General features: G+C 71.1%; 112 protein-coding genes and 2 pseudogenes (2 of these 114 only partly in view). 65 read left to right on the top strand and 49 right to left on the bottom strand.

The window, feature by feature from the left end; all coding sequences use genetic code 11:
• On the bottom strand, window positions 1–435 hold the beginning of the coding sequence (locus BA062_RS03405; protein ID WP_110334544.1) for a dihydrodipicolinate synthase family protein. It extends 462 nt beyond the left edge of the window; the window shows 435 of its 897 coding nt (coding positions 1–435); its start codon is at window positions 433–435; its stop codon lies off the left edge, out of view.
• Window positions 436–439: 4 nt separating this feature from the next.
• Window positions 440–1600, bottom strand: coding sequence for a mandelate racemase/muconate lactonizing enzyme family protein (locus BA062_RS03410; RefSeq protein WP_110334545.1), 1161 nt, complete (start codon window positions 1598–1600; stop codon window positions 440–442).
• A 91-nt stretch (window positions 1601–1691) separates the two neighbouring features.
• Between BA062_RS03410 and BA062_RS03415 the strand changes: the two genes are divergently transcribed.
• From BA062_RS03415 to BA062_RS03440, 6 genes are read left to right on the top strand one after another with little or no spacing between them, the layout of a single operon-like run.
• Window positions 1692–2492, top strand: a complete 801-nt coding sequence (locus BA062_RS03415; RefSeq protein WP_110334546.1) for an IclR family transcriptional regulator — start codon at window positions 1692–1694, stop codon at window positions 2490–2492.
• Entirely contained in the window at window positions 2489–3121 is a 633-nt protein-coding gene (locus tag BA062_RS03420) for a bifunctional 4-hydroxy-2-oxoglutarate aldolase/2-dehydro-3-deoxy-phosphogluconate aldolase (protein WP_110334547.1), read from the top strand. Before BA062_RS03415 ends, BA062_RS03420 begins: the two co-directional genes overlap by 4 nt.
• A gap of 32 nt (window positions 3122–3153) precedes the next feature.
• Window positions 3154–4422, top strand: a complete 1269-nt coding sequence (locus BA062_RS03425; RefSeq protein WP_110334548.1) for an ABC transporter substrate-binding protein — start codon at window positions 3154–3156, stop codon at window positions 4420–4422.
• The gene (locus BA062_RS03430; RefSeq protein WP_110334549.1) at window positions 4415–5359 is read left to right on the top strand and encodes a carbohydrate ABC transporter permease; all 945 of its coding nucleotides are present in this window, start codon (window positions 4415–4417) and stop codon (window positions 5357–5359) included. The genes BA062_RS03425 and BA062_RS03430 overlap by 8 nt, the downstream gene beginning before the upstream one ends.
• Window positions 5359–6210: a carbohydrate ABC transporter permease gene (locus tag BA062_RS03435; RefSeq protein ID WP_110334550.1), complete on the top strand. Its 852-nt coding sequence runs from the start codon at window positions 5359–5361 to the stop codon at window positions 6208–6210. The genes BA062_RS03430 and BA062_RS03435 overlap by 1 nt, the downstream gene beginning before the upstream one ends.
• A 7-nt stretch (window positions 6211–6217) precedes the next feature.
• On the top strand, window positions 6218–7171 hold the full coding sequence (locus BA062_RS03440; RefSeq protein ID WP_110334551.1) for a zinc-dependent alcohol dehydrogenase: 954 nt from the start codon (window positions 6218–6220) through the stop codon (window positions 7169–7171).
• Here the strand turns inward: BA062_RS03440 and BA062_RS03445 are convergent.
• Together BA062_RS03445 and BA062_RS03450 are read right to left on the bottom strand one after the other, a co-directional pair.
• Entirely contained in the window at window positions 7153–8010 is an 858-nt protein-coding gene (locus BA062_RS03445) for an LLM class F420-dependent oxidoreductase (RefSeq protein ID WP_110334552.1), read from the bottom strand. The two genes, BA062_RS03440 and BA062_RS03445, sit on opposite strands and share 19 nt — an antisense overlap.
• A 56-nt stretch (window positions 8011–8066) precedes the next feature.
• Window positions 8067–8879, bottom strand: a complete 813-nt coding sequence (locus BA062_RS03450) for a TIGR02452 family protein (RefSeq protein WP_210406750.1) — start codon at window positions 8877–8879, stop codon at window positions 8067–8069.
• Between the two features lie 92 nt (window positions 8880–8971).
• Here BA062_RS03450 and BA062_RS03455 point away from each other — a divergent pair, with 92 nt between their 5' ends.
• Entirely contained in the window at window positions 8972–9595 is a 624-nt protein-coding gene (locus tag BA062_RS03455) for a DedA family protein (RefSeq protein ID WP_110334553.1), read from the top strand.
• Here BA062_RS03455 and BA062_RS03460 read toward each other — a convergent pair.
• Entirely contained in the window at window positions 9576–10178 is a 603-nt protein-coding gene (locus tag BA062_RS03460) for a TetR/AcrR family transcriptional regulator (protein WP_110334554.1), read from the bottom strand. The genes BA062_RS03455 and BA062_RS03460 overlap by 20 nt on opposite strands.
• A gap of 51 nt (window positions 10179–10229) precedes the next feature.
• Here BA062_RS03460 and BA062_RS03465 point away from each other — a divergent pair, with 51 nt between their 5' ends.
• Together BA062_RS03465 and BA062_RS03470 are read left to right on the top strand one after the other, a co-directional pair.
• Window positions 10230–10628 (top strand): hypothetical protein, encoded by a 399-nt coding sequence (locus tag BA062_RS03465; RefSeq protein ID WP_146239995.1) that lies wholly within the window; start codon window positions 10230–10232, stop codon window positions 10626–10628.
• 21 nt (window positions 10629–10649) lie between these two features.
• Entirely contained in the window at window positions 10650–11885 is a 1236-nt protein-coding gene (locus BA062_RS03470; RefSeq protein ID WP_110334556.1) for a cytochrome P450, read from the top strand.
• A gap of 91 nt (window positions 11886–11976) precedes the next feature.
• On the opposite strand, the gene BA062_RS03475 is transcribed toward BA062_RS03470, so the two are convergent.
• Window positions 11977–12366, bottom strand: a complete 390-nt coding sequence (locus BA062_RS03475) for a hypothetical protein (RefSeq protein WP_110334557.1) — start codon at window positions 12364–12366, stop codon at window positions 11977–11979.
• Between the two features lie 173 nt (window positions 12367–12539).
• On the opposite strand from BA062_RS03475, the gene BA062_RS03480 reads away from it, so the two are divergent.
• Together BA062_RS03480 and BA062_RS03485 are read left to right on the top strand one after the other, a co-directional pair.
• Complete coding sequence (locus BA062_RS03480) at window positions 12540–12923, top strand: MerR family transcriptional regulator (RefSeq protein WP_110335004.1); 384 nt, start codon at window positions 12540–12542, stop codon at window positions 12921–12923.
• An 18-nt stretch (window positions 12924–12941) separates the two neighbouring features.
• Window positions 12942–14519: a peptide chain release factor 3 gene (locus BA062_RS03485; RefSeq protein ID WP_110334558.1), complete on the top strand. Its 1578-nt coding sequence runs from the start codon at window positions 12942–12944 to the stop codon at window positions 14517–14519.
• Between the two features lie 3 nt (window positions 14520–14522).
• Here BA062_RS03485 and BA062_RS03490 read toward each other — a convergent pair whose 3' ends face one another.
• A complete protein-coding gene (locus tag BA062_RS03490; protein ID WP_110334559.1) occupies window positions 14523–15416 on the bottom strand; it encodes a manganese catalase in 894 nt (297 codons plus the stop codon).
• Between the two features lie 93 nt (window positions 15417–15509).
• Window positions 15510–15644 carry a hypothetical protein gene (locus tag BA062_RS40955; RefSeq protein ID WP_281271607.1) on the bottom strand — a complete coding sequence of 45 codons (135 nt, stop codon included), beginning with the start codon at window positions 15642–15644 and terminating at the stop codon, window positions 15510–15512.
• An 80-nt stretch (window positions 15645–15724) separates the two neighbouring features.
• On the opposite strand from BA062_RS40955, the gene BA062_RS03495 reads away from it, so the two are divergent.
• From BA062_RS03495 to BA062_RS03510, 4 genes are all read left to right on the top strand, one after another.
• Entirely contained in the window at window positions 15725–17266 is a 1542-nt protein-coding gene (locus tag BA062_RS03495; protein ID WP_245959657.1) for an acyl--CoA ligase family protein, read from the top strand.
• A gap of 19 nt (window positions 17267–17285) precedes the next feature.
• A complete protein-coding gene (locus tag BA062_RS03500) occupies window positions 17286–17762 on the top strand; it encodes a nuclear transport factor 2 family protein (protein ID WP_110334560.1) in 477 nt (158 codons plus the stop codon).
• Between the two features lie 164 nt (window positions 17763–17926).
• On the top strand, window positions 17927–19024 hold the full coding sequence (locus BA062_RS03505) for a ScyD/ScyE family protein (protein ID WP_245959658.1): 1098 nt from the start codon (window positions 17927–17929) through the stop codon (window positions 19022–19024).
• Window positions 19025–19152: 128 nt separating this feature from the next.
• Entirely contained in the window at window positions 19153–19548 is a 396-nt protein-coding gene (locus BA062_RS03510) for a VOC family protein (RefSeq protein ID WP_110334561.1), read from the top strand.
• A 6-nt stretch (window positions 19549–19554) separates the two neighbouring features.
• On the opposite strand, the gene BA062_RS03515 is transcribed toward BA062_RS03510, so the two are convergent.
• From BA062_RS03515 to BA062_RS03525, 3 genes are all read right to left on the bottom strand, one after another.
• Window positions 19555–21462, bottom strand: a complete 1908-nt coding sequence (locus tag BA062_RS03515) for a M48 family metallopeptidase (protein ID WP_110334562.1) — start codon at window positions 21460–21462, stop codon at window positions 19555–19557.
• Between the two features lie 100 nt (window positions 21463–21562).
• Window positions 21563–22039 (bottom strand): DoxX family protein, encoded by a 477-nt coding sequence (locus BA062_RS03520; protein WP_110334563.1) that lies wholly within the window; start codon window positions 22037–22039, stop codon window positions 21563–21565.
• A 130-nt stretch (window positions 22040–22169) separates the two neighbouring features.
• Window positions 22170–22388 carry a hypothetical protein gene (locus BA062_RS03525; RefSeq protein ID WP_110335007.1) on the bottom strand — a complete coding sequence of 73 codons (219 nt, stop codon included), beginning with the start codon at window positions 22386–22388 and terminating at the stop codon, window positions 22170–22172.
• Window positions 22389–22737: 349 nt separating this feature from the next.
• Here BA062_RS03525 and BA062_RS03530 point away from each other — a divergent pair, with 349 nt between their 5' ends.
• The 4 genes from BA062_RS03530 to BA062_RS03545 are packed head-to-tail and all read left to right on the top strand — an operon-like array spanning window position 22738 to window position 26574.
• Window positions 22738–25212: a sensor histidine kinase gene (locus BA062_RS03530; RefSeq protein ID WP_110334564.1), complete on the top strand. Its 2475-nt coding sequence runs from the start codon at window positions 22738–22740 to the stop codon at window positions 25210–25212.
• Window positions 25213–25218: 6 nt separating this feature from the next.
• On the top strand, window positions 25219–25629 hold the full coding sequence (locus tag BA062_RS03535; protein ID WP_110334565.1) for a roadblock/LC7 domain-containing protein: 411 nt from the start codon (window positions 25219–25221) through the stop codon (window positions 25627–25629).
• Window positions 25626–25997, top strand: coding sequence for a DUF742 domain-containing protein (locus BA062_RS03540; RefSeq protein WP_110334566.1), 372 nt, complete (start codon window positions 25626–25628; stop codon window positions 25995–25997). Before BA062_RS03535 ends, BA062_RS03540 begins: the two co-directional genes overlap by 4 nt.
• Entirely contained in the window at window positions 25978–26574 is a 597-nt protein-coding gene (locus BA062_RS03545) for a GTP-binding protein (protein ID WP_110334567.1), read from the top strand. The genes BA062_RS03540 and BA062_RS03545 overlap by 20 nt, the downstream gene beginning before the upstream one ends.
• Window positions 26575–26613: 39 nt before the next feature.
• Here BA062_RS03545 and BA062_RS03550 read toward each other — a convergent pair whose 3' ends face one another.
• From BA062_RS03550 to BA062_RS03565, 4 genes are all read right to left on the bottom strand, one after another.
• Window positions 26614–27153, bottom strand: coding sequence for a DUF305 domain-containing protein (locus tag BA062_RS03550; protein ID WP_245959659.1), 540 nt, complete (start codon window positions 27151–27153; stop codon window positions 26614–26616).
• Between the two features lie 72 nt (window positions 27154–27225).
• Window positions 27226–27591, bottom strand: a complete 366-nt coding sequence (locus BA062_RS03555) for a hypothetical protein (protein WP_146239996.1) — start codon at window positions 27589–27591, stop codon at window positions 27226–27228.
• A gap of 53 nt (window positions 27592–27644) precedes the next feature.
• Window positions 27645–28322, bottom strand: coding sequence for a 2OG-Fe dioxygenase family protein (locus BA062_RS03560; RefSeq protein ID WP_245959688.1), 678 nt, complete (start codon window positions 28320–28322; stop codon window positions 27645–27647).
• 47 nt (window positions 28323–28369) lie between these two features.
• Window positions 28370–29239 carry a helix-turn-helix domain-containing protein gene (locus BA062_RS03565; RefSeq protein ID WP_110334571.1) on the bottom strand — a complete coding sequence of 290 codons (870 nt, stop codon included), beginning with the start codon at window positions 29237–29239 and terminating at the stop codon, window positions 28370–28372.
• A 382-nt stretch (window positions 29240–29621) separates the two neighbouring features.
• On the opposite strand from BA062_RS03565, the gene BA062_RS03570 reads away from it, so the two are divergent.
• Window positions 29622–30059: a hypothetical protein gene (locus BA062_RS03570; protein ID WP_146239997.1), complete on the top strand. Its 438-nt coding sequence runs from the start codon at window positions 29622–29624 to the stop codon at window positions 30057–30059.
• A 28-nt stretch (window positions 30060–30087) separates the two neighbouring features.
• Here BA062_RS03570 and BA062_RS03575 read toward each other — a convergent pair whose 3' ends face one another.
• The 4 genes from BA062_RS03575 to BA062_RS03590 all read right to left on the bottom strand — a co-directional run bounded on the left by BA062_RS03575 (window position 30088) and on the right by BA062_RS03590 (window position 34551).
• Window positions 30088–31374: a (Fe-S)-binding protein gene (locus tag BA062_RS03575; protein WP_110334573.1), complete on the bottom strand. Its 1287-nt coding sequence runs from the start codon at window positions 31372–31374 to the stop codon at window positions 30088–30090.
• Complete coding sequence (locus BA062_RS03580; RefSeq protein WP_110334574.1) at window positions 31371–32483, bottom strand: FAD-binding oxidoreductase; 1113 nt, start codon at window positions 32481–32483, stop codon at window positions 31371–31373. Before BA062_RS03580 ends, BA062_RS03575 begins: the two co-directional genes overlap by 4 nt.
• The gene (locus BA062_RS03585) at window positions 32480–33931 is read right to left on the bottom strand and encodes an FAD-linked oxidase C-terminal domain-containing protein (protein WP_110334575.1); all 1452 of its coding nucleotides are present in this window, start codon (window positions 33929–33931) and stop codon (window positions 32480–32482) included. Before BA062_RS03585 ends, BA062_RS03580 begins: the two co-directional genes overlap by 4 nt.
• 179 nt (window positions 33932–34110) lie before the next feature.
• Entirely contained in the window at window positions 34111–34551 is a 441-nt protein-coding gene (locus tag BA062_RS03590; RefSeq protein WP_110334576.1) for an Hsp20/alpha crystallin family protein, read from the bottom strand.
• Between the two features lie 116 nt (window positions 34552–34667).
• On the opposite strand from BA062_RS03590, the gene BA062_RS03595 reads away from it, so the two are divergent.
• The 3 genes from BA062_RS03595 to BA062_RS03605 are packed head-to-tail and all read left to right on the top strand — an operon-like array spanning window position 34668 to window position 36411.
• On the top strand, window positions 34668–35261 hold the full coding sequence (locus BA062_RS03595) for an HSP18 transcriptional regulator (RefSeq protein ID WP_210406751.1): 594 nt from the start codon (window positions 34668–34670) through the stop codon (window positions 35259–35261).
• 37 nt (window positions 35262–35298) lie between these two features.
• Window positions 35299–36156 carry a non-homologous end joining protein Ku gene (gene ku, locus BA062_RS03600; protein WP_110334577.1) on the top strand — a complete coding sequence of 286 codons (858 nt, stop codon included), beginning with the start codon at window positions 35299–35301 and terminating at the stop codon, window positions 36154–36156.
• A gap of 48 nt (window positions 36157–36204) precedes the next feature.
• The gene (locus tag BA062_RS03605) at window positions 36205–36411 is read left to right on the top strand and encodes a hypothetical protein (protein ID WP_110334578.1); all 207 of its coding nucleotides are present in this window, start codon (window positions 36205–36207) and stop codon (window positions 36409–36411) included.
• A gap of 32 nt (window positions 36412–36443) precedes the next feature.
• Here the strand turns inward: BA062_RS03605 and BA062_RS03610 are convergent, their stop codons facing one another.
• Both BA062_RS03610 and BA062_RS40440 read right to left on the bottom strand, forming a co-directional pair.
• Entirely contained in the window at window positions 36444–37751 is a 1308-nt protein-coding gene (locus BA062_RS03610; RefSeq protein ID WP_110334579.1) for a cytochrome P450, read from the bottom strand.
• The gene (locus BA062_RS40440; protein ID WP_110334580.1) at window positions 37748–37966 is read right to left on the bottom strand and encodes a hypothetical protein; all 219 of its coding nucleotides are present in this window, start codon (window positions 37964–37966) and stop codon (window positions 37748–37750) included. The genes BA062_RS03610 and BA062_RS40440 overlap by 4 nt, the downstream gene beginning before the upstream one ends.
• Window positions 37967–38119: 153 nt before the next feature.
• Between BA062_RS40440 and BA062_RS03620 the strand changes: the two genes are divergently transcribed.
• Window positions 38120–38605: a hypothetical protein gene (locus BA062_RS03620; RefSeq protein ID WP_110334581.1), complete on the top strand. Its 486-nt coding sequence runs from the start codon at window positions 38120–38122 to the stop codon at window positions 38603–38605.
• Here BA062_RS03620 and BA062_RS03625 read toward each other — a convergent pair.
• Together BA062_RS03625 and BA062_RS03630 are read right to left on the bottom strand one after the other, a co-directional pair.
• Window positions 38551–38973, bottom strand: coding sequence for a DUF6401 family natural product biosynthesis protein (locus BA062_RS03625; protein ID WP_245959660.1), 423 nt, complete (start codon window positions 38971–38973; stop codon window positions 38551–38553). The genes BA062_RS03620 and BA062_RS03625 overlap by 55 nt on opposite strands.
• A gap of 68 nt (window positions 38974–39041) precedes the next feature.
• The gene (locus BA062_RS03630) at window positions 39042–39893 is read right to left on the bottom strand and encodes an alpha/beta fold hydrolase (protein WP_110334583.1); all 852 of its coding nucleotides are present in this window, start codon (window positions 39891–39893) and stop codon (window positions 39042–39044) included.
• Between the two features lie 29 nt (window positions 39894–39922).
• On the opposite strand from BA062_RS03630, the gene BA062_RS03635 reads away from it, so the two are divergent.
• Entirely contained in the window at window positions 39923–40474 is a 552-nt protein-coding gene (locus BA062_RS03635) for a CGNR zinc finger domain-containing protein (RefSeq protein WP_110334584.1), read from the top strand.
• Here BA062_RS03635 and BA062_RS03640 read toward each other — a convergent pair.
• The 4 genes from BA062_RS03640 to BA062_RS03655 form a co-directional block, all read right to left on the bottom strand.
• Window positions 40465–41019, bottom strand: coding sequence for a TetR/AcrR family transcriptional regulator (locus BA062_RS03640; protein WP_110334585.1), 555 nt, complete (start codon window positions 41017–41019; stop codon window positions 40465–40467). The genes BA062_RS03635 and BA062_RS03640 overlap by 10 nt on opposite strands.
• Window positions 41016–42389, bottom strand: coding sequence for an amidase (locus BA062_RS03645; RefSeq protein WP_110334586.1), 1374 nt, complete (start codon window positions 42387–42389; stop codon window positions 41016–41018). Before BA062_RS03645 ends, BA062_RS03640 begins: the two co-directional genes overlap by 4 nt.
• 37 nt (window positions 42390–42426) lie before the next feature.
• Window positions 42427–43074 (bottom strand): DUF998 domain-containing protein, encoded by a 648-nt coding sequence (locus tag BA062_RS03650; RefSeq protein WP_342768881.1) that lies wholly within the window; start codon window positions 43072–43074, stop codon window positions 42427–42429.
• Window positions 43075–43184: 110 nt separating this feature from the next.
• Complete coding sequence (locus tag BA062_RS03655; RefSeq protein ID WP_110334588.1) at window positions 43185–43952, bottom strand: protein phosphatase 2C domain-containing protein; 768 nt, start codon at window positions 43950–43952, stop codon at window positions 43185–43187.
• A gap of 67 nt (window positions 43953–44019) precedes the next feature.
• Here BA062_RS03655 and BA062_RS03660 point away from each other — a divergent pair, with 67 nt between their 5' ends.
• Together BA062_RS03660 and BA062_RS03665 are read left to right on the top strand one after the other, a co-directional pair.
• A complete protein-coding gene (locus tag BA062_RS03660; RefSeq protein ID WP_110334589.1) occupies window positions 44020–44229 on the top strand; it encodes a helix-turn-helix domain-containing protein in 210 nt (69 codons plus the stop codon).
• Entirely contained in the window at window positions 44229–44762 is a 534-nt protein-coding gene (locus BA062_RS03665) for a Clp protease N-terminal domain-containing protein (RefSeq protein ID WP_110334590.1), read from the top strand. Before BA062_RS03660 ends, BA062_RS03665 begins: the two co-directional genes overlap by 1 nt.
• On the opposite strand, the gene yczE is transcribed toward BA062_RS03665, so the two are convergent.
• On the bottom strand, window positions 44757–45398 hold the full coding sequence (gene yczE / locus BA062_RS03670) for a membrane protein YczE (protein ID WP_110335009.1): 642 nt from the start codon (window positions 45396–45398) through the stop codon (window positions 44757–44759). The genes BA062_RS03665 and yczE overlap by 6 nt on opposite strands.
• Window positions 45399–45450: 52 nt before the next feature.
• Between yczE and yczR the strand changes: the two genes are divergently transcribed.
• Window positions 45451–46905, top strand: coding sequence for a MocR-like transcription factor YczR (gene yczR, locus BA062_RS03675; RefSeq protein ID WP_210406752.1), 1455 nt, complete (start codon window positions 45451–45453; stop codon window positions 46903–46905).
• A 560-nt stretch (window positions 46906–47465) separates the two neighbouring features.
• On the opposite strand, the gene BA062_RS03680 is transcribed toward yczR, so the two are convergent.
• Window positions 47466–48575: a hypothetical protein gene (locus tag BA062_RS03680; RefSeq protein WP_110334592.1), complete on the bottom strand. Its 1110-nt coding sequence runs from the start codon at window positions 48573–48575 to the stop codon at window positions 47466–47468.
• A gap of 115 nt (window positions 48576–48690) precedes the next feature.
• Window positions 48691–49893, bottom strand: a complete 1203-nt coding sequence (locus tag BA062_RS03685) for a pyridoxal phosphate-dependent aminotransferase (RefSeq protein ID WP_110334593.1) — start codon at window positions 49891–49893, stop codon at window positions 48691–48693.
• Window positions 49894–49922: 29 nt separating this feature from the next.
• Here BA062_RS03685 and BA062_RS03690 point away from each other — a divergent pair, with 29 nt between their 5' ends.
• Both BA062_RS03690 and BA062_RS03695 read left to right on the top strand, forming a co-directional pair.
• Window positions 49923–51212, top strand: coding sequence for a DUF445 domain-containing protein (locus BA062_RS03690; protein ID WP_110334594.1), 1290 nt, complete (start codon window positions 49923–49925; stop codon window positions 51210–51212).
• Between the two features lie 4 nt (window positions 51213–51216).
• Complete coding sequence (locus BA062_RS03695) at window positions 51217–51933, top strand: 5-formyltetrahydrofolate cyclo-ligase (protein ID WP_110334595.1); 717 nt, start codon at window positions 51217–51219, stop codon at window positions 51931–51933.
• Between the two features lie 55 nt (window positions 51934–51988).
• Here BA062_RS03695 and BA062_RS03700 read toward each other — a convergent pair whose 3' ends face one another.
• The gene (locus BA062_RS03700) at window positions 51989–52474 is read right to left on the bottom strand and encodes a CGNR zinc finger domain-containing protein (RefSeq protein WP_110334596.1); all 486 of its coding nucleotides are present in this window, start codon (window positions 52472–52474) and stop codon (window positions 51989–51991) included.
• A gap of 82 nt (window positions 52475–52556) precedes the next feature.
• Here BA062_RS03700 and BA062_RS03705 point away from each other — a divergent pair, with 82 nt between their 5' ends.
• Window positions 52557–52928, top strand: a complete 372-nt coding sequence (locus BA062_RS03705) for a VOC family protein (RefSeq protein ID WP_110334597.1) — start codon at window positions 52557–52559, stop codon at window positions 52926–52928.
• A 28-nt stretch (window positions 52929–52956) separates the two neighbouring features.
• Here the strand turns inward: BA062_RS03705 and BA062_RS03710 are convergent, their stop codons facing one another.
• Window positions 52957–54141, bottom strand: a complete 1185-nt coding sequence (locus BA062_RS03710; RefSeq protein WP_110334598.1) for a mandelate racemase/muconate lactonizing enzyme family protein — start codon at window positions 54139–54141, stop codon at window positions 52957–52959.
• Window positions 54142–54143: 2 nt separating this feature from the next.
• Window positions 54144–55244 carry a M24 family metallopeptidase gene (locus BA062_RS03715; protein ID WP_146239998.1) on the bottom strand — a complete coding sequence of 367 codons (1101 nt, stop codon included), beginning with the start codon at window positions 55242–55244 and terminating at the stop codon, window positions 54144–54146.
• Between the two features lie 71 nt (window positions 55245–55315).
• Here BA062_RS03715 and BA062_RS03720 point away from each other — a divergent pair, with 71 nt between their 5' ends.
• The 3 genes from BA062_RS03720 to BA062_RS03730 are packed head-to-tail and all read left to right on the top strand — an operon-like array spanning window position 55316 to window position 57309.
• Entirely contained in the window at window positions 55316–56239 is a 924-nt protein-coding gene (locus BA062_RS03720) for a LysR family transcriptional regulator (RefSeq protein ID WP_110334600.1), read from the top strand.
• Complete coding sequence (locus tag BA062_RS03725) at window positions 56232–56633, top strand: TFIIB-type zinc ribbon-containing protein (RefSeq protein WP_110334601.1); 402 nt, start codon at window positions 56232–56234, stop codon at window positions 56631–56633. The genes BA062_RS03720 and BA062_RS03725 overlap by 8 nt, the downstream gene beginning before the upstream one ends.
• 10 nt (window positions 56634–56643) lie before the next feature.
• Window positions 56644–57309 (top strand): AAA family ATPase, encoded by a 666-nt coding sequence (locus BA062_RS03730; protein ID WP_110334602.1) that lies wholly within the window; start codon window positions 56644–56646, stop codon window positions 57307–57309.
• On the opposite strand, the gene tgmC is transcribed toward BA062_RS03730, so the two are convergent.
• Window positions 57248–58387 (bottom strand): ATP-grasp peptide maturase system methyltransferase, encoded by a 1140-nt coding sequence (tgmC, locus tag BA062_RS03735; protein WP_110334603.1) that lies wholly within the window; start codon window positions 58385–58387, stop codon window positions 57248–57250. The two genes, BA062_RS03730 and tgmC, sit on opposite strands and share 62 nt — an antisense overlap.
• Window positions 58388–58494: 107 nt before the next feature.
• Here tgmC and BA062_RS03740 point away from each other — a divergent pair, with 107 nt between their 5' ends.
• The 6 genes from BA062_RS03740 (at window position 58495) to BA062_RS03765 (ending at window position 62029) form a co-directional block, all read left to right on the top strand.
• Entirely contained in the window at window positions 58495–58935 is a 441-nt protein-coding gene (locus tag BA062_RS03740; protein ID WP_110334604.1) for a helix-turn-helix domain-containing protein, read from the top strand.
• A gap of 5 nt (window positions 58936–58940) precedes the next feature.
• Window positions 58941–59624: a hypothetical protein gene (locus tag BA062_RS03745; protein ID WP_110334605.1), complete on the top strand. Its 684-nt coding sequence runs from the start codon at window positions 58941–58943 to the stop codon at window positions 59622–59624.
• 81 nt (window positions 59625–59705) lie between these two features.
• Entirely contained in the window at window positions 59706–60002 is a 297-nt protein-coding gene (locus BA062_RS03750) for a DUF2516 family protein (protein ID WP_110334606.1), read from the top strand.
• Window positions 60003–60030: 28 nt separating this feature from the next.
• Window positions 60031–60570, top strand: a complete 540-nt coding sequence (locus BA062_RS03755) for a YbaK/EbsC family protein (protein ID WP_110334607.1) — start codon at window positions 60031–60033, stop codon at window positions 60568–60570.
• A 17-nt stretch (window positions 60571–60587) separates the two neighbouring features.
• Window positions 60588–61034 carry an SRPBCC family protein gene (locus BA062_RS03760; protein ID WP_110334608.1) on the top strand — a complete coding sequence of 149 codons (447 nt, stop codon included), beginning with the start codon at window positions 60588–60590 and terminating at the stop codon, window positions 61032–61034.
• Window positions 61031–62029, top strand: coding sequence for an NADP-dependent oxidoreductase (locus BA062_RS03765; RefSeq protein ID WP_110334609.1), 999 nt, complete (start codon window positions 61031–61033; stop codon window positions 62027–62029). Before BA062_RS03760 ends, BA062_RS03765 begins: the two co-directional genes overlap by 4 nt.
• Before the next feature lie 107 nt (window positions 62030–62136).
• Here BA062_RS03765 and BA062_RS03770 read toward each other — a convergent pair whose 3' ends face one another.
• The gene (locus BA062_RS03770; protein ID WP_110334610.1) at window positions 62137–62316 is read right to left on the bottom strand and encodes a DUF6223 family protein; all 180 of its coding nucleotides are present in this window, start codon (window positions 62314–62316) and stop codon (window positions 62137–62139) included.
• On the opposite strand from BA062_RS03770, the pseudogene BA062_RS03775 reads away from it, so the two are divergent.
• A pseudogene (locus BA062_RS03775) lies at window positions 62269–62754 on the top strand (LuxR C-terminal-related transcriptional regulator); the annotation flags it as partial. The gene BA062_RS03770 and the pseudogene BA062_RS03775 overlap by 48 nt on opposite strands.
• Window positions 62755–62763: 9 nt before the next feature.
• Window positions 62764–63198: a VOC family protein gene (locus BA062_RS03780; protein WP_110334611.1), complete on the top strand. Its 435-nt coding sequence runs from the start codon at window positions 62764–62766 to the stop codon at window positions 63196–63198.
• A gap of 9 nt (window positions 63199–63207) precedes the next feature.
• On the opposite strand, the gene BA062_RS03785 is transcribed toward BA062_RS03780, so the two are convergent.
• A complete protein-coding gene (locus tag BA062_RS03785) occupies window positions 63208–63753 on the bottom strand; it encodes a nuclear transport factor 2 family protein (RefSeq protein ID WP_110334612.1) in 546 nt (181 codons plus the stop codon).
• Window positions 63754–63820: 67 nt separating this feature from the next.
• On the bottom strand, window positions 63821–64762 hold the full coding sequence (locus tag BA062_RS03790; RefSeq protein WP_110334613.1) for a methionyl-tRNA formyltransferase: 942 nt from the start codon (window positions 64760–64762) through the stop codon (window positions 63821–63823).
• Window positions 64763–64930: 168 nt separating this feature from the next.
• Here BA062_RS03790 and BA062_RS03795 point away from each other — a divergent pair, with 168 nt between their 5' ends.
• Genes BA062_RS03795 through BA062_RS03810 form a run of 4 tightly spaced genes read left to right on the top strand, consistent with a single transcriptional unit; the run spans window position 64931 to window position 81035 of the window.
• A complete protein-coding gene (locus BA062_RS03795) occupies window positions 64931–66268 on the top strand; it encodes a lysine N(6)-hydroxylase/L-ornithine N(5)-oxygenase family protein (protein ID WP_110334614.1) in 1338 nt (445 codons plus the stop codon).
• A 26-nt stretch (window positions 66269–66294) separates the two neighbouring features.
• Window positions 66295–67335 (top strand): iron-siderophore ABC transporter substrate-binding protein, encoded by a 1041-nt coding sequence (locus tag BA062_RS03800; RefSeq protein ID WP_110334615.1) that lies wholly within the window; start codon window positions 66295–66297, stop codon window positions 67333–67335.
• Between the two features lie 18 nt (window positions 67336–67353).
• Window positions 67354–80844, top strand: a complete 13491-nt coding sequence (locus BA062_RS03805) for a non-ribosomal peptide synthetase (RefSeq protein WP_110334616.1) — start codon at window positions 67354–67356, stop codon at window positions 80842–80844.
• Window positions 80841–81035: an MbtH family protein gene (locus tag BA062_RS03810; protein WP_110334617.1), complete on the top strand. Its 195-nt coding sequence runs from the start codon at window positions 80841–80843 to the stop codon at window positions 81033–81035. The genes BA062_RS03805 and BA062_RS03810 overlap by 4 nt, the downstream gene beginning before the upstream one ends.
• Here the strand turns inward: BA062_RS03810 and BA062_RS03815 are convergent.
• A complete protein-coding gene (locus BA062_RS03815; protein WP_110334618.1) occupies window positions 81032–81652 on the bottom strand; it encodes a LysE family transporter in 621 nt (206 codons plus the stop codon). The two genes, BA062_RS03810 and BA062_RS03815, sit on opposite strands and share 4 nt — an antisense overlap.
• A gap of 203 nt (window positions 81653–81855) precedes the next feature.
• Between BA062_RS03815 and BA062_RS03820 the strand changes: the two genes are divergently transcribed.
• Window positions 81856–82872, top strand: a complete 1017-nt coding sequence (locus BA062_RS03820; RefSeq protein ID WP_110334619.1) for a helix-turn-helix domain-containing protein — start codon at window positions 81856–81858, stop codon at window positions 82870–82872.
• A 25-nt stretch (window positions 82873–82897) separates the two neighbouring features.
• Window positions 82898–83617, top strand: coding sequence for a prevent-host-death protein (locus BA062_RS03825; protein WP_110334620.1), 720 nt, complete (start codon window positions 82898–82900; stop codon window positions 83615–83617).
• A 105-nt stretch (window positions 83618–83722) separates the two neighbouring features.
• Here the strand turns inward: BA062_RS03825 and BA062_RS03830 are convergent, their stop codons facing one another.
• Together BA062_RS03830 and BA062_RS03835 are read right to left on the bottom strand one after the other, a co-directional pair.
• Window positions 83723–85471, bottom strand: a complete 1749-nt coding sequence (locus BA062_RS03830) for an ABC transporter ATP-binding protein (RefSeq protein ID WP_110334621.1) — start codon at window positions 85469–85471, stop codon at window positions 83723–83725.
• Complete coding sequence (locus BA062_RS03835; protein ID WP_110334622.1) at window positions 85468–87144, bottom strand: ABC transporter ATP-binding protein; 1677 nt, start codon at window positions 87142–87144, stop codon at window positions 85468–85470. Before BA062_RS03835 ends, BA062_RS03830 begins: the two co-directional genes overlap by 4 nt.
• A 121-nt stretch (window positions 87145–87265) precedes the next feature.
• On the opposite strand from BA062_RS03835, the gene BA062_RS03840 reads away from it, so the two are divergent.
• From BA062_RS03840 to BA062_RS03850, 3 genes are all read left to right on the top strand, one after another.
• On the top strand, window positions 87266–88321 hold the full coding sequence (locus tag BA062_RS03840) for a FecCD family ABC transporter permease (protein ID WP_110334623.1): 1056 nt from the start codon (window positions 87266–87268) through the stop codon (window positions 88319–88321).
• The gene (locus tag BA062_RS03845; RefSeq protein ID WP_245959662.1) at window positions 88318–89373 is read left to right on the top strand and encodes a FecCD family ABC transporter permease; all 1056 of its coding nucleotides are present in this window, start codon (window positions 88318–88320) and stop codon (window positions 89371–89373) included. Before BA062_RS03840 ends, BA062_RS03845 begins: the two co-directional genes overlap by 4 nt.
• A gap of 115 nt (window positions 89374–89488) precedes the next feature.
• The gene (locus BA062_RS03850; protein WP_110335010.1) at window positions 89489–90376 is read left to right on the top strand and encodes an ABC transporter ATP-binding protein; all 888 of its coding nucleotides are present in this window, start codon (window positions 89489–89491) and stop codon (window positions 90374–90376) included.
• Here BA062_RS03850 and purU read toward each other — a convergent pair.
• From purU to BA062_RS03885, 7 genes and pseudogenes are all read right to left on the bottom strand, one after another.
• Window positions 90329–91168, bottom strand: a complete 840-nt coding sequence (purU, locus tag BA062_RS03855) for a formyltetrahydrofolate deformylase (RefSeq protein ID WP_168213883.1) — start codon at window positions 91166–91168, stop codon at window positions 90329–90331. The genes BA062_RS03850 and purU overlap by 48 nt on opposite strands.
• 46 nt (window positions 91169–91214) lie before the next feature.
• Window positions 91215–91850 (bottom strand): annotated as a pseudogene (locus BA062_RS03860) (maleylpyruvate isomerase family mycothiol-dependent enzyme); the annotation flags it as partial.
• Complete coding sequence (locus tag BA062_RS03865; protein WP_245959663.1) at window positions 91747–92532, bottom strand: DedA family protein; 786 nt, start codon at window positions 92530–92532, stop codon at window positions 91747–91749. The gene BA062_RS03865 and the pseudogene BA062_RS03860, both read right to left, overlap by 104 nt.
• Entirely contained in the window at window positions 92525–93208 is a 684-nt protein-coding gene (locus BA062_RS03870; RefSeq protein ID WP_110335012.1) for a lysophospholipid acyltransferase family protein, read from the bottom strand. Before BA062_RS03870 ends, BA062_RS03865 begins: the two co-directional genes overlap by 8 nt.
• 68 nt (window positions 93209–93276) lie before the next feature.
• The gene (locus tag BA062_RS03875) at window positions 93277–94008 is read right to left on the bottom strand and encodes a GNAT family N-acetyltransferase (protein ID WP_110334626.1); all 732 of its coding nucleotides are present in this window, start codon (window positions 94006–94008) and stop codon (window positions 93277–93279) included.
• 207 nt (window positions 94009–94215) lie between these two features.
• Window positions 94216–95022: a class I SAM-dependent methyltransferase gene (locus BA062_RS03880; RefSeq protein WP_110334627.1), complete on the bottom strand. Its 807-nt coding sequence runs from the start codon at window positions 95020–95022 to the stop codon at window positions 94216–94218.
• Window positions 95001–95501: a DUF2505 domain-containing protein gene (locus BA062_RS03885; RefSeq protein WP_110334628.1), complete on the bottom strand. Its 501-nt coding sequence runs from the start codon at window positions 95499–95501 to the stop codon at window positions 95001–95003. The genes BA062_RS03880 and BA062_RS03885 overlap by 22 nt, the downstream gene beginning before the upstream one ends.
• 25 nt (window positions 95502–95526) lie before the next feature.
• Between BA062_RS03885 and BA062_RS03890 the strand changes: the two genes are divergently transcribed.
• A complete protein-coding gene (locus tag BA062_RS03890; protein WP_110334629.1) occupies window positions 95527–96576 on the top strand; it encodes a UDP-N-acetylmuramate dehydrogenase in 1050 nt (349 codons plus the stop codon).
• Between the two features lie 94 nt (window positions 96577–96670).
• Here the strand turns inward: BA062_RS03890 and BA062_RS03895 are convergent, their stop codons facing one another.
• On the bottom strand, window positions 96671–97402 hold the full coding sequence (locus tag BA062_RS03895; protein WP_110334630.1) for an SDR family NAD(P)-dependent oxidoreductase: 732 nt from the start codon (window positions 97400–97402) through the stop codon (window positions 96671–96673).
• A gap of 74 nt (window positions 97403–97476) precedes the next feature.
• On the opposite strand from BA062_RS03895, the gene BA062_RS03900 reads away from it, so the two are divergent.
• The 5 genes from BA062_RS03900 to BA062_RS03920 all read left to right on the top strand — a co-directional run bounded on the left by BA062_RS03900 (window position 97477) and on the right by BA062_RS03920 (window position 102847).
• On the top strand, window positions 97477–98634 hold the full coding sequence (locus BA062_RS03900) for a L,D-transpeptidase (RefSeq protein WP_110334631.1): 1158 nt from the start codon (window positions 97477–97479) through the stop codon (window positions 98632–98634).
• Window positions 98635–98720: 86 nt separating this feature from the next.
• Window positions 98721–99563: an alpha/beta fold hydrolase gene (locus tag BA062_RS03905; protein WP_110334632.1), complete on the top strand. Its 843-nt coding sequence runs from the start codon at window positions 98721–98723 to the stop codon at window positions 99561–99563.
• Window positions 99564–99567: 4 nt separating this feature from the next.
• Window positions 99568–100863, top strand: coding sequence for a D-inositol-3-phosphate glycosyltransferase (gene mshA / locus BA062_RS03910; protein ID WP_110334633.1), 1296 nt, complete (start codon window positions 99568–99570; stop codon window positions 100861–100863).
• Window positions 100860–101372 carry a type III secretion system chaperone family protein gene (locus BA062_RS03915; protein WP_110334634.1) on the top strand — a complete coding sequence of 171 codons (513 nt, stop codon included), beginning with the start codon at window positions 100860–100862 and terminating at the stop codon, window positions 101370–101372. The genes mshA and BA062_RS03915 overlap by 4 nt, the downstream gene beginning before the upstream one ends.
• A gap of 725 nt (window positions 101373–102097) precedes the next feature.
• Window positions 102098–102847 carry a phosphoglyceromutase gene (locus tag BA062_RS03920; protein ID WP_110334635.1) on the top strand — a complete coding sequence of 250 codons (750 nt, stop codon included), beginning with the start codon at window positions 102098–102100 and terminating at the stop codon, window positions 102845–102847.
• 156 nt (window positions 102848–103003) lie between these two features.
• Here BA062_RS03920 and BA062_RS03925 read toward each other — a convergent pair whose 3' ends face one another.
• On the bottom strand, window positions 103004–103639 hold the full coding sequence (locus BA062_RS03925) for a response regulator transcription factor (protein ID WP_210406754.1): 636 nt from the start codon (window positions 103637–103639) through the stop codon (window positions 103004–103006).
• Window positions 103640–103706: 67 nt separating this feature from the next.
• On the opposite strand from BA062_RS03925, the gene BA062_RS03930 reads away from it, so the two are divergent.
• From BA062_RS03930 to BA062_RS03965, 8 genes are all read left to right on the top strand, one after another.
• Window positions 103707–104528 (top strand): aldo/keto reductase, encoded by an 822-nt coding sequence (locus BA062_RS03930; RefSeq protein WP_110334636.1) that lies wholly within the window; start codon window positions 103707–103709, stop codon window positions 104526–104528.
• 150 nt (window positions 104529–104678) lie between these two features.
• Window positions 104679–105890, top strand: a complete 1212-nt coding sequence (locus tag BA062_RS03935) for a sensor histidine kinase (RefSeq protein WP_245959664.1) — start codon at window positions 104679–104681, stop codon at window positions 105888–105890.
• Window positions 105887–106579, top strand: a complete 693-nt coding sequence (locus tag BA062_RS03940; protein WP_110334637.1) for a response regulator transcription factor — start codon at window positions 105887–105889, stop codon at window positions 106577–106579. The genes BA062_RS03935 and BA062_RS03940 overlap by 4 nt, the downstream gene beginning before the upstream one ends.
• Before the next feature lie 46 nt (window positions 106580–106625).
• Window positions 106626–107594, top strand: a complete 969-nt coding sequence (locus BA062_RS03945; protein ID WP_110334638.1) for a Ppx/GppA family phosphatase — start codon at window positions 106626–106628, stop codon at window positions 107592–107594.
• A 55-nt stretch (window positions 107595–107649) separates the two neighbouring features.
• On the top strand, window positions 107650–108951 hold the full coding sequence (locus BA062_RS03950; protein WP_110334639.1) for a hypothetical protein: 1302 nt from the start codon (window positions 107650–107652) through the stop codon (window positions 108949–108951).
• Window positions 108952–108954: 3 nt separating this feature from the next.
• On the top strand, window positions 108955–109749 hold the full coding sequence (locus BA062_RS03955; RefSeq protein ID WP_110334640.1) for a sugar phosphate isomerase/epimerase family protein: 795 nt from the start codon (window positions 108955–108957) through the stop codon (window positions 109747–109749).
• A 66-nt stretch (window positions 109750–109815) separates the two neighbouring features.
• On the top strand, window positions 109816–110751 hold the full coding sequence (locus BA062_RS03960) for a proline dehydrogenase family protein (protein ID WP_110335015.1): 936 nt from the start codon (window positions 109816–109818) through the stop codon (window positions 110749–110751).
• On the top strand, window positions 110748–111317 hold the 5' portion of the coding sequence (locus BA062_RS03965) for a thioesterase family protein (RefSeq protein WP_110334641.1). 255 nt of this gene lie beyond the right edge of the window; 570 of the gene's 825 nt are visible here — the first part of the coding sequence; the start codon lies at window positions 110748–110750; its stop codon lies beyond the right edge, outside the window. Before BA062_RS03960 ends, BA062_RS03965 begins: the two co-directional genes overlap by 4 nt.

Genomic DNA, 111317 nt, shown 5'->3' on the forward strand with positions numbered 1-111317 from the left:
CGCGACACCGGTTGCTCCCGGCGCGTCCTGCACCATGATCTCCACCGACGTGCCCGCCGCGACGTCGCCGTAGAAGTCGGCGAGCTGGGTGGCGCCGGGCTTGACCAGGAACGGCGGGAGCACCATCAGCGCCTGCGCGCCGAGGTCCTCGGCGGCGCGGGCCTGCTCCAGGGCGGTGACCGTGGAGGTTCCGTTCACGCCGGCCACGACGGGTACCGCGCCCGCCACGACGTCCGTGATCGTGGCGAGGATCCGCTCCCGCTCCTCGGCGGTGAGCGCGAAGCCCTCGCTGGCCATGCCGAACGTCGCGACGCCGTCGACCCCGGAGGCGAGCTGGAACTCGGTGAGCCGGGCGAGCCCGGCGAGGTCGAGCGAGCCGTCCTGGTCGAACGGGGTGGCGAGGATGGGCACGAGACCGTGCACGGTGTGCGGCATCGGGTCAGGACTCCTTGGCGAGAGCTGCCACGGCCTCGGCGTCGACCTCGACACCGAGCCCGGGACCGGTGGGCAGGGACATGGCGGACGGTTCCACCGCGAGCTGACGGGCGAGGATGCGCTCGCCGACTCGCACGGACGTGGGCTGGTACTCGAAGGCGGGCAGGTCCTCCACGGCCGCACTGACGTGGAGTCCCGCCGCGACAGCCACGCCGAGCCCCACCGAGTGGTGCGGCGCGACGGGCACGTGGTGGGCGGCGCACACCTCGGCGATGGCCATCGCCTCGGTGATGCCGGTGCGGGCGACGTCGGGCTGCGCGATGCGCAGGGCGCGGGCCGTCACCCACTGGGCGAACTCGAAACGGTTGCGCAGGGCCTCGCCCACGGCGACGGGAATCGACGCACGGGCAACCAGCTCGGCGTGCGCGGTGACGTCCTCCGGCGCGAGCGGTGCCTCCAGGAACCAGCAGTCGCGCTCGGCGAGGCCGTGGGCGAGCCGCAGTGCCTCGTCGATCGAGTACGCCCAGTGCGCGTCGACGGCGATCCGCAGCTCCGGCGCGGCGGCGCGGATGGCGTCGACCGTGGCGAGGTCCGCGGCGACACCGTGGCCGAGGTGCAGCTTCACCGACGTGGCGCCGCGAGCTGCCCATTCGCGCGCCAGCTCGGCCCTGCCCTCGTCGTCGGGCTTGGGCAGGCCGGACACGTAGGTGGGCACCCGGGTGCGGAAGGCGCCGCCGAGCAGCTCCGCGACGGTCCGCCCCGTGAGCTTGCCCGCGAGGTCCCACAGCGCGATGTCGACGGCGGCCAGCGCGTCGGCCTGGTGCCCGACGAGGTGGCCGCGCTCGCGCATGAGGTCGCGCAGCCGAGACCACGCCGGACGCGGTGCGCGTGCGTCCGCGCCCCTCAGTACGGGCGCGAGCAGCAGGTCCACGATCGCGGCAGGCACCTCGGGAGCGACGGGCGCGAGCGCCTCACCCCAGCCGGTGGTGCCGTCCTCCGCGGTGAGCCGCACCAGCAGGGTCTCGTAGCGGTCCGAGTAGAGGCTCCGCCACGGCTCGCGGACCTGGTAGCCGGCCGAGGGCGCGCTGCCGTCGGCGAGGCGGCCGAGGTACGCCTCCTCGGCCGGAAGCTTCAGAACGAACGTCTCTACCGTCGTGATTCTCATGCGAGATGCGCCATCTGGTTGACTCCATGCAGCATGTGCGTAAGACTTCCACATACTGCATGAGCGATGCAAACCAGCGAGAAAGGGCGGCATGGCGACCGATCAGGGGATGAACCAGAGCGTCGAGAAGGCGGCGGCCGTGCTGGCCACGTTCCTCGACGGGCGCGGCGACCTGCGCGTTTCCGACGTCGCGCAGCGCGCGGGCGTCGGGCAGTCCACCGCCTCCCGCCTGCTCGCCACGCTCGAACAACTCGAGTACGTCGAGCGCGACGAGGTCAGCTCGCTCTACCGGCTCGGTCCCGCCGTGATCTCGCTGGCGGGCGCCGCAGTGAACCAGCACCCCGTGCACCGCGAGGCACGCCAGCACGCGCAGGCCCTCGCGTGCTCGCTGGGCCTCGGCGCCAACGTCGCGGTCCGGCGCGGGGCGTCGCTGTTCTACCTGTGCAACTTCGAGGGCGCGCTCGCGCCGAAGTCCTACACGCTGCTCGGCCAGCGCAACCCGCTGCACGCCACCGGTATCGGCAAATGCCTGCTGCTCGCGCTGAGCCCGCAGGAGCGCCGCGAGCTGCTGCCCGAGCTGCCCCGCTACACCCAGCACACGCTCACCACCCACGCCGCACTCGACGCGGACCTGGCGACGGTCGCCGAGCGCGGTTACGCCATCGAGCGCGAGGAGCTGGCGCTCGGGCGGGCGTGTGTCGCCGCTCCGGTGCTCGACGGCTCGGGCACGGTGACCGCCGCGATCTCGATCTCCGGACCGCTGTCCGCGATCGACCTGCCGAACCGCGAGGTCGAGCTCGGGCGCAAGGCGATCGAGGTCGCCGACTCGATCAGCATCGGACTCGGCTACATCGGGCCGAGCCACCCGGTGGGCGTGGGGACGGGCCGATGACCGACGCCGTCGCCGCCGCGCTCGCCGCCACACCGGTGATCGGCATCATCCGGCTGCCCGACGCGAGCGGGGCGGTCGAAGCCGCCGAGGCGCTGTGGCGTGGCGGCGTGCACGCCGTCGAGGTCACGCTCACCACCGAGGGCGCCGCCGACGCCATCCGCGCGCTGCGCGACCGCGAGCAGGGCCCCGGCGTGGTGGGCGCGGGCTCGGTGCGCACCGCCGCCGACGCGCGCCACGCCATCGCGGCCGGGGCACGTTTCCTCGTCACGCCCACGTTCCAGCCCGCTGTGCTCGACACCGCCCGCGCCGAGGGGGTACCCGTGATGTGCGGCGGTCTCACGCCCACCGAACTCGACTCCGCGGCACAGGCGGGCGCCGACTACCTCAAGCTCTTCCCCGCCTCGTCCGTCGGACCTGGCTACGTGCGCGAGCTCCTCGCGCCGATGCCCGACCTGAAGATCATCCCGACCGGCGGCGTCCGTGCCGACCACGTGGCCGCGTGGGCCTCGGCAGGCGCCTGCGCGGTGGCCGCCGGGTCCGCACTCGTTTCCGCTCACCTCGTCGCCGCGGGCGACTGGGCGGAGCTCACCGCGCGAGCCGAACGGTTCGCGCGCGCCTGGCCGCGCTGATCCGGCCCGGCACAGTCCACAACGGAGTGAACATGATCGCGTTGCGCCGCAAGCTCAGGCGCGGGCTGGCAGTGGCGGCCGCCGCCGTCCTGCTCGCCGCCGCAGGCGGGTGTGGACCGTCCACGGAGGACGGCAAGCTCGTGCTGGAGTTCCCGTCCTGGCAGGCAGACGACGAGTCCTTCTCGCCGTTCTGGCACGAGCTGATCGCCGCCTACGAGGACGCGCATCCGGACGTCGACATCGACTTCTACCAGGTGCCCTTCGACAGTTTCGTCGCACAGCAGACCACCCGGTTCGCGGCGGGCGACCCGCCGGACATCGTGCACCTGCCCTCCAGCAACGCGGTCGAGTTCGCCGCACGCGGCTGGCTCGCGCCCCTGGACGAATGGCTCGCGGGCACCGACGTGCTGGGCACGTGGACGCAGTTGCAGGAGCAGATGAAGTGGGACGGCCACTACTACGGCCTGCTCCTGCTGGGCTACGGCTACGCGCTGTTCTACAACGAGCAGCTGCTCCAGCAGGCCGGAGTTCAGGTACCGAAGACGCCGGAACAGCTGCTCACGGCCGCGCGTGCGGTGTCGGCGAAGCAGGGCGACTCGTTCGGCTTCGGAGCCACCACGGTGCAGAACCCGGACAACTACACCGAGTTGACGTCGTTCCTCGTCGGCAACCACGCGTCGTGGTCGGAGCCGGACGGAACGATCACGGCCGACACCGAGCGGGCGCGCACGGCGCTGGAGCAGTACCGCGAGGTGCTCGCCACCGCGCCACCCGGCATCCAGTCGCAGCAGCGCAACGAGCTGTTCCTCAACGGGCAGATCGCGATGCTCATCGACGGCCCGTTCCTGCTGTCCGAAGTGGAGGGTGCCTCGCCGGAGGTGCGTGAGCACCTGAAGGTCACCGCGCCGCCGTTCGACGTCGTGCCCGGCGGGGTCAGCAACAGCCTGCACATCCCCGCCGGTGCCGAGCCCGAGGTGGCCGACGCGGTGTGGGACTTCGTCGAGCTGGCCTCGCAACCGCGCTGGCAGGAGCGGTACACGCAGCTCACCGGTGTGCCGGCGCCGAGGGAGGGCTCGGTCACCGGGCAGGCGCTGGCCGAGACGCCCGAGCTGGAGCTGTTCGCCCGGCTCGCCGACGAGGCGGTGGACATCTTCCCCGAGTCGCCGCAGCTGCGGCGCAACTACGGCCGGGTCGGTGACGCCGTCGCCGCGGCGGCCATCCGCCTCATCGCCACGGACCTCCCGGTCGCTCAGGTGGCGCAGTCGCTGCAGCGTGACCTCGAAGGAGTCGGTGATGACTGACGTGCTCACCCACGCGCCGACCACACAGCCGAGCCCGCCGAAGCGGCGGCGCTCGCGCGCGCAGCGCGACCGGATCTTCGCGTGGAGCATGCTCACGCCCACGATCGCGGCGGTCGGGCTGCTCATGGCCTACCCGATCTACATCGCGATCAACCTGAGCTTCCGCGGCGGCGAGATCGCCGACCTGCAGAACCTCGGCCAGTACCCGCTGACGCTCGGCAACTACGCCGACGTGATCACCGACCCGCAGCTGCTCGGCGACATCTGGCGCTCGATCGTCTACACCGTCGGCGTCGTGGTTCCGGCGTTCGCGATCGGGCTCGGGCTCGCGCTGCTGCTGAACAAGACGTTCCCCGGCAAGCGGATCGTCCGCCCGCTGGCGCTGCTGCCGTGGGCGGTGCCAGGTGTCGCGGTGAGCGCGGCGTTCAGCTGGATGCTCGACGGCTCGTTCGGCGTGGTCAACTACCTGCTGCGCTCGGTGGGCCTCATCGAGCAGAACGTCGCATGGCTCGCCAGCTCCGACACGGCGATGACCGCGGTGATCATTCCGACCGTCTGGAAGTTCTACCCGTTCTTCACGCTCGTGCTGGTCGCGGCGCTGCAGGCGATCCCGGGTGACCTCTACGAGGCCGCACGGCTCGACGGGGCGAGCGCATGGCAGCAGTTCCGCTACGTCACGTGGCCCGCGCTGCGGGCACCGGCCGCGCTCGCGATCGTGATCACCGGCGTCGGCGTGTTCCGTGAGTTCGACTTCATCTTCCCGCTCACGGGCGGTGGTCCGGACGACGCGACCACGACGCTGGCTGTGCGGATCTACAACGAGGCGTTCGAGTACTTCACGTTCGGCGCCTCGGCCGCGATCGGCGTCGTCACGATGGTCATCGCCGGTGCGCTGCTGCTCATGGCGGGCCGCTCGGTGCGAGAGGGGATGAACTGATGAGCAAGGTGCTCTCGCGCGGGCGCACGCCCCAGCAGTGGGGTCTGCTGGCGATCAGCCTCGCCGTGCTGGTGGTGCTGCTCTTCCCGGTCTACTGGATGATCATGACGTCGGTGGTGCCGTCGAAGGAGCTGCTGACGTCCTCGCCGCCGCTCGTGCCGCCCGCCGACTCGGCGAGCCTCGACGCCTACGGCGAGGTGCTGGAGAGCAGGCCGATCGGGCTGTGGCTGTGGAACTCGACGCTGGTCACGCTCGGCACCGCGCTGATCTCGATCGTGATCAGCACGCTCGGCGGCTACAGCCTCTCGCGGTTCCGCACGAAGGCACAGCAGGCGATGGGCTTCACGTTGCTGTTCAGCCGGATGCTGCCGGGGACGCTGCTGATCATCCCGGTGTTCGTCATCTTCGCCTCCGCGGGGATGATCAACAACCTGTGGGCGGTGATCCTCGTGAACGTCGCCGCGACCGTGCCGTTCACGACGTGGCTGATGAAGGGCTTCGTCGACGCGATCCCCGCCGAGATCGAGGAGGCGGCGATGATCGACGGCTGCGGCAGGCTCCGCACGCTGTGGCAGGTGATCGTGCCGCTGCTGCGGCCCGGGCTGGCGACCACGTTCACCTACGCCTGCATCCTCGCGTGGGGCGACTTCCTCTTCGCGCGCACGCTGATGCCCAACCCCAGCGACTGGACGATCACCGTGGGCATCGCCTCGTTCATCGGCGAGTTCAGCGTGGACTGGAGCGGGCTCATGGCGGCCGGGATCATGTCGATGGTGCCGATGCTGATCCTGTTCGTGTTCCTGGAGCCCTTCCTCGTCAAGGGAATGGCCTCGGGCTCGGTCAAGGGCTGACGCCGGCATGCGGGCGGTGCGGCTGACGGGTCCCTCGACGCTGGAGCACGTGGAGGTCGCGGCGCCGCGGGACCTGCGTGAGGGCGAGGTGCTCGTGGCCGTGCGCCACGGCGGCGTCTGCGGCAGCGACCTGCCGTACTTCCGCGCGGGCGGCAGGCCGGGGGCGGGCGTGCCGCCGACGGGGTTTCCGCTGCACGAGATCACCGGCGAGATCAGGGCGTCGCGTGACCCCGGCCTCGCCGAGGGCGACCGCGTGGTGGGCTGGGCCTCGGCGTCCACCGGGCTGGCCGAGCTGGTGGTCAGCGACGGGGCGGGGCTCTGCGTGCTCCCGTCCGAAGTGCCGTTCACGGCGGCCACGGTGGTCGCGCAGCCGGTCGCGTGCGCGCACTACGCAGTCGACCAGCTCGGCGACGTCCGCGGCAGGCGGGTCGCCGTGCTCGGTCTCGGCGCCATCGGACTGCTGTTCACGTGGCTGCTGCGGCAGCGCGGCGCCGCGCACGTCACCGGTGTCGACCCCGTCGACCGCACGCCGCTGGCCCGCGCCTTCGGGCTCGACGAGGTGGTGGTGGCCGACAGCACCACCTGGGCGGCCACGCTCACGCGGCGGCCCGACGTGGTGATCGAGGCGGTCGGGCACCAGACGGCGACGCTCGCCGACGCGATCACCGCCGTCGCCGACGAGGGCACGGTGTACTGCTTCGGGATCCCGTGCGCTGGAACGTATCCGGTGGACCTGACCGCCGTGGTGCGGCGCAATCTTCGGCTGATCGGCGGGTTGACGCTCGACCGGCGGCGGATGCTCGGGCGCGCGCTGGCGGACCTCGTCCATGAGCCGTCGCTCGCCGAACGCCTGGTGACCCACGTTCTCGACGTCGCCGACGTGGCGAAGGCGTTCGCGCTCGCGGGCAGGACCGCACCGGGCAGGCTGAAGGTGGTGCTCGACTACGCGGGCTGGGCCTGACCGAGCTTGCCGCCCAGCCTGGCGATGTAGCCGGCGACCTCGGCCTCGGAGCGGTCGGGCAGCCCGAACACGACCTCGGTGACGCCGAGCTCGCGCCACGCGTCGAGCTGCTCGGGATCCGGTTTTCCCGCCAGCGCCACGATCTGCGGCGCGCCCGCCCGGTCTGCCTCCCGCCACTCGTGGCGCAGCAGAGCGACCTTGTCGGCGAGGTCGTGCTCCAGCGGCGTGGTGATCCAGCCGTCGGCGGTGCGGGCGATCCAGCGGAACGTGCGCTCGGTGCCGCCCGCGCCGATCAGCAGGGGCACCTTCGGCCCCCGCACGGGTTTCGGCCACGCCCAGCTGGGCCCGAACGTGACGAACTCGCCGGAGTAGCTCGCCTCGTCGCGCTCCCACAGCGAACGCATCGCCTCGACGTACTCGCGCAGCATCGTGCGCCGTTTTCCCCTCGGCACGCCGTGATCGGTCAGCTCGTCGACGTTCCACCCGAACCCGGCGCCGAGGACGACGCGGCCTCCGGAGAGGTGGTCGAGCGAGGCAATGGTCTTGGCGAGCGTGATGGGATCGTGTTCCACCGGCAGCGCGACGGCGGTCGCGAGCGTGATGCGGCTGGTCACCGACGCGGCCGTCGCCAGCGCGACCCACGGGTCGAGCGTGCGGAGGTACCGGTCGTCGGGCAGGCTCGCGTCGCCGGTGCCGGGGTGCGCTGCCTCCCGTTTCACCGGGATGTGCGTGTGCTCGGGCACGTAGAACGAGTCGAATCCGGCGGCCTCCGCCGCCTGCGCCGCGGCGGCCGGGGTGATGCCGCGATCGCTGGTGAACAACACGACGCCGTATCGCACGCTGACTCCTCTCGCCGCCCGTATTAGAACACGTTCTAGCTCAGCGGCGCGAGTGATCAGCCCTCGAACGCCTCCTGGAACGCGGTCAGCGTCTGGTGCGGCGGCCGGTCGAGCACCGCGAACACCACGTGTGTGAAACAACCGGCGAACGGCTTGGCCAGCAGGTCGGCGAACGTCCCGGCCACGAGGCGCGGGTCGTTGCCGAAGACACCGCAGCCCCACGCGCCCAGCACCAGGCGGGAGTGCCCGTTGTGATGGGCGACCGTGAGCACCTTCGCCGCGCGCTCGCGCAGCACCGGTGGGATCCGGGCGCGCTGCTCGTCGCTCGCCGCCGACGCGTTCGGTGCCGCCGCGGTCAGGAACGCCACCTGGTACGGGTCGTCGAGCAGGGTGTGCTCGTCGTCGCGGAACACCGGAACGCCGGGCGAGTAGACGATCCGGTCGGTGTAGAGCGGGTCGCGGTGCGCGCGGTGGTGCTCGTAGTAGGCGGGCACCGACTCAAGACACTTCGCCAGGCCGGACGCCCTGGCCAGGCTCTCCTCCTGCGCCCGCGCGCCCGTCCGGTAGCCGCCACCCGGCTTGCGGGCCGACGCGAAGTTCAGGCACGCGGGCTCGTCGCGTGCCTCGCGCGTGAGCCGCCGTGCCGCCGCGAGCGTGGAGCACTCGGCGACCTCGATCCGCATCGCGGCAGCCGGGACCGGATCGGGCGGCGAGGTGGTCTGTTCGGGCAGGTAGAGGCGGGTGCCCCGCACGGATTCGAACACGGCGGGGGCGATGTCCACGGTCGAGCCCGAGGCACTGGTGTAGCGGCCCGAGGCCACGATCCGGTCGGTCTGCTCGGCGATCGCCGCGAGCTCACTCCGGTCCACCGGGCGACCCTAGCCAACTTTGACTTTCGGCAGGGCCGATCGTTGCCGATCAGCAACTGTCCACATCGTCGCGCGACGGCACGCTGGCGGGCATGGCATTGGTGACCGATCTCCTCGACTGGCTGCAGAGCCTGCCCCCGGCAGGCGTGACGGCGGGTGCGGGCCTGCTCGTCTTCGGGGAGACCACCCTCGGGCTCGGGTTCGTCACCCCCGGGGAGACGGGCCTGTTCATCCTCGGCACCACGGCCAACAGCACGGCCAAGTTCCTGATCATGTGGCTCGTGACCACGGTCTGCGCGATCGCCGGGGACACCGTGGGTTACCTGCTGGGCAGGCGGTTCGGGCCGAGGCTGCGGCAGACGAAGGTGGTGGAGAAGCACGGCGCGCAGGCGTGGGACCGGGCGACGGACCTGTTGCGCCGACGGGGTTCGGTCGCCGTGCTCGTGGCGATCTTCCTGCCGGTGCTGCGCACGCTCCTGCCCGCCGCCGCCGGCGCGTCCGGCCTTCCGCTGCGCCGCTTCCTGCCCGCTGTCGCCGTGGGAGCGACGGCGTGGTGCGCGCTCCACATCGGAATCGGCACCGCGGCGGGCGAGGCGGCCAGGCGGCTCGAGAGCATCGTCGGCGCGGGCAGCTGGGTGGTGCTGGGCCTGATCGTGGCGACCGCCGTGGTGGTGCTGGTCGTGAAGCGCAGGCGCGTCAGCGCTGAAGCCCCCTGATCGAACGCAGCATCAGCTCGAACCACTCGTCGCGTACCCGCCTGCGGTCCTCCGGCTCGGCGCGGGAGATCGCCATCCCGGCGCCCCCGAGCATCCAGAAGAAGAACTGCGCCGTGGTCTCCTGCGCCTGGCGGGGCAGGTATCCCGCTGACATCAGGGCTTCCACGAAACCCTCGACCAGGCCGAACGCGTACCTCTTCTCGTACTCGTGCCAGCGCACGAAGCCCAGCGCGGTCGGCGCCTCCTGCCAGCACAGCCGCCCGTAAACGGGCTCACAGCACTGGTCGAGGAACACGCCCAGTGCCTTCGTCGCGGCCTCCATCGGTTCGCTGATCCCCGCTGCGGCAGCGGCGATCTCGCTCATCGCGCGCGTTTCCTGCTCGTCGAGCACCGCCTCGAAGAGCGCAAGCTTGTTCGCGAAGTGGTGGTAGACGGCACCACGGGTGACCTGCGTGGCGGCCGCGACGTCCTCCAGGGACGTCGCGGCGAAGCCGCGCTCGGCGAACAACGCGGTCGCCTGCTCCAGCAGGGCGGCGCGGGTGGCTTCCGAGTACATCTCCCGGCGGCTCTTGACAGGTGGCATACGCTGAGTCTATCGACATACACAGTGTATGTGACCGACAGGGAGAAGGTCATGGGGGGATGGGACCAGTTCCACCGGCGGCACCGCCTCGTCCACGCCGTCGCCTCGGCCGTAGAGCAACGGGGGAATGAGGCCCTGACCAGCTGGGAGTGCGAGATCGTCGCCGAGTACGGGGAGCTCGCGGCGTTCCTGCTCGACGTCCAGCGTCGCTGCCACGAGGCGGTCTACGCCCGGCTCGACCTCGCGCTGGAGGAGGCTTCGGAGAACCCGGAGCGCGACGTCCGGCGCGTACTCGCGGAGGCAGGCCGCGCGCACCGCCCGCTCTGGGCCGTGCTGCGCGCGTGTGCCGGTCATCCCGCTCTCGAGGCGGGCGAGGCCCGCCTCCGCCGTTCGGTGTTCGCGGCGACCGGGGTCGATCCGGCCCCGCCTCGCCGAGCCCAGCCCGTCTGAGCTGTCCGAAAAGGAGTCCGCATGTCAGAGAGCACGCTGCCAGGTCAGGACGTCCCATTGTTCAACCCGTTCGCCGAGGGCTTCGCCGAGAACCCGTATCCGCAGTACGCGCGCCTGCGCGACGAGGCGCCCGTGTACGAGCACCCCCTCGGCTTCTGGACCGTCACGCGCTACGCCGACGTCTCCGCGCTGCTGCGCTCAGGCGCGTCGGTGGAGGAGCGCAACGTCGCTCCCGGCCCGCTCAGCTACCTGCGGGAAGAGGTCTACGGCGACCGCTCACCGCGCGTCGGCGGACTGTCCATGTTGGACCGCGACCCGCCCGACCACACGCGGCTGCGCAAGCTCGTCTCCAAGGCGTTCACCCCGCGCTCGGTACAGGCGCTGCGGCCGAGGATCGCCGAGCTCGTCGACGGGATGCTCGACGACATCGCCGAGCGCGGCCGGGTCGATCTCGTGTCCGTGCTGGCCTTCCCCTTGCCGTTCGCGGTGATCGCGGAGATGCTCGGCACGCCGCCCACCGACCACCTGCGGGTGCGGGAGCTGAGCGGCCTGCTCGTGCGCTCGCTCGAACCGGTCGTCGATCCGGAGCTGCTGCGGGCGATCGAGGACGCCAACACCGAGCTCGGCGAGATCGCGGCCGACATGATCGCGTGGAAGCGGCGCAACCCCGCCGACGACCTGCTCACGGCCCTGATCGGAGCCGAGGAGGACGGCGACGTCCTCGACGACGACGAGCTGATCGCGCAGGTGCTGCTGCTCTACATCGCCGGCCACGAGACCACCGTGAACCTGCTCGGCGGCGGAACCCTCGCCCTGCTGCGCGAGCCGTCGCAGTACGCGGCGCTGGTGCGGGACCCCGCGCTGGTGCCGGGCGCGGTGGAGGAGCTGCTGCGCTACGACAGCCCGGTGCAGGAGAGCAGGCGCATCACGCTGGAGCCGATGACGATCGATGGGGTCGAGATCCCCAAGGGTGCGTTCGTGATGGCGGTGCTGGCCTCGGCGAACCGCGACGAGCGGTACTGGGGTGCTGACGCGGACCGGCTACGGGTGGACCGCGAGGGCGCGCGTCACCACGTGTCGTTCGGCGCGGGTGTGCACCACTGCCTCGGTGCATCGCTGGCGCGGCTGGAGGGCGAGGTCGTCTTCGAGCGGCTGGCGAGCCGGTTCCCCGGCCTGCGCCTCGACGGCGACGTGGAGTGGAACGGCCGCATCAACCTCCGCGGCCCCGCCGTCCTCCCGGTGTCGACGGAGCCCTGACCGCTGGTGCGCGTCCCCCAAGGCGGGTGTTGCCAGCACAGCGACGCGGAGCGTCTCCGTCTGGGCGGTGGTGGGAGACGGGTGGGCGCGTTCAACGCAACAAAGGTGGCCTTGGGGGAACGTCGGCAGGCGTGTCGGCGAGGGCGGCCTGGACCTCCGAGAGGCGGGTCGGCCACCGGTCCGTGATCGCCTTCCACGCCGTTCGCAGCGACACCTGCTCGGCGAGCACCAGCACCGGGCCGTCGCCCCAGCGGCTCGCGACCACGTTGCCGATGCGGTCCCGCTGCTCGGGCGCGGGCGCGCCACCGGGCAGGAAGTCGATGGTCAACGTGGTCTCCGTACCGGCCACGTCGTCGGCCACGCCGCGCATCGCGGCGTGGTAGCCGCGGAGGCTGTGCCGCACGACCGGTTCGGTGGGGATCTGGCAGCCGGGGTACGCGTCGTTGTACGCCTGCACCGACGCGAAGCGCTCAGGAGTCACGAGAAGGAATCTTACCTTAACGTTAACGAAAGGTAGCCGCACTCGACGCATCTCGCGACGTGAGACCGCGTCTACTGTGGACGGTGACTTTGCTGTGCACGCTGCGCACCCGAGCCTGTACCGTTTGAGGAATCGGTGGCAGGCGGAAGTGAGGTCGTCACGTGGGCGAGCACATGCAGATCGGCGAGGCTGCCGCCCGCACGGGTCTGTCGTTGCGCACGATCCGCTACTACGAGGAAGTCGGCCTGGTGAAGCCCACCGCGCGCAGCCAGGGTGGCTTCCGGCTCTACACCGAGGCCGATCTCGCCCGGCTCGAGCTGATCAAGCGCGTGAAGCCGCTCGGCTTCCCGCTCGAGGAGATGCGCGAGCTGCTGGGGCTGCTCTACCCGGACGCGGAGACCGCGGTGCGGCTGAGCGAGGCGCAGCGTGGGCGCCTGGTCGAGTTCAGCGAGGCGGCCGAGCGGCGCTGCCGGGAGCTCAGGGCCGACCTCGCGACAGCGGAGGCGCTGGCCGCGACCCTGCGGGAACGACTCGGAGCGGGCTCTACCGTGACCTGAGCGTAAACTCGCGAAACGATGTCCATTCTCACAGAGGCCGACCGCAGGCGCTCATTCGCCGTGATCAGCCACCCCGACGCCGGCAAGTCCACCCTCACCGAAGCGCTGGCCCTGCACGCCAAGGTGATCAACGAGGCCGGCGCCGTCCACGGCAAGGGCGGCCGCCAGGGCGTGGTGTCGGACTGGATGGAGATGGAGAAGGCGCGCGGCATCTCGATCACGTCCGCGGCACTGCAGTTCTCCTACCGCGACTGCGTGATCAACCTGCTCGACACCCCCGGTCACGCCGACTTCTCCGAGGACACCTACCGCGTGCTCTCGGCGGTCGACTCCGCGGTGATGCTGCTGGACGCGGCGAAGGGGCTCGAACCGCAGACGCTGAAGCTTTTCGACGTCTGCCGTCACCGGGGCATCCCGGTGATCACCTTCATCAACAAGTGGGACCGCCCCGGCCGTGAGGCGCTGGAGCTGTGCGACGAGCTGGTGGAGCGCATCGGGTTGCAGCCCATGCCGCTGACCTGGCCGGTCGGCGCCGCGGGCCACTTCCGCGGCGTGCTCGATGTTCCCGGGGGCGACTTCATCCGCTACCAGCGCACCGACGGCGGCGCGACGGCCGCGCCGGAGACCCGGCTCGACCCGGCGACCGCCGAGGCCGAGCAGGGCGAGGACTGGGTGCGCGCGACGGAGGAGTGGGAGCTGCTCGCCGCCTCGGGCGGCGAGTTCGCGCCGGAGCGGTTCCTCGACGCGTCGGCCACGCCGGTGCTCTTCGGTGCCGCCGTGCTCAACTTCGGCGTCCGGCACCTGCTCGACCTGCTGGTTGACCTCGCGCCGAAGCCCGCTCCCCGCGTCGACGCCGACGGTGAGCCGAGGCCGCTGGACGCCGAGTTCTCCGCGTTCGTCTTCAAGGTGCAGACCGGCATGGACCCCGCGCACCGCGACCAGGTGGCGTTCGCGCGCGTGTGCTCGGGCGAGTTCGAGCGCGGCATGGTGGTCACCAACGCCACCACGAAGCGGCCGTTCGCCACCAAGTACGTGCAGCAGGTCTTCGGTCAGCACCGCTCCACTGTGGACAAAGCGTACCCCGGCGACGTGATCGGCCTAGTCAACGCGTCGGCCCTGCGCGTCGGGGACACGCTCTACGCCGGAAAGCCGCCCGTGCGTTTCCCGGGGCTGCCCAGCTTCGCGCCGGCGCACTTCGCCGTGGCGCGGCCCGCCGACCTGAGCAGGGCCAAGCAGTTCCGCAAGGGCGTCGACCAGCTCGCCGCCGAGGGCGTGGTGCAGCTGCTCAAATCCGACCTGCGGGGGGACGCCTCGCCGGTGTTCGCCGCGGTGGGTCCGATGCAGTTCGAGGTTGCCGCACACCGCATGGAACACGAGTTCTCCTCGCCGGTGCGGCTTGACCGGCTGCCCTACAGCGCGGTGCGGCGCCTGTCCGACCCCGCCCAGCGCTCGCTGGTGGACTCGGGCAGGCGCAGCGAGGTGCTCACCCGCGCCGACGGCGTCGACCTCGCCCTGTTCGAGGACGAGATGGCGATGCGCATTCTGGTGCGGCAGAACCCGGAACTCACGCTGGAGCCCCTCGTCGCCGAAGGCTGACCCCTACGTCGCCTTTTCCTTCAACCTGCCGACCATGCCCTTGACGCCGCTCAGCTTGGGGTCGGCGGGCTTCTTACTGCCGTCGTAGGTGGCGAACAGCTCGGGGTCGGGCGGCGGCGTGGTGCCGGGCCCGCCGAGCGGTTCGGGCTGCTCCACGATGCCCATCTCGTGCCGTCCGTCGGGTGCGGTGCCCCGCGCCCACGCTCCCTGTGCGGAGTCGTTGCCCTCCGACAGGTTCCACAGGCTCGTGGCGTGCTCGGAGAACTCGTCGTCGAAGAGCGCGTTCGGGGCGACGGTGTCCTCGAGACCGTCCTCCTTGAGCTGCTCGATCGCGGCCAGCCACATGTTCTGGTGGTAGGTGTCGCGTGCGAGGTTGAACTTCAGCATCTCCTTGACGCCGGGGTCGTCGGTCATGTTGTACAGGCGCGCCGTCTGGAGCCTGCCCTGTGCCTCGGCGGCCACGTTGGCGCGGAAGTCGGCGAGCAGGTTGCCGCTGGCCACGATGTAGCCACCGTTCCACGGCACGCCCTGGCTGTTGTTCGGCAGCGCGCCGCCGCCGGCGACGATGGCCTGCTGCGGGTCCATCCCGCCGATCACGGCGCCCAGCACCGGGTCCTGCACGGCGCGGGCGGTCTCGGTCGCGGGCGCGCCCTCCAGCAGCCTCGCCACCATTGTCGCGATCATCTCGACGTGACCGATCTCCTCGGTCGCGATGTCCATGATGAGGTCCTTGTATTTGCCCTCCATCCGGCAGTTCCAGCCCTGAAAGAGGTACTGCATCGTCACGGTCATCTCGCCGTACGCGCCGCCGACGAGCTCCTGTAGCTTGCGGGCGTAGACCGGGTCTGGCTGCTCGGGCCTGGCCTCGAACTGCAGCTTCTTCGTGTGGTGAAACATTCGCGCTCCTGCCCAGGTTGAGAGTCGGAACGCGGAGCATTACCCCGGGCGCACGTGGTAAACGCGTCGGCCCGGTGATTTCCTACGCGACCCCTACTCGCGGCCCCTGATGATCGTCGGCGCGAACTCGTCGTCGTCCTCGTGCGGCTCCGGCGCGACCGGAGCGGTGCTCGGCGGGTCGGTCTCCAGTGGCCGGGGCGGTGCGGTGGCGGTTGTCGTGCTGTCCATACCGGGATATCGCCGCGGCCCCCTACCATGTTCCGCGGCGGCCGTTGACCAGGGCGCGGCCGGTGGTCGAAGCTCTGGGAATGGTGCGTGATCTCTCGTTCGAGCCGCTGACACCGGTGTCGTTTCTCGATCGGGCGGCCTCGGCGCACGGCGACCGCGTCGCGGTGATCGACGGCGCGTCCCGCTGGACCTACGCCGAGCTGCACGACCGTTGCCGCCGCCTCGCGGGCGGGCTCGCTCCGCTGGCGAACGGCAGACCGGTCGCCGTACTGGCTCCCAACACCCACGTGCTGCTCGAGGCCAACTTCGGCGTGCCGTGGGCCGGGGTCCCGCTGGTCGCGATCAACACCCGGCTCGCCCCCGCCGAGGTCGCCTACATCCTGGAGCACTCCGAGGCAAGCGTGCTCGTGCACGATCCCGCGTTCGACGAGCTGGTCGCCGGCGCGCTGGGCCGTCTCACCGCGCCGCCCACCGTCGTGAGGGCGGGCGAGCAGTACGAGCGGTTGCTCGCCTCGGCCACCCCCCGCGCGGTGGTGCCCGACGACGAGCGGGCACTGCTGTCGATCAACTACACGTCCGGCACCACGGGCAGGCCGAAGGGCGTGATGTACCACCACCGGGGCGCATACCTGCAGGCACTCGCGATGGTCGGCCACACGGGGCTGTCGCCGTCGGCCGTGCACCTGTGGACGTTGCCGATGTTCCACTGCAACGGCTGGTGCTTCCCCTGGGCGGTCACCGCCGCCGCGGCCACGCACGTGTGCCTGGAGAAGGTGGACCCGGGGCTCGTCTGGCGGCTGCTGCGTGACGAGGGCGTCACCCACCTCAACGGCGCGCCGACCGTGCTGTCGATGCTGGCGTACGCGCCCGACGCGGCGCCACTGGAGCGCACGGTGCACGTGGCGACCGGCGGGGCGCCGCCATCACCGGCGATCCTGCGCCGCATGGGTGAGCTGGGCTTCGAGGTCACCCACCTTTACGGGCTCACCGAGACGTTCGGGCCCGCGATGATCTGCGACTGGCGGCCGGAGTGGAACGGGCTCGCCGTCGAGGAGCAGGCCAGGCTCAAGGCACGTCAGGGCGTCGGCAACATGATCGCCTGCCGGGTGCGCGTGGTGGACGCCGACGGTGCCGACGTCCCGGCCGACGGCACGTCCGTCGGTGAGATCGCGCTGCGCGGCAACAACGTGATGCTCGGCTACTTCAAGGACGCCGAGGCGACCGAACGCGCGGCCCCCGACGGCTGGTTCCGCACCGGCGACCTCGGCGTCCTGCACCCCGACGGCTACGTGGAGCTGCGTGACCGCAGCAAGGACGTGATCATCTCGGGCGGCGAGAACATCGCCTCGGTGGAGGTGGAGCAGGCGATCGCCGACCATCCCGCCGTGCTGGAGGCCGCGGTCATCGCGGTGCCCGACGAGCACTGGGGCGAGGTGCCCGCCGCCTACGTGACCCTGCACGAAGGGGCTTCGGCCACCGAGGCGGAGATCATCGAGCACGTCCGGGCGCGGCTCGCCCGGTTCAAGGCGCCGAAGTCGGTGACGTTCACCGAACTGCCCAAGACGTCCACCGGAAAGATCCAGAAGTACGTGCTGCGCGAGCAGGCGCGCGGAACGGAGTAGCTGCAAGGGAGCAGCGGCCATGGCACTGACCACGCAGGTGATGACCGACGAACAGCGCAAATCCGTCGCGCTGGAGTACCTCAAGGCGTTCGACAACGGCGGAACCACCAGCACCGGCGCGAGCATCCTCGACCTCTTCGCCGAGGACGCGCAGGTGTACTTCCCGAAGTGGGGGCTCGCCAACGGCAGGGACCAGATCGGCAGGCTGTTCGCCGACGTCGGCGGCACGATCAGGTCGATCCGGCACGACTACGCCACGTTCAACTGGGTGTTCTCCGGCGGCGACACCGTCGTCGCCGAGGGCACGAGCCACGGCGAGCACCGGGATGGGCCGTGGCGCGCGGGCGTTCCGGACTGGGGCGCGGGCCGCTGGTGCGATGTCTTCGAGATCAGGGACTGGCTGATCCAACGGGTGTTCATTTACCTGGATCCCGACTATGCGGGTAAGGACACCGCACGTTATCCGTGGCTGGCAAGGCGAACCGGCGCCACTTGATCCACTTGGGACGTTTGTAACTCCTGTAACAACCCCACCTCCTTCCCCGTCTTTGAAACTGCGGTTCGCGCCGGGGGAGCGCGCCGCGTCGACAGGGGGCCCTGCGAAGGAGGAGGGACAACATGCGTGTGAGGCGTTCCCGATTACTCATGGCCGGTGTGGCCATGAGTACCGCACTGGCCGTGACCGCCGTCGTACCCGGGATCGGGCTGGCCCATTCACAGGGCGGCGCGACAGCGACGACGATCGCCAGTGGCCTCGACAATCCGCGCGGTCTCACGTTCGGCCCCGACGGTAACCTCTACGTGGCCGAGGCCGGACGTGGTGGCGCGGGTCCATGCATGACCGGCCCGGAAGGTGAAGTCTGTTACGGCACCAGCGGCGCCATCACCAAGATCTACAAGGGAAAGCAGCTCCCGGTCATCTCCGGGCTGCCTTCACTCGGCGGCGCCGAGGACGGCGGTTCCGCGATCGGTCCGTCCGATGTGTCGTTCAACCGCTTCGGCCAGCTGTACTTCACCGTCGGCCTCGGCGCCGACCCCGCAGTCAGGGCGAACCTGCCGCAGCTCGGCCAGCAGGCGATGGGCTGGCTGCTGCGCGCCAAGGGCTGGAACAAGTGGCGGCAGATCGCCGACATCGCGGGCTTCGAGGCAACGGCCAACCCCGACGGCGGGCTGCCGGACAGTAACCCGAACTCGGTGCTCGCGACCAAGCACGGGCAGTACGTCGTGGACGCCGGCGGCAACTCGCTGGTGTTCGTCGCGCCCAACGGCAAGGTCTCGACCGTCGCGACGTTCCCGGACCGCATGGTGCCCGCTCCGCCGGAGCTCGGCCTGCCGCCGGGAGCGCAGATCCCGATGCAGTCCGTGCCGACGTCGGTCGTGCAGGGCCCCGACGGTGCGCTGTACGTCGGCGAGCTGACCGGCTTCCCGTTCCAGGTCGGTGCCGCGAGGGTGCACCGGATCGTGCCGGGCAAGGCGCCGCAGGTGGTGGCCACGGGTTTCACCAACATCATCGACCTCGGCTTCGACCGCGACGGCAAGCTGTACGTGCTGGAAATCGCCCACAACGGCCTGCTCTCCGGTGACCCGACCGGTGCGCTGCTGCGGGTGAGCCACGGCAAGTCGAAGATCGTGTACAGCCAGGGACTGACGATGCCGGGTGGTCTGGCCCTCAGGCACGGCTCGGCGTACGTGTCCAACTGCAGTGTCTGCGCTGGCGCGGGCACGATCGAGAAGATCTCGCTGCCGTATCACCGGTAGCGCCCCGCCCGTCCGTCGCCGATCCACCCTGCTCGGCTGCCGTCGTAGACCCCGCGACGCCGGCACGGCTGCCACGGTGGATCGGCGGCGGGCCCTCTCGTGTCAGGGTGCCGGGGCATCATGGCCCGATGGAAAGACACCTGCAGGTCGCCGTCGACTGCTCCGACCCGCATCGGCTCGCCCGCTTCTGGGCCGAGGTGCTTGGCTACGTGGTGCAGGACCCGCCCGAGGGCCATGCCGACTGGGCGGAGTTCTCGCGCGCCGAGGGCGGGGCGGGGGAGGCGTGGTGTGCCGTGGTGGACCCGCACGGCAGCGGGCCCCGCGTGCTGTTCCACAGCGTGCCCGAGCCCAAGTCCGGCAAGAACCGCCTGCACCTCGACGTGAGGATCGGCAGGCAGCACGTCGACACCGAGGCGGCGCGGCTGGTCTCACTCGGCGCCACCCACGTGCGCACGGTCGAGGACACGCAGGACTACTTCGCGGTGTTGCGGGACCCCGAGGGCAACGAGTTCTGTCTCTGCTGACGGCCCTCACCGCGCTCCGGCCGGCTGCGCCTGCGGCACGGTGTCGAGGAACCCGGTCAGCGTCTCGTACGCGCCGTCGTGCTGGGTGCGCAGCGTCGCCGTCTCTCCGCCCGTGAAGCGCAGCGCGATCTTGCCGCCGCCGGTGAGGAACTTCTTGCGGTCGCCGCCGAGCACGGTGCCGGTGGGCAGCCACCGCACGCCAGGCTGTCCGAACAGCTCGGCCTGTCCCAGCTCCAGCAGCCTGGTGATGCGCTTGCGCTGGGCGTGCCCGCCCTGGCCGACGGCACCGGCGAGGTTCTGCCCGGCCAGCTTGCCGACCTTGAGCGGCACCAGCAGCAGCCCGGCGTCGAACACCAGCACGTCCCAGTTCTTCTTGAACGCCATGACCTCCGGGGCCACACCCACCAGCTGCGGCTCCGCGTTCCCGGCCGGCTGCGCGGGCGGTGTGGCGGGGGGCCTGCGGACGAAGTCCATCCGCACGCCGAGCGCGGCGAGCCGCTGCGCGAACTGCGGCACCAGCGCGGGGTTGCGCACGGCGGGAGCCACCAGCTCGGCGATCTTCAGCTCGCCCTGCGGTCCGGTGATCAGCCAGCCGCCGCCCCAGTTCAGCTCGTGGTGCACCCGCCGCTGGGCGACGAGCGCGCACACGATCACGTCGCCCAGCAGCTCGACGAGCCCCTCACGGGCGTGCTCGGGGTCGGCGCCGTCCTTGAGCAGCGGGCTCATCAGCTGGTCGATCCGGCCGTGCTGGATGGCGGCGAGCAGCTCGCCGAGCGTTCCGCCGGGAGCCGCGCCGGACGCCCGGCCCGCACCGGCGAGCAGCTCGGCGCCCCTCGCCGCGCTCGCGGCGCCCGCGAGCTGGACGATCTCGCCCCAGCTCGCGCGCGGCCCCAGCTCACCCTTGATGTAGAGCCGGGCCTCGGCGGCCGGGATGACCCGCGCGGGGTCCGCGAGCACCGTCCACGCGGGACGCTGGTCCGGGCGTGCCGGTGCCTCAGGCAGCGCACCGATCTTCTCGATGCGGCGGCGGATGGTCGGATGGCTATCGAACAGCGAACTGGGCTGGTTGTCGAGCACCTTCGGTTCGATCTCAGCGATGATCCGGCGCTGCTGCGGATGGTCGAGGAAGTTGCGGAAGCCGAGCAGGATGTCCGGCGTGCGCCCGGCGAGGCCCGGCAGGCCGAGGAACCGGTCGCCGTAGGCCTCCCACAGCAGGTCCATCGTCGCGATCTTGCGCAACGCGCTCGCCGCCGTCTCCCGGCCTGCCGCGGCGACGGAGTAGGCGTCGGCCTGTAGCTCCTGTGCCCGGTTGGCGGAACGGGAGACGACGGCGTAGAGCCACGCGTAGGCGTTCAGGATCCAGCGGGCCGGTCCGGAGTCCAAACGCGACACCGTGCGCCCGAGTGTCTCGGCGCCGCGATAGCTCACGGCGAGCAGTCGCGTGTGGCCACCGCCGTAGTGACCGAGCTCGTGTGCGAGCACCGAACGCAGCTCCGCGACGTTGAGCCCGGCCAGCAGCGGCAGGCCGATCATCATGTACCGCTTGCCTTCCTTGAGGCCCAGTGCCCGTGCGTCCTCGCGCACCGCCGCGTTGATCTCGCCGACGAGCACGATCTCGTCCGGTGGCCTGGTCTGTGCCTGCGCGGCGAGCTCGTCGACGAGCCGCCACAGCCCCGGCTGCTCCTGCCGCGTCAGCACCGGGCCGCTCGGCGGCTCCAGCCGCGTGCGCAGCGCCTGCACGAGCGCGAGGCCGAGCGCCAGCATCATGCCCGCGGCGAGAATCGCGACGTACAGTCCGGCGCGGTGCCCGATCGTCAGCCCCGCGATCACCCCGCCGACGCCGAGTGCGACGACGAAGAACGGGAACAGCACCAGCAACAGCACCGCGCACAACGCGCGAACCGATCCGCGCACGGCGGACCTCCTCCATCTCCAGATGTGACGAACCCCCGACACCCCTCGACCGAATAGGACGGCCGGGGGATACCGGGCGTTCCTGGGAAAACCTGGCGGCTCAGTGGCTTTCGAGGCTTTTGCCGCGGGCCCGCCGCAGGTTGTCCAGCGCGAGCGCGCCGGGGCCGAGCACCGCGATCAGCAGGAAGATCCAGCTGAACAGCGCGGCCTGCTCGCCCATGTTGTGCAGCGGCAACAGCGCCAGCGGCTGGTGCACGGTGAAGTACGCGTAGGCCATCGCGCCCGAGGCGAGCACCGCGGCGGGCCGGGTGAAGAGGCCGAGACCCACGAGTACGGCGGTGAGCACCTCGAGCAGGCTGGCGTAGTACCCGGGCCACGAGCCGAAGGGCAGCGCGGTGCCGGCGCCGTCGATCCCACCGAGGGCGCCGAAGCCCTGCAGCCCGTGGCAGAGGAAGAGGAAGGCCACCACGATCCTGGTGGCGGCGAGAACCGCGCCCTGCAGCCTGCGCGGAGTGCGGCTCGGGGTCTGGTTCGTGCGGTCGGAGGTGGTCGGGCTGGCAAGCGTGGCGTTCGTCATGGGGTGTCCTTCCCTCGGTCTGTGATCCGGCTCTACGAACCCGTCGAGCACTCCCGGGCTGGATCGACATCGAGGGCGACATTTCTTTCCGTGACGGACAACTACGCAGAATGACAGTGGGCGGCGGGTTTCACAGCCGCCGCTTTTCCGTTCCGTCCCAGGCGCGGGCCGCGGCGATCAGGCACCACAGCGCGGCGAGCGCGAGTGCGGCCGCGAGCACGGCGGGCCACCACTCGGACATCGAACCGGCAAGGAATGCCTGCAGGACCGCGGTCGCGGCGAACGCGAGAGCGAGGAGGATCAGCAGCAGGCGTTGCGAGAACGTGTACCTGCCGGCGCGCTTCAGCATCGACACCGGCCTCCTTGGTGTCCTGGTGCGGGAGTTTGCACTGGTATCGCCGTACAAGGTCGCGGAGTTACCGGTTCCGTTCCGGCCGTTCGCATACCGAGACGCGCCGATGCGAGAGCTTCCTCACCGTGCGCTATGTCACCGTTCGCCGAAACGGCCGCAAAATCACTGCTCGACGTGGTAGCGCCCGGCAAACGCGCTGTTCGGCCGGACGGAGTAGTGAAGTTGACTCACGTTTGTCCGACTGCATAATCTCCGCTGAGCGCTGGCTTACCCGCGGGGAGCGCGAGGCCGGCAGCTCAGGGGTGCGGGGGCCCAAACCGATCTTGAAAAGTCGCTGAAAGGGCCTTTGAGCGCGTTGGTTAAGAAGAAGTTCGGGGCACGTACCCGGCGTTCGTCGATCCGGTCCAGGGTTCTGGCCATCGCGTTCGTCCCCAGCGTCGCCCTGCTGCTGGCGGGTGTGGCGCTCGCCGGCTACCTCGTGTACGACGCCATCCAGGTCCGCGACTTCGCCACCAAGGTCCACGACGCGGCCGAACCCGGGGCCCGCTTCTTCGCCGCCGTGCGCGAGGAACGCAGACTGACCCTCCAGGACCTCGCCAGCAACGGCGCCAACAGGGCCGAGCTCGAGCAGGTGCGCGCCGAGACCGACGCCTCGGCCGCCGCGATCAACGCCGAACTGCAGGCGATGGTCGGCGACGCGCCGCAGAACGTGCAACGCAGCATCGCCATCACCGCACAGCAGTTCGCCCAGCTGCCGCAGTTCCGCCAGCAGATCGACGCGGGCGCCCCCTCACTGCAGCAGGCCTATGACTTCTACAACCGGCTGATCGACGAGTTCGCGATCGGCCTGAACGGCGTCGCCCAGCAGGCGCCCGACGCCGAGACCGCGTACCTGCGCGTCACCGCCATGCCGCTGTTCACCAGCGCGGACGGCATGTCGCGTGGTGACGCCCTCGCGGCAGCGGGCTTCGTCGGCGGCGGCCTCACCGAGGAGGAGTTCCGCACCTACGTCGGCCAGATCGGCGCCTACCACGCCGGTCTGCAGTCGGCGGTGCCCGAGATGATCCCCGAGGTCAGGGCGCAGTACGAGCAGCTCGTGCGGAGCGAAGCGTGGCAGCGGCTCACCACCGTCGAGAACGCCTTCCTGCGTGGCAACCAGACCCAGCTGCCGGTGCCCGAGGCCGAGTGGCGCGCGGCGGCACGCGACGTGGGTGCGGCGCTCATGGGCATCTACATCGCACAGAGCTCCAACGCCACCAACATCGCGCTCGACGACGCCGACCAGACGCTGATCACCTCGATCATCGCCGGCATCGCCGTGCTAGTGGTGGCGATCGCGCTGTTCCTCATCGCGTGGCGGCTGTCCAACCGCCTCGTGCAGCGGCTCGCCAGGCTGCGGGAGGACACACTCGACATCGCCGAGACCCAGATGCCCGAGCTCGTCGAGCGCGTCAGGGCGGGCGAGACGGTGGACCTCGACGCCGAGATGGCGTTCCTCGACCACGGTGAGGACGAGATCGGCCAGGTGGCCGACGCATTCAACAAGGCGCAGCAGACCGCCGTCGCCGCCGCCGTCGAAGAGGCCAAGACCCGTGAGGGCACCAAGAAGGTGTTCCTCAACATCGCCCACCGCAGCCAGGTGATCGTGCACCGTCAGCTTCAGGCCCTCGACGCCGCGGAGCGCAAGCAGGAGGACCCCGACCAGCTCGACATGCTGTTCCGGCTCGACCACCTGTCCACGCGCGCGCGGCGCAACGCCGAGAACCTGATCATCCTCGGCGGTGAGCAGCCCGGCAGGCAGTGGCGCAACCCCGTCGCGCTCGCCGACCTCGTGCGCGGCTCCACCGCCGAGACCGAGGACTACAAGCGCGTCAAGGTGGGCAAGCTGCCCTCGATCGCCGTCGCCGGGCCGGTGGTCGGCGACCTCGTGCACCTGCTCGCCGAGCTGATCGACAACGCCACGTCGTTCTCCCCGCCGTCGTCGCGCGTGGAGATCCGCGGCGAGATCGTCGGCCGCGGCGTGGTGATCGAGGTGGAGGACCAGGGTCTCGGCATCGAGCCGGAACGCTGCGACGAACTCAACGAGATGCTGCGCAACCCGCCCGACTTCAGCTTCATGGCGCTGTCGGAGGAGCCGAGGCTCGGCCTGTTCGTGGTGGCGCGACTGGCCGCCAAGCACGGCATCGTGGTGACCCTGCGCGAGTCGGCATACGGCGGAACGCGCGCGATCGTGCTGGTGCTCTCGGACCTCCTCGGCCCCGTGCCGGAGCCCGAGGACGGCACGCAGACGGCCGTCGAGGAGGTCGTGCCCGCTCAGCAGACGCCCGTACTGCGGCGCAGGCCGAGGGCCACGCCGAGGACCGAACCACCCGCGCAGAACGGTGCGGGTCCGAGGGAGCTGCCCAAGCGCAGGCGCGAGACGCCCCCTGCGGAGGCGGCGCCGCCACCCGAGCTGCCGCAACGGGAGAGTGTGTTCCGCGAGAACGGGGTGCTGGAGAACGGCGTGAGGGAGAACGCTCCACGAGAGGCCGCACCGAGGGAACTGCCGCAACGGCAACGACCCCCGCAGGAGGCAAGGCCCCCGCAGGACGCCCGCCCGCAGCAGCCCGGCGGGACGATGTCGCCGGGACGCCCGCCGCTGCCCCGGCGCCGCAGGCAGCAGAACCTGGTGCCGCAGTTGATGGAGGCGGGTCCGGCCGGCGAGCAGACGGAGGTGGTCACCGAGCCGGAGCAGGCCAGGAGCCGGCTGTCCGCCTTCCAGCGCGGGACCCGGCAGGCACGCGCGCACGACCCGAGCCTCGACGAGCATTCTGGAGACTGAGACGCCATGGTGAACACGGGAGTCAACGAACTGGACTGGCTGCTGGACGACCTGGTGCAGCAGGTGGCCGGAGCCGATCGTGCCGTCGTGCTGTCGGCGGACGGCCTGCTCATCGGCAGGTCGAGCAATCTGTCCGAAGAGGACGGTGAGCACCTTTCCGCTGTGGCGTCGGCGTTCCAGAGCCTCGCGCGCGGAACGGGACGGCACTTCGGCGGCGGCCAGGTACGCCAGACCGTCGTCGAGATGGACCACGCCTTCCTGTTCGTCACGGCGGCGGGCAGGGGAGCGTGCCTCGCCCTGCTCACGTCGGAGGACGCGGACATGGGCCTTGTCGCCTACGCGATGAACATGATGGTGAAGCGGGTCGGCGCGGTGCTCAGCGCGGCTCCCAGGGTTGAGCAGCACAGTGCGCCATGAGCGACCAGGACGAGGCGTGGTTCGACGAGGCGGCGGGCCCCTTGGTGCGTCCCTACGCCGTCACGGGTGGCCGCACCCGCTCGGACCAGTTCGGTCTCGAGCTGATCACACTCGTCGTGGCGCTTCCCTCGGTCGCCGAGGCGGCCTCGCTCCCGCCCGAGTACGCGAAGATCGTGCGGCTGTGCCAGCGGCCGATGTCCGTCGCCGAGGTCGCCGCGCTCATCGACCTACCCCTGCCGGTGATCAAGGTACTGCTCAGTGATTTGATCGAGCAGAACTACGTGATCTTCCGTAGAGCTGCGCCCATGAGTGAAGCCCCCAACCAACACGTACTGCAGGCGGTTCTCGATGGCATCCGGAAACTCTGACCCCCGGCGTCGGCTCACCGCGACAGCGGTGAAGCTGTTGATCGCCGGCGGCTTCGGGGTCGGCAAGACCACGATGGTCGGCTCGGTCAGCGAGGTCCCGCCGCTGCGCACGGAGGAGGTGCTGACGTCGGCGTCGGAGGGCGTCGACGACCTCGCGGGTGTCGAGCGCAAGACCACCACGACGGTGGCACTCGACTTCGGGCGCATCACGATCAACCAGGAGCTGATCCTGTACCTGTTCGGCACCCCTGGTCAGGACCGGTTCTGGTTCATGTGGGACGAGCTGGCGACGGGTGCGCTCGGTGCCGTGGTGCTGGCCGACACGCGCAGGCTCGAAAGCTGTTTTCCCGCGGTCGACTTCTTCGAGCGGCGCGGGCTGCCGTTCGTGGTGGGGGTCAACTGTTTCGACGGTGCGCACCGCTACGGCACCGAGGAGGTGCGCGCGGCGCTGGACGTCGATCCGACGGTGCCGCTGTTGCTGTGCGACGCCCGCGACCGGGAGTCGACCAAGCAGGTGCTGGTGACCCTCATCCAGCACGTCATGCGCAACGCCGACCTCGTTCCCGCCAGCCGCTGAGCGGGGTGGGCGGGGGCACCGAGGTGCCCCCGCCGCCGATCAGCCGTTGCCGAGCAGGCCCTTCATGGTCTCGATCTCGGCCTGCTGGGTGTCGATCACCTGCTGCGCGAGCCGTTTGACCTCGGGATGCACGCCCTGTGCCAGCTGCGTGCGGGCCATCTCGATGGCGCCCGCGTGGTGCTCGATCATCATCTCGAGCCAGCGCCGGTCGAACGTGGCGCCGCTCATCCGGCCCAGCTCGGCCAGGTGCTCTTCGGTCATCATGCCCGGCGTGGCGTGGCCGCCGCCGTGTCCCTCGTGCTCACCGGGAACCGTCTCGCCCCACTGCTGGAGCCACTCGGAGAGCTGCTCGATCTCCGGCTGCTGTGCCTGCCGGATGTCGTCGGCCAGCCCGCGCAGCCGCTGGTTCCCGGTGCGTTCGGTGACCAGGCCTGCCATCTCGATCGCCTGGCGGTGGTGGGGGATCATCTCGCTCGCGAACGTCACGTCCGCGTCGTTGTGGTCCGGCTGCTCGGGTGTGCTGCCGCAGCCGGCGAGCAGGATGATGGCGGCGATCGCGGGCAGCACGAATCGCCTCACGTTCTTGAACATGGATTTGTCTTTCCTAGCCTGAGAAATCGGATGGGTGGACGCTCGGAAGGAAGCGCCTCATCACACCCGGATCACGCAGGCGAGGTGCAGGATGTCCCGTCCGCTGCACGGTGGGGCGCGGGCCCCTGCCCACAGCGGGACGGCGCGGCGAACGGGCGGTACGGCGCGGGGGACGCGGCCGAGGAACCACGCCGCGAGCAGCAGCCCGCCCACCACGGCCAGCACGGCGAGGCAGAGGTGGAACAGGTCGTGGGAGCCGTGGTCCGGTGCCGGATGCTCGTGCGCGGCGGGAGCCGCTACGGCCGGCATGCTCTCCGGCCCGTGCGCGGGCGGGGCGGAACCGACGTGGTGCATGGCGACCACGGCGAGCGCGAGCGCGCACAGCAGCGCCCACCTCGGCAACGGTCCCATCTCCCGCCGGAGCATGGCACCAATCTAACCGAGCGTGCCCGGGGCCCGGCGAGCCCCGGGCACGGCGGTCACCAGTCGAGCGAGTAGGTGTGCGGATAGTTCACGGTGCACACGAGCGCGTCGCGCCGTGCGGCCCCGCCAGGCGGGTTCTCCAGCGGCGTCACGGTGTGCCGGAACCTGGCGTCCTCGAACACCATCAGGTCACCGGGGCTGAGCGTGCCACGGAAGATCGGCTCGTCGTCGTCCTCGCCGGGCCCGTAGAGCCAGGTCTCGGCGCCGTGCCCGACCTTGTCGACGACGTAGATGAAGATGAACCGTTCACCGTCCTGGTGCGGCTTGGTGACGACGTTGGTGAACGTGCGGAAGAGGTTCACCCCGAACGTGCCCTTCGCATCGCGCCAGTGCTCCGGCAGCAGGGCCATCGCCTTGCGGATCCACGTCTCGAAGAACGGGTCGGCGAGCACCTCGACGCGCCCGTACTCGCGGGCTTCCGGCCGCTCGCCGCGATTCTCGATGGTGATGGTGTCGTGTTCGGACAGTCGGAGCTCGTCGCCGGACCACTCGAAGCGGACGACGTCACGCGCCCGCTCCCTGTCCACGGGAAGGTCCTTCTCGTACCGTCGCAGCACTCCACTGTGGAAGAACGCCCGGTGAAGGTGTGCGCGCTCTTCGGCGGAGAAGCCGAACTCGGATTCGCTGAGGACGACGTAGCCGTCGGTGCTGAGCTTCTTCTGACTCAACTTCACAGCTTCGGATGCCATTCAAAGAGTCCAATGCGGGGTTTGGGAAATGGCTAGGAGAACTGCTCGTTCCTGACGGTCCGGATGAGCGCCCTCGTCTCCTCGGGCGTCAGGGAACTGCGGTAGAGGGCGTCGTGGTACTCGCGGTACTTCTCGACGGCCTTCGCCCGCTCGATGTGCCGGATGCCGGCGTGGGTCTCGATGTGCACGACGTCGCGATCGATGTCCTCGCTGAACTCGAAGTAGGCGTACATGCACGTGCTCGTGAACAACGGCTGCGTCGAGAACGGGAAAATGCGCAGCTCGATGTTGGGGGCGGTGGAGCTCTCGATGAGGTGGTCCAGCTGGGTGCGCATGATCTCGGGGCTGCCGACCAGCTGGCGGATGCTGGACTCGTGGGTCACGGCTACCAGCGTGAGCGGGGGTTGCCCCTCGCGCTGGCGCAGGGCTCGCTGGCGCTTCATGCGCAGCTCGACGAGCTGTTCGATGTCGTCGGACGTGCGCCACGGCTCGGTACTGCGGTAGTAGGCGCGCGCGTAGTCGGCCGTCTGCAACAGGACCGGGATCGCGGGGATGGTGTACACCCTGGCGACCGAGGCCTCGGTCTCGTAGGCGACGTGCGCGCCGAGTTCGTCGGAGATCTGCCCGCTGTAGTCGGTCCACCAGCCCTGTGACTGGGACGCCTTCGTCCAGCGTTCGAGGCGGCTGGCGACCTGCGTGCCCTCGATCCCGTAGAAGCGGACGAGGTCTCGGATATCGCGAAGCTGGGGACGGCCCTGTGCGTTCTCGAGGCGGGACAGCTTCGAGGTGGAGATCAGGAGCGCTTCGGCGACCTCTTCGAGGGTGCGGCCTGCCTCGCCGCGGAGCCTGCGCAGCTCCTCGGCGATGCGGCGCCGCGGTACCACGGGGCCTGGATCAGCCATCGGACCTCGATCCGGGTGCTTAGAACCACGGGTGTTCCAGTGCGGGATGTCTTCGTGGGAATCCCAGAACGCAGATTGTAGGCCATCGCCGCAAGTCCGTCCCGGAGCGGGTTCAACGCAGTCTCCTATTACGCCGAATGGGTGGCATCGGGCGTTGTGTTGTCGTTCTGGGCACCGCAACGTCGCGCATCGCTAGGCCACAAGGGTGGACTCCGTGGGATACCAAGAATGGGAATTGCACAGCGGTTGCCCATCGCGGGACACTCAAGGCGTAGTTCCCAACAGATCCCACCACGTCGCACAGGAGGGAGACCGCCGGCACGAGCGTAGGAGCGATCGAGGAGGGGACGCGGCAAACCCGTCGAGCAGAGGGAGGTCGACAATGTTCGTGTCGTTGCGAGTGGGCTTGTTCGTCCGTGTCCTTGTGGTGGCGGCAATGGTGGCCGCGGGGCTGATGCTCGTCCTCAGTTCCCGTGCGGAGCCGGGTGCCCCGCAGGGCGGTGACCGCCGAGCCGGGACCGAGCAGGTCCAGGCGAACGAGGCGGCGGCCGAGACCCGCTACCGCGTTTCCGGAACCGATGGTGCAGGCCTGAACGTGCGGGCCTGCCCGGACGCCGACTGTGTCAAGGTCGGCTGGATCGACGAGGGCGCGCCCTTCGTCGGCACCTGCTGGGAGCCGGGCGCACCGGTTTCCGGCAACACCATGTGGGTCAGCGGCACCGTCGACGGCCGCACCGGGTTCATCTCGGCCCACTACCTCCGACCCGAGTCCGGGGTGGGCGCGCCCGCCTGCGAGGACCCGGTCGATCTCGCCCGGTGACCCCGGGCGCCCTGAGGGCGCCGGTCCCTCAGGGCAAAGGGCGACCCCGCAACGAGGCGTCGAGCACTTGAACCGGGTGGAACATCGGGATGTCGCCGTCGAGGTACCGGCCGATCTGCAACAGGCAGCCAGGGTTCGCGGTCACGAGCAGGTCCGGGTTCACGGCGCGGATGTTGCTCGCCTTGCGCTCGCCCAGCTCCGCCGCGGGTTCCGGCTGCACCATGTTGTAGATGCCGGCCGAACCGCAGCACAGCTCCGCTTCCGGCAGGTCCACGACGTCCAGGCCGGGAATCGTCCGCAGCACCGCCCTCGGCTGGGCCCGCACACCCTGGGCATGGCCGAGATGGCAGGCGTCGTGATAGGCGGCCTTCGCCTTCACCGGATGCCGCTTCGCCCGCGGCTCCAGCTCCGCGAGCAGCTCGGTCACGTCCCGGACCTTGGCGCTGAACGCCTTCGCCCGCTCAGCCCACTCGGGATCGTCGGCCAGCAGGTCGGCGTACTCCTTCATCGACGAGCCGCAGCCCGCGACATTCACGACGATGTTGTCCACGGGCAGCTTCTCGAACGTCTCGATGGTGCGCTTCGCGTGCTTGGTGGCGTGGTCCTCGCGACCGGCGTGCAACCCGAGCGCGCCGCAGCAGCCCTGGTCCCTCGGCGTCAGCACCTCGCAGCCCTCGGCCGCGAGCACGCGCTGGGTCGCGACGTTGACCTCGTGGAAGAACACGTCCTGCACACAACCCGAGAGCATCGCGACCCGGCGTTGCACGGGACCGTCCGGCTTCACGCGCCTCGGCAGCGACGCGAACGCGTTCCGCAGCTTCACCGGCGGCATGAGCGCCTGGGTCGCGCGCAACCGGGGCGGGAGCACCCGCTCGGCCAGACGGTTCAGGCGCAGCTTCTGGTAGGCGAGCCCGAAGATCGCCGCAGCCCGTAGCCGCCGCCGGTAGGGGAACAACGCGAAGATGCCGCTCCGGAACAGCCGGTCGGATCGCGACCGCTCGACGTTGCGCTCGATCTGCGGGCGCGTGGCCTCCAGCAGGCGGTTGTACTGCACACCGGACGGGCACGCCGTCACGCACGCCATGCAGCCGAGGCACGCGTCGATGTGCTCCGTGAAGGCGCCCTGCAGTTCGATCTCGCCACGCTCGGCAAGGTCCATCAGGTAGATCCGGCCGCGCGGCGAGTCCATCTCCTCGCCCCACAGCTGGTAGGTCGGGCACGTCGGCAGGCAGAACCCACAGTGCACGCAATCGTCGAGCAGCTCCCGCGATGGTGGGTGCAGCGCGTCGAACCCCGGCTCCGTCCGCTCCGTCACGGGTTCTCCTCTCTGTTGCCGAACTCCCCGAACCACGACTCGAACCGGCCCGGGCTCAGCCGCCCCTGTGGGTCCAGCTCGTTCTTCAGCGCTCGCAGCACCCGGATCGCCGAGGGCATGCGGCCCCACGCGCGGACACCGCTCGGCGGCCGCTGATGCGTCACCGATGTCCCGCCGATCGCCGTCACGGCGTCGTGCATGCGGTCGACCTCCCCGAACGGCAGCTGCACCGTGCCGATGCCGGTGCCCAGCCCGGCCACCGCGGGCCCACCGGGTGCACCGATCAACCCCGCGAGCCTGCTGGGCCTGCAACCGACGCGGACCACCGCCGCGCCGGTCAGCTCCGCGTGCCTGGCCCAGGCGGCGTCGGCGTCCTCCTCGGTGAGCACGGAGCCGCCGATGAGCCCGGCCAGCTCCCTCGCCCTGGCCTCCGTGCCGTCGGGTGTTCCTTCGAGCCGCGTCAGCAGCGTGCCGTCGGCCCACTCCAGGCACACCGGTTCGAGCGCGCTGCCGAGCACCAGCGCGGCTCGTTCCGCGCCGACGTCCAGCGGGCAGTCGAGCGATACCGTCCGCGCGGAGGACGGGACGGGATGCAGCCGCAGCACGACCTCGGCCAGCAGCGCGAACCCGCCGTAGGAGCCGTGCAGCAGCTTCGCGAGGTCGTAACCCGCGACGTTCTTGATCACGTGTCCGCCCGTGCGCGCGACCGTGCCGTCGGCGAGCACCACGGTCGCGCCGATCACCAGGTCCCGTAGCGATCCGTACGCGAGCGCGAGCGGACCCGAGTCGGCCGTGGCGACGAGCCCTCCGACCGTCGCGCCCCGGGCCGCCCTGGTGGCGTCGAACGCGAGACGCTGGCCGTTGGTTGCCAGCTCGGCCTGCAACTCCGACACTCGTGTGCCCGCCCGCACGGCGACCGTCATGTCGGAGGGGTTATAGGCGAGTACGCCGGTCATCCGCGTGGTGTCGAGCACCGTGTCGGTTGGCAGCGGTGCGCCCGCCCACTCGGCCGCGGTCCCGGCCCCCTGGATCTGGATGGTGCCCTCGGTGTCCGCGAGCGCTTCGTGCGCGCCCCGCAGGTCCGTGGGCGCCAGCATGGTGGCGGTCATAGCCGTTCGATCACTCCCGCCTCCTCCAGCGGATGCGGCCGGTACCGGCCGGGACGTTCACCGCACAGGCGGGGGGTGGGTAGCAGCTTGCCGGGGTTGCACAGCTTTCCGGGGTCGAAGGCCGAACGGACCCGATCCATCGTGGCGAGGTCGTCGACCCCGAACATGCGCGGCATCGAACACGCCTTGTCGGTACCGATCCCGTGTTCGCCCGACAGGGAGCCGCCCAGCTCGACGCACAGTTCGGCGATGCCCTTCGACAGTTCTTCCGCCCGTTCCAGCTCGCCGGCGTCCTCGTCGAAGAGCACGAGCGGGTGGAGGTTGCCGTCACCGGCGTGGAACACGTTCGCGACCCGCAGCCCGGCTGCCTGCCCCATCTCCTCGATGCGCCCGAGCACCTCCGCGAGGCGGGTCCTCGGCACCACGCCGTCCTGCACGATGTAGTCGGGACTGATCCGGCCGACGGCCGCGAAAGCGGCCTTGCGCCCCATCCAGATCTTCGCCCGTTCGCCAGCGTCGCCCGCGATGTGCAGCCGCGTGCAGCCGTGCCGGTCGCAGATGGCCTTGACCTGCTCGAACTGGCTGCCGCACTCGGCGGCGGGCCCGTCCAGTTCGACGACGAGCGCGGCCGGGGTGTCGAGCGTGTAGCCGGCGCCGACCGCTTTCTCCGCGGCCTGGATGGCGAGGTTGTCCATCATCTCCACCGCGGCGGGGACGATGCCGGCGGCGACGATGTCGCTCACGACCTCGCCCGCCGCGCGCACCGAGGGGAAGTCGGCGAGCAGCGTCCGCACGGTCTCGGGCACCCGCAACAGCCGCACGGTGATCTCACAGACGATCCCGAGCGTGCCCTCGGAGCCGATGAAGACCCCGCGCAGGTCGGGTCCCAGCTGGTCGCCGGTGTCGCCGCCGAGCGTCACCACCTCGCCGTCGGGGAGCACGGCGGTCATCGAGAGCACGTGGTTGGTGGTGAAGCCGTACTTCAGGCAGTGCGCGCCGCCGGAGTTCTCGGCGACGTTCCCGCCGATCGTGCAGACCTGCTGGCTCGACGGGTCCGGCGCGTAGTAGAGCCCCTGCGGCGCCGCGGCCTTCGTGATGTCGAGGTTGGTGACGCCGGGCTGCACCACGGCCCGCCGGTCGACGGCGTCCACCTCCAGCACCCGCCGCAGGCGCTGCAGGGAGATCACCACGCCGTCCGCGACCGGCATGGCCCCGCCGGAGAGCCCGGTGCCCGCGCCGCGTGCGACGAACGGAACGCCGTGCTCGTGGCACACCCGCACCGCCGCGGCCACGCTCTCGGTGTCCAGCGGCAGCACGACGAACGCGGGAACCTGCCGGAAACCGGTCAGTCCGTCACACTCGTAGCTGCGGAGCTGGACGGGATCGGAGAGCACGTTGCGCGCTCCGACCGCGGAGGCCAGCGCATCACGCACGGCCGCGTTGAGCATCCTTGCCCACCTTTTCGCTTTACGGAATCTAAATACCGTTTCGAGGAAAACGGTACAACTGTCCTGCGGGACCAAGTCAAGCCTTCCCCGCCCCGCCGACCAGGTGACGGCTCCGGCCGGGCACCCCGGCCGGAGCCCCTCCGGCAAGGAACCGAACGCGAACCGGCTGTCGCGCTGCCTCAGGCGTTGATCTCCTTGCGCCCGCTGTCGGCGCTTTCGATCGTGATCTTGCGCGGCTTCGCCTTCTCGGAGACCGGGATGCGCAGGGTCAGCACACCCGAGTCGTACGACGCCTTGATGTTGTCCGCATCGAGGGTGTCGCCGAGGAACAGCTGCCGGGAGAAGACGCCGAACGGGCGCTCGGACACCTGCATCTCGACATCCTCGCCGTGCGGCAGCGGGCGCCGTTCGGCCTTCACCGTGAGCACGTTGCGCTCCACGTCGAGCTCGATCGCGTCGGCGGAGACGCCGGGCAGGTCGAAGCACACGACGAACTCGTCGCCGGCGCGGTAGGCGTCCATGGGCATCGCGGTCGGGCGGGACCACGTGCCCGGTGCATTGCCGAGCACCTGCTGGGTGAGCCGGTCCAGCTCTCGGAAGGGGTCGGTGCGCATCAACATCGTTCTTCCACCTCCTGTTGCCGTTGTCGTTGCGGTCCTCGTGCCGACGCGCACTTCAGTTATAGCTCGTCGTCGTTCCGTTGACAAGAGGCGATGTCATCGGCAAGATGACTTACGTGAACAGATACGAACGACTGCGGTCGGCCGTCGAGGGAGCGGCCAACGGCGACGAGCTCGACGGCAACCAGGTGCTGGCCGCCCTCGTGCTCCTCAGGGAGCTGAGGGACGACCTCGCGGACTGGGAACCGCAGCTCATCGCCGCCGCGAGACAGCTGGGCACCAGCTGGGCGGAACTCGCCCCCGCGCTCGGGGTCGCGAGCAGGCAGGCTGCCGAGCGCCGGTACCTGCGGCTGCGGCAGTCCGACTCGGGGGAGCCGACCGCCGACGGTCGCGTGCGGGCGGAACGCGACCGTCGCGCGGGCGATCGGGCGGTGGCCGAGTGGGCGAGGGACAACTCGGCGACGTTGCGCAGGCTCGCGGCCATGGTCAGCGCGGCGGAAGGCCTCGGCGCACCCGCACGCGGGTACGTCGATCGAGTGGAGAAGGCGCTCGGCGAGAGCGATCCGGTGATCTTGCTGCAGCCGCTCGCCGGAGTCGGCCCGCACCTGAGGGACACCCATCCGGCGCTCGCCGAGCAGGTCGACGACATCACCGCGCGCTCGGAGCAGGTGCGCAGGGAGACCGTCGGCCGCAGAGAAGGAAAACGGTAGCTGTCGATGAGCTGCGCAAACGCGTACCTTCACTCTCATGCGGGTTATGTGGAAGGGCGCGGTGTCGTTCGGGCTCGTCACGATCCCGATCCACCTCTACGCGGCCACCGAGAGCAAGAACGTCTCGATGCGCCAGGTCCACGAGGCCGATGGCGGGCGCATCCAGTACAAGCGGTTCTGCACGATCGACGGCCAGGAGGTGCCTTACGCCGATATCGCGAAGGGCTACGAGCTCTCGGACGGTGGCATGGTGGTGCTCACCGACAAGGAACTGTCCGACCTACCGCTGTCGACGTCGCGCACCATCGACGTGCAGGAGTTCGTGCCGCTCGAAGCCATCGACCCCATCTACTACGACAAGAGCTACTACCTCGAGCCGCAGAAGGCCGCGCTCAAGCCGTACGTCCTCCTTCGGGACGCGTTGCAGAAATCGGGACAGGTCGCCATCGCCAAGGTCGCGATCCGCCAGCGTGAGGCGCTCGCGGTGCTGCGTGTGCTCTCCGACGTCATGGTGCTCACCACGATGCTGTGGCCGGACGAGGTGCGGGAGCCGGACTTCCCGTTCCTCAAGGAGGACGCTCCTCAGGTCCGTTCGCAGGAGATGACGATGGCGGCCTCGCTCATCGACTCGCTCTCAGACAGTGTCTTCGAGCCGTCGAAGTACCAGGACAGCTACCGGGAGGCGCTGCTGTCGCTGATCGAGTCGAAGGTCGCGGGTGAGGAGACCACCAAGCCGAAGGCGGCCACGGCGGAGGCCGAGGTGACCGACCTCATGGCGGCCCTGCAGGCCAGTGTCAGCGCGGCCAAGAAGTCGCGGCAACCAGCCAAGACGGCCAAGACCCGCAAGGCGCCCGCAGCCAAACGGGCTCCGAGGAAACCGGCCAAGGAAGCCTGAGGGCGTGTCGCTCCCGGCATTGTCGGAGTGCGGTGGTACCAAAAGGCTATGACGTGCACACACTGCCAGAGCGGACTCGACCACTGCCACGGCACGCTGGTGCAGCACGTTGCCGGTGGTGCTGAGTGCACCGACCAGGGGTGCACCGACTTCGAGCTGGTGCGTCACACGTTGGTCATCGAGTGCGAGTCGGTCGACGGTGGCTGTGCCTGCACCGAGCCCGTGTACTACGAGGAGTTGCTCCGCGCCTCGTAGGAGTTCGGCGGCTTCTCGGAGGTCAGCCGCGCCTACTTCGGTGACGCGGCCTTCGGTTCGGCGGCGAAGCGCAGGCCGAAGTTGTCGAGCGTCGCGGGTAGCGGGCGCTGGGGGCTGAGGGCCTGCGGCGACATGAGGCGGTAGTCGCCACGGCGCAGCAGTTCCGCGAGCATCGTGCTGGTCACGAACAGGACCAGGTTCTCTCCGGGGCATTTGGCGGGGCCGTCGCTGAACGGCACGAGGGCGGGATGCTGTTCGGCACGGCCGTCGAGCCACGCCTGGGGGTCGAACCCGTCGGCGAAGGGGATCGCCTCGGGATCGCGGTGGAAGTACGGCGTGAAGACGAAAAACGTCGTGCCGGGCGGTAGCTGGGTGCCATGCCAGGACGTCGCGGTGGTGCTCTCCCTGAGCAGCACCGGGGTGGTCGGCCACAGGCGCACGGTGTCGAGCACGCAGCCGCGCAGGTACGGCAGCGCCGGATCGTCGAGGTCCGCGTGTGCGCGGGCGGCCTGGCGCGGGTGAGTGGCCAGCAGCGCGAGCGTGCGGAGTGTGGCCATGCCTGCGGCGTCGAAGGCGAACAGCCAGTGCGGCACCTGGCCTGCGGGGTCGATCCCGGGCTCCGTGGGCAGCTCGGAGTTCTTCGCCGCGAGGCTGCCGCTCTCGGCACGGTCGAGCAGCTCGCTGATCCGCCGTTGCAGTGACTGCTGTGCGCGCCCCGCCTTCGGCCACAGGAAGGCCCAGTTGGCGCGCAGGCGGAGGCGGGCGAGCTCGTCGGTGACGGCGTGCTCGTCGCGAGCGGCGTCGCCGAAGACGATGCGCCGGACGATCCGCCACCACGCGGTGTTGAAGGCGGCCCAGTCGAGCTCGGTCGCGTCCGCCAGGAGTCGCTCGGTCTCCTCGCGAACCACCGTGCGGGCCTGGTCCGCGAGTGAGTGCAGGTCGTGACCGGTCTCGAGCACGGCCTCGTTGTACCGGCGTCTCGGCTCGCGTTCCGTGCTCTTGGTGGCGAGCACGGCGTGGGGCTGGAAATGGTTGAGCGCGGCCCGCTTCTCGAAGCCGGCCGGATGGAAGGGGGCTGGAGTATTGGTCAGTACCCGCTCGACGTCCTGGGCGTCGAGCACGAGCGCGATGGACCTGCCCGGTACGCGCAGCAGCAGCGGGCCCGCTCCGTAACGCGCGTGGAGCCCGCGCAGCAGGCCGATGGCGGGCCGGTCGAGCTGGAGCCGCTCCGCGAGCGCCATTACCCGTGGGCGGCGCTTGATGACGCCACCCGCGAGCGTGGGCAGCACGACGCCGCCCGCCACCTTGGCGGTGTCGGGGATGGTCGCCTGCTGCGTCATCGGTCGCGCTGAGAGGGGAGCTGAGAGGGGATGCCCCTGCCCTCTTCCGGGCTCAGCCCCAGGGCCTCCAGCAACTCGGCGCATTCGGTGGCGTCTGCGGCGGCGGATGCGATGGCGCGGACGGCCCTGCGCCGCTGCTCCGCGGTCGGTTCCTCCGTCCGAGGCAGAGTGGGCTGTAGGTTCTGACTCGGAGCGGTCGGGCTGTATGCGTTCACGGCTACTCCCGAGGTCGAGATCACGTGGACCCCGCAGTTACCCCGTCGGCACGGCCCTTACACGTTCGGTTTCCGGTGATCGGTGCTCGGGTATCCCAACGGACGTGGCCCCGTGTCACGCGCCGAACCGTGTCACGCAGAAAGGAGTCTGAGGTGCCTACCGACGCTTATCTCGCGTTCCTCGGCCTGGGCCTGATCATGATCGTCGCCGACGGACAGATCCTCTACCACAGCGGTAAGCGGTATTTGTCCGATGTGGACACTGACATGTCGACGGCGGGCTCTCAGACCCGGCTCATCGCGGTGCTCTTCCACATCGTGATGCTGGGCTTCATGCTGCTGCTGTCGGTGTTCAACTTCAACTTCGGTGGCGGGACGGTCCGTGCTGTCGTCGGCAACCTGGGTGTACTGCTGCTCGTTCTCGGGCTCGTGCACGCGGTCACGATGGCCGTGCTGTCGAACATGCACGACAGCAAGATGGTCGAGGAGAGCATCAACAAGCCCACTCCGGCGTCCGGCGTACCGACGGCCCGGACCACGAACGGCGAACTCCAGCGCGGCCCGGTGGTGGCCCCCGTGCCGGGTCAGCCGGGACGAGATCCCCGGATGAGCCCGACGATCGAGAACCAGTCGCTGTGACGGCGAGCCGGTCTCGGCCCGCGCGGCTCGCGTGACGCGAGTTCGTAGCACGCGAGCAGGCGCAGGCCGAACCACTCGTCAGTGGTCCAGTCGGCCTCCGTTCGCGGGGGCTGCCAGCCTTCGCGAAGAGCCTGTCTGCGGATGTCGTAGGCGTGACCGGCGATCAGCACCAGCTGCGTGGTGGGGACCGCGCGATCGACCAGCCGTTCCTCGTCACGCAGTGTGTCGGCGATGCGCTCGAGGTGCTGGTCGAACAGCCGTCGCAAGGCGGGCTGCGAGAGCGCCCGCCAGCCGGACTGGAGTTCCTCGCCCATCCGGCTCAGCCAGCGGCGCGCAGAACGGTCCGTCGCCGAGTCCAACCAGCCCACACCTGATGATGCACACGGCGAGCGATTGATCGCTACTGGTACCTGCCAGTGGGTGACAACGATCGGGGTCACTCACCCGCGAGGAACTTCCGCAACTGGTCCACCACCGCCTTGGGCTGCTCCTCGGGGAGGAAATGCCCGCAGTCGGCGATGGCCGCGGCGGTCACGTCGTCGGCGTACTCCCGCCAGATCTCCGCACTCGGCAGCGTACCGAGCAGCCCCTTCTCTCCCCACAGCGCGAGCACCGGCAGCGTGAGCCTGCGCCCCGCGTCGGCATCGGCGTCGTCGTGCTCGGCGTCGGTGGGAAACGACGCTCGATAGTCGTCGAAACCCGCCCGCAGCGCACCCGGTGCCGAGAAGGCACGAACGTACTCGGCGATCGCCTCCGGCTCCAGCCGGTCGCGCCTGTGGGTCCAGCGTTCGAAGAAATACCCCAGATATCCGGCGACGTCCTGGGCCGCGAGCCGTTCCGGCAGGTCGGGTTGCAGGTGGAACAGCCAATGCCAGTACGCGCGCGCGACGCCGCTGTCGAGCCTGCGCCACATCTCCCTGGTGGGGATGATGTCCAGCACGGCGAGCCGTTCGACCTGATCGTGCCGGTCGAGTGCCCAGCGGTGACCGACCCGCCCGCCCCGGTCGTGCCCGACCACGCTCACACGGTCGAAGCCCAGCGCGCCTGCCAGTGCCGCGACATCGGCGGCCATCGTGCGCTTGTCGTAGCCGTCGCGCGGCTTGTCGGTGAGCCCGTAACCGCGCAGATCCGGCACCAGCACCGTGTACTCCCGCGCCAGCGGCTCGACCACCTTGCGCCAGCAGTGTCCCGTCTGCGGCCAGCCGTGCAGCAGCACGACGGGTGGGCCGGAGCCCGCGCGCCGGTAGTGCATGCGAATGCCGTTGACCTGCTCCATCCCGGTTTCCATGCCCAAATCTAACCAGCTAAGGTGGTTAGATGACCACGGCCGAATGGGTGTTCGATGGCGGCAGGCCCTGCCTGCACCTGGTCAACACGCTGCGCGATCGGCATCGGGGCGGCCGGGAACTGCTCACCACGCCCGCCGCGCTTACCGAATGGCTGGGCCTGGCCGGCTACGGCGGAAGGGCGACGGCGGCGGACCTGGCGACCGCGCTGGAGCTGCGGGAGGCCGTCGATCGCGTCAGCCGCGCCGTCTCGGCGGGGGAGCGTCCCGATCGGGCGGACGTGACCGTGCTCAACACCGTCGCCGCCTCGGCGCCCGCCCCCGCGTTGCGCCTCGACGCCGACGGCACACCTCGGCGCACCGTCCAGGGCGGCACCGGGCGGGTCACGACGGCGCTCGCGATGCTCGCCGTCGACGCGATCGAACTGGTCACGACCTCGCCGTGTGTGCGGATCTGCGCGGCGGACGACTGCGGGCTCCGGTTCGCCGACTCCTCACCGAAGCGCAGCCGGCAGTGGTGCTCGATGGCGCGCTGCGGCAACCGCGCGAAGGCGCGTGCACACTACGCCCGGCGTCAGCGCTGAGCGCCGCCGATGAGCATCAGCAGCGCGTCGCCTGCCGGGGTTGCCGGGGGAGCGCCCGTGGCGAGCCTGCGCAGCTGCAGCCCCGCGATGAGCGCGACCACGGGCCCGGCGAGGCGCTCCGGGCCGGGCACCCCGAGCGCGCGCAGGATGGTCACGGTGAGTTCGTCGTAGGCGGCGAAGCAGCGGCCGGCCGCGTCGCGCAGTTCCGGATCGCGCCCGGCCTGCAGGTACAGCTCCAGCGACGCGATCTCGTCGATGCTCATCGGCATCGCCTCGAGCACCCGCTCGACCGTCGCGGCGGCGTCGGCGAGGCTCAGGTCCTCGGCGCGCTGTGCCTCGGCCAGTCCGGCGAGCCTGCCCGTCTCGTCCTCGACGAAGAGCAGCAGCGCCTCGCGCAGCAGCTCGGTCTGGCTGGGGAAATGGTAGGTCAGCGACCCGAGAGAGACTCCCGCCTCAGCGACGATCCTGCGGTTGGTCAGCCCCGCAACGCCCTGCTCGCCGATCACGTGCAGTGCGGCGCGCAGGATCGCCTCCCTCGTGTTCACGGTGTCCGATCGTGCCAGCGCTCGACGCCTTCCAGCTGCGCGGCCAGCGAGACCAGCACGTCTTCGGAGTCGGCGGGGCCGGCGAGCTGGGCGCCCATCGGCAGGCCGCCGGCGGTGAGACCGGCCGGGACGTTGACCGAGGGCCAGCCGAGCACGTTCCACGGCCACGCGAACGGGCAGGCGGCGACGATCGCGCGGTCGGTACGCCAGTTCGGCAGGTCCGTGAACACGTCGGCACGGGGCGGCGGGGTGGCCGTTGTGGGCGTGAGCAGCACGTCGACCTCGGAGAAGATCCTTCCGATCCGCCTTTGCCACAGTGGTTCGAGCCGCCGTGAGAGGGCGAGCAGCGGCCGCAGGCGGGACCCCGTGCGCCGGTTGGCGAGCGTGCGCGGGTCGAGCAGCGCGGGATCGGGCACCCGGTCGGCCCAGTCGGCGACGCCCCCGAGCGAGCGCGGCAGGAAGTCCAGTCCGATCAGCCCGTAGCGCGGTTCGGTCTCGACCACCTCGTGACCGAGGTCGGTGAGCACGCGTGCCAGCCGGACGACGGCGGCGCGAACGCGTTCGTCGAGTCGCGTGTAGAGCGCCGTGAACGGGGTGTTCAACGCGAGGCCGATGCGCAGCGGGCGGGGTTCTCGCGCCGCCGCCGTGCGGAACCGGTGCGCCGTGCCGGCGAGGACGTCGAGCAACAGCGCCGCGTCACCCACGGTCCTCGCCAGCGGGCCGTGTCCGGTCAGGCCGTGGAACAGCTCCGGCTCTGGGGCGGTGGGCACCAGACCGCGGGTGGCCTTGATGCCGACGAGGTTGGTCCAGGCCGCCGGAATGCGGATCGACCCGGCGCCGTCCGAGCCGACCGCAGCCGCGACGATCCCCGCGGCCACGGCCGAGGCGGAGCCGCCGGAGGAGCCGCCGGGCGTGTGGGCGGTGTTCCACGGGTTGCGCGTCACGCCGAACGCGGCGCCCTCGGTGAACGGCCACTGGCCGATCTCCGGGGTGTTGGTCTTGCCCACGATCACCGCTCCCGCCCGGCGCAGGCGGGTGACGACCTCCGCGTCGGCGTCGCGAACGGGGAACTCGCCGCGGCAGCCGAAGGCCGTGGGCAGGCCTGCGATGTCCGTGTCGTCCTTGATCGCCACGGGCACGCCGAGCAGCGGGGCCCGCTCGCCCTCGGCGAGGCGGCGGTCGGCGGACTCGGCCTCCCGGAGCGCCTCGGCCGAGCGGATGTGCCGGAAGGCGTTGAGCGTCGGCTGTGTCTCGGTGATGCGGTCGAGCGCCGCCGAGGTGAGTGCGACGGCGCTGACGCGGCCTTCGGCCAGCAGTGTGGCCTGTCCGGCGAGGCCCGCGAATGCGATGTCCTGCTCGATGTGTCGCATGGCGGCTCCACGTTGTTCGTTCGAACGAACGAGGATATCACCGACCGTCGGTCTGCCGCAGTCTCGCGGTGCGGATCGCGGTCACGAGCAGGGCCGCGAGCAGCAGGAAGTCCACGACGAACACGATCCGCTGGGTGAATCCCACCGGCAGCAGGGTCATGATCGTGGTGATCGCCGGTGTGGCGGGCAGTGCGTCCGCGACGTAGCTGACCCCGAACAGCCCCAGGCTCGCGAGGCTGATCCAGAGCAACCGCACCAGCATCACGTGGCTGGCGGCGAGTTCGGGCACGTCCTTGAACCGGTCGAGCAGTGAGAAGGCGATCGCGGGCAGGCACAGGAACGCGATGAGGCTCGCGTACTGGTGGATGCGGCCGCTCACCGGGTCGATGTCGGGCGTGAACGTGGCCGGGAAGAGCGCGGCGCCGACGAGTCCGGTCGCCGTGGCGTAGATGAGCACCGACGTCGTGCGGGGGAACGTGATGCCGGACGCGAGCAGTGCCCCGCGCACGGCGATCACCCCGACCGCGAACGACAGCAGGCTCGCCTCGAGCATGCCGCCGCCGTGGTCGCTGAACGCGTAGCGGCTCAGCGGGTCGGCGAGCGGGTCGAACGAGCTGACCAGGTGCAGGATCATCAACGTGAACAGGGCCCAGCCGAGGGACGCCCAGGCCGCGATTGCCCACACACGAGTGCGAGCTACCGCGTTGGTGGCTGTTTTGGTCCCCAGGTCGGCCATAACTCCAGCTTGGCCCTACTTGGTCGACTTCGGATCCGGGGAAGACCCTGAGTCACCCCTTAATCGGGGGTGAAGTCGATCACGGCGAACGCCTGGTCGTCGTGGCGTTTCGTCCGAGGCCAGCGCGCGCCGTCGGGATCGGCCTCCTCGGCCTCGCGCACGGCGTCGAGCACCGCCTTCGCGCCGCGCTCGCGGGCGAGGCGCAGCACGGTGGTCCAGTCGAAGAGGCCGTAGTCGTCGACGCCCACCGAGACGCCGTCGGTGGCGAGCAGCACGGTGTCGATGTCGGCGCGTGCCCAGCGCGCGCGCAGTGCGTGCTCCGCGGCGGCCGGGTCGGCTTCGGCGACCCAGAACCCGTTCTCCGCGTTGCGCAGGCGGTTGACGTCGGCGCGGGTGCGCAGGTGCCCGCCGTCGCGCAGGCGCGTCAGGCGCTGGTCGGCGAGCACCGTGGTACCCGTCCGTCCGAACGCGACGATCGGGCTGTCGGCGAGCACGAGGGCGTCCACGCGCTCGGTGGTCCACCGCAGCATGGCGACGGTGCTCGACGGCGAGTTCCCCGCCCGCAGTCCGTGTTCGCTCGCGACACCGGCGATCGCGGCGGCGAGCAGGTCGCCGAGGTCGGCGAAGGGATCGCTCGTGAGTCCGGCGTGGAGGTGCTCGGCGAGCCGGGACGCGTACCAGCCGCCGCTCGGCAGTTCGGCGCGGAACTCCGTGGCGCCGTCGAGCAGCACCACCGCGTTGGCGGTGGTCACCACGTGGTCCTCGGTCGGTCTGGGCCTGCCGTCGAGGCCGACGCCGGGCCGCTCGGCGATGTCGATCTCGGGCACGCGTCCGACACTAGCCAATCGTCAACTAGAGTTGACAACAGCGAGGGTGTCAACCTAGATTGACAGCATGACCGAGGCAACCGATCTGGCCGCGAGGGCGGGCGACCGCGATCCCAGGGTCGGCCTGCGCGCCGTGGCCGCACTGCGGAGGCTGCTGGAACAGCTCGAGGCGGTGCAGGTGCGCAGCGCGCGCGTGCACGGCTGGTCGTGGCAGGACATCGCCGACGAGCTCGGTGTCAGCAGGCAGGCCGTCCACAAGAAGTACGGGAGACGCTGATGTTCGAGCGGTTCACGAAAGACGCCCGCGCCGCGGTCAAGGAGGCTGTGCGCGAGGCGGAAACCCTGCGCTCGCCCGAGGTCGACCCGCTGCACGTGCTCGTGGCGCTCACGCGGTTCCCCGACGCCGGGGCGGGCCGGCTGCTCGGCACGCTCGGGGTCGCGCTCGACGACCTCGCCGCGCAGGCGCAGCAGGTGCGCCGCCGGGGCGGGCTGAGCGAGTCCGACGCCGCCGCGCTGGACGGGCTCGGCATCGACCTCGACGCGATCGTGTCGCGGGTGGAGCGCGAGCACGGACCTGGTGCGCTTGCGGGCGGCTGGCGGCGAGCGGGCGGGCACATCCCGTTCTCCGACAGCGCCAAGCGCGTGCTGGAGCGGACCCTGCGCGAGGTGGTCATGTTGCGGGGCAACGCGATCCGCGGCGAGCACATCCTGCTGGCGCTGGCGGTGGTGCCCGGCCCGGCGGCGGACGTGCTCGCCGGGCAGGGCCTCTCCCCTGATGCGATCAGGAACGCGCTGCGCGCGGCCTCATGACCGCGTGCGCCACACGACGTAGGGCAGGAACAGCTGCGCCAGCGGGCCGATGGCCAGCGCGTAGAGCACCGTGCCGAGGCCGACCGTGCCGCCGAGCAGGAAGCCGACGCCGAGAACGGTGAGCTCGATCAGGGTGCGGACCAGGCGCACCGAACGGCCCGTTCGCGCCGCGAGGCCGGTCATGAGCCCGTCGCGCGGCCCTGGGCCGAGTCGCGCGCCGACGTACACCGCCGTCGCGAGTCCGTTGAGGACGATGCCGCTGAGCAGGAACGTGACCTGCCAGCCCAGCGCGTGCTGGTCGGGCAGTACCAGCCGGGCCAGGTCGACCGTGATGGCGATGACGACCACGTTCGCGACGGTGCCGATGCCGGGCCGCTGCTTCAGTGGGATCCACAGCAGCAGCACGACCCCCGCCGCCAGCGCGGTGACCGTGCCGAACGTCAGCCCGGTCCGGTTCACCACGCCCTCGTGCAGCACGTCCCACGGGTTCAGGCCAAGTCCCGCCCTTGTCATCAGCGCCATGCTCGTGCCGTAGAGCGCGAGGCCGAGCAGCAGCTGGCTGAGCCTGCGGGTGGGGCTGGCGGTGACGGGGACGGGACGGAGGTCGATCTGTTCTAGCTGAGCCACAAATCCAATATCTGTGACCAATGGCTGGTATGGCCATAGCCAATCCGCAACAATTGGACTGATGAACGGTCAGTTCCCACTAGGTGGACGCATATCGGGCAGTCGGTTGGCCACGACGCTCGGCGATTGGCGCCAGAGCGGTTCCCGGCGCGGCGCCGCCGACCTGGCCTCCGCCATCGAGCTGCAGGTGCTCGACGGACGCCTCCCGGTCGGCACGCGGTTGCCCGCGGAGCGGGAGCTGGCCGACGCCCTCGGCGTCAGCCGGACCCTCGTCGGCGGCGCGCTCGACCGGCTTCGTGAGAGCGGCCTCGTCGCGAGCAGGCAGGGCGCAGGCTCGTGGATCACGTTCCCGCAGGGCGGCCGTGGCCTGCGGCCCGCTCCCGCCGACCGGCTCGACCTCATCGACCTCACGCACGCGTCGCCGCCCGCCGTGCCCGCGCTCCTGCCCGCACTCGACGCCGTGCGCGGGGCGTTCGCGGCGGAACTGCTCGACCACGGCTACCACGTGCGTGGCATGCCGGCGCTGCGCGAGCGGATCGCGGACCGCTACACCGCGCGTGGCCTGCCGACGAGCCCGGACCAGGTGCTGATCACCAACGGTGCGCAGCACGCGCTCTCGCTGGTCCTGCGCGCGCTCGTCGGCCCCGGCGACCGCGTGCTCGTCGAGCAGCCCTGCTACCCGAACACGGTGGGGGCCATCCGCGCCGCGCACGCGCTGTCGGTGCCCGTGGCCGTCGACCCGCACGACGGCTGGGACGTGCCCGGCATCGACGCCGCGCTACGCCAGGCCGCGCCCCGGCTCGCCTGCCTCACCGTCGACTTCCAGAACCCGACGGGTCACCTGCTCGGCGCGGAGGACCGCGAGCGGCTCGGGGTCGCACTCGCCAGGGCGAGGACGCCCGCCGTCGTCGACGAGACCATCGCGGAGCTCGACCTGCGCGACGGCGTGGAGCCGGTGCCGCCGCTCGCCGCGTTCACGCGCGATTGGGCGATCACCGTCGGCTCGGCGGCGAAGTCCTACTGGGGCGGGCTGCGGCTCGGTTGGATCAGGGCGCAGGAGGACCTGATCGACCGGCTCGCCGCCGCCCGGTGCACGCTCGACCTCGGCTCGCCGGTGCTGGATCAGCTCGCCCTCGCGGAGCTGCTCGCCGATCCGGAACCCGTGCTGGCCGCCCGCAGAACCGAGGTCCGAGGGATGCGCGACGCGCTCGTGGCCGCGGTGCGGGAGCACTGTCCGGAATGGACGTGCCGCGTGCCGGACGGTGGACTGTCGCTGTGGTGCAGGCTGCCGGAGCCGATGAGCACACGGCTGAGCGTGGCCGCCGCCAACCACGGGGTGCTCGTGGCGGAGGGTTCCCGGTTCGGCGTGCACGGCGGGCTCGAACGCTGGCTGCGGCTGCCGTTCTCGCTTCCGCCCGAGCGGCTGCGCGAGGCGGTGCGCAGGCTCGGCGTCGCGGCTGCCTCCGTGCTCTCGGCGGCGCCCGCGATCGAGACCCCGGCCGGTGCGGTGACCTGACCCCGGTGGCAGTGGGGCCAACCGCGGTGGCACCAACCGCAGTGAAGGCCACCTTCACTGCGTTCAACGCAGGCAAGGTGGCCTTCACTGCAGTCGGGCAGTGGGGCTGCGGTGTGCGGTGGGGCGAAAAAAGAGCCGGTGCGCTGGATGTGGGGGGTGCCGTCACTCCAGGGATGCGGGACGGTCGATCATCCAGCGCACCGGCTCCAGCCGTGCCCTGTTGGGGCACGGGCGCCGAGGGCCCTGCCCGGCATCGCCCCTCGCCATGCCGGGTGGGCCGCTCGGCTCAGGAGCGCATCGGGCGGCTGTTCCTGTTCGGCGCGGTGAACAGGAACGCCCGACGCTGCTCCCGATGGGGTCCCGACGTCGCAGGGGCAGAGCGACGCCGGGACCAGGCCCCGTCACGACCGGGCGCGGTCGGTCGAGCGGGAAGACTTGAATGCACGGAAGTACCCCTGGGCAAACGACTGCATCGGAAACGCCGTCATGACCGGTGAACGGCGAGCGCCCAGAAGTTGATCTTGGTTTGGACGCACTGCTCCCGGCTTACCGGGGCAGGGTCAGTCCGGGGTGGTGGTGGGCAGGGCGGCTTCCCTGCCTGCGCCGTCGGCGTCGTGATCGCGGCTGGCTCCGATGAGCCGGAGCTGGGTCAGGGTGGGCGCCCAGCTCAGGATGCCGTGGACCGAGCGGCCCGCGGTGCTGTTGTCCTGAGGGGCGGCGATGCTGCAGGTGCTGCCCGCGAAGCTGACCGGGGCCGCGGGCAGCGGGCTCACGGGGCCGCCTCCGCCGGGCGCGCCGCCGCCACCGGCCTCGGCGGCATCGGCGGCATCGGCGGCGTCCGACTCCGGCGACCACGGGACCGGCGTGCCCGCCAGGCGCGTGCCGTCGGACTGCACGGCCGGCTGCGGGGTCACGGTCGCTGGCCGGTCCTGCGCGGGCGTGCGCACCGGGGCGGGCCCGGCCGGCACGGTCGCGGGAACCGGCTCGGTGGGCACCGCGACGCCGCCGTCGCCGCTGCCCGCCTCGGGCGCCGAGGGCAGCTCGAGGTCGACCCCGGGCAGCGTGACGCCGAGCTCGGGCAGCGTGGGCACGTCGACGATCGGGGCGACGCCCTCCAGTGTGCCGTTGATGGTGCCGGTGAGGCCGTTGACGGTGGTGTGCACCGTCTGGGTCACGGTGCCGACCGTGTTGTGCACCGTGGTGGTGACGGTGCCGACGAGGTGGTTGACCGTGCCGAGGAGCCCGCCGACGGGCGCCTTGGGGGTGTTGGTCTGCTGCTCGGGAACCACCGGCGCGGGCGGCTCGACCTGCGCGGCGAGCGGCGCGGACTGCTGCGTCGGCTCCGGCTCCGGTGCGGGCGCCGGCGCCTCGACGGGCTCGGGAGCCTGCTCGACCGGCTCGGGAGCGGCCTCCTCCTCCGGGGCGTCCGCGATGGCCGCGTGCTGGACGGCGGGTTCGGCGGCCTCCTCGGGCAGCACCGGCTCGGCAACGTCGGCCGGTTCCTCCTCCGCGACCGTGCCTGCCACACCGCTTCCGTGGTCACCGGGCTCGTCGGTGCTCGCCAGCGCGGCGGAGGACAGCAGGGCGGCGAGCAGCCAGCCCCCGGCGGCGACGCCCACGACGATCAGCATCCGAAGCAGGGCAGCCGAGAGGAGCTCAGGTGCGCGCACGCCACCCAATCTCCTCACCGGAACCACCGCCGTCTGCCAGTTGATCTTCCTGAACCCGTCTGACCAGGCCGTGCCTAGGCCGGGACTGCTATTTCTAGCATCGGTGGGGAGTGTTTCACCTCGTGCGCGTTCGATCCACCCCGGACGGCCCAATCATTGCCAGCCCGTGGAGTCGTTCGATCGCCTCATCGAGCACCTCGTCACGCTTACAGAACGCGAAGCGGAGCACGTGATTCCACCCTTCCGGGTGGTCGGTGAACACCTTGACGGGCACCGCGGCGACCCCCACTCGTTCCGGGAGTTGCCAGGCCAGCTCGGCCGCGTCGGTGAAGCCGAGCGGCCGCACGTCGGCGCACACGAAGTACGTGCCCGCGCTCGGCCACACCGCGAAACCGGCCTCGGCCAGGCCCTTCGTGAGCCGGTCACGCTTCGCGGCGAGTGCGGTGCACAGGTCCTCCACCCAGCCCAGCTCCTGTTCGAGCGCGTAGGCGACGGCGGGCTGCAGCGGGCCGCCGGAGACGAACGTGAGGAACTGCTTGGTGGCCTTCACCGCGGCGACCAGCTCCGGCGTCGCGCACACCCAGCCGATCTTCCAGCCGGTGCAGTTGAAGGTCTTGCCCGCGCTGGAGATCGACACCGTGCGCTCGCGCATGCCGGGCAACGTCGCCAGCGGAACGTGCTCGTTGTCGTCGAACACGAGGTGCTCGTACACCTCGTCGGTGATGGCGACGAGGTCGTGCTCCACGCACACCTCGGCGATCGCGGACAGTTCCGCGCGAGTGAACACGGTGCCGGTGGGGTTGTGCGGCGAGTTGACGAGGATCGCGCGGGTCGCGGGCGTGACGGCGGCGCGCAGCGCCCCTGGATCGAGTGCGAACCGCCCCTCCGCGGACACCAGAGACACGACCCGCCTGGTGGCGCCCGCCATCGCGACCGAGGCGGCGTAGGAGTCGTAGTACGGCTCGATGACGATCACCTCGTCGCCGGGCTCGGTCAGCGCGAGCAGGCTCGCCGCGATGGCCTCCGTGGCACCGGCCGTGACGAGGATCTCGGTGTCGGGGTCGTAGTGGGTGCCGTAGCGGGCCCGGTGCGCCGCGATGGCCGCGCGCAGCTCCGGACGGCCGGGGCCGGGCGGGTACTGGTTGGCGCCGCCGAACAGCGCGTCCCTCGCCGCGTCGAGCATGCCCGAGGGGCCGTCGGTGTCGGGGAAGCCCTGCCCCAGGTTGACCGCGCCGGTCCGCACGGCCAGCGCCGTCATCTCGGCGAAGATGGTCGAGGTGAACGGCTGCAGGCGGGGGACGAGTACTGGTTCACGCACGATCGCTCATCCTCACGGACAATGAGGGTGTGGAGCAACCGAGGTTGGCGCCGGCCCAACCACCAGGCGGGCTGGCGCGCGACGAGAGCAAGCGGCGCGGTCTGCGCAGGATGAAGCTGGTCGCGCTGTCGTTCCTGCTCGGCGCGACGGTGCTTTTCCTGCTCGCGAGCTGGGCACAGTCGGCAGGGTGGGGTCCGTGGGTCGGCTACGTGCGTGCCGCGGCCGAGGCGGGCATGGTGGGTGCGCTGGCCGACTGGTTCGCCGTGACGGCGCTGTTCCGCCACCCGCTCGGGATCAAGATCCCGCACACGGCGATCATCCCGAACAAGAAGGACGTCCTCGGCAGCAGCCTCGGCGACTTCGTCGGTTCGAACTTCCTCTCCGAGACCGTGGTGCGCGACAAGCTGCGCCGCGTCGAGATCGCGCGCAGGACCGGCGAGTGGCTCGCCAAGCCCGAGAACGCCGACCGTGCCACCGCCGAGCTGTCCAACATCGTGCGCGGCGCGGTGACCATCCTGCGTGACGACGACGTGCAGGCCGTGCTGGAGCAGGCGGTGGTGCGCAGGGTCGTCGACCGCGACTGGGGCCCGCCGCTGGGCAAGCTGCTGGAGCAGGTGCTCACCGACGGCGCCCACTACCGGCTCGTTGACCTCATGTGCGACCGCGCGTACGAGTGGGTTCGCACCAACCACGCCACCGTGCTGCGCGTCGTGTCGGACCGCGCGCCGTCGTGGTCGCCGAAGTTCGTCGACGAGATGCTCGCCGACAAGGTCTACGGCGAGGTGCTGGCGTTCGCGTGGGCGGTCAAGACCGACGTCAACCACCCGATGCGGCTGGCGCTCGACAAGTTCCTCGGCGAGTTCGCGCAGGACCTGCAGAAGGACCCCGAGACGATGGCGCGGGCCGAGCAGGTCAAGCAGCAGCTGATCCAGCACCCCGAGGTGCAGAAGCTGATCGGCTCCGCGTGGTCGACGGCCAAGGACATGCTGCTCACGGCGGCCGAGGACCCGTCGAGCGAGCTGCGAAGGCGCGTCCGGGAGGGGCTGCTCACGCTGGGTACCCGGCTGCAGTCCGACCCGGCGCTCGCGGGCAAGGTCGACGGCTGGGTGGAGGGTGCCGCGGCCTACGTGGTGACCCACTACTCCAAGGAGATCACCACGATCATCACCGACACGGTGGAGCGCTGGGACGCCGACGAGACGTCGCGCAAGGTCGAGCTCCAGGTGGGTCGCGACCTGCAGTTCATCCGCATCAACGGCACGGTGGTCGGCGCGCTGGCCGGCCTGGTGATCTACACGGTCGCCCAGGTGCTCTTCTGACGTCATGGGCGAGGTCGAGTCCGCGAAGCAGGACATCCGGCAGCGGGTGTGGGAACTGCTGGAGCGGGAGAGGCTCGCGCGGTTCCCGGGCGCGCGCGGCCGGATCCCGAACTTCGCGGGCGCCGAGGAAGCCGCCGCCGCGCTCGCCGGCCTGCCCGAGTGGGAGGCGGCCTCGGTCGTGAAGGCGAATCCGGACGGCCCGCAGCTGCCGGTGCGGTCGCGGGCGCTGGCGGCGGGCAAGCTGCTCTACATGGCGGTGCCGAAGCTGACCGCCGCGCGGCCGTTCGTGCTGCTGGACCCGGTGAAGGTGGAGGAGCGGCCCCGCAGGGCGGCGGCGAAGGACCGGGCTTTGCGGCTGGGCCGGTCGGTGTCGGTGCCCGAGATGCGGCGCGTGGATCTCGTGGTGTGCGGGACGGTCGCCGTCAACCGCGAGGGCGCGCGCGTCGGCAAGGGCGGCGGGTTCTCCGACATCGAGTTCGGGCTGCTCGTCGAGGCCGGTCTGGTGGACGACGACACGGTGATCGCCACGACGGTGCACTCGCGGCAGGTTCTCGACGAGCCGCTGCCGGAGACCGACCACGACTTCCGCGTGGACGTGGTCGTGACGCCGGACGAGGTGATCAGGGTGCCGGGGAAGAAGCGGAGCACCGGGATCCTGTGGGACCACCTGCCCGAGGAGAAGATCGCGGCGATCCCCGCGCTGGCGGCCCGCCGGCCTTAGTGGGTCACCCGCCCGAGGACACCCGGCTGGGGGAGGTTATCCACAGTTGGGGAAGTTATCCACCGAGTTGTCCACAGGCTCCTCGCTCTGTGGAGCGTTCCCGGAAGGTCCTCGCCTTCTGGCGGTTACCGCAGACCTTCATCGAGCACCACGTGCGCGAACGGTTGCGTGACCGGTCGTAGAACGCCCACCGGCAGTCGTCGGCCGGGCAGATCTTCACGCGGTCCCATTCGCCTCGTACGGCAAGGCGTGCCGCCGCGGCGAACACGGCACCCAGGGCCGATGAGGCCGCCAGCCGCGGTCCCTCCGCCGTCAGCGTGACCTCCACCGGTGCGCCGACCTCCCCGGATGCGGCGTCCGGGTCGCCGACGGAGGCGCGGAGGGCGTCCCTGGCCCGCACCGCGTCGGCGAGCGCGTCGGCGCGAAGGCCCCGTTCACGCGCCCACGCCTGCCAGTCCGGCTCCGTCCGCAGCACGTCGGTGTCCTGCTCGACGTCGACGGTGTTCAGGAAGCCGAGCACGAGGGAAACATCGGGGGGCACGTCACCAGTGTATGGCCGACGGTGGTTGCCTCGGCGCGTGCGTAACCACCATACTGCGTTGACGAGTTATCAGGAGGTAGCGATGAGTGCAGGTGTCAAGTTCGGCTGCGTGGCGCTCGACTGCCCGGACCCGTACGGGCTGGCGGGTTTCTACGGTGAGCTGCTCGGCTGGAAGATCCACGACGAGAACAAGCCGGGCGACCACTGGGTGACGCTCGTGAACCCCGATGGCGGCGCCGACATCTGTTTCCAGCGGGATCCCGAGTACCTGCCGCCGACGTGGCCGTCCAACGAGCGCGCGCAGATGCTGCACCTCGACTTCGACGTGCCCGACATCGACGCCGAGCACGACCGGGTGCTGGGGATCGGTGCCCGCCTGCTCGACGACAAGCCGGAGACCTTCCGCGTCTACGCCGACCCGGTCGGCCACCCCTTCTGCCTCTGCGCCTGCTGACGGCCCAACTTCCCTTGGGGAGCGTTGGTCAGAACTTGGGCAACGCGTGCGAGCGGGTCAGGGCGGCGGGATCCGAGAAGGTGAACGCCGCGCCTTCCTCGCGGTACAGCTCGGCGTAGCGGGCGACCCGCTCCGCGTCGAGGGTCACGCCGAGGCCAGGCCCGGTCGGCACCGGGACGCAGCCCTGGTCGTAGGCGTCGATCCCGCCGCCGAAGCCCACCGTCACGTCGTCGGCCAGCAGCGCGCCGTACGCCTGGTTGGCGTAGGTGAAGTTGGGCGTCGCCGCGATCGCGTGCACGGCTGCCGCCAGCGCCACGCCCAGCTCGCCGAGGCTGTGCTTGACCACCGGGAGCCCGGCCGCCTCGGCGATCCCGGCCGAGCGCTTGAGGTTCAGCAGCCCGCCGTCGAGCTGGTTGTCCACCGACAGCGCGTCGGCCGCGCCCGCCCTGATCACCGCCAGCTGGTCGAAACGCGTCCAGCTCGCCTCGTTGGCCAGCAGTGGCACGTCGATGCGGCCGCGCACGTAGGCCATCTCCGCCAGGTCGCGTCCCGACACGGGCTGCTCCACGAGCTCGAGTCCGAACCGGGCGAGCTCGCCGATCACGCGCACGGCCGTGCCCGGCGCCCACGCCTCGTTGGCGTCCACCCGTAGCCGGGCATCCGGCCCCGCGCCGTCGCGCAGCGCCTCCACGCGTTCGACGTCGGCGCGCGGATCGTCGGAGCCCACCTTGAGGTAACACGTGGAGAAACCGGACTTCACCGCGAGCCTCGCCTCGGCGGCCACCTGCTCGGGCTCGCCGCGCGCGACGTAGTAGAAGCAGTCGACGCGGTCGCGGAATCGTCCGCCGAGCAGGTTCACCAGCGGCTGCCCGCACACCTTGCCCGCGATGTCCCAGCACGCCATCTCCACCGCCGCGATCGCCGGACTCGTGGCCTTGACGTGGTGCCACGTGCCCACCAGCTCGATCCTGCGCACCAGCCGTTCCACCGCGAACGGGTCCTCGCCGAGTACGAGCGGCTCGATGCTCCGCAGCACCGCGAGCACGATGTCCGCCGACGGGTACGCGGCGGCCTCGCCGAGCCCCGTCACGCCCTCGTCGGTCTCCACCTCGATGAGCACGCTCACCTGGCCACGCCGCCTGCCGAACGCCCAGACCTCCTCGGCTCGGTACGGCACGGCCACCGGGGTCGCGCGGATCGCCGTGATGCGCATGGTCAGCTCACCACCGTGAGGTCGCGGGAGGTCCGGGTCAGGAACTCGGTGCGCTCCGGGGTCACGAACACGGTGTCGGAGACGACGTGGCCGGGTACCCACGACATGAGGTGGAAGGTCATGCCGGCCAGTACGCGGGTGTCGCCTCCGGGGCGGATGCCGAGCACCTCGCCGCCGCCGACCCAGCTCGGCGGGAACCCGATGCCGACGAGGTAGCCGCAGTGGTGCCGCGGCACGGTCACGCCCGCCGCCGCGTGCCAGGCGGCGTACACGTCGCCGGTGCGCGCGCCCGGCCGCAGCGCCGAGCGGGCCGCTTCCAGTCCGGCGTGCGCGGCCGCGTGCGCGTCCGTGGCGCCCTCGGGCGGTTCGCCGACGTAGACGGTGCGGCTCAGCGGCGCGTGGTAGCGCCGGACGCAGCCCGACAGCTCGAGGAACAGGCCCGTTCCACGCGTGAGCGTTCGTGGCCCCCACGACACGTGCTCCTGCTCCAGCATCCACAGTGGACGGATCATGGGCACGAACCCCGGCTGTTGCCCCCCGGTGGAGTAGAGCGCGTGATGCACGGCGGCGGCCACGCCGTGCTCCGCGGTGCCCTCGCGGGCGCTCGCGATCCCGGCGGCCATCGCGGCGTCGGAGATCGCGGCGGCCGCGCGCACGAATGCCACCTCGTCGGCCGTCTTCACCGCCATCGCGCCCGTGAGCAGCGGCGTCGCGTCGGACCATCGCCGCCCCGGCAGCGCGAGCCGGGCCCTGGCGTGGATGGCGGGTGGGAAGAACATCGCCGCGTCCTCGGTGGCGATCCGCCCGCCGGCGGGGACGTCCGCGAGGGCGCCCGCCACCGCGGACGCGGGGTCGGTGCCGTCGCCGAAGGTCACGTGGCGGCACTGCGGCACCTGGGCGCGCACGGTCGGGCGCTCCATCTCGCGCGTCACGAGCGCGAGGTCGCCGTCCCTCGGCACCACCAGGAGCGTGAACGCGAAGTAGCCGTGGTGGTCAAGGCCGGTCAGGTAGTAGATCAGCTCCGGGCTGGCGAGTGCGACGGCGTCGAGGCCGTGCTCCGCCATTCGCGCCCGCAGCGAGGCGACTCGGGATTCGGGGATCACGAGGTCAGGATGCGAGCGCGGCGGCGTAAGAACCAGTGACGATTTCTCGGGGTTGGCGTTAGCTTTTCTACATGCCCGCAGAGCTTTACGACGTGCGCAGGCTCCGGCTGCTGCGGGAGCTCTCGCGGCACGGCACGATCGCCGCGACCGCCCGCGCCTGCTCGCTGACGCCGTCGGCGGTGTCGCAGCAGCTCTCCCTGCTGGAACGCGAGGTCGGCAGCAGGCTGCTCGTCCGCGACGGCCGCACGCTCGTGCTCACCGAGGCCGCGCGCGTGCTCGTCGAGCACACCGAGGACATCCTGGCCGGGCTGGAGGCGGCGAGGGCCGGGGTGGCCGAACTCGCCGCGAGTGTGAGCGGTGTGCTGCGGTTGGCGGCGTTTCCCACCGCGGCCCGCGCGCTCGTGCCCGGTGCGATCGCACGTTGCCGCGCCGAGCATCCCGACCTGCGGGTGCGGCTCACGGAGCTGCCGATGCCGGAGGCCGTCGCCGCCGTCAAGGCGGGCCACGTCGACCTCGCACTCGTCTACGGCTACAGCCTCCTGCCGAAACCGCGCGACCCCGGCGTCGAGACCGTGCCGCTGTTGCGGGAGCCGCTGCTCGCGGCGCTGCCCGCGGGACTGGACGACGGCGAGGGACCGCTTCCGCTGGCCCGGCTCGCCGACGAGCCGTGGATCGCCGCCGACCGTGACGACGACCTGCACGAGCTGATGCGCCGGGCGTGCGGCGTGGCCGGGTTCGTGCCGAGGCTCGACTTCACCAGCTCCGACTACACCGTGATCTTCGCGCTCGTCGAGGCCGGGCTCGGGGTGTCGCTCGTGCCGAGGCTGGCATTCGAGTCGCTGTCGGCCGACGTCGTGTTGCGCGAGGTCAGCGAGCCGAGCGTGGAGCGGACGGTCTCGGCGGCGGTCAGGGCGGGCAGCGCGCGGAATCCGCCCGTCGCCGCCGTGCTCGCCGCTCTGCGCGAGATCGCCGCCGAGGCGGGCGGATATGCGTAACCTGTCATACGTGATTTGTCCCAAGTGCCAGAACCACATGACGACGGTCGACAAGGGCGGCATCCACATCGAGCAGTGCAACGGCTGCCGCGGCATCTTCCTCGATCGCGGTGAGCTGGAGCAGATCATCAGCGCGGAGAACGCCTACTACGGCGGGCCCGCTGGTGCGCCGCCGCCGTACCAGGGCTCCGGCGGCCACGGGCCGACGAAGCACTACGCCGACTCACCCCGTGGTTACCGTGGCCACGGCGGTGGCCACTACCAGGACTCCCCGCGCCCGTACGGGGGTCACGGCGGGCACGGCGGCTACCGCGACTCACCGCGCCCCTACGGCGGGCACGGTTACGGCCGCGGGCACCGCAAGCGCAGCTTCATCGAGAACCTCTTCGGCTGATCATCCGACCTTGCTCGACCTGAAGATCTGCCCGGAATGCGGCGACCGCGCCGACGTTCCGGCCGTGGAACAGGGGCGGCTGGTGTGCCTGCGGTGCGAGCACCGCTGGGACTTCCACCGGCTGCCCCTGTTCGCGCTGACCGGTCCCAGCGGCGGTGGCAAGTCGACCGTGGGACCCGAACTCGCCCGGCGCCTCGCGGGTGAGGCCGTGGTGCTGGAACAGGACGTGCTGTGGACGGGCGGCCTGCGCGACGACGTCGACGGGCATCCGCTGTTCCGCTCCACGTGGTTGCGGATGGCCGCGATGATCCACCAGAACGGGCGCCCCGTCGTGCTGTGCGGCACGGTGGTGCCGCCCGAGTTCGAACCGTTGCCGGAGCGGGTGTTCTTCTCCGGTATCCACTACCTCGCGCTCGTGGCCGAGCCCGGGGTGCTTGCCGCGCGGCTGCGGGCGCGGCCGGCGTGGCGGGAGTGGGACGAGCCGCGCATCGCCGAGATGCTGGAGTTCAACGACTGGCTGCGGGCCGAGGCGGCGACGATGTCCCCTCCGGTTGAGCTCTTCGACACCACCGACGCCCCGCTGGAGGCTGCCGTGGACCACGCCGTCGCGTGGGTCAGGCGAGGGGCCAGCTCTGCTCGCCGAAGCGGATCTCCTGGCGCTGCCCTGCCACGCTGATCCGGAACGCTTCGCGCGCGGGGCGGCCCAGCTCCTGCCAGCGGGCGTAGGCGTGCTCGACGAGGTCCCAGAGTTTTCGCTCGCCGCCCTGCTCCACCAGGAACTCGTCGTTCAGGGTGCGGTGGCCCGCCCACGAGCCATCGGGGTGGACGAGGAAGCACGTGTCCCCTCCGCCCGGGTCGAATGCCGCCGTGACGCCGGGCAGTTCGAGGCTCGCGAAGAACTCGAACGGGCTCGCCGGATCGAGCACGTCGTTCACCGACAGCGCCGTCGTGCCCTTCGCGGCCGGGGGACCGCGGTGCCGCAGAACCGCGGTGGTGTCGGCGAGCCGGTGGGCGCGCATGGGCATGAAGCGGCCATCGCGGGCGAGCACCTCACCGTCACCGGTCGCGCCCTCTCCGGCGACGAGGCGGACGAGTCCCGCGCCGATCGGCCGGTTGAGCGTGGTGAGCACCAGTCCGCCCGGCCGGGTCTGTTCCAGCCACGCGGGCGGGATGTGCGAGACGGAACACGTGCACAGCACGCGGTCGTAGGGCGCGCCCGGTTCGAACCCCTTCTCGCCGTCGGCCACCTCGCACTCCGGCGTGTAGCCGATCGCGGCGAGCGCGGCCTTCGCGGCGAGCGACAGGCTCGGGTCGATGTCCACTGTGGATACGTTCGCGTCGCCGAGGCGGTGGCACAGCAGCGCCGCGTTGTAGCCGGTGCCCGTGCCGATCTCGAGCACCCGGTCGCCGTCGCGCACGCGCAGCTCCTCCAGCATCACGGCCATGATCGCGGGCATGCTCGACGATGACGTCGGCGTGCCTGCCACCGGGCCCTCGCGGCGGGCGAGCGCCCAGCGTTCGGGGTCGTCGTCGAGCTGGGTCACGAGCACGCTGTCGGAGTAGACGGTGCTGAGCCAGCCGGGGTCGTCGCTGTCGAGCGCGGCCCAGTGCGGACCCTTCGGGACGAAGAACCGGGGGAGGAACACGTGCCGGGGCACGCGGCGGAAAGCCTCGATCCACCAGGGATCGGTCAGTGCGCCATCGCGGCGGAGCCGTTCCGCGAGGCGTCTTCGCTCTCGAGCCGCGGAGCTCATCCACCAAGGGTAGTGCTTCCGACGATCGAGTGGCTGCAAGCAGAGTGCTTGCAATAGTTAGCACTCGCGCGTACCATTGGTGGTGTCGCGAGGAGGTGGCACGGAGCTTGACCGAAGAACCACCGGTGGATGGCAACGGTGCGACAGGACCGATCGACAAGGTGGCCGATCTCGGCCGCGACATCGGCGCCTACATCCGCCAGCAGCGCAACACCGCCAAGATCTCCCTGCGGCAGCTGTCGAAACTGGCGGGCGTTTCCAACCCGTACCTGAGCCAGATCGAACGCGGGGTCCGCAAGCCGAGCGCGGAGATCCTGCAGCAGATCGCCAAGGGGTTGCGAATCTCGGCGGAGGCGCTCTACGTGCAGGCGGGGATTCTCGACCTGCCGACGGGAGGGCCGGTGCCGGACGCGATCCGCGCCGACACCGAGCTGTCCGAGCGACAGAAGCAGGTGCTGCTCGACGTGTACGAGTCGTTCCGACGGCAGAACAGCCAGAACGCAACCGAGCAAGCCGAGACCGAGACCGAACCCGAACTCAAGGAGTGAGCACGATGGCGAACACCGGTTCCGAGGACGTCCGCAAGGTCCTCAACACCGCTTTCGAGCAGGTCAAGACCTCGCTGCTGGCCGCGCTGGGCGCAGGTCAGCTCGCCGGCCAGGCCGTCACCGACGCGGTGGGCAAGGCCAGGGAGCGCGTGAGCGAGAGCAGCGAGGTCGCGCGCCGCAACATCGAGGAGCTGCCCTCCGACGTGGAGACGCTGCGCGAGCGCCTCGACCCGGCTGAGCTGCGCAAGCTGCTCGACGAGTACACCGAGGCCGCGCTGAAGCTGTACCACAAGCTCGCCGAGTCCGGTGAGCAGACGTGGGAGAAGTTCCTCGCGCAGCCGCAGGTCAAGAAGAACGTGGAGCAGCTGGAGGAGGTCCTGCACACCGCGCAGGGCCGGGTCGACGAGCTGTCCCACGACGTGCGCGAGCGCGTCGACGAGGTCCTCACCCGCGTGACCGGCCGCACCCGCGAGGCCGGTGAGGAGGCCGCGATCAAGGTCGAGGACGCCGCCGTCAAGGTCGAGCAGGTGAGCAGCGACGTCGCCGACAAGATCGAGGAGGCCTCGCCCGCGTCGCCGAAGACCACCACCAAGGCCACGCCGCGCACGGCGACCACCCGCCGCACCACTGGCACGGCTGCCAAGAAGCCGGCCAACGGGAGCACCGCTCCCAAGAACAACAGCAAGTAACCGCACGTCGCAGGGCCCCGGCACCCGTCAGGTGGGTGCCGGGGCCCTGGCCGTCTTGAGCCACTGACGTAGGCTGGTGGGGTGCCGCTCCTCGCGCTATGGATCGTCTGGGTCATCGACTGGGCCGGGACCTTGGCAGGCCTGGTCGCGTTCGCCCATGCCCTCGTGCAGAGATCGGACGCCTACACCGCGGCCGACCGCATGACCAAGCCCGTCTGGCTCGCCATCACCGGCGGGTCGACCGCCGCCATGCTGCTGTTCGGCTTCTACGGCGCCGGGATGATCTTCTGGCTCGCGGGCATCGTCGCCTCGCTCGTCTACCTCGTCGACGTCCGGCCCAAGCTGATCGAGGTACAGCGCGGCGGCCAGAACTGGTGACGTCGCGAGGCTGAGTACCGTTGCCCTCGTGAGCAACTGGAGCATCGCTGGAACACTGAACGTGGTGCCTGCCGCGCAGCGCACCGACCTCGTCGCGGAGCCGGTCGCCAAGGCACTCGCCGCGATCTCCGAGCCGGTGGGGCTCGCCGAGATCGATCCCGGCCTCGCCGACACCGCCGAGTTCTGCGCCGCCTACTCCTCACCGCTGTCGGCCTCCGCCAACTGCGTCGTCGTGGCAGGCAAGCGGGGCGGGGAGGTCCGTTACGCCGCCGCGCTGGTGCTGGCCACCACCCGCGCCGACGTCAACAACGTCATCCGGCGCAGGCTCGACGTGCGCAAGGCGTCGTTCGCGCCGATGGCCGAGGCCACCGAGCTCACCGGGATGGAGTACGGCGGCATCACCCCGATCGGGCTGCCGGAGGGTTGGCCGATCCTGGTGGACAAGGCCGTCGCCGATTCGCCCGAGCTGGTGATCGGCAGCGGCATCCGAGGAAGCAAGCTCCTGGTCACCGGCGCGCTGCTGGCCTCGCTGCCCGGCGCCGAGGTGATCGAGGGACTCGCCAACTGATCCGAGAAAGGACATTCATGGGCAAGGTCACGGCGACCGCGGAGCGCACGATCGACGCGCCGGCCGACAAGGTGCGCCAGCTCATCGCCGACTACTCCGAAACCAGGCCGAAGATCCTCCCCGAGCAGTACCGCGACTACGAGGTCACCGAGGGCGGCTCCGGCGCGGGCACCACCGCGAAGTGGAAGCTGCAGGCCACGTCCAAGCGCGTGCGCGACGTCGCCGCCACCGTCAGCGAGCCGGAGCCGGGCACGCTCGTCGAGACCGACGCCAACTCGAGCATGGTCACCACGTGGACCGTGCGGGAGGCCGGCCCGCGCAGCCTCGTGCGGATCGAGACCACGTGGGAGGGTGCGGGCGGCATCGGCGGCTTCTTCGAGAAGACCTTCGCGCCAGGCGGTCTCAAGCGCATCTACGACTCGGTGCTCGCCAACCTCGACCGGGAGGTGCGGCAGACTTCATGAGCGCACTGGAGATCAGGCTCGCGTCGCGCCCGCACGGGACGCCGACGCTGGAGAACTTCGACCTCGTCGACGTCGACGTGCCCACGCCGGGGCCGGGGCAGCTGCTGGTGCGCAACACGTGGCTGTCGGTCGACCCGTACATGCGCGGGCGGATGAGCTCGGCCAAGTCCTACGCCGCCCCGTACGAGGTCGGCAAGGTGATGCACGGCGGCGCGATCGGCGAGGTTGTGAAGTCCGATGTGGACGGCTTCGCGCCCGGCGACACGGTGCTGCACGGTCTCGGCTGGCGCACCCACGCCGTGCTCGACCCGAAGCACGCGACGAAGATCGAACCCGGGGCCGCACCGGTTCCGGCGTACCTCGGCGTGCTCGGGCTGACCGGGCTCACGGCGTACGCGGGCCTGTTCGACGTTGCCCACCTGCGTGAGGGCGACACCGTGTTCGTCTCGGGTGCCGCCGGTGCGGTGGGCTCCGTGGCGGGTCAGCTCGCGAAGTTCAGGGGTTCCAAACGGGTGATCGGCAGCGCGGGCACGGCCGAGAAGGTGCGCTGGCTGACCGATGAGCTCGGCTTCGACGCGGCGTTCAACTACAAGGACGCGCCCGTGACCGAGCAGCTCGCGAAGGCCGCGCCCGACGGCATCGACGTCTACTTCGACAACGTCGGCGGCGAGCACCTCGAAGCCGCGATCGACTCGCTGAACCTGCACGGCCGGATCGTGGTGTGCGGGATGATCTCCCAGTACAACGCGACCGAACCGACCCCGGCGCCGCGCAACCTCTCACAGATCATCGCGAAGCGGTTCACCATGCGCGGCATGCTGGTGGGTGATCACCAGCACCTGCGCCAGGAGTTCGTCGCCGAGGTCGCCCCGCTGGTCGCGGACGGCAGGCTGAAGTACTCGGAGACCGTCGTCGACGGCGTCCGCAACGCCCCGCAGGCGTTCCTCGACCTCCTCGCCGGAGCCAACACCGGCAAGATGCTCGTCCGCGTCTAGCGAATCCGCAGTGAAGGCCACCATGCCTGCGCCCGCCCGTCTCCCCCCACCGCCCAGACGGAGGCGCTGCGCGCCGCTATGTTGATCCGACGCAGCGAAGGTGGCCTTCACTGCACGGGGGCGCGGCGGGAACGGGCGAGGACCAGCCCGCCGAGCACCGCGGCGACCAGCCCGGCGACCAGCGCCAGAGCGCCACCGGCCACCCCGTTGCCGGTGCCGAGACCACCGTCGGCGACCGCCAGGCGACCCGGCGCATCGCCGCGGATCGGGCGCTCGCCGAGGTGCACGTGGTGATCCTGACCAACTACGGCCTGGACGAGTACGTCTTCAACGCGCTGCGCGCCGGCGCGGCCGGATTCCTGGTCAAGGACATCCGGCCGGAGGACTTCCTGCACGCCGTGCGGGTCGCGGCGCGCGGTGACGCCCTGCTCGCCCCGTCGATCACGCGCAGGCTGATCGACCGGTTCGTCAGCCAGCCGCCGAGCACCGGCACGGACACGGCGCTGAACGAGCTGACCAACCGCGAACGCGAGGCCGTCGCCCTTGTCGCGCAGGGACTGTCGAACGACGAGATCGCCGAGCGCATGGTGATCAGCCCGGTGACCGCGAAGACCCACGTCAACAGGGCGATGACCAAGCTCCATGCGCGAGACCGCGCGCAGCTCGTGGTGCTGGCCTACGAATCCGGCCTGGTGGCCCCACGCGAGGCCCGCAGTGGTGAATAAGGTGGGCCGATGTCGTCGATCAGGCAGTTCCAAGTCACGTTCGACTGCGCGGATCCCGAGCGCGTCGCGCGTTTCTGGTGCGAGGTGCTCGGGTACGTCGTGCCGCCTCCTCCGGAGGGGTTCGCAAGCTGGGCCGAGTTCAATCGCTCGCTGCCGCCAGAGCGCCAGAGTTCGGCGTTCGCCTGCGTCGATCCCTCCGGTGCCGGTCCACGGCTGTACTTCCAGCGCGTTCCCGAGGGCAAGGTCGTCAAGAACCGCGTGCACCTCGACGTGCGGGTCGGCACCGGGCTCGTCGGTGAGGAGCGCCTCGCGACACTCGAGGCCGAATGCGCACGGCTGGTCGCGCTCGGCGCGGTGCGCGTGCGACTGCTGCCCGCAGACGGCGAGGAGGAGTCGTGCATCGTGATGCAGGACGTCGAGGGCAACGAGTTCTGTCTCGACTGAGCGGGCGGGTTAACCGCAGACGGGCGCCACGGGGAACGTCTGGCAGTAGGTGATCGGGTTGCCGTACTCGGCGACGTCGGCGATGCGGCCGCGTTCCCAGTCGAGGCGGAAGAGGTAGACGTTGCGGTACGGGCGGCCGTCGGCGGTGAGGAAGTCGCCCTTGGCCTCCACGATCGACGTCTCGCCGCCTGCCATCACGCTGATCCGCTCGCCGGTGAACTCGATGCGGCCCATCGTGTCCGCCACCTGCTGGAAGTAGCCGGCGACCTGCGCCCTGCCGACGTAGGCGCCGTCGGGTTCCTGGTTGCCGGAGAAGGTGATCGGGTGCGTGAGCGTGACGTCGGCGGTCACCATCGCGGTCAGCGCGGCGACGTCCTCGCGTTCCAGCGCGTGCAGGAACTCCTGCGTGCGCCGTTCGGTGAGCCGTTCCCGCGGTTGGTCGAGCTCACCCCGTCCACCGGCCGTGGCCGCCGTGCCCAGTGACAGCGTGGCGGCGAGGGCGAGGAGCAGCACGAGGAGTCGCTTGGTTCTGCGCACGGTGAGGCCCTTCAGCATGAGTTGACGTTGTCAACCACGCTAGCCATGCGTGGTTGACAACGTCAACGCCAGGCTGAGGGGGCTCTCAGTGTGACGTGAGGTAGCCGCCCATCTTCGTGAAGAACTCCGTGGCCGCGTACTCGGCGCCGTCGTCGGTCCGCACGCGCTCGATCGCGAGACCGTGATTGCGGCCGAAGCGCGCGTCGGCACCCGCGACGATGACCACGCCCTTGCCCTCGGGGATGAACACGCGCCCGGGCGTGCCGCCGTAGCGGCCCTGCGACACCGACGCCTCCAGTACCCGGATCCGCTCGCCCTTGTAGAAGGTGAACGCATTGGGGTACGGGTCCGACTGCGCGCGCACGAGCCGCTCGATGTCGGCGGCAGGCCACGTCCAGTCGATGCGACTGTCCTCAAGAGACCGTTTGTGGAAGAAGCTCGCCTTCGTGCGATCCTGCGGCGTCCAATCGGTGCGCCCCGCCGCGATGAACGCGAGCGATTCGGACACAACGGGTTCGATGAGGTCGACGGTCTTGTGGAAGAGGTCCGTCGCGGTGTCACGCGGGCCGACCTCCACGGACTTCTGGAGCACGATCGGGCCCGCGTCGAGTTCGCCGTCCATCATGTGGGCGGTGACGCCGACCTCCCGCTCGCCGTTGATGAGCGCCCAGATCAGCGGCGAGAAGCCCGCGTAGGCCGGCAACAGCGAGTCGTGCACGTTCAGCGTGCCGTGCGTGGGCAGCGTGAAGATCTCCGGCGGGATCCAGGTGCGCCAGTTGTTGGCGACGATGAGGTCGGGCTGGACCTCGCGCAGCCTCGCGGTGAGCGCGTCGTCGGGCCGGTTCGCCAGCACCACCTCGACCCCGTGCTCGGTGGCCAGGTCGGCGACGGAGTCGGCCCAGATCCGTTCGTACGCGTGGTCTGACTTCGGATGCGTGACAACCAGTGCCACCTCGTGCTCCGAGTCCAGCAACGCCCGCAGGGTCCGGTGGCCCCACGTCTGGTAACCGAACATGACGACCCGCATCGGCCCCTCCGTGTTCTCGACGGCAAACGGCCTCAGTGAAGCAAGGCTTGCCTAACACCGCAAGGGCTGAGCGGGGGATGAGGATCACCCTCGAAAAGACTAACTGAGGTCCACCTAAGTTAGGTTAGGGTTGCCTCCGTCTGGCTGGAAATCGGCGATGGGACAGGTATGTCACAGGCAGAGCTGCAGGAGGGAACACCGGTCTACGACCTGGTAGGAGTGGGTTTCGGACCGTCCAACCTGGCGCTGGCGATCGCGGTGGCCGAGCACAACGCGGGCACCACCAACCCGGTCACCGCTCACTTCCTGGAACGGCAGGAACGATTCGGCTGGCACCGCGGAATGCTCATCGAGGACGCCACCATGCAGGTGTCCTTCCTCAAGGACCTGGTCACCCTGCGCAACCCGGCCAGCGAGTTCAGCTTCCTGTCGTACCTGCACGCACAGGGCAGGCTGATCGATTTCGTCAACCACAAGAACCTCTTCCCGCTGCGGATCGAGTTCCACGACTACTTCGAGTGGGCGGCGGCGCGGGTCGACGACATGGTCTCGTACGCGCACGAGGTGGTCGCCGTGCGACCGGTCTACGACGGCGGCGACGTGGCCTACTTCGACGTGGTGGCAGGCGACGGTGAGGTCTACCGCGCGCGCAACCTCGTGCTGGCGACCGGACTTCGGCCGTACCTGCCAGAGGGCGTCGAGGCGTCGGAGCGCATCTGGCACAACAGCCAGCTGCTGCACCGGATCGGCGACGTCGACGAGGCGTCCCGGTTCGTCGTCGTGGGCGCGGGGCAGAGCGCGGCAGAGGTGACGGCGTTCCTGCACGAGCGGTTCCCGAAGGCCGAGGTCTGCTCGGTGTTCTCCCGCTTCGGCTACAGCCCGTCCGACGACAGCGCGTTCGCCAACCGCATCTTCGACCCCGAGTCCGTCGACGAGTTCTACGCGGCGCCGGACGAGGTCAAGCAGCGCATCATGGGCTACCACGCCAACACCAACTACTCCGTGGTCGATCTCGACCTCATCGACGACCTCTACCGGCGGCTGTACCGCGAGAAGGTGCTCGGCACCGAGCGGCTGCGCATGTTCAACGTGTCGCGCCCCGTCGAGATCGTGGAGCACGAACACGGCGTGCGCGCGACGATCGAGTCGCTCACCTCCGGCGAGAAGACCGTGCTGGACGCGGACATCGTCGTCTACTCGACGGGTTACCGCTCCGGTGACGTCTCGGCACTGCTCGGCGATCTCGCCGGGTACTGCCGCCGCGACGAGGAGGGCAGGCCGAGGGTCGAGCGCGACTACCGGCTCGCCACCGCGCCCGAGCTCAGGGGCGGGATCTACCTGCAGGGCGGCGGAACCGAGCACACGCACGGCATCACGTCGTCGCTGCTGTCCAACAACGCCGTGCGGTCGGGCGACATCCTTCGCTCGATCGTCGGCGGGCGCGCCACTGGGGGAACCGACAAGCCTGCCGCGGAGTACGCGGTGAGCGGACCACGGTCCGCGTGAGGAAGGAAAACAGGAAGGTAGCCCCGATGTCCCCCATTTCCCTCAGGCCCGCGAAGGCGCGGGTGCGCCTGCCGGCGGCGTTGCTGGCGCTGGTGCTGGGTGTGGTGCTGGCCGGTTGTGGCAGCTCCGGCGACGACTCCGGCAACGCCGGTGACTCGTCGCCCGCGGCCAAGAGCGGCGCGTTCCCGGTGACCATCGAGCACAAGTACGGCAAGACGGAGATCACCGAGAAGCCCGAGCGCGTGGTGACGCTCGGACTGTCCGATCAGGACGCCGTGCTCGCGCTGGGCGTCAAGCCGGTCGGCGTGGTCGACTGGTTCAAGGAGCGGCCCTACGGCAAGTGGCCGTGGACGAAGGACCTGTGGGGCGACACGAAACCCACGATCGTCGGCGAGCGTGACAGCTACAACATGGAAGCGGTCGCCAACCTCAAGCCCGACGTGATCATCGCCCAGTACTCGGGCATGACCAAGCAGCAGTACGACACGCTGTCCCAGCTGGCCCCCGTGGTCGCGCAGCCGAAGCAGTACCCCGACTACGCGGCGCCGTGGCAGGACATGGCCCGCCCGATCGGCAAGGCGCTCGGTCAGGAAGACAAGATGAACCAGCTGATCGAGCAGATGGATCAGCGCTACGCCGAGGTCCGTGAGCAGCACCCGGAGTTCGCGCAGCAGACGGTCGCCGTCGCCGACAGCTTCCAGGCGGGCACCTACTCCGCGTTCACGAGCACCGACCCGAAGGCGATCTTCTTCAGGGAGCTGGGCTTCAAGCTCAAGCCCGAGATCGACCAGATGGCGGAGCAGGGCATGAACGCCGCCGAGTTCAGCTCCGAGCGGCTCACCGTGCTCGACACCGACCGGCTCGTGTGGGTCACCTCCAGCGAGGACGCGAACAACCGCATCAAGGCGGAGCCGCTGTACCAGAAGCTGAAGGTGCACCAGGAGGGTCGCGACCTGTTCGTGCCCTACGAGAACCCGGACATCGGTGCCGCGTTCTCGTTCAACACCGTGTTGTCGATCCCGTACGCCATCGACCAGATGGTGCCTCGGCTGACCGCCGACTCGTAGTCGAAAGGCGTTCCCCCGATGTCGGGTGTCCCGCTCACCAGCGCCCAGTCCGGAATCTGGCTCGCCCAGCAGATCGCACCGGACGATCCGGTCTACAACATCGCCTGGTACCTGGAGATTCGCGGCGAGGTGGACCTCAGCCGGCTCTCCTCCTCGGTGGCTCAGGCGATGGCCGAGGCCGAGAGCGTGCACGTGCGCTTCGCCGACGTCGGGGGAACGCCCCGGCAACTATCCGCACCGGTGGACCCGGCGCCGTCGGTGGTCGACTTCCGCGATGAGGTCGATCCGGTCGCCGCGGCGACCGAGTGGATGCGCCGCGAGCGCCGGGCCGTCACCGATCTCGAGAACGGCCCGGTGTTCGCCCACGCGCTGCTGCTGCTCGGCGAGCGGGTCTGGTGGTACCAGCGCTACCACCACCTCGTGATGGACGCCTACGGTTGCCTGCTCGTCACGCAGCGGGCCGGTGACCTCTACGCCGGTGCCGAGGGGAACCGGTTCGGCCCGCTGTCGGCACTCGCCGACGCCGATGCCGCGTATCGCGGTTCCGATCGGTACACAGTGGACCGTTCCTTCTGGCACGAGCGGCTCGCCGACCGGCCGGAGCCCGCGCGCCTGCTGGACCGCGCGCCCGGCGCCGAGGTGCGGCGCCGTACGGTCGAGCTGTCCCGGAAACGCACCGATGCCCTTCGTGAGCTGGGTGTCCGGTGTGGACAGCGAATGTCCAGGGTCGCGCTCGCGGCCGTCGCCGCCTACACCCACCGCGCCACCGGGGCGTCCGACGTCGTGCTCGGCGTGCCGGTCCCGGCGCGGCCGGAGCCGCAGACGCGCGTCGTGCCCGGCATGGCGTCGAACGTGCTGCCGCTGCGGCTCACCGTACGGCCGTGGACCACGCCGTCGGGGCTGATCGCCGCCGTGGACGAGGGCATCGCCGCGCTCACGGCACACGGCCGCTACCGCGGTGAGGACCTCGCCCGCGAGCTGGGCTTCGCCGACGGGCTCGCGCAGCTCATCGGCCCCACCGCCAACTTCATCGGCTTCAGCAGGGACCTGAGCTTCGCCGGTGCCGCCGCCGACTTCCGCGACCTCGCGCTCGGCCCAGTCACCGACCTCTCCATCACCTGCTGCGAGCGCTGGGCCGACTACGGCCTGCTGATCGAGCTGGACGGCGCGTGCGACGACGCCACGCTCGCCGAGCACGAACGCCGCTTCCTCGCCGTGCTCGACGCGATGGTCGAGGCGCCGCGGCGCCCGCTCGGCACGATCGAGCTGCTGCCCCCGGCGGAACGCACCCGGCTGCTGGAGGACCTCGGCGCCGACGAGTGCGAGGTCGACGAACTGACCTGGCCCGACGCCTTCGAACGGCAGGTGCGGCGCTCGCCGGACGCGATCGCGGTGGTGTGCGAGGAGGAACGGCTCACCTACGCCGAGCTGAACGCCGCGGCCAACCGGCTCGCCCGCTCGCTGCGGGAGCAGGGCGTGGGCGCGGAGGACGTCGTCGGCGTCGCGCTGCCGCGCTCGGCGGATCTGGTGGTCGCGCTGCTCGGGGTGCTCAAGGCGGGCGCGGCGTACCTGCCGCTGGACGCCGACCACCCGCAGGAGCGGCTCGACTACATGGTCGCCGACGCCGGCGCGAAGCTCGTCCTGTCCACTGTGGACCACGCTGAGCTGGCCGGGTACGACGACACCGACCTCGGCCTGCCGATCTCGCTGCACCAGGCCGCCTACGTGATCTACACGTCCGGTTCGACGGGCAGGCCCAAGGGCGTGGTCGTGTCCCACGAGGGCGTCGGCAGCCTCGTCGAGACCGCGATCGCGCGCCTGGGTGTGGACGCCACGAGCCGGGTCGCGCAGTTCGCCTCCGTGGGCTTCGACGTCGCGGTGTGGGACCTCACGATGTCGCTGTGCGTCGGCGGGCGGAGCATCGTGGTGCCCACCGAGCGGCGCGTCGCGGGCCCCGAGCTCACGGAGTACCTGACGGCGCAAGGCGCGACGCACATGATCCTCCCGCCGTCGCTGGTCGCCGCCCTGCCCGCGGAATGCGAGCTGCCCGAGGGCGGCGTGCTCGTGGTGGGCACCGAGACCGTGCCGCCGGAGCTGATCACGCGCTGGGCCAAGCGGATGCGCGTGGTCGCCGCGTACGGCCTCACCGAGGCGACCGTCAACTCCACGCTGTGGCAGGCCGAGCAGGACTGGCTCGGCGCGGTGCCGATCGGGGTCCCGGACCCGAACACCAGGGCCTATGTGCTCGACTCGGCGCTGCGGCCCGTCGGCGTCGGCGTGATCGGTGAGCTGTACGTCGGCGGCCGGGGCCTCGCCCGCGGCTACCGGGGCAGGCACGGGCTGACCGCGGAGCGGTTCGTGGCCGACCCGTTCGGCCCGCCGGGCGCCCGCATGTACCGCACCGGTGACCGGGTGCGGTGGAGGGTGGACAACTCGGACGCGGAGCGTCTCCGCTTGGGCGGTGGGGGGAGACGGGCGGGCCGCAATCTCGACTTCCTGGGCCGCTCGGACAACCAGGTCAAGATCCGCGGATACCGCATCGAACCCGGCGAGGTCGAGTCCGCGCTGCTGGCCCATCCCGAGGTGGCGCAGGCGGCCGTCGTCGCGCGGGAGGACCACCGCGGGGTGCGGCGCCTTGTCGGCTACGTCGTCGGCGACGCGGAGCCCGAGGCTGCGAAGGCGTTCGTCGCGGAGAGCCTGCCCGAGTACCTGGTGCCCACGGTGGTGCTCCGCCTCGACGAGCTGCCCTTGACGCCCAACGGCAAGGTCGACCGGGCCGCGCTGCCCGCGCCGGACTGGACGGGCCTCGCTGGCGGCGCCGCGCCCACGACGCCGAGGGAACGCACACTCGCCGCGCTGTTCGCGGAGATCCTCGACCTGCCGAGTGTCGGCGTGCACGACAGCTTCTTCGAGCTGGGCGGCGACTCGATCGTCGCGATCCAGCTCGTCGGCAGGGCCCGCAAGGCCGGTCTGGCGTTGACGCCCCGCGACGTGTTCGCGCACCGCACCGTTGCCGCGCTCGCCGAGGTCGCGGGCACCCCCTCGGCGTCCGCGGAAGTGGAGCTGGACGACGAGGCCCTGCCGGTGTCGCCGTTGCAGAGCGGCTTCTACTTCCACTCGCGCTTCGACGAGACCGACTCCTACGTGGTGCAGGAGGTGCTGGAGCTCGCCGAGGGCGTCGACCCCTCGGTGCTGCGGGCACGGTTGCAGCGGCTGCTCGACCGGCATCCACTGCTGCGCGCCGGGTTTCACCAGCTGCCCGACGGACGGGTCGTGCAGCGGATTCCCGAGCACGTTGAGCTCCCGTGGCGGGAGGCCCCGGAACTGGAGGCGGCGCTGGATGCGGATCGCGCCGAGGGCTTCGACCTCGCCGAGCCGCCGTTGCTCCGTGCGACCCTCGTGGGCGGTTCGCGACTGGTGCTCACGCTGCACCACATCGTCGCCGACGGCTGGTCGGTGTCGGTGCTGCTGAGTGAGCTGGCCACCGACGACCTTCCGCCCGCACCCGACCACCGGCCCTACCTCGCGTGGCTGGCGAGCCGCGACCACGACGCGGCGCTGGCCGCCTGGCGATCCGCACTGTCCGATGTGGAGCCGACCCGGCTCGTGGAGCACGCGGGCGAGGAACCCGGCAGCGTCGTCGTCGACGTTCCCGAGGACCTCACGACCGCGCTGACCGAGACCGCGCGCGCCAGGGGGCTGACCTTGAGCACGCTGGTGCACGGCGCGTGGGGCCTGCTGCTGAGCGGGCTGACCGGCCGGTCCGACGTGGTGTTCGGCAGCACCGTCTCCGGCCGCGGCCTCGATCTCGAGGGCATCGAGTCGGCGGTGGGCCTGTTCATCAACACCGTGCCCGCGCGGCTGCGGCTGCGTGGCGGCGACTCGCTCGGCACGGCGCTGGAGCGCTGGCAGCACGAGCAGGCCGCGCTGCTCGACCACCAGCACGTCGCACTCGCCGACCTCCAGCGCGGCACCGGCGAACTGTTCGACACGCTCGTGGTGGTGGAGAACCAGCCCGTGCACACCGAACCGGGGCTCTTCACCGGCGCCGAGGTCCGCGACGCCGTGCACTACCCGCTCGCGCTGATCGCGCACCCCGGGCAGCGGCTGCGGCTGGAGCTCAAGCACCGCATCGGCGAGGCAGGCGCACGGGACATCGCCGACCGCTACCTCGGCGTGCTCACCGCGCTCACCGAGCCCGACCGGCGGGTCGCCGACCTGGACCTGCGCACCGAGGCGGAACGCGCGCGCACCGACGACACCGGGCACCCGGTGCCCGAGGGCACACTGACCTCGTTGTTCGCGGACCAGGTGGCCCGCACGCCCGACGCGACGGCCGTGGTGTTCGAGGACACGCGACTGTCCTATGCGGAGCTGAACTCCCGCGCCGAGGCGCTCGCGCGCAGGCTCCGCGCCAGGGGAGCGGGGCCGGAAGCGCTCGTGGCCGTGGCCGTACCCCGCTCGGCCGAGCTGATGGTCGCGCTGCTGGGCGTACTCAAGTCCGGCGCCGCGTACCTGCCGGTGGACCTCGACTACCCGGCCGAGCGCATCGCCTTCATGCTCGCCGACTCCGGCGCGCGGCTCGCCGTAACCCTGCCGGGCACGGAGCTGCCGGGCGAGGTCGAACGGGTCGTGCTCGGCGAGGACGAGACCGTCGCCGACACGCCCGTGGTCGCCGCGAAGCCCGACCAGCCCGCGTACCTGATCTACACGTCCGGCTCCACCGGGCGGCCCAAGGGCGTGGTGGTGACCCATCGCGCGATCGTCAACCGGCTCTCGTGGATGCAGGGCCACTACGGGCTCGCCGCCGACGACCGCGTGCTGCAGAAGACGCCGTCGAGCTTCGACGTGTCGGTGTGGGAGTTCTTCTGGCCGCTGCTGGAGGGCGCGGCCGTGGTACTGGCCCGCCCGGACGGTCACCGCGACCCGGCCTACCTCGCCTCGCTGATCGAGAAGGAGCGCATCACCACGTTGCACTTCGTGCCGTCGATGCTCGCCGCGTTCCTGCAGGTGGTGAAGGACGCCGGGTGGGCCGCGACCCTGCGCAGGGTGTTCTCCAGCGGGGAGGCGCTGCCCGTCGAGTCGGCGACGCGCTGGCGGGTGCTGACCGGAGTGCCGCTGCACAACCTCTACGGACCCACCGAGGCCGCCGTGGACGTGACGTGGTTCCCGTTCGAGGGCGAGGCCGACGGTGTCTCGGTGCCGATCGGGTGGCCGGTGTGGAACACGCGGCTGCACGTGCTCGACGAGTTCCTGCGTCCCGTGCCCGACGGCGTGCCCGGCGAGCTGTACCTCGCGGGCGTGCAGCTCGCGCGCGGCTACCACGACCGGCCGGGGCTCACGGCGACGCGGTTCGTGGCGAACCCGTATGGCCTGGAAGAGAAAACCGCGGCGCGGAGCGCCTCCGTGGGGGGCGGTGGTCGGGCGACGGGTGGGCGCCTTTATCGCACCGGCGACCTGGTCCGACGTCGGCGCGCCGACGGGGCGATCGAGTACCTCGGGCGCACCGACCGGCAGGTGAAGATCCGCGGCAATCGCGTGGAGCTTGGCGAGATCGAGTCCGCGCTCTCGCGGCTGCCCGGCGTCGCGCGGGCCGCGGTGATCGCGCGCGACGGCGCGCTCGTCGGCTATGTCGTGCCCGCGGGGGAGCCCGCCGTCGAGGCGTGGCGCGAGGGGCTCGAGGCGGAACTGCCCGCGAGCATGGTGCCGAGCGCGCTCGTGGTGCTCGACGATCTGCCGCTGACGCCGAGCGGCAAGCTGGACCAGAACGCCCTGCCCGCGCCGGACGTGGTGACTGTGTCCTCCCTGCCGTCGCGGACGCCCCGCAACGAGCGGGAACGGCTGGTGTGCGACGTGGTGGCCTCGGTGCTCGGCCTGCCGGAGGTGGGCGTCGACGACGACTTCTTCGTGCTCGGCGGCGACAGCATCACCTCGATCGCGGTGTCGGCGCAGGCGAGGGAACGTGGGCTCGACCTGAGCCCGCGCGACGTCTTCGAGCACCGGACCCCCGCCGCGCTCGCCGCACACGCCCGGGACGACGTGCGGGAGATCCCGGCCGAGCTGGGCAGCGTGGAGCTGACCGAGCAGGAACGGCGCAGCCTCCCCTCGGACGCCGAGGACGTCTGGCCGCTGTCGCCGTTGCAGGAGGGTCTGTACTTCCACGCCACGTACGACGCCGAGGGCGTGGACGTCTACCAGTCGCAGGAGTCGCTCGACTTCGACCACCGGCTCGACGCCGACCGCCTGCGGGCCGCGTGCGCGACGCTGCTGGCGCGCAACCCGAGCCTGCGCGCGGGGTTCGCGAGCGACGGGCTGCCGAGGCCGGTGCAGTTCATCGCGGCCGGTGCCGAGGTGCCGCTCACCGAGGTGGACCTCACCGAACGGCCGGACGATCTCGACGGGCTGCTCGCCGAGGACCGGCGGCAGCGATTCGACCTCACCAGCCCACCGCTGTGCCGTCTGCTGCTGGTCCGGTTGCCCGGGGGGCGTGACCGGCTCGTCGTGACGCACCACCTCGTGCTCTGGGACGGCTGGTCGGCGTGGCTGTTCCTGGAGCAACTGTTCACGCTGTACGAGCGGGGTGGCGACGACACGGGGCTCCCCGCGCCGGGGTCCTACCGCGACTACCTCGCGTGGCTGGGGCAGCAGGACTCCGAACAGGCGCTGGCGGCGTGGCGGCAGGCATTGCGCGGGCTGGAGGAGCCCACGCTCGTCGCGCCGGCCGACCGCAGCGGCGACCCGGTGATCCCGGCCGACTACGACGCCGTGTTGCCGAGGGAGATCAGCGACCGGCTGCGCGAGGAGGCGCGGCGGCACGGGCTGACCCTGCACACGCTGCTCAGCGCGGCGTGGGGGCTGGTGTTGTCGGGCACGGTCGGGCGGCCGGACGTGGTGTTCGGCGCCGTCGTGGCCGGTCGGCCAGCCGAGGTGCCGAACGTGACGAGCGTGATCGGCATGTTCCTCAACACGGTGCCCTCGCGGGTGCGGTTCGACCCGCGGGAGTCGGTGCTGGAGCTGCTGCGGCGCCTGCAGTCCGAGCGCGCCGCACTGCTGCCGTACGAGTACGTCGGGCTCGGTGAGCTGCAGCGCGAGTCGGGGCACCGGCAGCTGTTCGACACGCTGTTCGTGCTGCGCACGGCCGACGGAGAGGAGCGGCTGGCCCAACTGCACGACCAGCACGGGATCACGTCGGTGTCCAATGTGGATGGCACGCACTTTCCGCTGACGCTGATCGTGACGCCGGAGGAGCGGTTGCGGATCACCCTCGCGGCGCGGCCGGATCTTTTCGACGCCGCCGAGGCGGGTCGCGTGCTGGAGCGGTTCACGACCGTGCTGGAACGGCTCGCCGCCGACGTGACCGCCCCGGTCGCGTCGCTGGACCTGCTGACCGAGGCCGAGCGTGCCGAGCTGCGTGGGGAGCCGGAGCGGCCGATCGGCGACGACACGATCGCCGACCTGCTGGCCGCGCAGGCCGCGCGCACGCCGGGCGAGACGGCACTGGTGTTCGGCGACGAGCGGCTGACCTACGCGGAGCTGGACGAGCGGATCAACCGCCTTGCCCGTCTGCTGCTGTCGCGCGGTGCCGGCCCGGAACAGGTGGTGGCCCTCGCGCTGCCGCGCTCGATCGACATGGTGGTGGCCCTCTTCGCGGTGCTGCGCACCGGTGCGGCGTACTTGCCGCTCGACCTGGATCACCCCGCGGAGCGCCTCATCCACATGCTGGAGGACACGAACCCTCTCTGCGTGCTCACCACAACCAACTGCAGTGAAGGTGGCCTTCACTGCAGTCAGAGGGTGCTGCTGGATCACGCGGACGTGGTTGCGGAGTTGCGGAGGGTATCCGGGGAGCCCATCGGCGACCACGAGCTTTCGGCTTCGTTCGGCAAGGGTTCCGCCGGGCGGCTCGAGTACCCCGCCTACGTCATCTACACGTCCGGCTCCACCGGGCGGCCCAAGGGCGTCGTCACCCCGTACCGCGGGCTCACGAACATGCAGCTCAACCACCGCGAAGCGATCTTCGCCCCCGCCATCGAGTCGGCGGGCGGGCGGCGGCTGCGCATCGCGCACACGGTGTCGTTCGCCTTCGACATGTCGTGGGAGGAGCTGCTGTGGCTCGTCGAGGGCCACGAGGTGCACGTCTGCGACGAGGAGTTGCGCCGCGACGCCGAGGCGCTGGTCGCCTACTGCGACGAGCACCGCATCGACGTCGTCAACGTGACGCCCACGTACGCCCAGCTCCTGCTGGAGGAGGGGCTGCTGGACGGTCATGTGCCGCCGCTCGTGCTGCTCGGCGGCGAGGCCGTTTCCGACGCCGTGTGGACCACGCTCGCGGACACCGAGGGCACCTACGGCTACAACCTCTACGGGCCCACCGAGTACACGATCAACACCCTCGGTGCATCCACAGCGGACAGTTCTACCCCGGCGGTGGGCAAGCCCATCTGGAACACGCGCGCCTACATCCTCGATCCCTTCCTGCGGCCCGTGCCGCCGGGAACTCCGGGTGAGCTGTACATCGCAGGCGTCGGCCTCGCCCGCGGTTACCACAACCGTCCGGGGCTCACCGCCGAGCGGTTCGTGGCGAACCCCTATGCACCGGGCCGCATGTACCGCACCGGGGACCTCGTGCGGCAGCGACCGAGCAGCGGCATCATCGACTTCCTCGGCCGCACCGACGACCAGGTGAAGATCCGCGGCTACCGCGTTGAGCTGGGCGAGATCGAGGCCGCGCTCGCCGCCCACCCGGCCGTCACGCATGCCGCCGTGGTCGTCAACGAGCAGCGTCTCGTCGGCTACATCGTGGCCGATGGCGAGTTCGACTGGCGCGAGCACCTGAAAGCGCGCCTGCCGGACTACATGGTCCCGGCCGCTGTCGTGACCGTCGAGCACCTGCCGCTGACCGTCAACGGCAAGCTCGACGTCAAGGCCCTTCCGGCACCGTCGCTCGGTGCCGCCAGGGAGAGCAGGCCGCCGCGCACCCGCGAGGAGAAGGTGCTGTGCGGCCTGTTCGCCGAGCTGCTCGGCGCCGAGGGCGTCGGCATCGACGACAGCTTCTTCGACCTGGGCGGGCACTCGCTGCTCGCGACACGCCTGGTCAGCAAGGCCCGCACGGCGCTGGACGCGGAACTGTCCATTCGCGACCTGTTCGAGGCACCGACCGTGGCCGAGCTGGTGAGCCGCATCGGCGGCCCCGCCAGGCCGGCCCTCGTCGCCGGTGAACGGCCCGCCGAGCTGCCCGCTTCCGCCGCGCAGCAACGATTGTGGGTCATCCAGAACATGGAGGAGACCTCCTCGGCCTACAACTTCCCGCTCGTGGTCCGCCTGCGCGGGACGCTGGACCTCGGCGCGTGGCGGGCGGCGCTGGGGGACGTCGTCGCCCGGCACGAGGCGCTGCGCACCGTGTTCACCGAGCGCGACGGCGTGCCGTTCCAGCGCGTGGTCGAGGACGCCGAACCGGTGGTGGAGGTCCACGACACCACCGAGCAGGCGCTGAGCGAGTTCGTGCGCGAGGCCGTGGCGCGGCCGTTCGACCTGGCCGCGGAGCTGCCGATCCGGTGCACGATCGCGCGGCTCGCCGCCGACGACCACGTGGTGGTGCTCCTGTTGCACCACATCACCACCGACGAGTGGTCCGACCGGCCGTTCCTGCGTGACCTCTCCGCCGCCTACGCCGCACGCACAGCGGGCACCGCGCCGGAGTGGAGCCCGCTTCCCGTGCAGTACGCCGACTACGCGCTGTGGCAACAGCGCCTGCTCGACGTCGTCGGCGAGGAGCAGCTCACCTACTGGCGGTCCACGTTGGACGGAGCGCCGGAGGAACTGGAGCTGCCCACCGACCGGTCCCGGCCCGCGCGCCCGACGTTCAGCGGCGCGGACCTGGAGATCGAGCTGGACCCCGCGACCTGCGAGCGGTTGCGCGCGCTCGGGCAGGACACCGGAGCGAGCATGTTCATGCTGCTGCACGCGGCCGTCGCCGCGCTGCTGCACCGCATGGGCGCCGGCGAGGACATCCCGCTCGGCGCGCCCATCGCGGGCCGGGCCGACGAGGCGCTCGACGACCTCGTCGGCTTCTTCGTCAACACGCTCGTGCTGCGCACGGACCTGTCCGGCTCGCCGAGCTTCGCGGAGCTGGTGCGGCGCGTGCGGGAGACCGACCTCGCCGCGTTCTCCCACGCGGACGTGCCGTTCGAGGCCGTCGTGGAGCGGCTCAACCCGGCACGCTCGCTCGCGCGCAACCCGCTGTTCCAGGTGATGATCGGCTACCACGGCCGCACGGGCGAGGAGCTGGAGTTGCCCGGCCTGCGCGCGGAGTTCGTGCCGTACGCGACCGAGACGGCGAAGTTCGACCTCGTGTTCAGCTTCACCGAACGGTTCGACACCGGGCGCGTGAGCTGCCGCATCGAGTACAGCACCGAGCTGTTCGACGCCGAGACCGTGGCCCGGCTCGGCGAACGGCTCGGCAGGCTGGTCGACGTCGTCGCGCAGCGGCCGCAGGCGAGTATCGCCGAGGTGGACGTGCTCGCCGAGGACGAGCGGCACCTGGTACTGGAGGGCTTCAACGCCACCGGGCGCGTGGTGCCCGAGGCGTCGCTGCCGGAGCTGTTCGCGCGGCAGGTCGCCGAGCAGCCGGACGCCGTGGCCGTGGTGGAGCGCGATCGCCAGGTGACGTACGCGCAGCTCAATGAGCGGGCCAATCGCATCGCGCGGCTGCTCGCCGAACGCGGCGTCGCCGCCGAGAGCGTGGTCGGGGTCGCCGTGCCGCGCTCGATCGACACGATCGCCACGGTGCTCGCGACGGTGAAGCTCGGTGCCGCGTTCCTGCCGTTGGACCTCACGCACCCCACCGACCGGCTCGCTTACCTGATCGGCGACTCGGGGGCGCGCCTCGTGGTGGGCACGCCCTCGGTGGCGGAGAAGATCCCCGACGTCGCGCCGATCCTGTTGCTGGACGGCGAGATCGACCGCGACGGGTCCGAACTGGACCTCCCGGCGCCCTCGCTCGACCAGGCCGCCTACGTGATCTACACGTCCGGCTCCACCGGCACGCCGAAGGGCGCCGTCGTGCCGCACGACGGCATCGCGAGCCTCGTCGCGACCGCCATCGACCGCATGGGGCTCCAACCCACGTCGCACGTGCTGCAGTTCGCGTCGATCGGTTTCGACGTGTTCGTGTTCGAGCTGGCGATGGCGCTGTGTCACGGCGGGCGGCTCGTGCTGATCCCCGAGGAGGCGCGCGTCGCGGGCACGGCGCTCACCGACTTCCTGCGCGAGCAGGCGGTGACGCACCTGATCCTGCCGCCGTCGCTGGTGTCGGCGCTGCCGCCGGAGGCCGAGCTCCCGCGTGGGTCGACGATCCTGGTGGGCACCGAGACCGTGCCGCCGGACCTGATCGACCGCTGGGCGGGCAGGCTGAACCTCATCGCGGCGTACGGGCTCACCGAGGCGACCGTCAACTCCACGCTGTGGCCCGCCAAGCGAGGCTGGCGGGGTCCGGTTCCGATCGGCGTGCCCGACCCGAACACCGTCTGTTACGTGCTCGACGCCCACCTGCGGCCGGTGCCGCCGGGTGTGGTCGGCGAACTGTACGTGGCGGGCCGCGGGCTCGCGCGTGGGTATCTCGGGAGGCACGGGCTCACGGCGGAACGGTTCGTGGCGAACCCGTTCGGGGCTCCGGGTTCCCAGATGTACCGCACCGGTGACCGGGCGCGCTGGCGGTCCGATGGGAACCTGGACTTCCTCGGCCGCGTGGACGGTCAGGTGAAGATCCGCGGCTTCCGCATCGAGCTCGGCGAGATCGAGGCCGCGCTCACCGCGCACCCAGCGGTGAGCCAGGCGGCCGTGGTCGCCGACCGCAAGGGCGACATCGTGCGGCTGGCCGGCTACGTCGTGGCGGACGGGGACGTGGACTGGCGCGAGCACCTGCGTGCGCGGCTGCCGGAGTACATGATCCCCGCGCTGGTGATGCGGCTCGACGGGCCACTTCCGTTGACGCCCAACGGAAAGCTCGACCGCAAGGCGCTGCCCGCGCCGGACTGGGCGTCGCTCACGGGCGACGCGCGCCCGGCGACGGAGGAGCAGCGGGTGCTCGCGGGGCTGTTCGGCGAGATCCTCGGGCTCGACGACGTCGGCGTGCACGACGACTTCTTCGAGCTGGGCGGGCATTCGATGTCGTCGATGCGGCTGCTGGGCCGCATCCGCTCGGCGTTCGGGGTCGACCTGACGATCAGGGACGTCTTCGACGCGCCGACCGTCGCCGGCATCGCGGGCAAGCTGGCAGGCGGATCGCGGCACCGGCCGACCCTCAGGCACCGGGAACGTCCCGCGACGGTTCCGCTCGCGCCGGTGCAGCGCTGGCAGTGGAACCTCCACCGCGGGCACCCCGGCTACGACCACGCCCTCGCCCTGCGTTCCCGCGACGGCTTCGACGCCGACGCGCTCGCGGCGGCGTGGCGGGACGTAGCCCTGCGGCACGAACCGCTGCGCACCCGGTTCGACGGCGGGGTGCAGCGGCTCGGTGAGCCACCGGAACTGGTGGTGGAGTCCGATGTGGACGTCGAGGCACGGCTGGCTGAACTCGCGGCACAGCGGCCCGAGGAGCCCGGCGTGCGGGTCCACCTGCTGCGCGGCGAGTTCGAGCAGGCACTGCTGCTGACCATGCACTACCTCGCCGTCGACGAATGGTCCGTGGTGCCGCTCATGCGGGACCTCAGCACCGCGTACGCGGCCCGATCAGCGGGGGAGGAACCGGGGTGGGAGCCGCTTCCGGTGACCTATGCCGATTACACGCGGTGGTCCGAGGAACTGCGAGCCGAGGTGGGGCCGGCCCAGCTCGACTACTGGCGGGAGACCCTGCGCGATGTCCCGCCTGTGGTGTTGCCCGGCGAGGGCGGACGCGGTGACGGGGGTGCGGGGGTGGTGCCGTTCGTGCTCGACGCCGACCTGCACGCCGCGATCGACCGGACCGCGCGGGCCAATGGCGCCAGCATGTTCATGGTGCTGCAGGCGGCGTTCGCGACGGTGCTCGCCGCGAACGGAGCCGGGACGGACCTGGCGATCGGCACGATCGTCGCGGGCCGCACCGAGGAGGCGCTCGCCGATCTCGTCGGCTGCTTCTTCAACACGGTGGTGCTGCGCACGGACGTGTCGGGCTCGCCGAGCGTCCCCGAACTGCTGGCGCGCGTGCGGCGGACCAACCTCGCCGCGCTGGAGCGCCAGGACGTGCCCTTCGACGACGTCGCGAACGCGCTCGGCTGGCGCCCGAGGGTGCTCATGGTGCATCACGAGCAGGCCCGGCTCTCCGAGTTGGAGGGCGGGCACGGCGAGCTCGTGGCCGTGCCGACGGGCGTCGCGAAGGCGGACCTGACCCTGAGCTTCTACGAACCGCAGGGGGAGGGCGAGGTGCACTGCTACCTCGGTTACGCGACCGGTGTGCTGACGGAGGCGACCGTCGAACGGCTCGCCGGTGAACTGCGCACCGTGCTGGAAGAGATCACAAGGAGGCAATCGTGACCAACCCGTTCGAGGACCCGGACGGTCGCTACTACGTGCTCGTGAACGACGAGGAGCAGCACTCGCTGTGGCCGTCGTTCGTGGACGTTCCGGCCGGCTGGCGGATCGTGTTCGGGGAGGGCACCCGTGACGCGTGCCTCGCCTACGTCGAGGAGAACTGGACCGACCTGCGTCCGGCGAGCATCCGCTAGGCCAACACGAGGTCGAGGGCCAGCGCCGTCACGACGGCGCTGGAGAGCAGGGCCGTGCAGAGGCGTCCGCGCGGGCTCGTGACGGCGCGGCCCAGCATCGCGCCGCCGCACGCGAGCAGTAGTTGCCAGCTCGCCGAGGCGGCGAAGGCCGCGGCCACGAACGCGGTGGCGGTGGCCGGGGTCGCCGCGATGGTGGTGACGTCGCCGAGTACGAGCGCGGCGAAGTAGACGATCGTCGCCGGGTTGAGCACGGTGATGCCGAGCAGGCTCGCGTAGGCCCGCGCCGCCGACGTCGCGCGCACCTCGGCGGGCTCGGCTTGCTCGCGGTGACGCCGGATCGCCGAGACGGCGACGGCCGCGGCGATGGCGACGAGCACGATCGCCGATGCCCAGCGCAGCGGCACCGTGATGGGCTCGATCAGCGTCGCGAGGGCGGAGCCGTCGAGCACGGCGGCGAGCGCGTAGGCGCCGTCGGCGGTCGCGATGCCGAGCGCGGCGCTGACGCCGACGCGCAGCGAGGTGCGTGCGGTGAGCGCGACGAGGTACGCGCCGACGGCGCCGACGGGAATCGCGATGCCGTAGCCGGCGACCAGCCCCGCGACGAGCGCGGCGGTCACGGTCGCGTGGCTGTCGACCTCCGCCGGTGGGTGACCTGCTGCTTCGCCGTCGCGCAGGTGGCGGCGGTCGAGGGCAGCGGGCGACGTCCGGTGGTGGTCATGCAGGGGATGCTGTCGGCCGGACGGGGCGGCGAGCAACAGGTTATTAGAACTGTTCGACGTTCGGTATTGACCGAACACCGAACACGCGCGATGCTGGTCGTATGGACTTCGAGGCCCTCGTGGTCGACGCCTTCGCGGAACTGGGCGTCGAAGCTCGGCCGTCCGGTGGAGCGTCTGGTCCGAACATCGACCTCATCGTGGACCCGGATGGCGTCGCGTCGGCTATCCAGCTGTTGCATCGCGCGTTGGTGACCGACGACGTGGCCGTGCGACTGCTCGCGGAGGTGGTGCCCTCGGATGCCGCCCTCTTCGTCGTTGCCGACCGGGTCACCGACACGGCGCGAAGGGTGCTGACCTCCAGCCGTGGCGGCTACTTCGATCTACGTGGGCGGTTGGCGCTCCGCACGGCTGGCATGGTGATCGACGCCGAGGTGGAGCCGGTCAAGGAGCGCGCCGAGCGGACCGACGCGCTCGCCGGCAGCGCTGGACTTGAAGTCGCGACGGCGCTTCTGCTGCATCCCGAGCGTGCGGTGAAGGTCCGGGCGTTGGCACGTGAGCTGGGACGATCTCCGAGCACGGTCTCCGAGGTACTCGCCGCACTCCGGCGTGATGGCTTGATTGGCACCGACAGCGCGGTCGCCGACACGCGCTTGTTCTGGCAAGTCGCCGCACGTTGGTCCACTCCACGTACTTTGCTCGCCACCTTGCCAGTGCAGGGCGATGTCGGCCTGGGGACACCGCTGCGACTTGGCCTCGATGACATCGATCACGAGTCCGGGTGGGCGTTGACCGACTCGGCTGCCGCAGTCGCCTACGGTGCGCCGTTGGCGTTCCGGTCCGATCATGTGCTCGACTTCTTCGTACCCGACCGGTCGATCCTCCGGAGGGCGACGACCCTCCTCGGCGCGGCCCCTTCCGCTTCGCAAGCAAGGGCCACGGTGCGGGTCGCACCGGTACCAGCGGTCGTGCGGAACAGGGTCGGCGCGGCGGGGAAGGGCGCCGACTGGCCGCTTGCGCATCCGTTGTTCGTCGCGCTCGACCTCGCGCAGGATGCCGGCCGGGGCCGCGAGGTCCTCGAGATGTGGACGCCCGATGGCCGGTGGACCCGTGTCTGGTAGATCCGTCACGTTCGTGGGAGACGCGATGGCAGCCGTCGTTCAAGGTGCGATCGAAGTCCGCAGGCTCATCGGCCAACCACCTGTCATCGTCGGCGGGCTGGCGGTCTTGTCGCGCCTATCGCAGCCGCACCGTGTCACCGTTGACCTGGACGTGGTCGATCGGCTGCACGGCGAACTGCCTCATCTCGAAGTGCTTCGCGCCTCCAACGGAGCGGAGCCGGTCGAACCTGCGGCTGTTCTGCTCCCCACGGCGTATGGCGCGGTGAAGGTCGATGTGCTCGAAGTGCGGCAGGTGGAACTCGATCAGCCGAGCGACGACCCCGGCGACCGGCTCCATGCGTCGGCGCACGCCTGGGCCAGCGACACCGCTACCAACGTCGCCTTCGAAGTGACCCGGACTGGTGGCGAGCCGATCGCGGTCACAACGCCGGTCGCCGAACCTGGACCGCTGATCGCGATGAAGCTCCAAGCGGTGATGAACCGCTCGAACCACAAACAGGGAACCGATCTGCTCGACATCATGCGGCTCACCTTCGACCCGGCGACCCGGCCGGCTGCGCTGTCCCAACTCGGGTCCGTCGACGGGGCTGTCGCACACGACGTTGCGTTGCACGTCGGCCACTGGTTTGGGAGCAGGCGTCAGGAGTCGCTGCAGCGGATTCGCGGCGCCGGAGGGGGAGACGTCACTCTGGACGATGTCGACCTCGTGATGGAGCTGCTGAACTCCGCCGTGTCGCGCCTGTGACCGACTGGGCGGTCCTGAGCGCACAACTCGGCGTCGGGAACGCACAACTCGGCGTCCTGAGCGTACGACTCGCGGTCGGGAACGTACGACTCGCGCGGGCATCGGCTACTCGCGTTGGTCGGACCAGGCGGCCCACAGGGCCGCGTAGCGGCCGTTCGCCGCCACCAGTTCCTCGTGCGTGCCGGTTTCCACCACCTTGCCCGCGTCGAGCACCACGATCCGGTCCGCCGCGGCGGCCTGCGTCAGGCGGTGGGCGACCACGAGGCCCGTGCGGCCCTCGAGGGCCCGCGCCGCCGCCTTCTCCAGGACCTTCGCGCCCGCGCTGCCCGCCTCCGCGGTCGCCTCGTCGAGGATCGCGATCGGCGGGTCGGCCAGCACCAGGCGCACGAGGGCCAGCTGCTGAGACTGGGTCACCGTCAGCCGGTGCGCGCCCTCACCCACCATTGTGGACAGTCCGTCCGGGAGTGCGTCGACCCACGGCAGAGCGCCGACCTTCTCCAATGCCGCCCGCAGCTCCTCGTCGGTCGCGTCGGGTTTGGCCAGGCGCAGGTCCTCGGCGAGCGTGCCCGCGAAGACGTGCACCTCCTGGCTGATGAGGGCCACCGTGCGGCGCGTTCCCGCGTGTCCGAGGTCGTCGAGACCCACCCCGCCCAGGGCGAGCGAGCCCGACGTCGGCCGGTGGATGCCGGCGATCAGCTTCGCGAGCGTCGTCTTGCCCGCACCGCTCGCGCCGACGAGAGCGACCCGTTCCTCGGGGGTGATGTCCAGATCGACGTCGCGCAGCACGTCGTGGCCGGCGACGTAGGCGTGGCTCACCGCGGCCGCCTTCACCGACGCGTCCACGGGCACCGCGGGCCGCTCCGGCTCCCGCTCGGTGGGCAGGTCCGCGACGCCGACCAGGCGGGCGAGGCTCGCCGCCGCCGACTGGGCGTCGTCCACGAGCGCCAGCGCCGCGTTGATCGGGTTGAAGAGACTGTGGAAGTACAGCGCGGCCGCCGTCGCCGTGCCGATCGTGGCGGTGCCGTTGCCCACCAGCACGAAACCGGCCACGAGGATCGCCGAGAGGCCGACGAACTCGGCGAGGTTGAGCCGCGAGAAGAACCGGGTCATCAGCCGCACGGCGCGCATGGTCACGTCCACCACCGTCTGGGACCGCTCGCGCACCCGCTCGACGTGCTCGCCGGTGAGCCGGAACGCCCGCACCGTGCGCGCGCCGCCGACCGTGTCGAGCAGCTGCTGTTGCTGGGCCCCGTCCTGGACGCGTTGGTGGGCGTACAGCGGGATCGCGCGCCGCACGTACCAGCGCACCGTGTAGAGCTGGATCGGCGCCGCGAGCAGCGCGGCCAGCAGGAACCGCCAGTCCAGCAACGCGAGCCCGCCCAGCGTGAGCACGATCGTCAGCGCGGAACGCCCCAGCTCAGGCAGTGCCTCACGCACCGACTTGGCGATCACGGCGACGTCGTTGGTGACCCGCGAGGTCAGATCGCCCGACCCGGCCAGCTCGACGCGCTCCAGCGGCTGGCTCAGCGCGCGCTCGATGAAGCGTTCCCGCAGGCTCGCGAGCATGCTCTCGCCGAGCCGCGAGACCAGCGCGAGCCCCCACGCGTTGCCGGCGCCCCTGGCGAGCGCGACCACCACCAGCAGCACCACGGGCAGGGTGAAGTCCGTGCTGCCCTCGGCCACCAGGTCGACGATGTGGCCGAGCAGCGGGGCCGTGAGCAGCCCGACGCCCGTCGCCGCGGTCAGCACGCCGAACGCGGAGAACGCCAGCAGCCGCCGGGGCCGCAGCAGCTCGCCGACGGCGGAGGCGGTGCGCCTGCCCGTCGCGGTCGGCAGCAGCTCGCGTTCGCTCATGACAGCACCGCCGATCGGTAGCCGGGATTGGCGTGGACGAGCTCGGCGTGCGTGCCCTGCGCGCCGACGGCGCCGCCGTCGAGCACCACGACACGATCGGTGACGGCGAGCAGCGCGGGGCTTGTGGTCACCAGCACGGTGGTACGGCCCTGCCGGACCTCCCGCAGCTCACCGGCGATGCGGGCCTCGGTCACCGCGTCGACCGCCGTCGTCGGGTCGTGCACCACGAGCACCGGCGGGTCCGCGGCGAGTGCCCTCGCCAGCGCGACGCGCTGCCGCTGCCCTCCGGACAACGACCGCCCGCGCTCGGCGACGAGCGTGTGCACGCCGTCGGGCAGGGTGCGCGCCACCTCGTCGGCCGCCGACGCCGTCAGCGCCCGGTCCACGTCGCGGCTCACGGTCACGACGTTGTCGAGCAGGCTGCCCTCGAAGAGGTCGGCGTCGTGTGCCGCGACGAGCACGGCGCCGCGCAACTCGTGCGGGTCCAGCTCGGTGTAGGCCACGCCGTCGAGCTCCACCGTGCCCGCCGACGGGTCGGCCTCGCGGCCGAGGCAGTCGAGCAGGTGTGCGGCGGCCGCGGGATCGGGGGCGACGACGCCGAGGAACTCGCCCGGCTCGACGTCGAGGTCGAGTGCGTCGAGGCTGCCGTGGGTCACGCCGCGCAGGCGCACCCGGCCCGCGCCGTTCCCGGCGGGCGCACCGGAACCGGACGTCACCGCGGGCGGGGCCGCGAGCACGGAGGCGACGCGCTCCGCCGACGCCCTGCCCTGCGCGAGCTGGCCGTTCACCCACGCGAAGATCTGGAACGGGCCGAGCAGGAACTGCGCGAGGCCCACGGCGGCGACGAGCTCGCCGACCGTGATCGACCCGTTCGCGGCGAGGTGCGCGCCGACGAGGGCCACCACGGCGATGAAGATGCCGGTAAGAGCGAGGATCGCGCCGTCGTGGCCCGCGTGGGCCCTCGCCGCGCGCAGGGTCGCGGCGAGCGAGTCCTGGCTCGTGCGCCGGTAGCGGGCCACGGCGGCGGCCTCGGCGCCGATGCCCTTGAGCACGCGCAGGCCGGACACCAGGTCGGCGGCGACGCCGGAGGCGTGCGCGGCGCGTTCCTGCTCGACGCTGCTGCGCCGCTCCAGCGGCTTGCCGACCAGGTGGGTCAGCCACAGCAGCGGCGGGGTGCCGAGCAGCACCAGCAGCCCGAGCGGCACCGAGATCCGCAGCAGCGACACGGCGCTCACGAGCAGGCCGACGAACCCGGCGACGGCGAACGGCAGCACCGTGTTGACCACGCCGACGCGTTTGGCGTCGCCGGTGGCGATGTTGACGAGCGCGCCGGGCAGCCTGCCCGCCTCGGCGCCGCCGCGCGGATCCAGCACGCGCCGCGCGAGGCGCATGCGCAGGCCATGCGCGGCCTGTTCCGACGCGCGTTCGGCGGCCCTCGCGGCGAACCGGTAGCTCATCGACAGCGCGCCGAACACCACGGCGAGCACCACGATCCAGCGCACGAGCGCGCCGACCGATCCCGTGGAGACGGCCTGGTCGATCACGATGCCGACGATCACGGGCACGAGTGCCTCGCCGCCCTGGTGCACCGAGCCCAGGAAGGCGGCGCCGGCGAGCAGGCGCCGTTGCCCGGACACCGCGTCTCGCAGGACGCTCTTGCCGGTTGGCAACACTGGACCACCTCCGCCTCGGCTGCGGAGGTTAGGCTAGCTTAAGTTCACGCTCGGTCCAGACCGGTGCACGCGAACTTCGTCACGATGGACCAGCCCTCACTCGTTCGGTTAGCCTCACCTTATGTCCCTTGTCACGCCGTCACCACCACGGTCACCTGACGTGGTGGGCTCGCGGCGTACGCCGAACGCGCTCAAGGGCGCCGGCCTGCTGATCGCGCTCGTCGCGCTGGTCCTGCTGGTCCTGCTGAGCATCTGGCTCGGCTCGAAGAGCATCCCGTTCACCGCGACGTGGGACGTGCTCTGGAACAACGATGGCTCCAACGACGCCGTGATCATCCACGAGTACCGGATCCCGAGGACGCTGCTCGGCCTGCTCGTCGGCGCCGCGCTGGGGCTCGCCGGTGCGCTGATGCAGGTGCTCACCCGCAACCCGCTCGCCGACCCCGGCCTGCTCGGCGTCACGATGGGCGCCTCGACCGGGGTCGTGGTCTCGCTCGGGTTCCTCGGCATCGCCTCGGTGCTCGGCTACGTCTGGTTCGCCTTCGCGGGAGCGGCGATCGCCTCGCTCGTGGTGTACGTGATCGGCGCGTCCGGCCGCGGCAGCGCCTCGCCAGAGCGGCTCGTGCTCGCCGGCGCGGCGGTGACGGCCGTGCTCTACGCGTTCAACAGCGCGGTGCTGCTCATGGACCCCGAGGCGTTCGACGAGTACCGCTACTGGCAGGTGGGCTCGCTCGCGGGCCGCTACTACGACGTGCTGATGCCCGTGCTGCCGTTCATCGTCGTGGGCGTGATCGTGGCGCTGCTGCTGATCCGGCCGCTGAACGCGCTCGCGATGGGGGAGGAGCTGGGCCGGGCGCTCGGCGCGCACCCGGACCGAATCCGCGTGGTCGGCGCCGTCGCGATCACGCTGCTCTGCGGCGCCGCGACCGCGGCCGCGGGCCCGATCGCGTTCGTCGGGCTCGCCGTGCCGCACATGGCCCGCCTGATCGCCGGACCCGACCAGCGCTGGGTGCTGCCCTACTCGCTGGTGCTGGCACCGATCCTGCTCGTCGGCTCCGACATCGTCGGCCGCGTCATCGCGCCGCCGTCGGAGGTGCAGGTGGGCATCGTGACCGCGGCGATCGGCGTGCCCGTGTTCATCGCACTGTGCCGGAAACGAAAGCTGGCGAGCCTGTGAACCCCGTGATCACCGGCCGCGTGCTGCGGACCCGGCGCGAGACGCTGTCGCTGCGCGTCGACGGAAGGACCTTCACCGTCTGCGTCGTGACGGTGCTGGCCCTGCTCGCCGTCATGACGGTGACGCTCACGACCGGCGAGTACCCGCTGTCGGTCGGAGAGGTGCTCGGTGCGGTCACCGGCGCCGGCGAGGGTGCCGCCGACTTCATCGTCAACACCCTGCGCATGCCGAGGCTGCTCACGGCGGTGCTCGTCGGCGCGGCGCTCGCGGCGAGCGGCGCGATCCTGCAGGGGCTCACCCGCAACTCGCTCGGCAGCCCCGACATCATCGGCTTCAACAACGGTGCGGCCACCGGTGCGCTGACCGTGATCATCGTGGTCGGCGGCAGCATGTACCAGGTCGCGATCGGCGCGCTGCTCGGTGCGGTGATCACCGCGCTGCTCATCTACCTGTTCTCGTTCACCCGTGGCGTGCAGGGGTTCCGGTTCGTCCTCATCGGAATCGGCCTCAACGCGCTCGCGCTGGCGGTGAACTCCTACCTCATCACGCGCGCGAACCTCTACGACGCGCTCTCGGCGCAGGCGTGGCTGCTCGGCAGCGTCAACGGGCGCGGGTGGGAGCACGTCACCGCCGCGGCGCTCGCGCTCGCCGTGCTGCTGCCGCTCGCGCTGTACCACTCGCGGGCGCTCGCGATGATGGAGCTCGGTGACGACTCGGCGAAGGCGCTCGGCGTCGGCGTGCAGCGCAGCCGCGCCGTGCTGATCGTCACGAGCGTGCTGCTCGCCGCGTTCGCGACGGCGGCGGCCGGGCCGATCGCGTTCGTCGCGCTCGCCGCACCACAGCTCGCCCGCAGGCTCACGCGCTCGTCGTCGCCGGGGCTCGTCTCCTCGGCGCTCATGGGCGCGCTGCTGCTGGCGGCTGGCGACCTGCTGATCCAGCGGATGTTCCCCACGGCGCAGCTCCCGGTCGGCACGGCGACCGGGTGTCTCGGCGGGCTGTACTTGATCTGGTTGTTGGCGTCGGAATGGCGCGGGAAGGCTAGGTACGCATGACGGAAAGACTGCTTGAGGTGGCGGCACCTGTCGTGAGTCCGGAGCGCGCTACGGCCGGAGGCCCCGCGATCGTGGCGGCGGGGCTTCCGTACAGCGGGAATGGAGACAAGTGACCATGCCGAGCCCCGGCGACGCGATCGCGTCGCGCGCAGAGTCGCCGAAGAAGCAGACCCGGTTGTATGCCGAAGACCTGACGCTGGCCTACGAGCAAGCCGTAGTGGCGACCGACCTGTCGGTCGAGATCCCCGACGGCTCGTTCACGGTCATCATCGGCCCCAACGCGTGTGGCAAGTCGACCCTGCTCAAGGCACTCGCCAGGATGCTCAAGCCCAAGACCGGCGGCGTGCACCTCGACGGGAAGCTCATCTCGTCCTACCGCTCCCGCGAGGTCGCGCGGCGCCTCGGGCTGCTGCCGCAGACGTCGATCGCGCCGAGCGGCATCACGGTCGGCGACCTCGTGGCCCGCGGCCGCTACCCGCACCAGAAGCTGCTGCGGCAGTGGTCGTCGGAGGACGAGGCCGTGGTCACCGAGTCGATGAAGCTGACGGGCGTGCTCGAGCTGTCCGGGCGGCTCGTCGACGAGCTGTCCGGCGGCCAGCGGCAGCGCGTGTGGCTGGCGATGGTGCTCGCGCAGCAGACGTCGATCCTGCTGCTCGACGAGCCGACCACGTTCCTCGACATCGCCCACCAGGTCGAGGTGCTCGACCTGTGCGCCGACCTCCACGAGGACAAGCAGCACACGCTCGTCGCCGTGCTGCACGACCTCAATCAGGCGTGCCGCTACGGTACCCACCTGATCGTCATGCGGCCCGGCGGTGAGATCGCCGCGCAGGGCAACCCCTCGGAGATCATCACCGCCGAGCTGGTGGAGGACGTCTTCGGCCTGCCCTGCCGCGTCATCGACGACCCGGAGACCGGTACCCCGCTGATCGTGCCCAACGCGCGGAAGAAGAGGTCAGAGGACGACGGTCCGGTTGCCGTGCACGAGCACGCGACCCTCTAGGTGCCAGCGCAGGCCGCGCGCGAGGGTCACCTTCTCGATGTCGCGGCCCTTGCGCACCATGTCGGCCACCGAGTCGCCGTGGTCGACGCGAATCACGTCCTGCTCGATGATCGGCCCCGCGTCGAGGTCCGCCGTCACGTAGTGGCACGTGGCGCCCACCAGCTTCACGCCCCGCTGGTACGCCTGGTGGTACGGGCGGGCGCCGATGAACGACGGCAGGAAGCTGTGGTGGATGTTGATGGCCCTGCCCGCCCACGCCTCACACAGCTCAGGGGGCAGGATCTGCATGAACCGCGCGAGCACCACCGCGTGCGGGTCGTGCTCGTCGACGAGCTTCGCCACCTCCGCGAACGCCGCCGCCTTGTCCTCGGTGAACGACACGTGGTGGAACGGGATGCCGTGGGCCCTCGTGATGTCGGCGAGCACGTCGTGGTTGCCGATCACCGCGCGCACGTCCACGTCCAGCTCGCCGGAGGCGACCCTGCCGAGCAGGTCGTAGAGGCAGTGCCCCTCCTTCGACACCAGGACCACGATGCGGCGGCGCTCGCCGGTGTCGTCCACGCGCCAGTCGGACTCCGCTCCCAGCGAGCGCGCGACGCCGGCGAAGCGGGCGCGCAGCTCCTCCACGTCGAACGGCAGCGAGTCGGCCCGCACCACCTGGCGAGTGAAGAACCAGTTCGTGTCCGGGTCGGTGTGGTAGGCGGCCTCGACGATCCAACCGCCCACCTCGGCGAGGAACGACGAGATGCGGGCGACGATCCCCGTGCGGTCGGGGCAGCCGAAGGTGATCACATACTGGCGGGAGTCAGGCACGGCTTCCCATTGTCGCTGGTCGCCCTCACGGGGGCGTGAGCGGCTCCAGTAGAGCGGTCTCGCCGGTGACCTTCGCGGTGCTCGGCCTGCGCCAGAGCGCCCGGTAGACGTCGTCGGCTGTGCCCTCGACGGTCAGTGCGGGCTCGAACGGCTGCTCGTCAAACTGCGGCGGTTCGCCGGGCGCCAGCCGCACCGACCACAACCTGCCCGCGTCCTCGGCGTGTACCAGCACCGAACCCTTGGCGGTGAACTCGCTCCAGTCGGCCCTGCGGTACACGAGCATGGTCAGCAGCTCGTCCACGCCGTCCGCGGCGAACTCGGGCGGGAACGCGACGGTCGCCGTGCCGAGGGCCAGCTCGGCGTCCACGCGGTGCATCGCGGCCTCGTGGGCCTGCCGCCGCGCCCACGATGCCACCACCGGGTCGTAGGAGGGGAACGGCTGCCACGCGGGGGTGTCCGGGGCGGTGTCGAACGCGGCCCTCAGCTCGGCTCGCCGCTCGTCCCACCAGGCCAGCAGCGGCTCCCACCCGTCGGGCGGGGTGCCCGCGCGGACGTGCTCACCGCTCGGGTCCGCCGTCGCGGCGACCACCCAGGAATGCACTCTGGCGATGTGCCGGACCAGCCGTCTCACGGTCCACTTCGGACAGGAGGGCACCGGGGTGTCCGGCCCCGCCTCGACCGCGGCGGCGCGCAGGCCGTCGCTGTGGGCCTCGATCGCCGCGAGGTACTCCGCGTACTCCACGGCGAGAGAGTAGCCGCCGCCCGACCTCGACGCACCCGACCGCGAGCAGCCCGATGCCGAAGGCGAACAGCAGCCCCTTGCCAGGCGAGTCCGTGAACTGCGCGGCACCGAGGTAGCCGACCAGCACGCTGTAGACCGCCCAGACCGTGACGCCGATCGCGTCGAGCACCGCGAAGCGGCCGAGCGGATAACGCAGGCTGCCCGTGGCCAGTGCGGAGGCGACCCGCCCTCCCGGCATGTAGCGCCCCGCCACGACGAGCACCGTGCCGTGCCGGTGCACCTTCTCCCTGGCCCACTCGTAACGTCGTCGCCCCTGCTCGTTGCGCTGCAGTCGCTGTAACGTCCTCGGGCCTGCGCGCCGGGCGATGCCGTGGCCGAGCAGGTCGCCCGTCCACGCCCCCGTCGCGGCGACCACGGTCAGCAGTGCCAGCCCCGGAAGGTCGGGGCCGAGCAGCACCGCGACCGTCATCACCGTGGACTCGCTGGGCATGAACGGCAGCAGCGCGTCCAGCCCGGCCACCACGAAGACGAGCACCCACAGCCACGGTGAGTCCAGCTGTGTCTGCAGCATCTCCGTGAAGCGGTCGATCACCTCAAACATGGGCGGGCTCCACGGCGAGCACCGCCCGCCGCGCCCGCTCCGCCAGCTCCCGCCGGTCACCCTCCGGAGCCAGGGCGCGGTGTGCCCGCACGCGCAGGGTCAGGTCGCTCGCCTTCGCGACGCGGCCGAGGGAGCGGGCGAGCGTGTCGTCGCCCACGAACGCCGCGACCGTGCTGGGCTCTCCGCTCTGGAGGTACGACAGTGTCACCGGCCGCACTGGCGCGCCAGCGTCGAGCGCGGCCTGGAACACCGCACGCCGGAACGGCCCGCCCGGCTCGGAGCAGTACGTGGTGGCCTCAGGGAACACCGCCACCGAGCGGCCCTCCCGCAGCCGGGCGGCGAGTGCGTCGACGCTGTCCGGAAGGTCACGCAGCGCCCAGCGGTCCACGAACAGCGTGTCCAGGCGCCGGGCCAGCCCGCCGACCAGCGGCCAGCCCGCCACCTCGCGTTTGGCGAGGAACGCGGCCGGCTCCACGGCCAGCAGGCCCACGATGTCGAGCCACGACACGTGGTTGGCGACGATCAGCGTGCCCACCGGACCCGGCACGTGCAGCGGGCCTTCGCCGGCGTCGAGCGTGACGCCGAGTGCGTCGAGCGCGGCTCTGGCCCGCTCGCGATGGTCGCCGCCCCTGGTCAGCGAACCCGCCAGCGCCACGCTCCTGCTCACGGCTTCCATCGTGGTCACCGGGGGACGTCCGTGGGTGACGCAGCGTGGAGAGCATGGTGAATTCGCGCGCCACGGGTTCACCGGCCGTCTCCCAGGAAGTAACACAGGTAGCGCTCGTCCACCCGGTCCAGCGGCAGGAGCACGAAGAAGTCGGCGACCCCGAACTCCGGGTCGTGGGCGGGCGGCCCGCACACCCACGCCCCGAGCCGCAGGTAGCCGCGCAACAGCGGCGGCAGCAGGGCGTAGGTCGGCCGCTCGATCTCCGCGCCGGGCACCCACGGCCGGTGCGGGTGGACGCGGTACTCGGCGGGCGCGGCGTGCCTTTCCTCGGCGAGTCGCCAGGTGGCCGACGCGGCGCGTCCGCCGTCGGCGAGCGGCACCGACGCGCAGCCCGCGAGGTAGCGGTGCCCTGACAGCAGCGTGTACCGCGCGAGCGCCGACCACATCAGGTTGATCACGGCTCCGCCGCGGTGATCGGGGTGCACGCACGAGCGGCCGGCCTCGACCAGCGAGCCACGCAGCGGGTCCAGGTTCTCGACGTCGAACTCGCCGGCCGAGTACAGCCGGTTCGTGCGCCCCGGCGGCAGCAGCCGGTAGGTTCCGACCACCTCGCCGGTCGGCTCGTGCTCGACGATCAGGTGGTCGCACACGTCGTCGAAGGAGTCGGTGTCGAGCCCGCCGGGCAGCGCCGCTCCCAGCTCGCCGCCGAACACCGCGGTGCGCAGCCGCTGCGCCGCGCGGATCTGCTCCGGTGTGTGCGCGATCGAGGCCGCGTAGGCCGTTCTCGGTACCGTGGAGAGCGAGGGCATGGGTGTCTCCGTTCGTCGCGAAGGGACCCCGTTCGGCGCGTGGACAGCGCTTCAGCCGCGCGGGGTGCTCATGTCTTCGGGGGTCGCCGAGTGGCCGCTCGGCGACCCCCTCCAGGTGATCGAGACTGGCACCCGCGATCGCGGGGGAACAGAGCCTGAGAGCAATCTCAGGGACAACTCAGGGCAGCCCCTACCTGCTGGCCCTACCTACTTCCGTGGGGTCGCCGGAGCGACGGAAGACCACGGCACGGTCAGCTCGCCGAGTCGCCAGCGGTCCCTGCGCCCGAGCACGGGCCAGCCGCGTTCCCGCAGCAGCCGCACCGACTCCGTCCAGCGCGCCCGCGCACCGAACGCGCCGAACGGCGCCGCCGTGTCCCAGCATGAATCCAGTGTGGACAGGAACTCGTGCACGTGCTCGCCCGGCACGTTGCGATGGATGAGCGCCTTCGGCAGCCGTTCGGCCACAGTGGACGGCCGGTCGAGCGCGTCCACCTTGCACGACAGCGTCAGCGTGCGCGGACCCTCGTGCGAGACGGTGACCCACGAGCACAGCCTGCCCACCTCGTCGCACGTGCCTTCCACGAGCAGTCCTCCGGGCGCGATGCCGCTGAGCATGGCCTCCCACGACGGCACCACGTCCTGCTCGGCGTACTGACGCAGCACGTTGAACGCGCGCACCAGCACGGGGCGCGTGCCGGCCAGCTCGAAACCGCCCCGGCGGAAGTCCAGCCGGGGCGGGTCGGCGGCGGGCGCCCCGGCGGCGACCCGCTCGGGATCCAGCTCCAGCCCCAGCACCCGCACGCCGGGGAACGCGGCACCGAGCCGCCTGGCGAGCTCCACCGTGGTCACCGGGGAGGCTCCATAACCGAGATCGACCACCAACGGCGCGGCAGCACCCGCCAGCGCCCGCGCGACCCCCGCGTCGGCGGTGAGCCAGCGGTCGATCCTGCGAAGGCGGTTGGGGTTGGTGGTGCCGCGGGTCGGTGCGCCGATCAGTGCTCGCGCGCGAGCCACTGCGCCGTGAACCTGGCCTCGGTCTCGAGCAGGCTCGTCACCTGCTCGGCGATGAAGCCCTCGAGCTTGCCCCCGACGAACGGGATGCGGACCTTGACCTCGCCGGTGGTGCGCTGCACGCTGCCACCGCCGTCGGCGGTCAGCTCCGTGCGCGCGGTGATCTCCCCTGGAACGCCGCTGACGTGGGCCTTGATCGTGCCCGTGTAGCGCTCGCCCGAACCCGACCAGGTGTGCTCGCGCTGCACGACGAGGTCTCCCTTGTGGATCGTGCGCACGGCCTGCGGCAGCTTCTCCGCGGGGACGCCCTGCAGCAACGTGTACCGGACACCGTCGCCGGTGACGGTGTGATCCTTCAGCGTGGCGTTCTTACCGCCGATTTCCGCGAGGCGGGCGCGCAGAGCGTCCTCACCGGACTGAGCGGCAAGCACGTCGGCGACGCCGTGCGGGAACGTCGCGCGGTGCTCGATACGGGAGGCCATGCCAGGGACAGTACCGTTGCGGGTTGTGAGTGCTGCTGAAACGGTCGCCCAGGAGGTCCTGCGCGGGTACACGACGCTGCGGCTCGGTGGCCCGGCGCGGCGGTTCGTGGTCGCGACCACCGACGACGAGCTCGTGGCCGCCGTGCGGGAGCTGGACTCCGCCGGTGAGCCGCTGCTGCTGCTCGGCGGCGGCTCGAACCTGGTGATCGCCGACGAGGGCTTCGACGGCACCGTCGTGCGCATCGCCACAGCCGGCTGGGACGGCGAGCGCGTGGCGGCGGGGCAGAACTGGGACGACTACGTCGCGGCCACGGTCGCAGACGGCATCGGCGGGCTGGAGTGCCTCTCCGGCATCCCCGGTTCGGCGGGCGCGACGCCGATCCAGAACGTCGGCGCCTACGGCTGCGAGATCAGCGAGGTGCTGCACTCGATCGACTTCTACGACCGGCGCACCGGCGAGGTCCGCACCATCCCGGCCGCCGAGCTCGGCTTCGCCTACCGGACCAGCGTGCTCAAGGGCACCGACGCCGGGATCGTCCTCGGAGTCCGGTTCGCCCTGCGCTCCGGCGGCCTCTCGGCCCCGATCCGCTACGCCGAGCTGGCCCGCACGCTCGGCGTCGACATCGGCACGCGCGTGCCCGTCGCGGACGCCCGCGACGCCGTACTCGCGCTGCGTAGGGGCAAGGGCATGGTGCTCGACGCCGCCGACCACGACACGTGGAGCGCGGGCTCGTTCTTCACCAACCCGATCGTCCCCGACCCCGACGTCTCGGCGGTGCTCGCGCGGATCGCCGAGGTCGTCGGCGCCGACGTTCCGGTGCCGCAGTACCCGGCGCAGGGTGGCGTGAAGCTGTCGGCGGCGTGGCTCATCGAGCGCGCCGGCTTCGGCAAGGGTCACCAGGGCCCCGGCGGCAGGGTGTCGCTGTCGACGAAGCACACGCTCGCACTCACCAACCGCGGCACCGCCAGCACCGGCGACCTGCTCACACTGGCCCGAGAGGTCCGCGACGGCGTCCGCACCCGTTTCGGCGTGACCCTGCACCCGGAACCCCTGCTGATCAACTGCTCCCTCTGAGCCCGGAGCCGACTGCAGTGAAGGCCACCTTCACTGCGTTCAACGCAGTGAAGGTGGCCTTCACTGCGGGTGGGGTGAGGCGAGGCGGGGGCGCTCAGGTGCGGTGGAAGCGGGAGCCGTTGAGCTGTGCCCTCGGCTTGATGACGATCTGGTCCAGGTTGACGTGCGAGGGCCGGGTCGCGGCGAAGGCGATCACGTCGGCGACGTCCTCGGCGGTCAGCGCCTGCAGGCCCTGGTAGACCTTCTCGGCCCGCTCCGCGTCGCCCTCGAACCGGTTCAGGGAGAAGTCCGTCTCCACCATGCCGGGCACGATCTCGGTGATCCGGATGGGCTCGCCGAAGTGCTCCGAGCGCAGCGTCCGGTGCAGCGCCGACTGCGCGTGCTTGGCCGAGGTGTAGCCCGCGCCGCCGTCGTACACCTCGTGGCCCGCGACCGACGTCACCGTGAGCACGTGCCCGTCGCCGGAGGCCACGAGTTTCGGCAGCAGCGCCTTGGTGAGGCGAAGGGTGCCGAGCACGTTGGTCTCCCACATCCAGCGCCAGTGCTCCTCGTCGGCGGCGTCGACGCGTTCGAGGCCACGCGCGCCACCGGCGTTGTTCACGAGCACGTGGCACTCTGGGATCTGGTCGACGAACGAGGCAACGGACTCCGCGTCTGTGACGTCCAGTTGATGTGCGGTCCCGGAGAGCTCCGCGGCCAGCGACTGCAGCCGGTCGAGCCGCCGCGCGCCGAGTACGACGTGAAAACCGGCCTTGGCCAGTGCCCTGGCGGTCGCCGCGCCGATGCCGGCGCTGGCTCCGGTGATGACAGCGGTTCGCGTGCTCATGGGGTGCATGCTGCCAGGTAACGTTGGACGGCTCACGCGCGGTTTCTCCAGCGGTGCAACAGGGAGGGTGACAGGTGATCGAACGGCGCACGGTCTTCAGAGCCGCGATGGCGGCGGGCTCGGCAGGCCTGCTCGCGGCCTGCTCGGGGCAGACGGGCGGGACCGCCGAGGTCAACCAGGCGCACGTGCCGCCGAAGGCGCAGCTGACCGCTGATCCGGCAGTGAACACCAAGGACGTCTCCGTCGTGAAACCGGTCACGGTCACCGTGAAAGAGGGCACTCTCACGGAGGTGAAGCTCACCAACGCCGACGGCGCCGAGGTGAAGGGCGAGCTGAACCCCGAGAAGACCACGTGGACGAGCGCGGAGCCGCTCGGCTACGGCAAGACCTACACCTACTCTGCCAAGGCCAAGGGCAGCGACAACAAGACCGCAGAGCTGACCGGCAGCTTCGCCACCGTCACCCCCGCCAGGGAGGTGCGGGCCACCCTGAACCCGGTCGACCACGCCGAGGTCGGCGTCGCCATGCCGATCAGCGTCAAGTTCGCCGAGGCCGTCACCGACCGCGCCGCCGCGCAGCGCGCGCTCACGGTGGAGACGTCCACCGAGGTCGAAGGCGCCTGGGCGTGGCTGTCCGACCGCCAGGTGGACTGGCGGCCCAAGGAGTACTGGCCCGCGAACACGCAGGTCAACGTCAGCGCGAAGCTCTACGGCGTGCACTACGGCAACGGTGCCTACGGCAAGGCCGACGTCACCACCACCTTCACCATCGGCCGCAACCAGGTGGTGAAGGTCCACACACCCGAGCACCGCATGCGCGTCTACCGCGACGGCAACGAGATCGCCAACTACCCGTGCAGCAACGGCAAGGACGCCGACCCGAACCTGAACACCCCCAACGGCACCGTGATCGTCATGACCAGGGAGCCGACCTCGATCTTCGACAACGAGCGCTACGGCTACACCGACCTCGAGAAGAAGTGGTGCTGCCGGATCTCCAACCACGGCGAGTACATCCACGAGAACGAGGAGAACCGCGCCAACATCGGCAAGGCCAACACCTCGCACGGCTGTATCAACCTGCTGGAGGCCGACGCCAAGGCCTACTTCGACTCGGCGCTCATCGGCGACCCGGTGGAGGTCACCGGCTCGAAGGCGAACTTCCCCACCACGTCCGACGTGATGGACTGGCTGCTCGACTGGGAGACCTGGAAGTCCATGTCGGCGCTCTGAGGGCCGGTCTGGCAACGCCGGTCCCCGTGCGCGACGGCAGTGGGTTGCCAGCTCAGCCTTAAAGCCACCCATGTAGACAAGTACGCATGAGAACCGAGGTCGTCGGCGCCGGTGGCGTCCGCATCGGCGTGCGTGTCGAGGGCAACGACAGCGCTCCCGCGATCGTGTTCGTGCACGGCTGGGCGCAGTCGGCGAAGGCGTGGGAGCTGCAGTTCGCCGACCCCGAACTGCGCAGACGCTTCCGGCTCGTCGCGATGGACCTGCGCGGGCACGGCTCGTCCGACGTGCCCCACGGCGGCTACGACGACCCCACGACGTGGGCGGGCGACCTCGCCTCGGTGCTGCGTTTCGCGGGGGAGCCCGCGGTGGTGGTCGGCTGGTCCTACGGCGGGCTCGTGATCACCGACTACCTGCGCGTCCACGGCACCCGCGGCCTGTCGGGCATCGTCCTGGTCGGCGCGATCACCGAGATCGGCAGGAACCACCCCGGCGGCCTCGTCGGGCCCGCCATGAGGGCGGCGCTGCCTGCCGCCCTGTCCGACGACCTCGGCGTCGCGTTACCGGCACTGACCGCGTTCAGCGAGGGCATGGCGGCGCGGGAGGTGCCCGGACCGCTGGCCCAGGCGCTGCTCGGCACAGCACTCGCCGTTCCGCCCTCGGTCCGGGGCGCCCTGTTCCGGCGCGACGTCGACAGCGCGGACGTGCTGGCCGCCGTGGACGTCCCGACGCTGGTGCTGCACGGCGCCGACGACGCCGTGGTGGACCCGCGCGCGGGCGAGTACGCGGCGGGGAAGATACCGGGGGCCGATTCGCGTTCTTTTCACGGTGTAGGCCATTTACCGTTCGTCGAGGCCGCGGAGGAGTTCAACACGAGCCTGCTCTCCTTCGCCGAGCAGCGGGCGTCCGCCGACGCCCGGACAGAAAGGTGATTCGGTGACGATCTCCTGGTACCGGGCGGCGACGCTGCCGCGCCGGGTCGCGGTGCTGTCCGTCCACACCTCGCCGTTGGAGCAGCCGGGCACCGGCGACGCCGGCGGGATGAACGTCTACATCACGCAGACGGCCGTGGAGATGGCCCGCAGGGGCGTGAGCGTCGAGGTGTTCACCCGCGCCACCTCCTCCGACCAGCCGCCGATCGCCGAGCTGGCTCCCGGTGTGCTCGTGCGCCACATCCCGGCGGGCCCGTTCGAGCCGCTCGAACGGGGCGAGCTGCCCGCGCAGCTGTGTGCTTTCACGTCGGGGGTGCTGCGCACAGAGGCCTTCCACGAGCCCGGCTACTACGACCTGATCCACTCGCACTACTGGCTGTCCGGCCAGGTCGGCTGGCTCGCGCGCGACCGCTGGGGTGTTCCGCTCGTGCACACGGCCCACACGTGGGCGAAGGTCAAGAACGCGGCGCTCGCCGACGGCGACTCGCCGGAGCCGCGCACGCGGGTGATCGGCGAGGAGCAGGTGGTGGCCGAGGCCGACCGGCTCGTGGTGAACACCGACGTCGAGGCCAGCCAGCTCATCGACCTCTACGACGCCGATCCCGATGCGGTGAGCACCGTCTCACCCGGAGTGGACCTGGAACGCTTCCGGCCGGGCTCGCGCGAGCGGGCCCGTGACGTGTTCGGCCTTCCCCGCGACGCCGTGGTGCTGGCGTTCGCTGGCCGCATCCAGCCGCTGAAGGCGCCGGACGTGCTGCTGCGTGCGGCGGCCGAGCTGCTGCACCGCGACCCCACGCTGCGCGAGCGGCTCGTCGTGCTGGTCGCCGGCGGCCCATCGGGCACGGGACTGGAGCAGCCGCAGGCGCTCAAGGAGCTCGCGGACACCCTCGGCATCGCCGACCTGACCCGTTTCCTGCCGCCACAGGCCGGCGACGCGCTCGTGGACGTCTACCGGGCCGCGGACGTGGTGGCCGTGCCGAGCTACAACGAGTCCTTCGGGCTGGTCGCGCTGGAGGCGCAGGCGTGTGGCACGCCGGTGGTGGCCGCCGAGGTGGGCGGGCTCCCAGTGGCCGTGAACCACGGCCTGTCCGGGCTACTGGTGCCCTCGCACCGGGCGCAGGACTGGGCCGGCGCGCTGGAGGAGGTCGCGCTGAACCCCGGCAGGCACGCGGAGCTGTCCAGGGGCGCGCTGAGCCACGCGAGCCGGTTCGCGTGGCAGCGCTCCACCGACGCGCTGCTCGATGCCTACGCCGAGGCGACGAGCGCCTTCCAGCAGGCCGCGCTCGGGGTCGCCGTATGAGCCTGGACGACACCATCAAGGCCACGCTCGACTCGGCGGAGCTCACCTACGACCGCAAGGGCGACGGCGTCTACTTCGTCACCCTGCCCGGCACGAAGAAGCTGCAGACCAACTGCTGGCTCGTCGCGCGCGAGCACTCGTTCGCGATCGAGGCGTTCGTGTGCAGGCGGCCCGACGAGGCGCACGAGGAGGTCTACCGCTTCCTGCTGCGCCGCAACGCGAAGCTCTACGGCGTCCACTACACGATCGACGCCCCGGGCGACATCTACCTGGTGGGCAGGTTCGGCCTCGACACGGTTACCGAGGCCGAGCTGGACAAGCTGCTCGGCCAGGTACTGGAAGCCGCGGACGGCGACTTCAACACCCTCCTGGAGATCGGCTTCGCCGGCTCGATCCGCCGAGAATGGGACTGGCGGGTCTCCAGGGGCGAATCGCTGGCCAACCTCCAAGCCTTCAAACACCTCATCGAACCGGAAACCCCGCACCACCCCGGCTCGCTGACAGACTGACCGCCGCTGGTCCAAACAAGTGTGCGGCGCGCGGGGACCACACTCACCGATCGACCGACCGACGGACCGCCGCTGGTCCAGACCCACGCGCGCGGACCACACTCACCGATCGACCGACCGACGGACCGCCGCTGGTCCAGACCCACGCGCGCGGACCACGCTCACCGACGCCCGCTGCTGGTCGAGACCGAACGTGCCCAGCGCGCGCCAAGGCGAGGAGCTCGCACCGTGGGGGGTCCGGGGGGCTCGCCCCCCCGGGTACAAGGCGGAGCGAGGAGGCGAAGCCGCGAAGCGGCGAGCAGGGCTCCCCGTCGCGGAGCGGCTCGAGGGAGGGGGGAGTCGCGAACTCGAGCCGCCCCGCTGACGTTCCCGCCGCGTGGACCCGGTGGCGAGGGGGATGCCAACGGGGCCGGCGGGCGCAGCTCGGCAGGGGGGAGACGAGCTGCGTCTGTGCCCGCGTGCGGCCGGGGAGTGCGTGGTTTCCGGCCGCGCGGGTTGGTAGTCAACTTGTCAGACTCGGGACTGTAATCACAAGACTACTGGATACCCCGATCGGGTGAATTTTTGGCTCATCGTTAACGCAACGCGACCCCGTTAACCTCACCGAAATCTTGTTGGCGATCCGCCTAGCGATCGAGTGAAGGACAGTTCGCGCCTGGTGCCACTCTCGGTAGAGCGCTGGCCAGGTCGTCTGGCACAGCGGGTGTTCTGGCAGGCTTGGCATCATGGCCGAACTTGGGACTCTGGTGCTGCTGCGACACGGGCAGAGCACGTGGAACGCGGAAAACCTGTTCACGGGCTGGGTCGACGTGCCGCTGTCCGAGCTGGGCGAGGGCGAGGCGCGCCGCGGTGGCGAGCTGCTCGCCGAGACCGGTCTGCTGCCCGACGTCGTCCACACGTCGCTGCTGCGCAGGGCCATCTCGACCGCCAACATCGCGCTCGACGTGGCCGACCGGCACTGGATCGAGGTGAAGCGCGACTGGCGGCTCAACGAACGGCACTACGGCGCGCTGCAGGGCAAGAACAAGAAGCAGACCCTCGACGAGTTCGGCGAGGAGCAGTTCATGCTCTGGCGCCGCTCCTACGACACCCCGCCGCCGCCCATCGAGCCCGGCAGCGAGTACAGCCAGGACGGCGACGCGCGCTATGCGGGCCTCGGCGGTGACCGGCCGCTGACCGAGTGCCTCAAGGACGTGGTCGCGCGGATGCTGCCCTACTGGGACTCCGCGATCGTGCCCGATCTGCGCGCGGGCAAGAACGTGCTGGTCGCGGCGCACGGCAACTCGCTGCGCGCGCTGGTGAAGCACCTCGACGGCATCTCCGACAGCGACATCGCCGGCCTCAACATTCCCACCGGCATTCCGCTGCGCTACGACCTCGACGCCGACCTCAAGCCGACCAACCCCGGCGGCACCTACCTCGACCCCGAGGCCGCCAAGGAGGCCGCCGCCGCGGTCGCCAACCAGGGCCGCTGACCCACGCCTGACCCCAGCCGCAGCGAAGGCCACCATGCCTGCGCCCACCCGTCTCCCACCACCACCCAAGCGGAGACGCTGCGCGCCGCTGTGTTGATTCAACGCAGTGAAGGTGGCCTTCACTGCGTTTGGGTTCACTGCGCTCGGGGGCGGTGCTCAGACAAGGCCCAGCTCGCGGGCTCGGACGCCGGCCTGGAAACGCGACGTGGCCCCGAGTGCGGACATCAGCTCGGCCACCTTGCGCCGGTAGGTCCGCACGCCGAGGTCGAGCGTGCGCGCCGCCGTCTCGTCCTTGCTGCCGGAGGCGAGCATGTCGAGGATCTTCGGGGCCAGCAGGCGCAGCTCGGCGAACTCGGCGCTGTAGCCCGCGAGCGGGCGCGCCCCGCGCCAAGCCGCCTCGAACAGCGACGACACACCCTGCACCAGCTCGGGCCTGGTGAGCACGCTGTACGAGCGCACGCCATCCACCACGTCGCCCGCCAGGATCACCAGCCGCCGGTCGATGATGATCGTCTCGTTGATCTCGTCGGTGGTGAGCCGGATGTCGGCGCCGTGCCGCTCACGGTCGCGCAGGTGGGCCACCGTCCCGGGGTCAAGCAGCACGCCGGGCCGGTAGATCTTGCGGACGCGCACCGCCCCGTGCTGCTCGGACGTGTGCTGTCGCCTGCTCGCGGCCCACGTGTTCAGGTCGTTCGCCGCGCACGCGACCTCGTCGGCCGCCGCGAAGAGGTGCGCCGTGCGGGCGAACAGCTCCTCCTCGCCGCGCACGATCGCCGTCTCGCTCACCGTCACGTATTCCAGTCTGGCAGGAAGTTGCCGATCGGTGACGGCATCGCGGCGCCTGAGCAGGCTGTCGACCATGACATCGACAACGACCAGCACCTGGCAGCTCGGCGATCATCTCGTGAACCGGCTCGGCTTCGGCGCCATGCGGCTGGCCTCGCCGGCCGACCGCAGCGCACGGGAGCACGCGATCACGGTCCTGCGCAGGGCCGTCGAGCTGGGTGTGAACCACATCGATACCGCGTCGTTCTACGCCGCGAACGGGCTGATCGCCGAGGCGCTGCGGCCGTACCCCGACGACCTGCTGATCGCCGTGAAGGTCGGCCCGAACGCCGAGCTGACCGGTGAGGCGCCGCCCGGGGAGCTGCGCGCGCAGGTGGAGCGGAACCTCCGTGAGCTGCGCCGGGACCACTTCGACCTCGTGTACCTGCGCATCGGCGGCGGCCTCGAGCGGGGCCGGGGCTCGCTGACCGATCGTTTCGCCGTGCTCGCCGAACTGCGCGAGGAGGGCCTGATCCGCCATCTCGGGATCTCCAACGTCGGCATCGAGCACCTCGCCGAGGCGCAAGCGATTGCGCCCGTGGTCGCGGTACAGAACTGGTACGGGCTCGCCAAGCGCGACGACGACAGGCTGCTCGACCTGTGCGCCGAGCAGAACGTCGCATTCGTCCCGTTCTTCTCCGTGCAGGGTGGGGCGCCGGACGCGCGGGTCGCCGAGATCGCGAGGACCCACGGCGCCACGCCCGCGCAGATCCTGCTGGCGTGGAGCCTGCACCGGTCGCCCAACGTCCTCGCCATCCCGGGCACCGGCGATCCGGCCCATCTGGAGCAGAACGTGGCCGCCGCCGGGTTACGACTCTCCGAACACGAGCTGTTGACGTTGAACTCGATCGAATGATCTGATCTGGCGCCGAGATCGACGGAGTGCGACCGGCAGGTGAACCATCGCTGACGTGGGGGCGAACAAGTGCCCCGCAGGTGTCACGGCCGTCACGAGAAGGCAGCCAACACTAGGCCGACTACCCACTCGGGTGCTTACGATGCCATCGTGACGGCGCCTGCTTGGTTTGCGCTGGCCACCGCCGCGCTGGTGGTCGGCCTTGTCGTCGGTTTTCTTCTCGGCCGGGCCCGCTCCGGCGGCTCCGAGCGAAGGCCGACCGGCCCCACGGCGGCCGACTTGCTCGAACGGTTCGTCCGCTCCTCGAACAACGGCGTCCTGATCCTCAACCGCTTCGGCGACCTGGTGCTGCACAACAAGCGTGCCGAGGCACTTGGCCTCATCCGCCTCAACCAGGCCGACGCCCGCGCCCGCAAGGCGGCCGAGCAGGTGATCGAGACCGGCGACCCGCTGGAGATCGACCTGTCACCGCTCGCGGTGCGCGGGCGCCAGCCCGAGGCCGTGGTCGCCGACGTCCGGCCGCTCGACGACGGGTTCACCGTGGTCGAGGCCGTCGACCACTCCGAGGCGGTGCGGCTGGAGGCCACCCGGCGTGACTTCGTCGCCAACGTCAGCCACGAACTCAAGACCCCGGTCGGCGCCATCGCGCTGCTGGCCGAGGCCGTGCTCGACGCCGTGGACGACACCGACGAGGTGCGCCGGTTCGGGGAGAAGATCCTGCGAGAGTCCACCCGGCTCGGCAAGCTCGTCACCGAGCTGATCGCGCTGTCTCGGCTGCAGGGGGCCGAGCGGCTGCCCGAGCTGAACGTCGTCGAGGTGGACGCGGTCGTGCGCGAGGCGCTCGGCCGGACGAAGCTGGCCGCCGAGTCGGCCGAGATCACCGTGACCACCGACGGCCCGAGCGGGCTGCTCGTCGAGGGCGACCGCACGCTGCTGGTCACCGCGCTGTCGAACCTGCTGGAGAACGCCGTCGCCTACTCGCCGCAGGGCAGCCCCGTCTCGATCAGCAGGCGGCTCGTCGACTCCTACATCGAGATCGCCGTGACCGACCGGGGCATCGGCATCGCCGAGGACGAACAGCAGCGCGTCTTCGAGCGGTTCTACCGCGCCGACAAGGCGCGCTCGCGGGCCACCGGAGGCACCGGCCTCGGCCTCGCGATCGTCAAGCACGTCGCCGCCAACCACGGCGGCGAGGTGCGCCTGTGGAGCAGTCAGGGGGTCGGCTCCACCTTCACGCTGCGCATACCCGCGCACGCCAGCGCCGAGAACGGGTTCGCGCCTGCCCCGAGGCAGGAACACGAGCCCGAGCCTCTGGTGGCGACCGCATCGGAAATCGCCGAACAGGGAGGAACCACACCGTGACGAGGGTGCTGATCGTCGAGGACGAGGAATCGTTCGCCGACCCGCTCGCCTTCCTGCTGCGGAAGGAGGGCTTCACCGCCGCGGTGGCCACCAACGGCCAGCAGGCACTCGACGAGTTCGACCGCAACGGTGCCGACATCGTGCTGCTGGACCTCATGCTGCCGGGGATGAGCGGCACCGACGTGTGCAAGCAGCTGCGCCAGCGCTCGGCCGTTCCGGTGATCATGGTGACCGCGCGCGACAGCGAGATCGACAAGGTGGTCGGCCTCGAACTCGGTGCCGACGACTACGTGACGAAGCCGTACTCGGCGCGCGAGCTGATCGCCAGGGTGCGGGCCGTGCTGCGGCGTGGCGGCGAGAGCGGCGGCACCGACGGCGAGCTGGCTCCGCTGGTGCTCGCGGCGGGCCCGGTGCGGATGGACGTCGAGCGGCACGTCGTGACCGTGGACGGCGAGGAGGTCTCCCTGCCGCTCAAGGAGTTCGACCTGCTGGAGTACCTGCTTCGCAACGTCGGCAGGGTGCTCACGCGAGGCCAGCTCATCGACCGCGTGTGGGGTGCCGACTACGTCGGTGACACCAAGACGCTCGACGTCCACGTCAAGCGGCTGCGGTCCAAGATCGAGCCGGATCCCGGCTCTCCCCGGCACCTCGTCACCGTGCGCGGGCTCGGCTACAAGTTCGAGACGTGACCAGCGAGGCGCCGGGCGGTGCCGGGGCCGGGTACCGTAGAACCTCGTGCGCCTAGGGGTACTCGACGTCGGGTCGAACACCGTCCACCTGCTGGTGGTGGACGCCCATCGGGGTGCCCACCCCACGCCGATGCATTCCGAGAAGACCGTGCTGCGGCTCGCGGAGCAGATCAACAAGAACGGCGAGCTGGGCAAGAAGGGCATCGACGACCTGGTCGAGGCCGTCGAGTCGGCGAAAGCGGCGGCGAAGCGGCTCGGGTGCGAAGAGGTGATGGCCTTCGCGACCTCGGCGGTGCGTGAGGCGAGCAACGCGGGCAAGGTCCTGCGGAAGGTCGCCGACGAGACCGATGTCGAGCTGCGGGTTCTCACCGGCGAGCAGGAGGCGCGGCTGACGTTCCTCGCCGTGCGGCGCTGGTACGGCTGGTCGGCGGGGCAGCTGCTGGTGCTCGACATCGGCGGTGGCTCGCTCGAGGTCGCGATGGGCATCGACGAGGAGCCCGAGCTGGCCGAGTCGCTGCCGCTGGGTGCCGGCAGGCTCACGCGCACCCGGTTCAGCAAGGACCCGCCTTCGCGTTCGGAGCTGGTCGCGACGTCGGCGTGGCTGGAGGACCAGCTCGGCGATCTCGCGAAGAAGATCTCCAAGCTCGGCGAGCCGGACCGCGTGGTGGCGACGTCGAAGACGTTCCGCTCGCTCGCCCGCCTCGCCGGTGCGGCTCCGTCCGCGGCGGGTCCCCGCGTGCGCAGGGTGCTCACCGACACGGCACTGCGGCAGCTCATCTCGTTCATCTCCCGCATGTCCTCCGACGACCTCGCCGAGCTGGAAGGCGTCAGCTCGGGAAGGGCTCACCAGCTGGTGGCCGGGGCTCTCGTGGCGCAGGCCACGATGCGAGTCCTGTCACTGGAAACTTTGGAAATATGCCCTTGGGCACTGCGTGAGGGTGTGATTCTCCGACGGCTGGACCATTCGAACGGCGGGGACCAGACTGCACTGATGACCGGCCAGGGTCGGCACTGATGACGCCTGGGTTCACACTGGACGTAGACAACGGGCGACGGGCACGGTGGAAAGGATGACTCGAGACAGCGAGGGCGAGCGGCCCCAGAAGACGGTGGCCGAACTACTCGCCCAACATGGCGGACAGGTCGGCGGCGCATCGCGCCGTCGGCGACGTCGCGCTGCCGACGATGACGACGCGCCGAGCATCAGCGACACGGCGCCACAGGCGATCATCGACCGAGTGCGGGCCGAGGGCCCGCCACCTCCCGGCGTCGGCAGGCGCAACGGCGCCGCGCCGGCCCCGCCACCCCCGGCGGAGCAGACCGACGAGGCACCCCCGGCGCGAGGCGGCAGGCCACCGAGGGTGCCGCCGCCCCTTCAGGGCACCGGCGGCTACCCGGTTCCCCCGCCACCAGTACCCGAGGATGGCGGCAGGCCGCTGCCGGCGCGGGGCCTCAACGGAACCCGCAACGGCATGCCCGTTCCTCCGGCCGAGGCGCCGCAGGGCAGGCCGCAGGCCAGGCGCGGACCGCAGGAGCCCCCGGCCTCGGACGGCACCCTTTCCGCGCGGCTCGACGGCCTCGAAGGCAACGCGGAGACCGCGACAGGCGAGCGTCCAGCGCGTCCCGGCACGGGTGCGTTCCCGGTGCCCCCTCGCAGGCGTAGGCCGCCGCGTGGCGCCCCGCCGCCGCCCCCCGAGCCGAGCACCGAGCAGTTCCCGGCCGTCGCGGCCCAGCCGGACGCTGAGGCGCCGCTCCCTGACGAGCCCCCCGCGGGGCTGGCGGGCTGGCGTCGCCGCAGGAAGGACGCGCAGAACGAGGACACCGAGGTCGGCGTGATGCCGGTGGTGCCCCCCGCGCCGCCCGGACCCGCGGAGGACGACGACGAGGGCCCGCCGACCGGGTTCTACACGCCGAACTTCGATGACGACGACGAGGACGACGGCCAGGACGGGCGCTACCGCGCCGGGCTGCTGGAGGACGATCCACTCGGTGAGCAGGGTCCGCACGACCCGTACGCCGCGGATTACGAGGACGACTACGCCTACGACGAGCACGACGACCACGACGAGCGGGCGGCCCGCGACCTCGGTGAGGACGAGGAGGCCGCCTCACCCGCCAAGCAGTGGCTGGCGCTGGCCGGTCAGCTGGCCCTCGGTGTCGCCGGCGGTGCCGCCGTGTGGCTCGGCTTCAACTGGCTGTGGGGCCAGCTCCCCGCTGCCGCGCTGATCGCCGCGCTGCTGGTCACGGTCGGGCTCGTGTGGATCGTCCGCAAGGTGCGTCGCGCCGAGGACCTGCAGACCACGGTGCTGGCGCTCCTTGTCGGGCTCGTGGTCACCGTGTCGCCCGCCGCGTTGCTGCTCGTCTCCAGGTAGCGCGTGGCCGCAGCGATCCCCGTCGGGTTGTCGACGGCGTCGGTGTGGCCGCTGCGCGCGCGGACCGGGTTCGAGCTGGCAGCCGCGCTGGGCTACGACGGCGTCGAGGTGATGGTGTGGGCCGACCCGGAGAGCCAGAGCGTGCCCGCGCTGCGCAGGCTCCGCGACGAGACCGGCGTGCCGGTGTTGTCGATCCACTCGCCGTCGCTGCTGATCACCCAGCGCGTGTGGTCGCCGGACCCCGTGGTGCGCCTTCGCCGCTCGGTGGAGGCCGCGATGGAGCTGGAGGCCCGTACGGTCGTGGTGCACCCGCCGTTTCGCTGGCAGCGCCGCTACGGCGACGCCTTCGCCGACCTCGTCGCCGAGCTGGAGGAGAGCAGCGGCGTCGACATCGCGGTGGAGAACATGTTCAAGGTCCGCCCACCCGGCGGCAGCCGCAACGCGCGCGTGTCGGCGTTCCGGCCCTCCATCGACCCGACCGATGTCGGATATTCCCACTACACGCTCGACCTGTCCCACAGCGCCGCCGCGGGCATGGACGCGATGGAACTGGCTCAGCGCATGGGCGAGGGCCTCACCCACGTGCACCTCGCCGACGGCACCGGCGTGCCGAAGGACGAGCACCTGATGCCCGGCCGGGGCAACCAACCGTGCGCTGAGCTGCTGGAACAGCTCGTCGCGACCGGGTTCGACGGGCAGGTCGTGCTCGAGGTGAACACGCGCGGTGCCCGCCATCTGGCCCAGCGTGCGCGCCTGCTCGGCGAGGCCCTGTTGTTCACCCGGCGCCACCTCGGCTGAAACCCAAGATCAACTGCAGGCCCTCCGGGGCCTCGTTTCGCCCTACCGGCACGTATGGTCTTGACCGTGGAGCCGTTGCGTTCGTTGATCCTCGCAGCCGCAGGCAACGACACGATCCGGCGCCTGGTGACCACCGCACCCGGCGCCAGGAGCGTCGTAGCCAGGTTCGTGGCCGGGGAGACGGTCGACGACGCGCTGGCCGCCGTCGCGGCGCTCGCCGCCGACGGGCGCCACGCGACGCTCGACCACCTCGGCGAGAACGCGGGCGACCCCGCCTCGGCGGAGTCGGCCGTCTCGGCCTACCTCGGGCTGCTCGACGCGCTCCGGGCCGGTGCGCTGACCGGCCGCGCCGAGGTGAGCGTCAAGCTCTCCGCACTCGGCCTGCGCGCCGACGAGCCAGCCGCCCTCGACCGCGCCGCGCGCATCTGCGCCGCGGCCCACCAGCACGGCACAGGCGTGACCATCGACATGGAGGAGCACGACACCGTCGACGCCACCCTGCGCGTGGTGCGGGAGCTGCGCCGGACCTGGCCGTCCGTCGGTGCCGTCCTGCAGTCGTACCTGCGCCGGACCGAGGCCGACGCCGCGGCACTCGCCGTCGAGGGCTCCAGGGTGCGGTTGTGCAAGGGCGCCTACGCGGCGCCGCCGACCAGCTCGGGCACGGCCTTCGCGACGGCGAGCGAAGTGGACCTGAGTTACGTACGCTGCGCGAACATCCTGCTCGCTGGGGGCGGGTATCCGATGTTCGCCACTCACGACCCCCGGCTCATCGAGGTGCTGGGGGAACGGGTGCGCTGGTACGGGCGCCGCGAAGGCACCTACGAGTACCAGCTGCTGTTCGGGGTCCGGCCTGACGAGCAGCGCAGGCTGGCGGCGGAAGGGGAGACCGTGCGCGTGTACGTGCCGTTCGGCGAGCAGTGGTACGGATATCTGATGCGGAGGCTGGCCGAACGGCCAGCCAACACCGCGTTCTTCCTGCGAGCACTGGCCAGCCGTTCGTGAGCACCACCGACTACGACCCGACGTCGTTCGGGTCCGCCTGCGCGACCAGGTCCCTCGGCGACGGCACGTTCACGGCCGACCTGCGGCACGAATGGTCCGTCGGCGGCCACCCGCACGGCGGGTTCCTCGTGGCCCTGCTCGCCAAGGCCGCCGTCACCGCGCTCGCCGAACGGGGAGAGCCGCCGATCGACCCGATGGTCGTGAGCGCCGAGTTCCTCCGGCCGCCCGCGATCGGCCCGGTGCTGCTGCGGACCGACATCCGCAAGATCGGCCGCCGCGCCACCGTCGTCGCGGTCGGGCTGGAGCAGCGGGGCCGCAGCTGCGTCGAGGCCCGCGTGACCGCGGGCAGGCTGCCGGTGCGCAGGCCCGTGTGGAGCGACGTGCCGCCACTGCCGCCCGAACCGCCGACCGGTGCGCACACGCTGTCGGGGGAGACCTCGGAGGGTGTCTTCCACCTCGCGAAGGGCTGCGACGTGCGGGTCGATCCGGCCACGGCCGGCTACCTCGACGGCCGCACCGGCGACCCGCCGAGGATCCGGTTGTGGGTCCGGCCGCGCGACGGCGAG

It is taken from the genome of Prauserella flavalba, assembly GCF_003202235.1.
In the GTDB taxonomy this organism is placed as follows: domain Bacteria; phylum Actinomycetota; class Actinomycetes; order Mycobacteriales; family Pseudonocardiaceae; genus Prauserella_A; species Prauserella_A flavalba.

Excerpts from the sequence above, each read along its gene's own strand:
- BA062_RS03485 (WP_110334558.1), top strand. The coding sequence starts at position 12,942 with ATGTCCATTCTCACAGAGGCCGACCGCAGGCGCTCATTCGCCGTGATC.
- BA062_RS03745 (WP_110334605.1), top strand. The coding sequence starts at position 58,941 with ATGGCGAACACCGGTTCCGAGGACGTCCGCAAGGTCCTCAACACCGCT.
- BA062_RS03610 (WP_110334579.1), bottom strand. The coding sequence starts at position 37,751 with ATGACGCAGCAGGCGACCATCCCCGACACCGCCAAGGTGGCGGGCGGC.
- BA062_RS03705 (WP_110334597.1), top strand. The coding sequence starts at position 52,557 with ATGAGTGCAGGTGTCAAGTTCGGCTGCGTGGCGCTCGACTGCCCGGAC.
- BA062_RS03630 (WP_110334583.1), bottom strand. The coding sequence starts at position 39,893 with ATGGAAACCGGGATGGAGCAGGTCAACGGCATTCGCATGCACTACCGG.
- BA062_RS03425 (WP_110334548.1), top strand. The coding sequence starts at position 3,154 with ATGATCGCGTTGCGCCGCAAGCTCAGGCGCGGGCTGGCAGTGGCGGCC.
- BA062_RS03540 (WP_110334566.1), top strand. The coding sequence starts at position 25,626 with ATGAGCGACCAGGACGAGGCGTGGTTCGACGAGGCGGCGGGCCCCTTG.
- BA062_RS03885 (WP_110334628.1), bottom strand. The coding sequence starts at position 95,501 with ATGGCCTCCCGTATCGAGCACCGCGCGACGTTCCCGCACGGCGTCGCC.
- BA062_RS03930 (WP_110334636.1), top strand. The coding sequence starts at position 103,707 with ATGACATCGACAACGACCAGCACCTGGCAGCTCGGCGATCATCTCGTG.
- BA062_RS03420 (WP_110334547.1), top strand. The coding sequence starts at position 2,489 with ATGACCGACGCCGTCGCCGCCGCGCTCGCCGCCACACCGGTGATCGGC.
- BA062_RS03790 (WP_110334613.1), bottom strand. The coding sequence starts at position 64,762 with ATGCGGGTCGTCATGTTCGGTTACCAGACGTGGGGCCACCGGACCCTG.
- BA062_RS03800 (WP_110334615.1), top strand. The coding sequence starts at position 66,295 with ATGTCCCCCATTTCCCTCAGGCCCGCGAAGGCGCGGGTGCGCCTGCCG.
- BA062_RS03760 (WP_110334608.1), top strand. The coding sequence starts at position 60,588 with ATGGGCAAGGTCACGGCGACCGCGGAGCGCACGATCGACGCGCCGGCC.
- BA062_RS03875 (WP_110334626.1), bottom strand. The coding sequence starts at position 94,008 with ATGCCCTCGCTCTCCACGGTACCGAGAACGGCCTACGCGGCCTCGATC.
- BA062_RS03665 (WP_110334590.1), top strand. The coding sequence starts at position 44,229 with ATGTTCGAGCGGTTCACGAAAGACGCCCGCGCCGCGGTCAAGGAGGCT.
- BA062_RS03495 (WP_245959657.1), top strand. The coding sequence starts at position 15,725 with ATGGTGCGTGATCTCTCGTTCGAGCCGCTGACACCGGTGTCGTTTCTC.
- BA062_RS03905 (WP_110334632.1), top strand. The coding sequence starts at position 98,721 with ATGAGAACCGAGGTCGTCGGCGCCGGTGGCGTCCGCATCGGCGTGCGT.
- BA062_RS03825 (WP_110334620.1), top strand. The coding sequence starts at position 82,898 with ATGGCAGCCGTCGTTCAAGGTGCGATCGAAGTCCGCAGGCTCATCGGC.
- BA062_RS03635 (WP_110334584.1), top strand. The coding sequence starts at position 39,923 with ATGACCACGGCCGAATGGGTGTTCGATGGCGGCAGGCCCTGCCTGCAC.
- BA062_RS03805 (WP_110334616.1), top strand. The coding sequence starts at position 67,354 with ATGTCGGGTGTCCCGCTCACCAGCGCCCAGTCCGGAATCTGGCTCGCC.
- BA062_RS03785 (WP_110334612.1), bottom strand. The coding sequence starts at position 63,753 with ATGCTGAAGGGCCTCACCGTGCGCAGAACCAAGCGACTCCTCGTGCTG.
- BA062_RS03455 (WP_110334553.1), top strand. The coding sequence starts at position 8,972 with ATGGCATTGGTGACCGATCTCCTCGACTGGCTGCAGAGCCTGCCCCCG.
- BA062_RS03545 (WP_110334567.1), top strand. The coding sequence starts at position 25,978 with ATGGCATCCGGAAACTCTGACCCCCGGCGTCGGCTCACCGCGACAGCG.
- BA062_RS03725 (WP_110334601.1), top strand. The coding sequence starts at position 56,232 with ATGCGTAACCTGTCATACGTGATTTGTCCCAAGTGCCAGAACCACATG.
- BA062_RS03500 (WP_110334560.1), top strand. The coding sequence starts at position 17,286 with ATGGCACTGACCACGCAGGTGATGACCGACGAACAGCGCAAATCCGTC.
- BA062_RS03870 (WP_110335012.1), bottom strand. The coding sequence starts at position 93,208 with ATGGAAGCCGTGAGCAGGAGCGTGGCGCTGGCGGGTTCGCTGACCAGG.
- BA062_RS03695 (WP_110334595.1), top strand. The coding sequence starts at position 51,217 with ATGGGCGAGGTCGAGTCCGCGAAGCAGGACATCCGGCAGCGGGTGTGG.
- BA062_RS03710 (WP_110334598.1), bottom strand. The coding sequence starts at position 54,141 with ATGCGCATCACGGCGATCCGCGCGACCCCGGTGGCCGTGCCGTACCGA.
- BA062_RS03525 (WP_110335007.1), bottom strand. The coding sequence starts at position 22,388 with ATGCTGAAGCGCGCCGGCAGGTACACGTTCTCGCAACGCCTGCTGCTG.
- BA062_RS03460 (WP_110334554.1), bottom strand. The coding sequence starts at position 10,178 with ATGCCACCTGTCAAGAGCCGCCGGGAGATGTACTCGGAAGCCACCCGC.
- BA062_RS03520 (WP_110334563.1), bottom strand. The coding sequence starts at position 22,039 with ATGACGAACGCCACGCTTGCCAGCCCGACCACCTCCGACCGCACGAAC.
- BA062_RS03720 (WP_110334600.1), top strand. The coding sequence starts at position 55,316 with ATGCCCGCAGAGCTTTACGACGTGCGCAGGCTCCGGCTGCTGCGGGAG.
- BA062_RS03950 (WP_110334639.1), top strand. The coding sequence starts at position 107,650 with ATGACTCGAGACAGCGAGGGCGAGCGGCCCCAGAAGACGGTGGCCGAA.
- BA062_RS03435 (WP_110334550.1), top strand. The coding sequence starts at position 5,359 with ATGAGCAAGGTGCTCTCGCGCGGGCGCACGCCCCAGCAGTGGGGTCTG.
- BA062_RS03490 (WP_110334559.1), bottom strand. The coding sequence starts at position 15,416 with ATGTTTCACCACACGAAGAAGCTGCAGTTCGAGGCCAGGCCCGAGCAG.
- BA062_RS03470 (WP_110334556.1), top strand. The coding sequence starts at position 10,650 with ATGTCAGAGAGCACGCTGCCAGGTCAGGACGTCCCATTGTTCAACCCG.
- BA062_RS03820 (WP_110334619.1), top strand. The coding sequence starts at position 81,856 with ATGGACTTCGAGGCCCTCGTGGTCGACGCCTTCGCGGAACTGGGCGTC.
- BA062_RS03535 (WP_110334565.1), top strand. The coding sequence starts at position 25,219 with ATGGTGAACACGGGAGTCAACGAACTGGACTGGCTGCTGGACGACCTG.
- BA062_RS03580 (WP_110334574.1), bottom strand. The coding sequence starts at position 32,483 with ATGACCGCCACCATGCTGGCGCCCACGGACCTGCGGGGCGCGCACGAA.
- BA062_RS03510 (WP_110334561.1), top strand. The coding sequence starts at position 19,153 with ATGGAAAGACACCTGCAGGTCGCCGTCGACTGCTCCGACCCGCATCGG.
- BA062_RS03780 (WP_110334611.1), top strand. The coding sequence starts at position 62,764 with ATGTCGTCGATCAGGCAGTTCCAAGTCACGTTCGACTGCGCGGATCCC.
- BA062_RS03765 (WP_110334609.1), top strand. The coding sequence starts at position 61,031 with ATGAGCGCACTGGAGATCAGGCTCGCGTCGCGCCCGCACGGGACGCCG.
- BA062_RS03585 (WP_110334575.1), bottom strand. The coding sequence starts at position 33,931 with ATGCTCAACGCGGCCGTGCGTGATGCGCTGGCCTCCGCGGTCGGAGCG.
- BA062_RS03795 (WP_110334614.1), top strand. The coding sequence starts at position 64,931 with ATGTCACAGGCAGAGCTGCAGGAGGGAACACCGGTCTACGACCTGGTA.
- BA062_RS03555 (WP_146239996.1), bottom strand. The coding sequence starts at position 27,591 with ATGCTCCGGCGGGAGATGGGACCGTTGCCGAGGTGGGCGCTGCTGTGC.
- BA062_RS40955 (WP_281271607.1), bottom strand. The coding sequence starts at position 15,644 with ATGGACAGCACGACAACCGCCACCGCACCGCCCCGGCCACTGGAGACC.
- BA062_RS03840 (WP_110334623.1), top strand. The coding sequence starts at position 87,266 with ATGTCCCTTGTCACGCCGTCACCACCACGGTCACCTGACGTGGTGGGC.
- BA062_RS03605 (WP_110334578.1), top strand. The coding sequence starts at position 36,205 with ATGACGTGCACACACTGCCAGAGCGGACTCGACCACTGCCACGGCACG.
- BA062_RS03430 (WP_110334549.1), top strand. The coding sequence starts at position 4,415 with ATGACTGACGTGCTCACCCACGCGCCGACCACACAGCCGAGCCCGCCG.
- BA062_RS03590 (WP_110334576.1), bottom strand. The coding sequence starts at position 34,551 with ATGTTGATGCGCACCGACCCCTTCCGAGAGCTGGACCGGCTCACCCAG.
- BA062_RS03660 (WP_110334589.1), top strand. The coding sequence starts at position 44,020 with ATGACCGAGGCAACCGATCTGGCCGCGAGGGCGGGCGACCGCGATCCC.
- yczR (WP_210406752.1), top strand. The coding sequence starts at position 45,451 with ATGAACGGTCAGTTCCCACTAGGTGGACGCATATCGGGCAGTCGGTTG.
- BA062_RS03465 (WP_146239995.1), top strand. The coding sequence starts at position 10,230 with ATGGGGGGATGGGACCAGTTCCACCGGCGGCACCGCCTCGTCCACGCC.
- BA062_RS03920 (WP_110334635.1), top strand. The coding sequence starts at position 102,098 with ATGGCCGAACTTGGGACTCTGGTGCTGCTGCGACACGGGCAGAGCACG.
- BA062_RS03505 (WP_245959658.1), top strand. The coding sequence starts at position 17,927 with ATGAGTACCGCACTGGCCGTGACCGCCGTCGTACCCGGGATCGGGCTG.
- BA062_RS03410 (WP_110334545.1), bottom strand. The coding sequence starts at position 1,600 with ATGAGAATCACGACGGTAGAGACGTTCGTTCTGAAGCTTCCGGCCGAG.
- BA062_RS03850 (WP_110335010.1), top strand. The coding sequence starts at position 89,489 with ATGCCGAGCCCCGGCGACGCGATCGCGTCGCGCGCAGAGTCGCCGAAG.
- BA062_RS03440 (WP_110334551.1), top strand. The coding sequence starts at position 6,218 with ATGCGGGCGGTGCGGCTGACGGGTCCCTCGACGCTGGAGCACGTGGAG.
- BA062_RS03865 (WP_245959663.1), bottom strand. The coding sequence starts at position 92,532 with ATGTTTGAGGTGATCGACCGCTTCACGGAGATGCTGCAGACACAGCTG.
- BA062_RS03645 (WP_110334586.1), bottom strand. The coding sequence starts at position 42,389 with ATGCGACACATCGAGCAGGACATCGCATTCGCGGGCCTCGCCGGACAG.
- BA062_RS03830 (WP_110334621.1), bottom strand. The coding sequence starts at position 85,471 with ATGAGCGAACGCGAGCTGCTGCCGACCGCGACGGGCAGGCGCACCGCC.
- BA062_RS03565 (WP_110334571.1), bottom strand. The coding sequence starts at position 29,239 with ATGGCTGATCCAGGCCCCGTGGTACCGCGGCGCCGCATCGCCGAGGAG.
- BA062_RS03915 (WP_110334634.1), top strand. The coding sequence starts at position 100,860 with ATGAGCCTGGACGACACCATCAAGGCCACGCTCGACTCGGCGGAGCTC.
- tgmC (WP_110334603.1), bottom strand. The coding sequence starts at position 58,387 with ATGAGCTCCGCGGCTCGAGAGCGAAGACGCCTCGCGGAACGGCTCCGC.
- BA062_RS03415 (WP_110334546.1), top strand. The coding sequence starts at position 1,692 with ATGGCGACCGATCAGGGGATGAACCAGAGCGTCGAGAAGGCGGCGGCC.
- BA062_RS03895 (WP_110334630.1), bottom strand. The coding sequence starts at position 97,402 with ATGAGCACGCGAACCGCTGTCATCACCGGAGCCAGCGCCGGCATCGGC.
- ku (WP_110334577.1), top strand. The coding sequence starts at position 35,299 with ATGCGGGTTATGTGGAAGGGCGCGGTGTCGTTCGGGCTCGTCACGATC.
- BA062_RS03480 (WP_110335004.1), top strand. The coding sequence starts at position 12,540 with ATGCAGATCGGCGAGGCTGCCGCCCGCACGGGTCTGTCGTTGCGCACG.
- BA062_RS03570 (WP_146239997.1), top strand. The coding sequence starts at position 29,622 with ATGTTCGTGTCGTTGCGAGTGGGCTTGTTCGTCCGTGTCCTTGTGGTG.